The organism is Nocardia sp. NPDC051833, assembly GCF_040681225.1.
Lineage (GTDB): Bacteria > Actinomycetota > Actinomycetes > Mycobacteriales > Mycobacteriaceae > Nocardia.
Map to the genome: position 1 here is coordinate 1 of NZ_JBFAYK010000008.1, position 111,251 is coordinate 111,251.

The following is a 111,251-nucleotide window of genomic DNA, read 5'->3' on the forward strand; positions in this document are numbered from 1 at the left end:
CGATGGCGACCGGCACACCCTTGTCGAAGGTGATGATGACCTCGTCGGGCGCGCCGATCAGGCACCGTTGCTTGCTCCTTCGTCGCCTACGCAACGGCACCTGATCGGCGGGACGGCCGCGACGGCCGACTGCGTCGGCCTGCCCCTCCTCGAGGTCGGGGCGTGCGGGGTCGGGTTGGTCGGAAGGGGCGGGTTGTCCCAGGACACGGTGGGGGCATCCCTGCGACTCGGTGTTCGGTGCGGCACAGTGGTGGCATGACGAACCCGAAGAAGCGGGGACGCGCCGCGGAGCCCCCGCCGGAGCCGCAGGGGCGCAAGGTGCCGGGGGCCGATCTGCTGTCCGCGGCGCAGGCCGCGGTGGGGGCCGCGCAGACGGCGGCGGGACAGGCCATCGACGCCGCGCAGCAGACGGCGGGCTATGCCTTCGACGCGGCGGTGCGGCTGCCACCGGCGTCGGCGCAATTGGCCGCGCAGCTGCCGGATCTGGTGGAGAACCTGTCGATCGCGGTCGACCGGCTCAACAGCACCATCGACCGGCTCGATCGCACCCTGGCGCTGGCCGACCCGGTCTTCGCCACCTACGACCGGCTGCTACCCCGGCTCGAGGCGATGATCTCGCTGGGCGAGGACCTCTTCGGCGCGCTGGCGAAGCTGCCGGGTGTCGGGTTGCTCGGCCGGATCACCGGCCGCGCGGGCGAGGAGCCACCACCGGACACCGGCAAGAGCAAGGGCAAGCGCCGCTAGCGCAGGGCACGGAAGGTCGCGGCGGCCTTGAGCACCATCTCCGCGTACTCGTCCTCGGCGTCGGAGTCGAGGACGATCGCGCCGCCGGCGCCGATCCGCCACTCGTCGTCGTACCGGACCGCCGTGCGGATGACGATGTTCAGATCGGCGGTGCCGCTGAGCCCGAGGAAGCCGATCGTGCCCGAATAGATCCCGCGTGCCTGCGTTTCCAGCTCGTCGAGGATCTCCATCGTCCGCAGCTTCGGCGCGCCGGTCATCGAGCCGCCGGGGAAGCAGGCCCGCAGGCAGTCGATCACCCCGGCCTCCGGCCGCAGCGTCCCGCGCACCGTCGACACCAACTGGTGCAGGGTGGAATAGGTTTCGGTGGCCATCAGCTCCGGCACGTGCACCGAGCCGACCTCGCAGACCCGGCCCAGATCATTGCGCAGCAGGTCGACGATCATCAGGTTCTCGGCCCTGGTCTTCGGATCGTCGGCCAGCGACAGCCGCAGATGCTCGTCCTCGGCGACGGTCCGCCCGCGCGGCGCCGTGCCCTTGATCGGCTTGCTCTCCACCACCCGGTCGCGGTCGATCTTGAGGAATCGCTCCGGCGACGAACAGGCGACATCGAGTCCGTCGAACCGCAGATACGCCGCGTACGGCGCCGGATTGCAGCGGCGCAACCGCCGGTAGAAGGCGAGCCCGTCGTCCGGCGTCGCGGCGACCGCGACGGCGTCGGTCAGACAGATCTCGTAGGACTCGCCCGCGCGCAGCCGCTCCTGGCAGACCGCGATATCGGCCAGATAGCGGTCGCGACCGCGCACCAGATGCGCCTGCACGGCATCCGGATCGGCGGGCACTGGCAGGTCGGCCGGATTGACCCAGGTCGGCAGATCGGCCAGGGCCGCGGCGGTCTCGGCCAGCCAGCGATCCGCCGCGGCGAGATCGTGCTCGGTCAGCGCGAGCAGATGCGTGTGGCCCGCTTCGTGATCGACGACGATCAGCCGGTCGGCGAAGATCCACTGGGCGTCCGGGGTGGGGGAGCGGTGGACCGCGCTCGCGCCGCAGTCGGCCTTCACCTCGTAGCCGAGATAGCCGACATACCCGCCCGCGAAATCGAACGGCAGGTCAGGAGTGTCGCAGTGCCGGTGCCGGAGCTCGCGGTCGAGATAGTCCAGGACGGTGCCGGGAACGGACCGGACACCCGCCGCGTCCGTCACCGTGACGGCACCCTCGCCGACCCGGTAACCGACGATCTCCGCGTGCGGACCGGTCGCGTCGCCGAGGAAGGAGAACCGGTCCAGCCCCGGCTCGACGTGTTCGCTGTCGAGCCAGAACGCGGTCGGCGACGCGGCGTAGCGGCGCAGGAAGATCGCCTCGGTGTCGATGGCCCGCTCGATCACGCTGTGCCGCAGCCGGAATCGCCGCTCCGGTGCCGTGCGGCGCGGCTCCTCGCGCGGTCCGCGCACGATGATCGGCGCGCCGTGGCGCGTGCGCGCCTTGGTGAGGTCGGCGAAGTTGCGCAGCAGCGCCGCGCCGAACTCGCTCGACACCGACTCGGGATGGAACTGCACACCCCACTGCGGCCGCTCGCGATGCCGCACCCCCATGATCACGCCGTCGCTCGTCGACGCGGTCACCTCGAGCACCGGCGGCAGCGGCTCCCGCGCGGCCAGCGAGTGGTACCGGACGACGGTGAAATCCTGCGGCAGCCCGGCGAACAGATCCCGGTCGTCGTGGGCGACCCGATCGAGGTAGCCGTGCCGGGCCTCGGGCGCCCGGCCCACCGTGCCGCCCGAGGCGATCACGATGCCCTGGTGCCCGAGGCAGACCCCGAGCAGCGGCAGGGCCGACTCCGCGATCACCGCCGTCGACACCCCCATGTCGCGCGCGCGATCGGGACGGCCGGGGCCGGGCGAGATCACCACATTGTCGAAATCGTCGAGCGCGAGCCCGTCGGCCTCGTCATTGCGCACGACGACCGGCTCGTTCCCGTTGACCTCGCTGATCAGCTGATAGAGGTTGTAGGTGAACGAGTCGTAGTTGTCGATCAAGAGCGTCCGCATCGTGGCAGAAACCCTACGCCGGGCCCACGGACGACCCGCCTCGGGCACAATGATCGCCATGTCTGTTTCGCAACCGGTCGACGTGGACCCGGCGATCGCGGATTTCGCGGCGATCGGCCGATGGATGGACGAGCGTGGCCTGCCCGCCGGCGAGCTCGGCCCGGTCAGTGCGATCGGCGGTGGCACGCAGAACATCATGTTGCGCTTCACCCGTGGTGATCGCGAGTACGTGCTGCGGCGCGGACCCAAGCATCTGCGCGCCAAGAGCAACGACGTGATCCGCCGCGAATCGCGGCTCCTCGGCGCGCTCGACGGCACCGAGGTGCGCTCGCCCCGGGTGATCGCCGCCTGCGACGACGAGACCGTGATCGGCGCGGTCTTCTATCTGATGGAGCCGATCCACGGCTTCAACCCGCAGACCGAACTGCCCGAGCTGCACGCGAACGACCCCGAGATCCGCAGGCAGATGGGCCTGTCCGCGGTCGAGGCGATCGCCCGGCTCGGCGCGCTCGACTATCAGGCCCTCGGCCTGGACGACTACGGCAAGCCCGAGGGTTTCCTGGAACGTCAGGTTCCGCGCTGGTTGCGCGAACTCGACTCCTACACCGCCAACGAGGGCTACCCCGGTCCGCGGATTCCGGGGGTCGAGCAGGTCGGTGACTGGCTCGAGCGCAACCGGCCCGCTTCCTGGACGCCGGGCATCATGCACGGCGACTGTCACCTGGCCAACATGATGTTCGACTACGACGGCCCGCAGGTGGCCGCGATGGTCGACTGGGAGATGTCGACCATCGGCGATCCGCTGCTCGACCTGGGCTGGCAGCTGGCCACCCGGCCGGTGCCTGGCACCGTCGGCGCCGGCCTGATGGGCACCCTCGGCACGGTCGGCGGCCTGCCGACGCCCGCGGAGATGATCGAGCACTACGGCCGGTTCTCCGACCGCGATCTGAGCGCGGTGACCTGGTACGAGGTGCTCGCCTGCTTCAAGCTCGGCATCGTGCTCGAGGGCACGCACGCCCGCGCCTTCGCGGGCAAGGCGCCCAAGCCGGTCGGCGATTTCCTGCACGCGGTGACCCTGGAGCTGTTCGAGAAGGCCCGTCAGCTGACCGCGTGATGCCCGGATCTCGCCGATGGTTGGCGGAATATCGATGGATCGCAAGATTCAGACATCCTAGGCTGGGAGCATGATCGTTCCCGACACCAAGAACTGGACCTGGGTCCTCGAACGCGCCTGTCCCGATTGTGGATTCGACGCCGAGGCGACCGCCTACGCGGCGGTGCCCGAGCGGACCCTCGACAGCGCCGCGCGGATCGGTGCCGCGCTCGAGCGCGACGACGCGCGGGTCCGTCCGGACGACGCCACCTGGTCGGTGCTCGAATACGGCGCCCATGTGCGCGACGTGTGCCGGATCTTCGACGCCCGGCTGGCCCTGATGCTGGCCGACGACGGCGTCGAGCCGCCGCGCTTCGAGAACTGGGACCAGGACGCGACCGCCGTCGCCGACCGCTACGACCGGCAGGACCCGGCGGTGGTGGCGGCCGAACTCGCGGCCGCCGCCGATCGGGTCGCCGCGGCCTTCGCCGCGGTGCCCGCCGATCGGCTCGGCGCACGGGGCGCGCGCAGCGACGGATCGCTGTTCACGGTCACCTCGCTGTCCCGATACTTCCTCCACGACCTCGTCCATCATGTCCATGACGTGCGCGGATAGATTTTTCTCGGACAATTTCTAGAACGTGTTTCAGAATTGGCCGATTCTTCGTTAGGGTGAGTGCAGTCACAACGAGGCACAAGCTTGGCGAGAGGTCGACCGGACATGAAGACGAAGGGCGCGATCCTGTGGGGCATCGATCAGGAATGGTCGGTGGAGGAGATCGAGGTCGGCGATCCCGTCGCCGGTGAAGTGCAGATCCGGATGGAAACGGCGGGCATGTGCCACTCCGACCATCACATCGTCACCGGCGCGACGCCGATGCCGGGCTACCCCGTGATGGGTGGCCACGAGGGCGCTGGTGTGATCACCAAGCTCGGCCCGAACTGCCCCAGCGACCTGGCCGTGGGCGACCACGTCATCCTGTCGTTCATCCCGGCCTGCGGCCGCTGTCCCGCCTGCGTCGCGGGCAACATGGCGCTGTGCGACCTGGGCGCCGGCCTGCTGATGGGCCAGGCGATCTCGGACGGCACCTACCGCATCCAGGCGCGCGGCGAGAACGTCATCCCGATGTGCCTGCTCGGCACCTTCGCCCCGTACATGACGGTGCACCACACCTCGGTCGTGAAGATCGACCCGACCATCCCGTTCGAGGTCGCGTGCCTCGTCGGCTGTGGCGTGCCGACCGGCTTCGGCTCCTCGACCCATGTCGCCGAGGTGAAGCCGGGCGAGACCGTGGTGATCGCCGGCATCGGCGGCGTCGGCATGAGCGCGCTGCAGGGCGCGGTGCTCTCCGGCGCGTCGAAGGTCATCGCCATCGATCCGAACCCGTGGAAGCGGGAGCAGGCGCAGAAGTTCGGCGCCACCCACACCTACGAGAGCATGGCCGCCGCGATCATGCCGATGATCGACGCCACCGAGGGCCGGATGGCCGAGAAGGTCATCCTCACCATGGGTGAGATGCACGGCGACTACATCGAAGAGGGCCTGATCCTGACCGGCAAGGCGGGCACTCTGGTCGTCACCTCGATGGGCCGCATGGACGCCGGCGACGTGAAGATGAACAGCTTCCTGCTGTCCATGCTGCAGAAGACGGTGAAGGGCTGCATCTTCGGCGGCGGCAACGCCCGTCAGGACGCGCCGCGCCTGCTGTCGCTCTACAAGTCGGGCCAGCTCAACCTGGACGACATGGTCACCCGCAGCTACTCGCTGGAGGAGATCAACCAGGGCTACCAGGACATGCTCGACGGCAAGAACATCCGCGGCATCATCCGCTTCACCGAAGCCGACTGGTAAGTCAGCGAGCGCGTTCCCGCTCGGCGAGCCGGACCGCGACCTGCGCGATCAGGTCGTACGGAATCGGTTCTCCGAGCGGGAATTTCAGGGTGCCACGGCCCGCGACGTAGGGCGCGACGGCACGTTCGAACGCCTCGTCCCCGTCGGGGATCGGGTACACGCTCACATGTTCCTTCCACCCGGCGAAGGACATGAACGCCCGGCCGTCGAGGGTGACGGCCGGGATGGCGTAACTGATCTTCTCGCCCGTCTCCGGCAGCACGCGATGAATCGTCTCGCGGATCCGCTGGAGCGCGGCGCGCTGGGCTTCCGGTTGATCGGCCAGATAGGCGTCCACGGAGATCGGTGTCGCGGCCATGATTCCTCCTGCTGCGCGGCGAGCGGGTGGAGCGGATGCCCCGCGATTCTACGACCGGGCACCCACCTCGCCGGGCCGACCCGCGGCGATTCGCCCCTCGGCCAGCGTCAGCAGATGATCGGCCCTCGCCGCATCGGCCGGATCGTGAGTGGCCTGCACGACGGTGACCCCGGCCGCGCCGACCTCGGTCAGCACCTGGGCGATCGCGGCCTGCGAGTCCGCGTCCAGGCCGGTCGCCGGTTCGTCGAGTAGCAGCAGGTCGGACTCCTGGGCCAGGGCCTGGGCGAGCAGGGCACGCTGGCGTTGTCCACCCGAGAGGGTGTCGAGCCGCCGCGTCGCCAGTGCGGTGAGATCCATCCGCTCCAGGCAGGCGTGCGTGATCGCCCTGTCCGCGCGGGTGAGGCGGCGCCACGGTCCGCGCCGCGCCCACCGTCCCATGGCCACCGTGTCGCGCACGGTCAACGGCAAGGTCGGTGGAATCGCCGTGTGCTGCACCACGATCGCCGGTCGGCGGGTGGTGTTGCGGGTCATCCTGCCCGCCTGGATCGGCACCGTGCCCGCCAAGACGCCGAGCAGGGTCGATTTCCCCGAACCGTTGGGGCCGACGATCGCCGTCACCCGTCCGCGCGGAATCGTCGCCGACACCTCGGTGAGCACCGGCGTCGCGCCGTAGCCCGCCGTCAAGCGCTCGATCGTGATCGCGCTGTCCTCTGTGTGCTGCATCTCACCTCAATTGAAACGATAATCATTTTCAGTATATCGTCTCGCGCTATGGATTGGCTGTTCGCCCCGTTCGAGGTGGCCTTCGTGCAACGCGCGCTGTGGGGTGGGCTGCTCGTGTCGTGCGTGTGCGCCCTCGCCGGGACCTGGGTCGTGGTGCGCGGCATGGCCTTTCTCGGCGACGCGATGTCGCACGGGATGCTGCCCGGCGTCGCGGTCGCGGCGCTGCTCGGTGGGAACCTGCTGCTCGGCGCGGCGATCAGTTGCGCCGCCATGGCTTTCGGGGTGTCGGCGCTCGGCCGGAGCAAGCGGTTCGCGCCCGATACCGCGATCGGGCTGCTGTTCGTCGGCATGCTCGCGGCCGGGGTGATCATCGTGTCGCGTTCGCAGTCGTTCGCCGTCGACCTGACCGGGTTCCTGTTCGGTGACGTGCTCGCGGTGCGGTCGCGTGATCTGGGGTATCTCGGTGTGGCGCTGGTGATCGCGCTCGTGGTGACGGTGCTGGGGCATCGGGCGTTCGTCGCCTCGACCTTCGATCCGCGCAAGGCCCACACGCTCGGGCTGCGGCCGAAGGTCGCCCAGGTGGCGCTGATCGGACTGGTGACGCTGGCCATCGTCGCGTCGTTCCACGTCGTCGGCACGCTGCTGGTGTTCGGCCTGCTCATCGCGCCGCCGGCGGCGGCGATGTACTGGTCGGATCGGATTCCGGTCGTCATGCTGATCGCGGCGCTGCTCGGCGGTGCGTCGACCGCCGTCGGCCTGCTCGTCTCGTGGCACGCGGAAACCGCGGCGGGTGCGACGATCGCCGCTGTCGCGGTCGGTGCGTTCTTCCTGTCGGCGATCCTCGCCGCGCTGCGCGACCGCTTCGGCGCGCGCCGGCTCGGTGCCGCGTCGGTGGCCGCGCTCGCTGCCGTGCCGCTGGTCGGGTGTGGGTCCGGAGAGCCGCCGATGGTCGAGGAGCCGCCGCACGGGTTCGTCGCGGGGGCCGAGGAGATGGCCGAGCCGCAGACGCGGTTGATCGTGACGGACGCGGGGACGGGGGAGGTGCGGGTCGTCGACCTGCTCACCGAGCAGGTGACCACTCTCGATGCTGTGGAAACTGTTTCCCCGCAGGCACATTCGCCGAGTTCGGATGGCGCTGACGTGCGGTTGGCCGGGGACGGTCGCTTCGGCTTCCTCGCTGTCGGCGGTCGTCTGACGATCGTGGACAGTGGCGCGTGGACGGTCGATCACGGCGATCATCGGCACTACTACAGCGCGCCGATTCGGAGGGTCGGGTCGACCGATTTCCCGGGGGTGGAGCCGGGCCCGATCACGGCGCACAGTGATCCCGTTGTCACAGCGGTCGTTTCGGAGGGTGGCGAGACGATGCTGTTCGATCGGGCCGCGCTGGGCGAAGGGGCGGTGGGGGAGCCGCGGCGGATCGATGGTGTGGCGGTGCCGTACGCGGAGCGGTTGATCGTCGTCGATCGTGCGGGGCGGGTGGAGGTGCGTGGGCGCGACGGCGCGGCGGGGGAAGCGCAGCCGGTGACGTGCGCTGAGGCGCGGGGGCAGGCGGTGACCAGGCGTGGGGTCGTCTTCGGTTGCGCCGACGGTGCTCTCGTCGTCGCGCAGCGCGACGGCGCATTCGTCAGCGAGAAGATTCCGTACCCGGCGTCGTCCGCCGAGCGCGCGACCGCCTTCACCCATCGGCCGGGAAGCACCACGCTGACCGCGCTCGCTGGGCGCACCGGCGTGTGGACGCTCGACATCAGGGCGAAGACCTGGACGTCGACCCCGATCGCCGACGCGGTGGCGGTGAACACCGCGGGCGAGGGGTCGTCGCTGCTGGTCCTCACCCGCGACGGCGTCCTGCACGGCCTCGATCCCGTCACCGGAACGGAGACAGCACGCCTCGGCCTCGTCGGCGGACCGGTCGAGACCGCGACGATCCATGTCGATCCGGATCGCGCCTACGTCAACGACATTCGCGCACGTGCCGTCCATGAGATCGCCTACAACGACAACCTTCGTGTGGCGCGCGACTTTCCGCTGGATATCGCGCCGACGCTGATCATGGAGACCGGACTGTGAACGCGACACCCCGCCGACATCCGGGAGCGCCCGGCCGGACTGTGGACCGCAGCCCGAACCGCTGTCTCGGCTCGGGCCGCGACAACGTCCTGGCCTTCGACGGCCTCTCCCACTCGGCGCCACCACCGTCGCGCGACGTCGTTCCTTCCTGGTGGCCGAGGATCCTGGTGCCGGCTCGGCGCCGCCCTCCACACCGGCGGAGGTCGTGGCCCGCCGCGATGATCTCCGCGCTGAGCGTGGCCGTGCTGATGTCGCTGATCAGCGCCTGTTCGGCCGACAGCGATCGCTCCGGGATCGTCGTGACGACCAATATCCTCGGCGATCTGACCAAGGCGGTCGTCGGTGACACCGTGCCGGTCACCGTGCTCATGCAGGCCGGGGCCGATCCGCATTCGTTCGCGATCTCGGCCAGGCAAGCGGCCGAGATCGAACGGTCGGCGCTGGTCGTGCACAACGGGCTCGGCCTCGAGGAGGGCGTCGCGCGGCACGTGCAGGCGGCGGCCGCGGCGGGCGTGCCCACGCTGGCGGTGGCCGAACGGGTCGACCCGATCGAGTACACCTCCGACGAGTCGGCGGGCAAGCCCGATCCGCACTTCTGGACCGACCCGCGGCGGGTCCGCACGGCCGTCGAAGCGATCAGCGCGGAAGTCCTCGCGCGGGTGGACGGCGTCGACGGCGCGGCGGTGCGTGCGAACACCGAGCGCTACCTCGCCGAGATCGATCAGCTCGACCGGTGGATGACCGACCGGTTCGCCGCGATCCCCGCCGAGCGCAGGCAGCTGGTCACCGACCATCACGTCTTCGGTTATCTCGCACAGCGATTCGGCTTCCGGGTGGTCGGCGCGGTGATCCCCAGCGGCACCACCCTGGCCTCGCCCAGCGCCGCCGATCTCGACGGGCTCGCCGCCGCCATCCGGGCCGCGGGCGTGAGCGCGATCTTCGCCGATTCCGCCCAGCCCGACCGGCTCTCGCGCGTCCTCGCCGAGCACACCGGTCTGACGGTGCGGGTGATCGGCCTGCACACCGAATCGCTCACCGCGCCCGGCGGCGGCGCGGCCACCTATCTCGAGATGGCCCGCGCCAACACCGAGGCCATCGCCCGCGGGCTGGCCGGGCCGACAACGTAGTTCACGCAGGAGAAATGGAGCAGCACATGCACAGTCGGTCACGGACCACCACGCTGGTGGCCCTGTCCGGGGTCTTCGCCTCGGTGGTCGCGCTCAGTGGCTGCGGCACGGACGACGCCGCGCACGACCACGAGCACACGCCGGGCGCGGAGCCGATCGCGCTCACCTACAACGGCGGCATCTACGTCCTCGACGGCGCCACGCTGGCCCAGCAGGGCGACGTGCAGCTCGACGGCTACAACCGGCTCAACCCGGCGGGCGACGACGACCACCTCATGGTGTCGACCAAGGACGGCTTCCGCGTCTTCGACGCCTACGACCGGGAATTCACCGGCACCGAATTCCCCGCGCGCAAGCCCGGCCACGTCGTGCGGCACGCGGGCAAGACCGTGCTGTTCGCCGACGGATCGGGTGAGGTCACCGTCTTCGACTCCGCGCAGCTCGCGCACGGCACGCCGAAGACCGAGGTCTACCGGGCGGCCGCACCGCACCACGGTGTCGCGATCGAGCTGAGCAACCGGCAGCTCGTGGTGACCCTGGGCACCGAGGACAAGCGGGTCGGCGCGGTCGCGCTCGATCAGGATCGCAAGGAGCTCGCCAGGAACGAGGACTGCCCCGGCGTGCACGGCGAGGCGACCGCGAAGGACGAGGCGGTGGTGATCGGCTGCCAGACCGGGGCCGTGGTCTATCGCGACGGGAAGTTCACCAAGGTCGCCAGCCCTGATCCGTACGGCCGGATCGGCAATATGTCCGGCAGCGCGGACTCGCCGATCGTGCTCGGCGACTACAAGGTCGACAAGGACGCCGAACTGGAACGGCCGCAGCGGATCTCGCTGGTGAACACCGCCGACGGCTCCCTGCGCCTGGTCGACATCGGCACCAGCTACACCTTCCGCTCACTGGGCCGCGGCCCGCGGGGCGAAGCGCTGGTGCTGGGCACCGACGGCAAGATCCACGTCGTCGATCCGGTCGCGGGCACCGTCACCCGGACCATTCCGGTGCTCGGCAGCTGGCAGGAACCGCTCGACTGGCAGGACGCGCGGCCCGCGCTGTTCGTGCGCGGCGGGATCGCCTACGTCTCCGACCCCGCGGCCAAGCAGGTGCATCGCGTCGACCTGGCGGACGGAAAGGTCACGGCCACCGCCACCTTGGCGGCGGCGCCGAACGAGATCAGCGGCGTCGCCGGACACTGATCGACCGACGGCGCGCATCGGTGGGACCTACCGCCGATGCGCGCCGAGGTCAGCCGGCGCAGCGCAGGACGGCCTCGCGCAGATTGCGGCTGCGGACGTCGTCGAGGATCGCCATGCCGAGGCGGTTCATGCTGTAGCCGAAGCCGAGGCCCGTCGTCGGGTCGGCGAAACCGAACGAGCCGCCGAGGCCGGTGGTGCCGTAGGCGCGTTTGTCCGAGCCGAACCGGAAACTGCCGCGCGACTTGCGGAAGCCCAGGTGGTAGCGGCTCTTGGTGTGCAGCACCAGGTCATCGGCAGGCACGTCGTCGGCGGTGTCGGCCGCGGCCAAGAGATCGAGCACGGTGTCGCTGATCGGCAGCGCGCCGGTGCGCCCGGCCGCCGCGCCGTAGACCCGGGCCAGCGCGCGGGCGTTGCCGACGCCGTTCATGCCCGGCCACTCGATCTCCAGGAATTCCCGGCGGGCGGCGCGGGCGGGCGCGCCGGGGCGCGGATTGGTCAGCGCCGCGTAGGAGAGCCCCCGCTTGGCGTAGACCTCGGCGCCGATCCGCACCGGGATGTCGGCGAGTTCGTAGCGCAGGATGTCGAGGCCCTTCGTCGCCGACAGCTCGGCGACCCGCTCCATCGGCTCGGTCCCGGGCAGCCCGATGAACAGGTCGGCCTCGACCGGGGCGGCGATCTCCTCGGCGAAGAACCGGCCCAGGCTGCGGCCCGCCGGATCGACGCGGCGCAGCAGCTCGCTCTGATAGAGGCCGAGGGTCAGCGCGTGGTAACCGTGCCGCGTGCCCGGCCGCCACGCCGGCTTCTGCTCGGCCAGCAGCGTGCCGAGGGCGTCGCGATCGGCGAGCTCGCGCAGTTTCACGATCCGGTCCAGCCCGGACAGCCCAGCCTGATGGTCGATCAGCTGCCGGACGGTGATCGCGTCCTTGCCGTTGGTGGCGAACTCCGGCCAGTACTTCGCCACCGGCTGCTCGTAGTCGAGCAGGCCGCGCGAGACGGCGGTGGCGATCGTGAACGCCGACATTCCCTTCGAGGAGGAGAACACCGGCACGATGGTGTCGCGCTCCCACGGCACCGCGCGAACGCGGTCGCGATGGCCTGCCCACAGGTCGACCACAGGCTCGCCACCTGCGTAGACGGCCACGGCGGCGCCGATCTCCCCGTGCTCGGTGAAGTTGCGGCGGAAGGCGTCGGCGACGGGGCCGAAACCGGCCGCCACGTCGCCGTGGATCGATGGTGCGGGACTCATGGTGACTCGATCGTAGCGGCGTCTCGTACGCTGCCGATATGCGTTCGTTCGAGCAGATCCAGCACTGGCCGGTCGCCAACGCCGCCGCCGCGGTCGTCACCGCGGGCGGTGTGTCGACCACCGGCGACACCGCGCGGGTGTTCCGGCTGGCCTCGGTCACCAAGCCCCTCGTCGCCTACGCCACGCTCGTCGCGATCGAGGAGGGCGCGGTCGAGCTCGATCAGCCCGCCGGCCCGCCCGGATCGACCGTGCGCCATCTGCTCGCGCACACCTCCGGCGTCGCCTTCGCCACCCCCGAGGTCATCGCCGCGCCCGGTGCCCGGCGCATCTATTCCAGTGCGGGTTTCGAACTGCTCGCCGATTTCCTCACCGCGAATACCGGCATCGCCTTCCCGCACTATCTGCACGAGGCGGTATTCGAACCGCTCGGTATGCGCACCGCGGTCCTCGACGGTTCCGCCGGGCACGCGGCGAAGGCCTCCGTCGACGACCTGATTCGATTCGCCATCGAGTTGCTGACACCTCGATTGATATCTGAGCAAACCCTCGCGGACGCGACCTCGGTGCAATTCCCCGGCCGCGACGGAGTCCTGCCCGGATTCGGCTCCCAGCGCCCCAACGACTGGGGATTGGGATTCGAAATCCGCGACGGGAAATCCCCGCACTGGACCGGATCCGCCAATTCCGGGCGGACCTACGGACACTTCGGGCAGTCCGGCACGTTCCTCTGGGTCGACCCGGAAATAGGAGTGGCGACGATCGCGCTGAGCGACGAGAATTTCGGCGACTGGGCTCGAGCGGCGTGGCCGAAATTCAGCGATTCCGTGATCGCAGAGACACACAACACGCTGTGAAGTAACACCCGTACCACCGAACACTTCAGTACACTCGGGCCACGCCAGTCCGACGGGTCGTTGGGGAAGACGCTCCTTGTCGAGGCTGGAGGTGTTGTGTAGTGCGCGCATCGAGTCAGTTCGCTGATGCGACGGCGGGTGTGGTCTACATCCACTCATCGCCCGCCGCGTTGTGCCCGCACGTCGAATGGGCACTGTCCACCGCGCTCTCCGCCCCCGCGAAATTGCGCTGGACCGCGCAACCGGCCGACGGACAACTGCGCGCCAGCAGCGATTGGATCGGTCCCGTCGGCACGGCATCGCGGATTGCCCAATCATTGCGCGCCTGGCCGGTGCTGCGCTTCGAGGTCACCGAGGACCCCAGCGAGGGCGTCGACGGCGAACGCTACAGCTTCGTCCCCGCCCTGGGCCTGTGGCACGGCTCCACCGGCGCCAACGGCGATGTGATGCTCGGCGAGATGCGATTACGCGCCTTACTCCAGGCCGCCAGGGAACTCGGCGGCCACGGCACCTACGACCTGTCCGCCGAGATCGACCGCGCCCTGGGGACCGCGTGGGACGAGGACCTCGAGGCCTACCGCCAGGGCACCGACTGCGTCGGCGCCGAAGTCACCTGGCTGCGCCGCGACGTCGGCTGACGCTCGATCCGCGCGCGAGCCCCGACGCTGCTACCTTCGTCGGTATGACACGTGGGGGCGGGACATTCGGGTGGTCGATCGTGCTCGTCGGCGCCGTACTGGCGCTGACAGGATGTTCCGGTGACACGGCGGGGACGGCGACACCCGCGTCATCGACCGCGGCACCATCGACCGCTGCGTCGTCGACCAAACCGAGCACATCCGGCGCACCGGTCCCCACGGGGGATCTGACCACCATGACCTGCGCCCAGTTCCTGGCCCTCGACGATCCCACCCAGAAATCGACCCTGCCCGCGCTGGCCGACCAGCTCGGATACAAGACACTCGTGAACCCGAGCAATTACAAGATCGTGCAGGCGATGTGCAAGACCGACGGCACCAAACTGGTCAAGGAGTGGCTCGGCCGCGCTTGACCGGCCGTAGTCCCGTCAGTTCCGAACGGCGGGAAAGGATTCGACGGACGCGGGTGGCGCCGTCCGCCAGCCGGGCAGTCCAGGTCGCCGCGACGACACCGGACAGTGCGGCGAAGGGCCACAGCACGGCGGCGCCCGCGATTCCGGCGGCGCCGCAGCGGCCGAGGAACGCGCGTGGACTCCGGCCCGCGATGGCGGAGTCGGCCAATGCCGCTGCGGGAAGGCCGATTCCGACGGTGACGCCGGCGCCGATCGTCACCGGCACGACCACCATCCAGAGATAGACGCCCCCGGTGGCGAGGACCGTCAACCGGTCGGGGGTGTGGAGCGCGGCCGCGATCGCGGTACTCATCGCGCCGCCGATCGCCGCGAACACCAGCACTGTCACCACCGCTGACGCCACGGTGGTGGCCACGGCCCACCCTAGGGCGCCGTTCGGTCGACCGGTCACCGCGCGGGAACGCGTCGCATGGCTCACCCGGCCACTGTAGGGGCACGGTTCGACCGCGTGGACCGGTCCATGACCCAGAGCATGCCCCGGCCTGATTCGCCGGGGGTGGACACGGGTCGGGGGCCGGTGCTCGCGAGGCGGTAGCCGAGGCGGCGGGCGACCGCAGCGCTCCGGAGGTTGGCCGCGTCGCAATGGATTTCGATGCGGTGGATGCCGGGGAGGGTCAGGGCGATGGTGGTCAGGGCGCCGGCGGCGCGGGTGATCACGCCGCGGCCGACGTGCTCGGTGTGGCACCAGTAGCCGATTTCGAGGGTGGCCGGGCCGACGCGATCGTGCAGGCCGACGACACCGAGCAGCGAGCCCGCGCGATCGAAGACGCCGTAGTTGAATCCGCCGTCCGGTGTCGGCCACGCCGACAGGTTCGCGTGGTTCGCGGCCACGTCGTCGAAGTCCGGCGGCTCGGCCGCCCATTCCATCCAGTGATGCAGCTGCTCGAACGACGCGCTGATCGCGGCGAACTTGGCGTCCAGGTCCTCGGCCTGCCACCGCCGAATCACAAGGTCCCCGACCAGCACTCGGTCGGGCGGCACTATCCCCGGCGGCAGTGCTGGGGGATATTCGGTGTCCACACCCCGATGGTCGTCCACCGATCCGCACGCGCGCAATGCGAATTCGATCCGCCGATCGCGGACGCCCGTGGCGGGCGACCGCCGTGAAGGCCGGGCGGCTCGCCGGCGCGGAGACGTCAGGGGGTGAGGAAGCGGGAGGCGTTCGTGGCGGCCCACTCGGCGAAAGTGGTGGCGGGGCGGCCGGTGATGTCGGAGACGCTGGTGATCGGGAGGGTGCCGGGGTCGGGGGCGTAGTCGGTGAGGACATTGTCGACGTACCAGACGGCGTTGTCGCCCATGGTGGGCGTGAGGGCGGCGATGGTTTCCTCGCGGGAGGACTGCCGGAAGGCCAGGTCGCGCCCGAGGGCGGTGGCGAGGTGGGCGACGAGGGCGGTGCGGCTGAGGATTTCGGGGCCTGCCAGCGGGTAGGCGCGGCCCTGATGGGTGTCGGAGAGCAGGGCGGTGGCGGCGACGGCGGCGATGTCGTCCATGGCGATGGGCGCGGTCGCGGTGTCGGGATACGGCTCGCGGATGGTGGCGGTGTCGCGGATCTGCTGAGACCAGGTGAGCGTGTTCTCCATGAAGTCGGCGGGCCACAGGTGGGTCCAGGCCAGACCACTGTCCTCGACGGCCGTGCTCACCGTGCCCCACCAGCTCTCCGGTTCACCCGACAGATCGACGACATGCTTCACCCCCGCCGCGCGGGCCAGCGCGAGCACCTCGGCCACGTTGTCGGGGGTGGGCGCCAGGTACATCCGCTCCACGCCGTCGAACGCCGCGGGCAGCGTCTCCGGGCGGCGCAGATAGCCCTCGACCACCGCCACGCCGGCGGGCAGCGCGGCCTTGCGCGGATCGGTGGTGAGCGCGCGGACCTCGGTGTGTCCCGCGGCGAGCAGGTGGTCGACGACCTTGCGGCCGATGTTCGCGGTGGCCCCGGTTACCAGGATGGTCATGAATTTCCCTCCGGTACTACTCGATGAGGTCCCCATTCTGCCAACGGAATTCGTCGGCGGCACGTAGCAATTTTCGACGTCTTCCCGCAGGTCGCGGACGGCTACGTCGATCATGGTTACTGGTCAGCTACCCTGGCGGGGCAAGCGACCAGCTCCTCCCGACAGCCGAAGGACACCACGATGCGACGACTCCTCCCGCTCGGCGCGGCGCTCGCCGTCGGCGTCCTCGGCTGTGCGAGTCCGGCCGATGAGCAGCCGACAGCGCAGGACGAGACGGTCCGGATGCTCGTCGCGCCCGAGCAGGTCGACTGTGTCGGCGTCGCGCCCATGCGCTGCCTGCAGATCCGGTACGCGCCCGACGAGCGCTGGCAGCTGTTCTACGAGGGCATCACCGGGTTCACCTACGAACCCGGCTACAGCTACGAGCTGACCGTCCGGGTGCGCCCCGTCGACAACCCGCCCGCGGACCACTCCAGCCGTCGCTACGACCTCGTCAGTGTCGACTCGAAGACCCTGGCCTGAGCCCTACCGCCCGCGCGGATCGAGCCACCCGGCCGCCGGCTCCCGGGCGGTCCGGAACTCCGATCCCGCCGCCGCTCATGCGCGCGGTCACTCCGATCGGCGGTGTGTGCGTGAATCGACCCAGACGTGAGGGTGACGGATGGGTGATCCGGTCGATGCGGTGGCGACCGGTGGCTCCCTAGCGTCGGAATACAGGACGCGAACCCAGGAGCCAGGAGGCCGTCATGACCATCCAATACATCGACACACTCATCATCGGCGCAGGTCAAGCCGGTTTGTCGACCGGCAGTGCGCTGCGAAGGGCGGGACAACCGTTCCTGATCGTCGATCGCGGCGAGCGCATCGGCGACAACTGGCGACGGCACTACGACTCGCTGCGCCTCTACACCCCGGCCAAGTACGACGGCCTGCCCGGCCTGCCGTTCCCGGCGGCCGACCGCTGGAGCTATCCCGGCAAGGACGAGGTGGCCGCCTATCTCGAGCAGTACGCCCTGCACTGGGATCTGCCGGTGCGGATGCGGACCGGAGTCGACCGGCTCACCGCGCGGCCGGGCGGCGGCTACCTCGCCCACCTCGGTGACGACGTCATCCGCTGTGACAATGTCGTCGTCGCGACGGGCACCTTCGGCCGCACGCCGCACGTGCCGGACTTCGCGGCCGAGCTGGATCCGTCGATCACCCAACTGCATTCGAGCCGGTATCGCGGTCCCGCCCAGCTCGGCGACGGGCCGGTGCTGGTGGTCGGTGCCTCGCATTCGGGCACCGATATCGCCTACGAACTCGCCCGCACCCACCCGACGATCCTGTGCGGTCGCGACTGCGGGCAGATTCCGCTGCGCTGGGACTCGCGGGCGATCCGGATCGCGCTGCCGATCCTGGTGTTCGCCTGGCGGCACATCGTCACCCGGCGCACGCCGATCGGCCGGAAACAGCTGCGCGAGGTGCGTTTCCACGGTGGACCCATGCTGCGGGTCAAGCGGGCCGATCTCGCCGAGCGCGGCGTCGAGCGGATCACCCAGCGGGTACGCGGGGTGCGCGACGGCCGGCCCGAACTCGACGACGGCACGCTGCTCGACGTCCGGAACATCGTGTGGGCCACGGGATTCCGGCAGGTGTTCGACTGGATCGACCTGCCGGTCTTCGACGAGAACGGCTGGCCACGAGAGTATCGCGGCGTCGTCGACGACGCGCCCGGGCTGTTCTTCTGCGGATTGAGCTTCCAGTACGCGTTCTCCTCGATGGTCTTCCCCGGCGTCGGCCGTGATGCCGAGTACCTCGCCCGCCGGATCGTGGCCCGCTCGCGTGACATCGCACCGGACGTAGCCGCGGCCTGACCACCGACAATCGCTGTGACCTGCGCGTATCCTCCTAGACAGGGTGATGTGCGATGAGCGTGGTCGACAGCTTGCTGCGGGCTCGGGAGGCATACGAGCGCCGGGAATGGGTGGCCGCCTTCGAGGCGCTGTCCGGGACCGACGCCGACCTGCTCCGGGCCGAGGACTTCGCCCGCCTCGCCACCGCGGCCCACCTCACCGGGCGGACCAACGACAGCGTCCAGGCCATGCAGCGCGCGTACCAGCTGCACCTGGACGCGGGCGCGGTCACCGCGGCGGCGCGCTGCGCGTTCTGGCTGGCGATGACCCTGCTGAACAGCGGGGAAGCCGCGGTCGGCAGCGGCTGGGTGGCCCGGGCGCAGCGGCTGCTGGCGGATGTCCCCGGCGAGGTCGTCGAGCACGGCTACGTGTGGGTGGCCGTGCTGCACCGGCATCTGGCCGCGGGCGAATTCGGTGAGCTGGGGGCCTGCGCGGACCGCGTCACCGACTACGGGCGCCGCTTCGAGGTGCCGGAGCTGATCGCGATGGGCCTGTCGGTCCAGGGCCGGGTGGCCCTCTACGCGGGCCGGGTGCGCGAAGGACTCGCCCTGCTCGACGAGGCGATGGCGGCGGTCGCGGCGGGTGAGGTGTCGACGCTGTTCGCCGGCGAGATCTATTGCTCGCTGGTCGAGGCGTGCCAGGAGATCTCCGATTTCGCGAGAATGGAGCAGTGGACGCTGGCCCTGACCACCTGGTGTGCCGATCAACCGGGTCTGGTGCTGTTCACCGGGCAGTGCGCGGTGCATCGCGGACAGCTGATGCGGGTACACGGCGCCTACGATGCCGCGCTGGAGGAATACGAGTCGGCGCTCGGGCGCTATCTCGCGGCCGGGGCCGTCGCGCCCGCCGGTCTCGCGCTGGCGGAGCGCGGTGATGTGCTGCGCCTGCGGGGCGCGTTCCCCGAAGCCGGTGACGCCTACGCCGAGGCCGTCGGCTACGGCCATGACCCGCAGCCCGGGCTGGCGCTGCTCTGGGCGGCCCGTGGTCGCACCGCCGCCGCCGTGGCCACCGTGCGGCGGCTGGTGGCCGAGACACCCGATCCCGTGCATCGCTCCCGGGTGCTGCCCGCCGCGGTCGACATTCTGCTCACCTCGGGGGAGTTGGCCGAGGCGAGCGCGCTGAGTACCGAATTATCCGCGGTGGCCGAGGGATTCGGCTGCACCGCGTTGCGCGCGGCGGCCGCCCACGCGGCCGGCTGCGTGGCGGCGGTGAACGGTGACCCGGTCGGCGCGGTCGGCGAACTGCGCCGCGCGGTCCGGCTGTGGTCGGCGCTCGACGCGCCGTACGAGACCGCCCGCTGCCGCACCGATCTCGGGCGCGCGCTGCGGGCGCTCGCCGACGAGGACTCGGCCCGGATGGAATTCGCCGCCGCGCAGCGGATCTTCGCGCGGCTCGGTGCCACTCCGGCCGCCGACGAGGTGGCGGGATTGCTCACGCCCGCCCTGCCCGGCGGGCTGACCGCGCGCGAGGTCGAGGTGCTGCGGCTGGTGGCGGCGGGGCGCAGCAATCCGCAGATCGCGGGGGAGCTGGTGGTCAGCGAGAAGACCGTCGCGCGCCATCTGTCGAATATCTTCACCAAGCTCGAGGTCGGCTCGCGGACGGCGGCGGCCGCCTTCGCCTACGAACACAACCTCACCTGAATTCGCGCGGATCCGGTGATGTTTTTCCGGTATCACCGCTGGTGGGGTTTCCTGTGATCGTTAACGATGCGAAAATGTGCGCGGATCGAGATCCGGTCCAGCAGAGGATGTTCCGCCGTTCTCGGCGGGCAGACTGGAGGGGCAAGATGTTTTTCTCGTCTCGAACGAGTTCCAGCGCACGACGATTCGGCACCGTCGCCGTTCTCGCGGCAGGGGCTCTCGGCCTCGCGGCCACCACCGCGCACGCCGGACCAGCAGCAGTTCCGACCGTCCAGGGCGTCGAAGGGGGAGTGGCGTTCACGGCGAGTCCGCTCGCCGACGGCTCCGGACTCACCGCCGCCGTCGCCGACGGCACGTTCCGGCTCGCCGGGGGCGTCGTCACTCTCTCCGACCGGTCCGGGCAGGTGGTGGCGGCCGTGCCGACCCGCATCGTCACCGGCGCGGGCGATGTCGAGCTGGCCGCGGGGATCGCCGCCGACGGGCAGTCGGTCACCTTGCGGCCGGTCGCCGCGCCCGCCTTCGTCACCGACAACCTGGCGACCTTCGTCGACGAAGCGAGCGACACCCTCGCTCGCAAGCAGCACAACGCGGGCATCGGCGCCCTGGTCGGCGCCGGTATCGGCGCGGTCCTCGGGTTCTTCCTCGGTGGTGTCGGCGCGCTGATCACCATTCCGATCGGTGCGGGCATCGGCGCCCTCATCGGCTACTCGACGCCTTAGTGAATGGATGCGGTGGTCGGTGGATCCGGCCACCGCATCGTCGAATGCGACGGAATCTCTTCCTCGACCTGTGGCGCGCCGAACACGAGCCTGTTCGCGCTGCTGACCCGACGCTCTACGCTGGAGCGGGGGGACTCGGTGGCGGTCGCGCCGGTGACGGCGGATCGGGCGCACGGCGTCCTGCGCGATGTCCGGTCGAGCGTTGAGGGGATCCGGTGACAGAACCAGAGGACAAGCCTGCCGAGGTATTCGACTACGACGCCGAGCTGCGGCGGCACAATGCCCAGTTCCGCGCGGCCGCGCGGGTGCGCGTCCACGACAGGGTGCTCGATATCGGGTGTGGCGCCGGGCAGACCACGCGGGAAGCGGCGCGTGCCGCCGCGGAGGGCACCGTGGTGGGCGTCGACGTGTCGGAGCGGATGCTCGCGCACGCCCGTCGGCTCAGCGCCGACGAGGGCCTGGCCAATGTGAGTTTCGAACTGGCGGATGCCCAGACGCATCCGTTCCCGCCGGGATACTTCGACGTGGGCATCAGCAGGTTCGGCTCGATGTTCTTCGCCGACCCGGTGGCCGCGTTCACCAATATCGGGCGCGCGCTTAGGCCTTCGGGGCGGCTGGTGTTGCTGGTGTGGCAGGGCCGCGAGCGCAACGAGTGGACCTCGGTGATCCGCGAGACCCTCACGACCGAGGCGGCGCTCGCCGGGGACGGTCCCGGGGCGTTCGCGCTCGCCGATCCGGCCGTCACCGAAGGCATCCTGGCGGCCGCCGGATTCACCGATATCGCGTTCGCCGAGGTCCACGAGCCCGTCTACTACGGCAGGGACAGCGCCGCCGCCTTCGACAATGTGCTGCGGCTGGTGGAGTTCCGCGACATCATCGCCGGTCTGGGGCACGCGGGCGCCGAGGCGGCGCGGGAGCGGCTGCGGGCCCTGCTCGACGCGCATCACACCGGTGACGGCGTGTACTTCGACTCGCGTGCGTGGATCGTCACCGCTCGCCGACCCCCGCGATCGGGTTTCTGAATCCTTTTTCGCGGCCGGTGCCTCTTATCCATGTCCCGACGACAATGTCGGGAACGGAAACGGAGGTTGCTGTGCTCATCGGAATCGGAATCGTCGTCGGGCTGATGGCGCTGTGCACGTGCATGGTCGTCGTGCGGCGCAAACGAGCCGGGCGTGGCTGAGGCGAGCTGGCCCGATCATCAGCTGATCGTCGCCGCGCAGGGTGGGGACGTCGATTCGATCGCCGCGCTGGTGTCGGGCTCGCACCCCACCATCCAGCGCTTCGCCCGATCCCTGTGCGCCACACCGGAAGACGCGGAGGACGCGGCGCAGGAGGCGCTGATCATCCTGTATCGCAAGATCGGGATGCTGCGGGCCTCCGGGGCGCTCGCGTCGTGGATGTTCCGCATCGTGCGCAACGAATGCCTGCGGCGGGCGCGGCTCGGCCTGCGGGATCGGGCGCCGGTACCGGAGATCGCGGCGGCCGCGTCGGCCGAGGACGAGGTCCTGCAACGCCTCGAAGCGGGCCGGGTCGCGGCCGCGGTCGCCGCCCTGCCCGTCGATCAGCGCCGCGTCCTGATCATGCGCGACATCCAGGGCTACAGCGGCCGCATGGTCGCCGACACTCTCGGCCTCAGCACCGCCGCGATGAAATCACGCCTGCACCGTGCCCGCGCGGCCGTGCGCGACACCCTGCACACCGACCCGGTCCCAGGAGAACACGATGACACCTGACGCCCCCGACTACGCGAGCTCGTCCCTCCCCATCCACCTGCTGCGCGGCGCCCTCGGCTTCCTCGCCCTGACCGGCTCCGTCGCCCTCATCCCGCTCACCGGCCTGCTCAGCCTCCTGCTCCTGCCCGTCGGCCTGTTCGCTCTGCGCGGCTGCCCGACCTGCTGGGCCATCGGCCTGATGCAAACCCTCTCCCGAGGAAAACTCCAGCGCTCCTGCGAAGACGGCGTCTGCACGTTGACCGTCGCCGACCGCGACAAGGTTGCCTCGTAGTTCAGGGCTGACACAGCGTGCCCCACGAATTCACCGTGGGGCACGCTGCGTCATGGCCCGCCGGGCCGCCGCCCAGATCTTCTCGAATTCGTCCGGGCCGATCACTTCGAGCGAGCTGTCGGCCAAGTCCCAGGTGTCGGCGTTACCCTCCGCGAGCACGCCATATCGCCGTTCGTAGTCCTGAACCGCACTGATGCCGCCCTGATCGCGAGCACGTAGCACCTCGTCGAGTGCCGCGGCGGTCACCGGGACGCCATCCCGGCCACGGAGGTCGACCTGGCGGACCGGGTCGCCGTCGTCATCGAGTTCGATCAGCAGCCAGACACCTTCGTCCGCGTAATAGTCACGAATCCACCGCACCGGGCGAGTATTACCCGCATGGACTACCGGTCGGCGAGGTGACTGGTGTCGTTGAGGGTGTGGAGTTGGCGGTTGTGGAAGTAGTCGTCTTCGCGGAGTTCGGTGATGCCGCCGGAGGTGGCGTGGAAGTGGGCGTAGCCCGCGGCGTCGAGGGGCATGCGGATCCAGGCGGCGATGACGAAAGTCAGTGCGCCGCCGTGGGTGACGATGATCTGGTGGCGGCAGTCGCTGCGGAGGATGTCGTCGAGGGCGGGGTAGATGCGGTGGGCGAGCGTGGCCTTGGTTTCGGCCCCGGGGATGCCCTCGTCGTGGGTCATGCGGTCGCCGACGGGTGGGGGTGGGCGGAAGCGGTCGTCGAGCCAGCGCTGGGGGCGCCCGCCCGCGTCGCCGTAGGACTTCTCGCGTAGCCGGTCGTCCAGTGTCGCAACGACTCCCAGTCGCGCGGCGAGGGCATCGGCGGTCTGGACTGTCCGCCGCAGATCCGAGGAGTACAGCTCGACCTCGGCTTCCTCGGGAATCCGCGCGCGGACGGCGGCGGCGATCGCTTCCGCGTCCCGCAACCCGGCGGGGGTGAGCGCGGAGTCGTACCAGCCGCCCACCAGATGGTCGACGTGATGCGTCGCTTCCGGATGCGTGACGACGTAGACAATGCGCACGGTGCACCCTTCTCGTGGGAGCCGATCGGCAGACCAGATGACGCTGTGGGTAGGCGCAGAGGGGAACGAACCCCCGACCGCTGGTGCGTAAACCGCGCAGGCTCTCCGCCCGGGTTCCTTTCTACTCCAACGACTGAGGTCACGGCCACTATCCGGCCGAGTCGCATCGTTCGAACCGAGAACGGCCCCGGAATCTCATGGTTCCGGCGCCGTTCGTCGTCCTCATGCCGGTTCAGTTGAGCGGAACCGGGTGGTCGAGCAGGCGGAGGACGGGGTCGATGCAGGTGGGAGCGTCGGCGAGGGCGTGGCTGGTGAATTCGATGATGGCCAGTTCATGACGGACGACGTAGTCGAAAAACTGTGCCTCGGCCGTGTTTTCGTAGTGGCGGGCAAGACGATGAAAGGCGGGCAGGTAGCGGGTGGTCGTTTCGCGGACCGCGCGCAGTTGTAGCCCGTAGGGCATCAGGTGCAAACCGCTGCCACCGATGCGGCCGAGGGTGTCGGCCATGGCATTGGTCGATGGGATAGCCAGATCGGCGCGTTCGAGGAAGGCGCTGACGCCGGCCTGGGTCCGGATCTCCAACTCGTGCAGGGCTTGCCAGCCGGCGCGGCGGCGGGACGAGGCGTGGTCGGCAGCGGCGGCGAAGAAGGACGAGCCGAGATCTTCCGATTCGACGAGTCGGTGTAGATCGGCGGCGATGCGCGTGGGGATCGTGGTCATGAGTTCACCTGGATTCTGTGTCGGTGGAGAGGAATTCGGTGACGAGCAGATTGAATTCGTCGGGCTTTTCGAGCATCGGCAGGTGTCCGGCACCGGAAAGGACTTCCACCTGCTGCACTGCCGGGTTGTCGGCGGCGAAGCCGCGCAGGTCGGCCGCTGGGGCGATCCGGTCGAGCTCGCCGCCGATCAGCAGTGTCGGACGGGTGAGTGTCAGCGCGGCGGTGAAGTCGTAACCGAAGCCCTGTCGCAACGTCGACAGGGTGCCGGGACCGCCCACACCGGCGAGGAAGTGGCCGAACGTCTCCGGGGAGATGTCGTCCGGACGCGGAACATACGGCGCCAGCGCCAGTTTTCGCGCCCACGGGGTTCGAGCGATCAGTTCCTGGATCGAGGACGGCAGCGGTAGCCCCGCGGTCGCCGCTTCGACCAGGAAATTCACCAGCCCGGGGTCGCGGCGCAGGGTGGTGATCGGCGCGTCGAACAGCGCCAGCACCGAGGTGATCGGGCCACCGGCCAACACGATTCGGTCCACCGTGTGGGGAAGTCTGGCCGCGACCTCGCACGCCACCAGAGTGCCCATCGAATGCCCGACCACATCGATCCGCTCGACCCCGCACCGTTCCCGCAGTGCGTCGATCACCGCCACGGCGTTGCCCATGCTCGACACCTGCGGCTTCTCCGAATCGCCGAATCCCGGCAGGTCGACCGCGAGGACGCGGTGCGTGCGCGCCAGCGCCGGGATCGTCGCGGCCCAGTGCCGCCAGCACCCGCCCAGTCCATGGACGAGGACACACACGCGTTCACCGGCGCCGGCCTGCACATAGGCGACTCGGCGCCCGTCGACGACGACATCGTGCCGTGTCGGCTCCGGTCGGCTCACGGATTCGACGCTGACTGTGGAGTTTCTGCCCACCCTGGCTCCCGCCTCGCACTGTCGGTAGTCCGAAGTTCGTCCCACCGCGCTGAATGTCACTTGCTGCCTGAAAGTGACTTTCAGAGACTAGCGCCGTTCGAGGAAGTTGTGCAAGTCACTGTCAGTCGTCGGCAATGGGCTCGCGTATCGTTTCGGGGTGCCCGATCCCGTCCGTCAACCGCAACCGCCCGGCCTGCTCGAGCGCCGCAAGATGCAGGCGATGCTGGAAATCCAGGACGTCGCCCTGGGATTGTTCGAGTCCGACGGCTACCGCAAGGTGTCGGTGGAGCAGGTCGCCGCAGCGGCCGGGGTCTCGGCGAGCACGATCTACCGCTACTTCGGCACCAAGGAACAACTGGTTGTCTGGGACCACGTCGACACCCAAGCCCTCACCCTGCTGACCGCAGGCACCGACGTCGTCACGACGGCCGAGCTACTGGCCGCGGTCACCGCCGTCGCGCCGATGGTCATTGCGGCCCTTGCGCATTCGAGTGAAGAGCAACGTATCCGGCGCCGAGTCCGGCTGATGACGTCCGAGCCCGAAGTCCGCACCGGTGAGCTGCAACAGATCCACCGCCTGGAGCGCCAGATCCAGCACCTGCTGACCCAGCGGCTCGGGCGCGACGACATCGACCTGACCATCCGCTACGCCGCTGCCCAGGCTGCCTGGGGGTACCTCGCCGCCGTCGACCACTGGGCGGCAACCGAATTCACCGAACCCCTGACCGATGTCCTCCAGCGCACCACCGACCTGATGGTCGAAGCTGTCGGCGCCGTACTGAACACCCCCGGCTGACCAGTACACAGCCAGCCGGTCCGCAGCAGCTGGTCGGCCGGCGACCGATTCGGTGGAACCCGTCGGGGCGACGAGTTCGCCGTCGAGCAGCATGGTGCGGCTGTCGGCGACTTCGGCCAGAGCTGTGATGACTTCGGGGTAGAAGCCGGTGATCTCACGCTGGTTCCGGCTACGCAGGGTGACACTGTCGCCGGTGTAGCGGGCGATCACGCGATCTTCGTGGGTGGGCGCAGAGGGGATCGAACCCCCGACCGCTGGTGTGTAAAACCAGTGCTCTACCGCTGAGCTATACGCCCTGGCACCGCCGGCGGGAACCGGCGGTGACGGTTTATGAATCTAGCGCGGCGAGCGCTTTCTCCCAAGCCGCCTGGTCACGGGCCTCTCCGGGCCCGTTCATCTCGGCGAAAGTGATGTAGCCGGACTTGTCGACGACGAAGGTGCCGCGGTTGGGGTAACCGGACTTCTCGTTGAAGACGTCGTAGGCCTGGGTGACCGCGCCGTGTGGCCAGAAATCGGACAGCAGGGGGAACAGGTAGCCCTGTTCGGCGGCCCAGATCTTGTGGGTGGGCGGGGGACCGACGGAGATCGCGAGGATCTCGGCGTCGTCGTTCTGGAACTTGGGCAGTTCGTCACGCACCTTGCACAGCTCACCCTGGCAGATGCCGGTGAAGGCGAGCGGATAGAACACCAGCAGGACGTTCTTCTTGCCGCGGTAATCCGACAGCGAGACCGGCTGGTTGTTCTGGTCCTTGAGCGTGAAGTCCGGCGCGAGAGTGCCAACCTCTAGCGGCATACAGCGAATCCTCCGTCGTGTCGGGTCTCAGCCGAGCGTTCTCGTCCGGCTGAGACCTTAGCGAACGGCGGATTCAGCGCTGTTTGGACGGTGCCTTCGGCTGGACCAGGCGTGAGCCCGTCCAGCTGCCGAGGCTGATGGTCGAGGTCTGGGTCAGGCCGGCCGTGGGCGCGGCTTCGGCGATCTCGCTCGGATCGACATGGCCCGATTGACCGGTCTTGGGGGTGAGGACCCAGATGAAGCCTTCGTCGGCCAGCGGGCCGATGGCGTCCATCAGCTCGTCGGCCAGATCGCCATCACCTTCTCGCCACCACAACAGGACGGCGTCCACGACCTCGTCGGAGTCCTCGTCGACCATCTCGCCGCCGCTGACCTCCTCGATCTCGGCGCGCAAATCGTCGTCGGTGTCCTCGTCCCAGCCCAATTCCTGAACGACCAAGCCGTGAGAAATGCCAAGCTTCTGAGCGTAGTTCTGCGCGTCCGCCGCGGCGACCACGGTGGTGTCCTCCCTAAACTGCCGACAGTAGATACGTGCAAGCGAACATGGTTATCGGCCGCAGCGCAAGCCGATCGGATGAATTGGGACCGTATGCCGCGTGTCGGCGGGGCGAATTCAGCGGCTCGGGCAGGCGTCGTGGACCGCGGTGCGGGCCTGGTTGATCTTGCGGCTGGCGTCGTTGAGCCGGGTCACCTGGGAGCTGTAGGTCATCTTCCTGGTCTCGGCGGACAGCTCGCGCGCGGCCACGACATAGGCGGTGAACTTCTCGGCGAGATCGGCGGGCAGCGCCCCGGCCGCCGCGGTGACGCCGGTCTCGACCTTGGTCGCGGCGTTGTCGAGGGTGGTAGCCGCGGCCTCGCGCTTGTCGGCGTAGTCGGGGGAGTTGTGGTCGTGCGCGGTGACGAACTCGTTGAAGGCGGTGACGCCGGCGCCGGTGGTGGTGGGGAACTGGGTGCAGTTGTCGCTGATCGCCTTGGTCTGCGCGGCGGCGGCCTTCGACGAGGCGGCGGCCGAGGCGGACGCGGCGGCGGAGGTCTGGTAGGCGGCGACCTCGGCGGGGTCGGTGGTCGCGGTGCCGGGCACCTGCTCGGCGCAGCCGGCCACGACCATGCCCGCGGTCACGGCGACAGCGGCACAGACCAGCCCGAGCCGGCGCACGTCCAGCAGCCTCATCGTTCCCCGATCCCTCTCGCTCGGTTGCTTCCCCTGCAGAACTTAGTCGAATCCGCGGACGCGTGGATCGGCGCTGCTCCGGGACTTCCGTTCGGTCCGGAATCCATAGGGAAGTGATATGAATGAGGCAGCAGGGGCCGCTGGGGGAGCGGCAGGCCGTGGTCCAGCGAAATACCGGGCAGTACCTGCTCGGGAGGGATGCCCCGGGCAGCCTTTTCGGTAAGGATGAAAGGTGCGCCCGAAACTTTCGTGACGGGTGGCCCGCACACCAAGCGGGCAGGCCCGGGGATAGCGACGCCAACAAGCAGTTCAGCCCCCAGTACGAGGAGCAGATTTGACCGACCTGATCCACTCTGTATCAGCGAATTCCGCGAACGACCCCGCCGCGGCGGCACCCGCCGCAGGCGCCGAGTCCGCCACCAGACCTACCGGTGAGCGGGTTCGGGTGATCCGCGAGGGAGTGGCGTCGTATCTTCCGGATATCGACCCCGAGGAGACCAGCGAATGGCTGGAATCCTTCGACGACATGCTCGACCGCGAAGGTCCGGGCCGCGCCCGGTACCTGATGCTGCGACTGCTCGAGCGCGCAGGCGAGCGCCGCGTCTCGATCCCCGCGCTCACCTCCACCGACTACGTCAACACCATCCCCACCGAGAACGAGCCCTGGTTCCCCGGTGACGAGGAGGTCGAGCGCCGCTACCGCGCCTGGATCCGGTGGAACGCCGCGATCATGGTGCACCGCGCGCAGCGCCCCGGCATCGGCGTCGGCGGCCACATCTCGACCTACGCGTCCTCGGCGGCGCTCTACGAGGTGGGCTTCAACCACTTCTTCCGCGGCAAGGACCATCCCGGCGGCGGCGACCACATCTACATCCAGGGCCACGCCTCGCCCGGCATCTACGCGCGCGCCTTCATGGAGGGCCGCCTGAGCACCGACCGGCTCGACGGCTTCCGGCAGGAATACAGCCACGGCGGACCGGGCCACGGCCTGCCGTCCTACCCGCACCCGCGGTTGATGCCGGACTTCTGGGAGTTCCCGACGGTGTCGATGGGCCTGGGCCCGATGAACGCCATCTATCAGGCGCGGTTCAACCACTACCTGCACGACCGCGGCATCAAGGACACCTCCGACCAGCACGTCTGGGCGTTCCTCGGCGACGGCGAGATGGACGAACCGGAGTCGCGCGGCCTGATCCAGGTGGCCGCCAACGAGGCGCTCGACAACCTGACCTTCGTGATCAACTGCAACCTGCAGCGGCTCGACGGTCCGGTGCGCGGCAACGGCAAGATCATCCAGGAGCTGGAGTCGTTCTTCCGCGGCGCGGGCTGGAACGTCATCAAGGTGGTCTGGGGCCGCGAGTGGGACGCGCTGCTCGGCGCCGACCGCGACGGCGCGCTGGTGAACCTGATGAACACCACCCCCGACGGTGACTTCCAGACCTACAAGGCCAACGACGGCGCGTACGTGCGCGACCACTTCTTCGGCCGCGACCCGCGCACCAAGGCGCTGGTCCAGAACATGTCCGACAGCGACATCTGGAACCTCAAGCGCGGTGGCCACGACTACCGCAAGGTCTACGCGGCCTACGCGGCGGCGATGGCGCACAAGGGCCAGCCGACGGTGATCCTGGCCAAGACGATCAAGGGCTACACCCTCGGCAAGCACTTCGAGGGCCGCAACGCCACCCATCAGATGAAGAAGCTGGCGCTGCAGGACCTCAAGGACTTCCGCGATCTGCAGCGCATCCCGATCACGGACGCCGAGCTGGAGAAGGATCCGTACCTGCCGCCGTACTACCACCCCGGCATGGACAACCCGGCCATCCAGTACATGCTGAGCAGGCGCCAGTCCCTCGGTGGGTTCGTGCCGGAGCGGCGCACGGCGCCCAAGCCGCTGACCCTGCCCGGCGACGAGGCCTACCGCTCGGTCCGCAAGGGCTCGGGCAAGCAGAAGGTCGCGACCACCATGGCGCTGGTGCGTCTGGTCAAGGAGCTGCTGCGGGACAAGGAGATCGGCAAGCGGATCGTGCCGATCATCCCGGACGAGGCCCGCACCTTCGGTATGGACTCGTGGTTCCCGACGCTGAAGATCTACAACCGCAACGGCCAGCTCTACACCTCGGTCGACGCGGAGCTGATGCTCGCCTACAAGGAGAGCACCGTCGGCCAGATCATGCACGAGGGCATCAACGAGGCCGGTTCCACCGCGACCTTCACCGCGGCGGGCACCTCCTACGCCACCCACGGCGAGCCGATGATCCCGCTCTACATCTTCTATTCGATGTTCGGCTTCCAGCGCACCGGCGACAGCTTCTGGGCCGCCGCCGATCAGCTGGCGCGCGGTTTCGTCCTCGGTGCCACCGCGGGCCGCACCACGCTCACCGGCGAGGGTCTGCAGCACAACGACGGCCAGTCGCTGCTGCTCGCCTCGACCAACCCGGCCGTGGTGACCTACGACCCGGCGTTCTCCTTCGAGATCGCGCACATCATGCGCGACGGCCTGCGCCGGATGTACGGCGGCGCGACCCCGGAGACCAGCCCGCTACCCGGCACGAATCCGCCGGAGACCGGCGCCTTCGCCGGGGAGAACATCTTCTACTACATCACCCTGTACAACGAGCCCTACCAGCAGCCCGCCGAGCCGGACGACCTCGACGTGGCCGGTCTGCTCAAGGGTCTCTACCTGTACCAGCGCGGTGGTGAGGGCAGCATCCGCGCCCAGATCCTGGTCTCGGGCGTGACCGTCCCCGACGGTCTGCGCGCCCAGGAGATCCTGGCGCAGGAGTGGGGCGTGGCCGCCGACGTGTGGTCGGTGACCTCGTTCGGCGAACTGCGCAGGGAGGCGCTGGACAAGGAGATCCAGGCGCTCAAGCACCCCGACACCGATCCGGGCGTGCCCTACGTCACCCAGGCGCTCGCGCAGACGCAGGGCCCGGTCGTGGCCGCGACGGACTGGATGCGCGCGGTCTCCGATCAGATCCGGCAGTGGGTGCCGGGCGACTACATCACCCTGGGCACCGACGGGTTCGGTTTCTCCGACACCCGCCCGGCCGCGCGCCGGGTGTTCAACGTCGACGCGCAGTCGATCGTCGTCGCGGTGCTCGAGGGCCTGGTCAAGGACGGCACGCTCGACAAGGCGAAGGCGGTGGAAGCGGCGGCGAAATACCGTATCGACGACGTCTCCGCCGCGCCCAAGCCCAGTGCGGACGCGGGCGAGGAACTCGCGTAGCGGACTATTGGACTGTGGAGCGCAAACCGCCGCGGCCCCGTCGGATCACCGAGGGCACCAGCGAACACGAGGTCTATCTGCCGACCGGGGCACTGTCCCCGAATCGGCAGACCCGTGATCCGCTGCCCGACACGCTGCTCAAGCGGGTCAAGCAGTTCTCGGGCCGGCTGTCCACCGAGGCGGTGGGGTCGATGCAGGATCGGCTGCCGTTCTTCGCCGATCTGGACGCCGCGCAGCGTGCGGGCGTCCAGATGCTGGTGCAGACGGCGGTCGTGAACTTCCTGGAGTGGTTGCAGGATCCCGATTCCGACATCCGCTTCAGCCTGGACGCGTTCCAGGTGATTCCGCAGGATCTGGCGCGGCGGCTGACGCTGCGCCAGACCGTGGACATGGTGCGGGTGGCCATGGACTTCTTCGAGCAGTGGCTGCCCGCCCTGGCGCGCAACGACCGGCAGCTGGTCGCGCTCACCGAGGCGGTGCTGCGATACGGGCGTGAGCTCGGCTTCGCGGCCGCCTCGGTGTACGCCAGCGCCGCGGAGTCGCGTGGCGCGTGGGACACCCGCCTGGAGGCGCTGGTGGTCGACGCGGTGGTCCGCGGCGACACCGGTCCCGACATGCTCTCCCGCGCGGCCACGCTGAACTGGGACGCCACCGCGCCCGCCACCGTGCTCGTCGGCACCCCACCGGCGGATCAGGGTGTCTCGACGGTCGGCGCGGTGCACACCATCGCGACCAGGCACGGCAGGGCCGCGCTGGCGGTCGTGCAGGGCGCGCGGCTGGTGATGGTGGTCAGCGGGCATCTCGGCGACGCCGGGATCGCCTCGCCGTTCCTGGCCGATCTGCTGGCCGACGTCTTCTCCGACGGCCCGGTGGTGATCGGCCCGACCATGCGCACCCTGGGCGCCGCGCACGCCAGCGCGATCGAGGCGCTGGCCGGGATGGAGGCCGTGGTGGGCTGGCGTGGCGCGCCAAGGCCCGTTCACGCCTCGGAATTGCTGCCCGAACGCGCCCTGCTGGGCGATAGAGCTGCGATCGAGGCGCTGAACGAGTATCTTGTGCTCCCGTTGGCTGCTGCCGGATCTTCGTTGTCCGACACACTCGACGCCTATCTGGATTGTGGTGGAGCAGTAGAAACGTGCGCGCGTCAGCTGTACGTCCATCCAAATACCGTTCGGTACCGTCTCAAACGAATCGGCGAGATCACCGGACGTGATCCCATGAATCCTCGAGACGCTTATGTGCTCCGAATCGCGGCGACAGTGGGCCGTTTGACACGAACACATAACGAATCATCACCCCCCGTCACAGAAACCCCGCCTACCCCAGTGGGCTACGAGCCCCTGTAACGAGATCGGCGAATCGGTCGATCGGGACACCCCACCTCGGATTTTGTGGGACCCCTACAAAACCCGTTCGAAAGCTTCATTCGCGCCGACATCTCATGCGGCGGGGGTCACAGTGTTTTCTTAGGGAGTGATCGCGTTGTTCACCCCTGGACAGGGGTCCCAGACACCCGGCATGCTCGCGCCCTGGCTCGCCCTCCCCGGTGCGACCGACCGCCTCGAGCTGTGGTCGAAGGCCGCAGGCCTCGACCTGGTCCGTCTCGGTACCACCGCGACGGCCGAGGAGATCGTCGACACGGCGGTGACCCAGCCGCTCGTCGTCGCGTCCGCACTGCTCGCGTTCGCCGAAATCGCCCCCGAGGCGATCCCGGCGGATACCATCGTCGCCGGACACTCGGTCGGCGAATTCGCCGCGGCCGCTGTCGCCGGCGTCATCACCGCCGACGAGGCGGTCACCCTGGCCGCCATCCGCGGCCGGGAGATGGCCAAGGCGTGTGCGCTGGAGCCGACCGGTATGTCCGCTGTGCTCGGTGGTGACGAAGCCACCGTGCTCGCACGGCTCGCCGAGCTCGACCTCGTCCCGGCCAACCGCAACGCGGTCGGCCAGATCGTGGCGGCGGGTCGCTTGGAAGCTCTGGCGGAGCTCGCCGCGAACCCGCCGGAGAAGGCACGGGTCCGCGCATTGCCCGTCGCCGGTGCGTTCCACACCGTTTTCATGGCCCCGGCCCAGGCTGCTGTCGCCGATGCCATCGCGCAGATCTCGCCGAGCGACCCGATCCGGACGCTGCTGTCGAACTTCGACGGCAAGCCGGTCACCTCGGGCGCCGACGCGATCGATAAGCTCGCCGCCCAGGTCACTCGCCCCGTGCGCTGGGACCTGTGCACCGAGACCGTCCGCGAGGCGGGCGTCTCCGCTGTGGCCGAGCTGCCGCCGGCGGGCACCCTCGTCGGTATCGCCAAGCGGGAGCTCAAGGGCACGCCCAACCTGGCCCTGAAGACTCCGGAAGACCTCCCCGCGTTGGTCGAACTGACCATCTCCGGCTAGCTTTCCCCCCGGCGGTCGCGCACGACGAGGTGCCGGCCGTACAAGACCCCTACAAATGAGAACAAGAAGGGAGCCACCAAAGTGGCCGCTCTGACCCAGGAACAGATCGTCGAAGAACTCGGCAAGATCATCGAAGAGGTTACGGGTATCGAACCCTCCGAGGTGACCATCGAGAAGTCCTTCGTCGACGACCTGGACATCGACTCGCTGTCCATGGTCGAGATCGCTGTGCAGACCGAGGACAAGTACGGCGTCAAGATCCCCGACGAGGATCTGGCCAGCCTGAAGACCGTGGGTGACGCTGTCTCCTACATCCAGAAGCTCGAGGCGGAGAACTCCGACGCCGCCGCGGAGCTCAAGGCCAAGTTCGACGCCGAGTAGGGCTGAACCAGTGACCACTCCTTCCACCTTGAACGGGAATTTCCCCAACGTCGTCGTCACCAGCATGGCGGCGACCACGTCGATCGCGGGTGATGTCGATGCGACGTGGAAGGGACTCCTCAACGGTGAGAGCGGAATCGACGTTCTCGAGGATTCCTTCATCGAGGAATACGACCTGCCGGTGCGTATCGGCGGTCACCTGAAAGTCAGCCCCGACACCCTCCTGAGCCGGGTCGAGATCCGCCGTATGGCGTATGTCGAGCGCCTGGCGACCGTCCTCGGTCGCGAGGTGTGGAAGAACGCGGGCAGCCCGGAGGTCGACCCCGACCGCCTGGGCGTCGCGATCGGCACCGGTCTCGGTGGTGGCGACGCGCTGATCGACTCGGTCGACAAGCTGAAGAACGGCGGCTACCGCAAGATCTCGCCGCTGGCTGTTCAGATGGTCATGCCGAACGGTCCGTCGGCCGTCGTCGGTCTCGAGCTGAAGGCCAGGGCGGGAGTGGTCACTCCGGTCTCGGCGTGCTCGTCGGGTTCGGAGGCCATCGCCAACGCGTGGCGGATGATCGTGATGGGTGACGCCGACATCGTCGTCACCGGTGGCGTCGAGGGCTTCATCGACTCGGTGCCGATCGCGGCGTTCTCCATGATGCGGGCGATGAGTACTCGCAACGACGATCCGAAGGGCGCCTCGCGTCCGTTCGACAAGGATCGTGACGGCTTCGTCTTCGGCGAAGCGGGCGCGCTCATGGTCATCGAGACCGAGGAGCACGCCAAGGCTCGCGGTGCCACCATCCACGCTCGACTGCTGGGTGCCGGCATCACGTCCGACGGCTTCCACCTGGTCGCTCCCGATCCCGCGGGCACCGGTGCGGCCAGGGCGATGACCCGCGCGATCCAGACCGCCGGTCTGACCAAGCAGGACATCACCCACATCAACGCCCACGCGACCGCGACCCCCATCGGCGACACCGCCGAGGCCAACGCGATCAACCTGGCCGTGGGTAACCACGCTTCGGTCTACGCGCCGAAGTCGGCACTGGGCCACTCGATCGGCGCCGTCGGTGCCCTCGAGTCCGTGCTCACCGTGCTCGCCATCAGGGACGGCGTCGTTCCGCCGACGCTGAACCTGGACAACCAGGATCCGGAGATCGACCTCGACGTGGTGCACGGGCAGGCCCGGCACCAGGAAATCGAGTACGCGATCAACAACTCCTTCGGTTTCGGTGGGCACAACGTCGCGCTCGCCTTCGGTCGGGCTTAGCCGCACCGATCGACTGCATTCACGATCCCCGGTGGGGTCGCGCCAACTGAATGGTTCGACCCCACCGGCGGTTCGCCATACGCAGCCGCCGTAGCGGCAACTCTTCTTCGAAGGCAGGAGACGAACGCGATGACCATCATTGCTCCCGCGTTTCACGACACGACGACCGATCCGCGCGACCCGCTCGGCCGACTGCAGCGGTTCTTCGATCCCGGCACGGTGCTGCCCCTGCACCCGCGGGACAAGTCCGGTGTGCTGGCCGCGATCGGCGAGGTCGACGGTGTGCGCACCGTGGCCTACTGCTCGGACGCCACCGTCATGGGCGGGGCGATGGGCGTCGAGGGATGCAAGCACATCGTCGACGCGATCGACACCGCCATCGATTCCGGCCTCCCGGTCGTCGGCCTGTGGCACTCCGGTGGCGCCCGCCTGGCCGAGGGCGTCGAGGCTCTGCACGCGGTAGGCCTGGTCTTCGAGGCCATGGTCCGCGCGTCCGGCCTGGTTCCCCAGATTTCCGTGGTCCTCGGCTTCGCCGCCGGTGGCGCCGCGTACGGTCCCGCGCTCACCGACATCGTCATCATGGCGCCCGAGGGCCGCGTCTTCGTCACCGGTCCCGACGTGGTGCGTTCGGTGACCGGCGAGAACGTCGACATGGAGACCCTCGGTGGTCCCACCACACACTTCAAGAAGTCGGGCGTGTGCCACATCGCCGCCGACGACGAGGCCGATGCCATGCATCGCGCTCGCCGGCTGGTCTCGATGTTCGCCGAGCAGGGCGAATTCGACCAGGCCGTCGCCGAGCACGGTGACGTCGACCTGAAGGCGATGCTGCCCGCCTCGGCCAAGCGCGCCTACGACGTGAAGCCGATCATCCACGAGCTGCTCGACAACGTCGACGGCGAATCCTCCTTCGAGGAACTGCAGGGCGGCTACGCCCGCAGCATGGTCGTCGGCCTGGGTCGTCTCGGTGGCCGCACCGTCGGTGTGCTCGCCAACAACCCGCTGCGCCTGGGCGGCTGCCTGAACTCCGAGAGCGCGGAGAAGGCGTCGCGTTTCGTGCGCCTGTGCGACGCGTTCGGCATCCCGCTGATCGTGGTCACCGACGTGCCCGGCTACCTGCCCGGTGTCGGTCAGGAGCTCGAGGGTGTCGTGCGCCGCGGCGCGAAGCTGCTGCACGCCTTCGCCGAGGCCCGGGTCCCGCGCGTCACCCTGGTGACCCGCAAGATCTACGGCGGCGCCTACATCGCGATGAACGCCCGCTCCCTCGGCGCCACCGCCGTCTACGCCTGGCCCGGTTCCGAAGTCGCCGTCATGGGCGCCAAGGCTGCGGTCGGCATCCTGCACAAGAAGGCACTCGCGGCCGCCCCCGAGGACGAGCGCGAAGCCCTCCACGAGCGTCTGACCGCCGAGCACGAGCAGATCGCGGGCGGCGTCGAACGCGCCGTCGCCATCGGCGTCGTCGACGAGGTCATCGACCCCGCCAAGACCCGCAGCATCATCGCCGCGGCCCTGGCCTCGGCCCCGGCCCGCAAGAGCCACCACAAGAACATCCCGCTCTGACCCCAGCGCGAGAGCCATACCCCGGCCGCCGCCGTTTCCCGAAAAGGGAAGCGGCGGCGGCCGTTTCGCGTGCGCATCAGTTGTATTCGTCGACATCGAGCTCCGCTCGCGTCGCCACCAGGAACTCGAGGACGGCGGTCGTGAGGTGCCATCCCAGGGGACGCGGCCACTTGTGGACATCGGCAAACGCTGTGCCGCCGGGCGCGCCGTGAACGCCGTCGGGGTCGTCGTAGTGGCGCACGACCTGCATGCGCGCCTCGACGTCGGGACGGTCGAGCAGCGAGAGCAGTTGGGGGCGGTGCGGTGTCAGCCGGTCGATGAGGTGCTCGATCTGCTCGTCGATGCTCTCGGTGCTGTGCCGGGTGATTTGCCAGCTGTGGGATCGGGGAATGCGATGTTCTGCGGACTTGCTTCTGAATACTCGTGTCTCGTCGGGCTCTATGCCCAGGTGGGCGGTCAGGTCGACCGCGGTCATCGTCTCGCTGTAGAGCGCGAAATAGGAATATTGGCGGATCTTGATCACCGCGAGATCCCACCATGCGGTCGGGCCGTTGCCGAGCGATTATTCGTGGGTGCGGGTTTCGCAGGCAGGAAACTCGGGTGCGGTGTGGCGCACCGATCCGTAGCCTGACCTCGACACGGAGGGGTGGAGGATTGGTGGTTCGGCGGAGTCCGCAGGAGAAGAAGGCGCTCAGTTACGCGAAGGATCGTCGGAACTGGTACGGCGAGAACGACAAGAGTTCGCGGAAGAACATTCCGCGCGCCAAGCGCAGACGGAATCGGGTCGACCGGCGCCGCGAAGGCGTCGTCGCCAGGGCGACCGGGCCGGTGGATCTGGTTGCGGCCGAACAGTGTGAGGCCGAACTGTGGTCGATCCGGCCGGGGAAAGGTTACTGGCGGAAATGGCCGGACGCGCCGCTGAGCGTTGTGGTGGCGGCCAGGCTGCGACGGCGGGCGCGGGTGAACGCGGTGGCGAACGAGGCAGATGGGTGAGCACTGGTGTTCGCGGGTGGGGTCGGTTACGGTGTGGCCGTGAATAATTCTCGTGGAAAGGGCGCCGTGCGCCCCTGCCGGTGAAGCCCGGCGCGTGGCTGGTCCCCGATGACGACCAGACCACGTATCTCGCTCATGCGCTCGCACTCGCCGCCGTGCACGGTCCGGGACCGTGGCCGTGGGAGGGACATCCGTATCCGGATGAAGTGCCCGATGAGCGGCAGATTCTGAGTTCTACTGTTCTCGACGGTATCCAGACGCATCACTTCGCGAACGAGACCGCGCCCGCGGCCGAGATCGTGGCGGCGGTGCGGGTGCTCGTCGAGGAGCCCGATGACGCCGCGATGGTGGCATTGCACCATGCGCTCGCCGAACAGCGCGCGCTCGCCGTAGCCGACGACCTGTGCCGGGAATTGCGTGCCGCCGCACTGCCCGCCGAGCGGGTGCGGTCGGTGGCCCGGCAACTGACCGATCTGGGGACGCGCCGCAATGCGGTGGCGCTCGGCATCGTGATGCTCGGGGTGGTCGGCGACAGCCGCGACCGGGAGGTCCTGCTGACCCTGGGCGCACTGGGTGATCTGACCCTGTATGCGGCAGTGGCGCTGGCCAATTCGCAGCCGGATCGCGATCGCGCGGTGTTCGAGCTGGCCCGCCGGGTCGACGGCTGGGGACGGATCCATGCCGTGGAGCGCCTGGCCCGCACCGATGACACGGAGATCAAGGCGTGGCTGTTGCGGGACGGATTCCGCAACGGGGTGATGAACGAATACCTCGCCCATCTGGCCGCGACCACCGGTGATCTGTCGGGTGCGCTCGCCGAATCCGTCGTCGACGACGCGCTTCTCGACGGCGCTGCCGAGATTCTCGACGCGCTCTCGGGCATCGGTGGCCCGGCCGCGGACATACGGCAATACCCGGACGCGCTGCCGGTACTGGCACGGTTCGTCGAGCTGCTGGCCGCCGCGGAACCCACACTGAGCCGCATCTCGGCCGTCCAGGCGATCCGAAACCTGTTGCGGGAACCGCCTGTCGAAGTGGACTGGCCACCGGCTGAAACGACCCGATTGGCCGAGGTCTGCGCGGCATTGCTGGAACGTCCCGACTGGGCCGAGTACGTGACGGCACGACTCGCCGACCCGCACGGTCCCTTCGGGTTCAACAGGGCACTGCGGTTGTCGAAAGCCGTCGGAATCGATGCGTACGCACAGGCCGTGGCGCACCTCGGCGACGATTCCCGCAACGGGTACGTGTGGGCGTGGGTGGCGCAACGAACGCCGGACGACGACGTGGCCCGCGTCGCCGAACTCGCGCGAGCGCTGCTCCCGCTCGACGAGATCGCGTGCGGTCCAGGGGCCGGGGTGATCCGATGGGGCGAAAAAGGCATCAGCGACAGAATTCTCGAATCCGTGCTGTCGATGCTGGGTCGCGCTACGCCGGGCACCGGGGAATCGTTGGTGCACGCCGCGTTGCGTGGCTACCCAGTGCGGCTGCGGCGCGCCGCAATCGGCATCCTGACCACCTGGTACGGCCAGGACCTGCCGACCGAAATCGTCGGTTGGGTGGAAGCGGCCGCCGAGGTCGAACCCGACGACGATCTCCGTGCGCAGCTCATCGGCTTCCTCCGCGTGTCGGGGGGACGATGCGCGGCGGACGGGCACCCCGCGCACCAGGTGAGCGCACAGGGGGAAGATCGGCGGTCCGATCGCAGTGAGGAAACCTCTGGGGGCGTGCAGGATTCAAGCTGATCCAGCACGTTGTGCACGATGGTCGAGCCTGACGCACAACTGGGCGCCCAGCTCGCGGAAACCCAGTGCCCGGGCGACAGCTCGGGACTGGGGGACTCGCGCGCGCCATTGCGGGAACAGGCCGGCCGCCAAGGCGTGCGCCACCGCGGCCGACGCGGTTGCCCGGGCGAGTCCCCGCCCCCGGTGTGCGGGCGCGGTGAGGATGCTCAGGTGGGCAGTGCGGATCGGCCACGCTTCGTATCCCGCTGCGGCGACGACCTTTTCGTCGGACCGGAGGACGAACGCGGGCGAGGTGAGCGCGTCCAGACCTGCCTCGGACGCGTCCTCGTGGCCCGCTTCGGACTCGAGTGCGCGCAGGTCAGGATTGTCGGCGCGCAGGTGCTCGATCGGTGCGGCGGGGTGTGGCGGCTGGAAGCTGAGCTGATCGACGTAGGCGAGTGCGGCGGGACCGATGGTCTCGGCTATGGGCAGGACTGTGCCGAGCTGAGCCGGATCGGTGAGGTGGTCGATCGACAGTCGCGCGAGCGCGGTGCGAACTTCCTCCGCCGTACGGGAATCAGGCACCGTGACGACGGCTTGCCCGCCCAGGACGACGATGCCGATCCAGCCGGGCGGGCAGGTGGAGGCGTGCGGCGAGACCACCACGCTCACCTCGCCGTCCGCCCCGAAAGCCGCCGGCGCCGCCGCGAGGTCTTCCCACAGCAGACGCGCCTTCGTCAGCAGCGAGTCCGTCGACACCGCTTCATTTTGCGGCATGGACGGAAGATGTCCTCCGAGTGATCATTTCGTCAATCCGAGCAGTGCGGCGGTGAGCCCGTAGTCCGGGCCGAAGTCCTGCATATTCCCGGAGCGGCAGCCATCGGCCTTCATCTGGACCCGCTCACAGAACACGCTGACGATCTCACCGGCAAGCGCGGTGCCGACCAGCGCGTGGATTCGCACGAACCGTCGATCGTGGTCGATCGCGCCGTCGATGTTCTGCATCAACAGCGGCACGATGTCGACGATCTCGACCAGCGCATCCGAGTTGGCGCGCAGCTGAGCGGTGGCCTCGGTGAGACCGAGGAGCGCCTCGGCCAGGTCGTCCTCATGGTCACCGAACATAGTGGAGGTGTTGGCCAGGAACGCGTTCAGCTGATCCAGCGTGGCTTGCAGGCCGGGGGCCTGTTCGGCCAGCAGGCCCGACATCGCGGTCACCCGGTTGCTGAAGTCGCGCACCGACTGGTCGTTGTCGGCCAGCATCGTTGTCAGCTCGTTGAGCTTGATGATGATGTTGGAGATGGCGTCCTTGTTGTCGACACCGATCTTCAACGCCGAAGACAGGGCGTCGAGGGTTTCGCGGATCTTCTGGCCGTTGCCGTTGAGGACCGGGTAGAGGACGCGACCCGAGAGCGGGCCGAGTCCTTCCTGGCCCTCTTCCGGCTCGAGCGAGGCGGAGAACTGGTCGATGGTCTTGATCATCGTGTCCAGCTCGACCGGGGTCCGGGTGCGCGCCTTGGGCAGGTGCTCACCGGATTTCATCGACTCACCACCGGTGAAGGGCGGGGTGATCTCGATGTGGCGGTCGGTCACGATCGAGGGGGAGATGATCGCCGCGATCGCTTCCTTGGGGATCTTCACGCCGCCGTCGATGGTCATGTGGACCTCGACGTAGGTGCCCTTGGGAATGATCTTGTCGACCTTGCCGACCGCCAGGCCCAGGACCATGACGTCGTTGCCCTCGTACATGCCTGCGATGTTCTCGAAATCCGCGGTGATCTCGGTCGGCGCGTCCGGCAGTGGTGAACAACTGCCCAGCGCCAGCACGGTGGCGCCCACCATGATCGAGCGCGCTGCTGTTCGGTGTCGTGGTCGCGTGGTCATCGGACGGTGTCGGTGAAGTCCGCGAGGACGAGCCGGGTCGGTCGCCCGTGGCCGGGGACGAGGGTGTGCGCGGGCTGCCGGGTGAGCGCGCGAGCGCTGTCGAGGGTGCGGGCCAGGTCGTGGTGGAACACCGGCGGCAGCAGCTGCGGCCCGGTCCGGCGCGACAGCGGGTGACCGGTCACCAGCGCGTCACCGGAGAACAGCACCCCTTCGGCGGGAAGGAGATACGCGGTGTGCCCGTCGGTGTGACCGGGTGTCGGCAGGGCGACGACGCCGCCGGGAAGCGTCGACGCCGCTGTCGCGGTCGGCACGCTGGCACCGATGCCGCCGCGGACCGCGCGCAATGTCTGCGCGACCCAGCGCGCCCCGCCGGGCGCGACCAGCGTCCGCACCAGCTGCCCCGGCGTGATCTGTTGCAGATACTCACGTTTGGCGTGCCGGACCTCCTCGGCACCGGTGTAGACCGGGACGTTCAGCAGGTCGACGAGCCGGGGGACAGCGCCGATATGGTCCAGATGCGCGTGGGTCAGCAGGACGGCGGTGATGTCGGCGAGCTCGTGGCCGATCTGGCGAATCGAGTCGAGCACGAGCGGGGTGTCGGCGGGGTACCCGGCGTCGACGAGGGTCACGCCGGTGCCGTCGCTGATCAGCGCCCAGTTGACATTCGTGCCGGCGACGACATACACGGAGTCGGAAACCTGATCGATGGTCACGCCGCACTCACCCCTGGATCCGATGCTCGATGACACCGATCTCGTCGATCTCCAACCGCAGGACGTCGCCGGGCGCGAGCCATCGGCCCAGCTCCATCCCACTGCCACCGGGCAGCGTTCCGGTCGAGATCAGCTCACCGGGGAACAGCTGTTCGCTCCGGGACGCGTGGGCGATCGCCGCCCCGAGACTGTGCCGCATGCCGTGGGTGCCGGTCCGGGCGACGGTGTGCCCGTTGATCCGCACCGACGCGGTGAGCGCGTCGAGCCGGTCGGCCACCGCCGAGCCCGCCACGGCGGTCGCCGACATCGAGGTGGCGAAGTGCTTGGACTTCTGCGGCCCGAATCCCGAACGCATCTCGGCCAGTTGGACATCGCGCGCGGAGAAGTCGTTGATCACGACGACGGCGCCGATCGCGGCGATGGCCTCCGCCGGGGTCGCATCGCGCAGCGGCGCACCCAGCACGACGCCCAGTTCCAGCTCGAAGTCGAGCGCCGTGCTGTAGTCGGGACAGGCGACCGGAATTCCCGACGGGAGCATCGTCGACGCGTTGGACATGTAGTAGAGGGGCTGCTGATTCCAGAGCCGATGTGGCCGGTAGGGCGGGAAGGTGCGTCGGGTCAGGGTCTCGAACAGGCGACCGAGGCGGTAGCCCGCGGGCACGAAGCGCCGTGCCATCCCGCGCGCGGCATCGACGGCGTGCTTCTCGTAGACCATGAAATCGCGGAACGACACCGGGCAGACGGGCAGCACGCGGGCACCGTCGGGCACGCCGAGCAGTTCGTACCGGGCGATCTCGTACTCCTCGGTGAAGGCCGCCGGGACGGCGAACGACGGCGGGTCGTCCGTCGCCGTCCACCCGGCGCCGGTGTCGGCGTGCAGGGTGATGCGGCGGGCGTCGAGGTCGAGTGTTCGGTGGATCCGGGGCAGCGACATCGGATCAGCACCCCACGTTCTGCCGGACGATCAGGTGCTCGCGCAGGAATCGCACCGACAGCGCGCTCCATTCCTCGCTGTGTCCCATGGCGCAGTGGTCGTCGTCGGCGTAGAGGACCAGCTGGGCGCGCGGCGCTCCGATGGCGATGTCGACGGAGTCCTGGGTGCTCAGCAGGGTGTCGTCGGCGCCGTTGATGACCAGGAGCGGAATGTCGATGTGCCGGTACAGGTGGGCGATCGAGAGCGCGCGCAGCTTGCCCGCCATCTCGTGCAGGCTCGCCGATCCCGTCGCCTCGTGCAACGTCGACACCATGATCTCCGGCAGGCCGAGTGCCGCCGCCGAAGTGAAACTGCGGTGCGCGGGCGCGCCGTTGGCGACCGCGACCGAGAGCCGCGGATCGACCGCCGCCATCCGGGTCGCCCAGTAGGCCCCGAAGCTGACGCCGAGCATCCCGATGCGATCGCCGTCCACCCGTGGATGCGCGGCGAGGTGCTCGACGACCGCCGAATACACCCGCTCCACTTCGGGCGCCAAGGGCTGCCGGTAGGAGTAGGTGCCGGGCATCTCCATGACGAACAGGGCCATTCCGGCACGGCGATGGGCCAGCATCGGCAGGAGCAGCTCCGCGAGGGTGCCCTCGATGCCATTGCTGCACACCACGATCGGCACCTCGGCCGCATCCTGATCGAGCGGGAACATCAGGTAGCCGCGGACCATGTCGTCCCCCGGGACCGGAAGGCGCACCGGCTCGATGGACACGCCCATCGCCGGTGCCAGGCAGGTGAGGACGAGTTCGGCCAGGCGGTGCGATCGCTCGTAGGCCGCCAGCCGGTGCGGCGTCCAGCCCGGCCACGCGGCGACGAATTCGTAGACCATCGCCTTGATCAGGCCGTCCAGCGCGATGGCCTGCTGCGCGGCATCGGGGTGTTCGGCGCAGAACGTCGCCACCGCGTCGGGGTCGGCGACCGGGCCGCGGTCGGCGAGCAGGGTGACCGCGGGTGCCAGTCGGGCGCCCAGCTCGTCTCGGAGCTCGGCGTCGGTTGTCGCGAGGAGCGTGTCGGTGTCCGGAACGCCGAGCCGGGCGAGGGCGTCGTCCGCGCGGGCCACGTGCTGCCCGGCGATGGTCTGCCAGTGCGTGGTCCATCGCGCGTCGTCGAAGGATCGGCAGGCGTCGAGCTGGGCGCGGAACTCCGCGTCGGCGATCCCGCCCAGATGGGTGAAGCGGTCGACGAACAACGCGGGCAGGAACGGGGCGGGGCCGACCCGGCGGGTCGCGTATTCGGTGGTGCCGGTCAGTGCGCAGATGCTGACCAGCGCCTTCTTCGCCCATGCTGACAACGATGTCATCGGTGAACCTCTCCAGCTCAGAAAAAGCAGAACTTTCTGCTTCAGTGAGCGTAAGGCGCCCCGGCAATCAAAAGCAAGGAATTCTGCTTTAAGATCGGGGAGTGACGACGACAGAGGAAGACGCTCCGCAGCGGCGGCCCGGGGGCCGGTCGGCGCGCGTGCGCGAGGCGGTGCACCAAGCGGTGCTGGCCGCGATCGTTGAGCACGGTGTCGATCGGGTCGGGATTCCCGACATCAGCCGGCGGGCCGGGGTGCGGGACAGCTCCATCTACCGGCGGTGGGGGAGCCGGGAGAATCTGCTCCTCGACGTGCTGCTCGACTACAGCGGGCAGGTGCTTCCGCTGCCCGACACCGGGACGCTCCGGGGTGATCTGGCCGGGTTCGCCACCGAACTCGCGGCCTATCTCGAGACGCCGTTGGGCGGTGGATTGTCCCGTGCGCTCGCCTATGTCACCGACACCGAGGGGATGGCCGAGGTGCGCGCCGCGTTCTGGGACAGCCGATTCCGCGCGGTGCGGCCACTGTTCGAGCGCGCTGTCGAACGTGGGGAGATCCCGCCGGACACCGATCCGCGATTCGCCCTCGAACTGCTCATCGGTCCACTGCATTTCCGCACCACGCTCAGTCGGCAGCCGGTCGACGCCGACGTCGTCGAGCAGTTGGTCGCGCATGTCGTGCGGGCGCTGGGGGCTGAGGGCCCGATCGCCGACGAGCGCGGTGGAACGGGATGAGCGCCCCCGGCCGGTGCTGACGCCTGCCGCCGTCGAGTGGCGGCGACGCGCATAATGGCAGGGTGCGCTACGAAGAACTCGCCGACGTCCCGTGCTCGATCACGCGGCCGCTGGTGATCTTCGGCGACCGCTGGACACTGCTGGTGCTCAAGTATTGCTTCACCGGTATCCGGCGCTTCAACGCCTTCCAGAGCGCGCTCGGGATCTCCCGCAGCCGGCTCCAGGACCGCCTCGACCGGCTGATCGAGCACGAGATCCTGGTCAAGCAGCCCGCGAAAGACGGCGCCTACGAGGAATACCGCCTCACCGAAAAAGGCCACGCCATCTACCCGATCCTGATGGCCATCCGCGACTGGGGCGACACCTACATGGCCCCCGACGGCCCCCCGGTCGAATACCGCCACAAGGACTGCACCGGCGAGGCCCACGTCCACCTGACCTGCGACGACTGCGCCGCCGAAGTCACCGCCCGCGACATCACCCCCGAACCGGGCCCCGGCATCACCACCACCGCCCGCCCCGCCTGATTTCGTCACCTGGACGAACGAGCACCACGCGCGGAGGTGCGTCGTGCGATACCTCCGCGCGTGGTGCTCGTGATCGAGATCAGCTGGTGTGCCAGGTGATCTGGTCGGGGAGGGGGGCTCGGGCGGTGCGGAAGGTGTTGATGGGGTGGGTGGGGTCGGGGTGGCCGAAGGAGACGCCGAAGACGACCTTGCGGTGGTCGGGGAGGTCGAAGTAGTCGCGGATGAAGGGGGAGTAGGAGGCGAGGGCGGCCTGGGGGGCGGCGCCGAGGCCGAGGGCTTGGGCGCCGAGCAGGAAGCTCTGCAGCCAGAGGCCGCAGTCGACGGCGCCGTAGGTGCCGAGGTCGGCTTCGGAGGTGACGATGGCGACGTGCGGCGCGTCGAAGAGTTCGAAGTTGCGCACCATCTGGCGCATGGTGTTCTCGTGGTCGCCCTTGGCGATGCCGACGCTGTCGTAGAGCTGGAACCCGCACTCGCGCCTGCGTTCCCGGTAGACGCCCGCGTACTGCGCGGGGAACTCGAAATCCGGTGCGGCGCCGCTGGTCTGGATGTGGGTGAGCAGCGCCTTGCGGAAGCTCTCGGTGCCCTCGCCCGCGGTGACGACGACCTGCCACGGCTGGGTGTTGCACCACGACGGGGTCCGCGCGCCCAGGCTCAGCAGCTGGTCGATCGTCGCCCGGTCGACCTCGTCGGGAAGGAACTGCCTGCAGGTCCAGCGGGCGTCGGCCAGACGCTGGAGGGCGGCGAAGTCACTGCTGTCGTGGTCGGTCGGCGCCATGGCGCGGCTCCTCGGTCGATCAGGAGAACTAGTCTCATTTTGAGACCACGGTAGCAGTCGGGCCGGAAACGCGGAACCCGCCCGCACCACGAATTCTGGTGCGGGCGGGCTCCGGTGGTCGATCAGGCGCGACGCCGGGCGACCACCCAGATCGCGACGCCGATGCCGATCAGCGCGACCACGCCGACCCCGATGCCGACGATCGCGAGCCACGGCGTCGACGACTCCGAACCGCCCACGGCCACCGACTTCTCGGTGCCGGGCTGCGACTGCTCGCCGACCACGTCGGGGCTGGCGGTCACGTAGGTCGGTCCCGCTTCGGCCTCGCCCGCGACGACGAGGTCGAGTTCGATCGGCGTCGGCGGCAGGGAGGTGGCGCCGGACGGCATGCCGACCTTGACCGCGAGGTAGTACCACCCGGCCACCGACTGACGCTGGGCCTCCGGGCCGCCGCCTTCCCGGTTGGCGTAGCGGATCGGCACGGTCGCGCCCTCGAGCGTCGTGGCCTGCCGCCCGGTGTAGGCGTTCGTGTCGTCGTCGATCTCGCCGCCCAGCGGTGAGTACAGGGTCGTGGTGACATTGGTGGCGGTGGTGTATCCCGCGCCGCCGGTCTCGGTGAAGCGCACGCGATAGGCCAGCCCCTGGCCCCAGTTCAGGCGCACCTTGTAGAAGACGTACTCGCCGTTCTGGATCGTGTCGGTGTACTTACCGCTCCCGTCCAGGCCGGTGGCGGCGGTGAACGAGCCGCCGCCGCTGACCGGCTTGCTCGCCCCGGCGGGTTCGGCGAACGCCGTCTTCGCGGTGACTGCACTCGGGCCGGGATCGGTGACGCCCGGTTCGATACCGACGATCAGCTCCACCGGCAGCCGCGCGGGCAGGCCGCCGGGGGCCTCGTCCCAGTTGAGTTCGTAGTAGTACCGGCCGCCGCCCTTGCAGGAGTCGGGTCGGCCATCGCTCGACTCCTCGTCGGCCCGGGTCAGGGTGTTGCTGATCGTGAAGGCGACGCCGTCGCCGGTGCGCGATTCGAGCTCACGTTCCCGGATATTGCAATACGTGCCGTCGCGGCCGTAGACGCGCAGTTCCAGCACGGCCAGTCCGTCGGTGGCCGCGCCCGCGGCCGCGCGCGGGAAGGCGACGATGCCGGTGAAGTACGCCGTCGCGCCGGCGGGCACGTCCACGGCGTACCACCGCTTCTCGTGCTGGCCGATGGTGTCGAGGTACTGGCCCGCCTTCGCGACCGGGGCGGTGCCGTAGGTGGCGGTGCCGGTGATCGGGGTGCCGGTGGCCTGGTAGTTGCGCAGCGCCGCCGAACTCACCCGGGGCAGAATGCGTTCCAGCGCCGCGCCGTCGGCGGCGTCGCTGTAGGTGCCGCCGGTGGCCTGGGCCATGCAGGTGAGCTGGGTGCGCGCGGTGTCGTCGACGGCGAAGCCGATCGAGTGCACGACCAGGTCGACACCCTGCTGCTTCAGTTCCCTGGCGACCTCGCACGGGTCCGGCGGCGCGCAGGTGTCGTCACCGTCGGAGACGAGCACGATCGAGCGCGGTCCCGACGACGGCAGCGCCTCGGCGGCCTGGCGCAGCGCGGTGCCCATGGGGGTCCAGCCGCGCGCCTCGATGCCGTCCACGGCGCTGGTCAGCGCGGGCTTGTCGATGGTCGTCGGCGGCTGCAGGATCCGGACGTCGCGGCAGCCCGCCACCTTCTCGGCCTCGGTGTTGCCGGTCCCGGTGCCGTAGGTGGTGAGGCCGACCTTCGCTTCGGCCGGGGCCGACTCGACGAAGGTGCGCACGGCCTTCTTGGCGGAGTCCATCATGGTGGCGCCCTGGTCGGGACGCTGCATCGACCCGGACGCGTCCAGGATGAGCATGGTCGGCGCGTACTGCCCCGGGTCGGCATCGGCCGCCGCGGGAAGGGCGGCGGGGAGCAGGGTGAGCGCGGTGGCGGTCAGTGCCGCGGCCAGCGTCCGGAATCTCGACATCGTCCTCGAACTTCATCACTCGGAATGAAACCGGACAGACGATACAGACTGGTCAGGGCCGGGAGTAACCCCAAAATCGGTGGCACAAACCACCGTTTGCCGGACGAAATGATGTTTCAGCAGGTAACGATCGGTTTTTCGCCCGGATACCGGTCCGCGGCCTCGTGCCTGCGGCACGACGACGGCCTCCCGGGGCAGAATCGAGCGCATGGCTTCGCAGGCCCGCGACGCGCAGGAGCGCAAACGGCACGGCAGGCACTACACCCCGCCGGCGCTGGCGCGGTTCCTGGCGCGGCGGGCGCTGCTCCACGCGCCGCGCGCCGGTGAGCTGCGGGTACTCGATCCGGCCTGCGGCGACGGCGAGCTCCTGCTGGCGGTGCACCGGGAACTGGCCGCGGCCGATGTCACGGTCCGGCTGACCGGTTACGACCTGGACCGCCGCGCGGTCGCCGACACGGCCGCGCGGGCCGCCGCCGAGGGGGTCGAGATCGAGTGCAGGGCAGGGGATTTCCTCGCCGCGTCGGCCCGGATCGCGGACGGTTCCTTCGACCTGGTGATCAGCAATCCGCCGTACGTGCGGACCCAGCAGCTCGGCGGGTCGACCGCGCAGCTGCTGAGCAAGCAGTTCGGGCTGCGCGGGCGGATCGACCTCACCCATCCGTTCGTGGCGATCACCCCCCGGCTGCTCAGCGCCGACGGCGTTCTCGGATTGCTGTGCGCCAACCGGTTCCTCACCACCAGGGCGGGGGCGAATCTGCGCCGCATCCTCACCGGCGAACTACATCCCGCCGAGCTCTACGACCTCGGCGACACCAAGCTCTTCGCCGCCGCGGTACTGCCCGCCGTCACCGTCGCGACGCGGGCACCCAGAGAACACGACTGCCGCTACGTCTCGGTGTACGAGGAGCTCGGCGCCGAAGCCGACTGTGCCACCGACCTGTTCGACGCGCTGGCCGGGGACGCGGACTGCCTGGTCGGGACGGGCGGACGGGTGTTCGCCGTCGAGGTGGGGGTGCTGTCCACCGGGACGGTCGGCGGGCTTTCGACAGCGGGTGCGCCGGACCCCGGCAACACACCGACAGGGTCCGGCGGACGTGCTGCGGGACGACGAGGCGGCGATCCGAAGCGGAGCCGGTCCTCGGCGCGGGGGAAAGGCCACGGGGGAGCGACCCGGCCGGAGTCGGACCGGCTGCCGGTGACCGAAGCGTGGAATCGCCCCGGCGAGCTCGACCGGCCGGAAGCCGTTCCCCCCGGCGACACCGCCTGGCGCATGTCGCGCCCCGCCGTCGACCGCTGGCTCGGCCGGATCGCCGAGCGCACCTGGCGCACCTTCGGCGACACCGCCCGCATCCGCGTCGGCATCAAGACCACCGCGGACCGGGTGTTCATCTCCGATCGCTGGGACCAGATGGATCCCACCCCGGAGCCGGAACTGTTGCGGCAGTTGATCACCCATCACGACCTGCAACCGTGGCGGATCGGGCGGGATCGCGGCACCAGGGTGCTCTACCCCTACGACCTCGGGCAGCCGCGCCGCACGCCCATCGATCTCGCCGAATTCCCGGGCGCGGCCGAGTATCTGCGCTCGCACGAGCAGGTGCTCTCGGGGCGGCGGTATGTGCTCGACGGCGGGCGGAAGTGGTTCGAGATCTGGGTGCCGCAGCGTCCGCACCTGTGGGGTGCGCCGAAACTGGTGTTCCCGGATATCAGTGAGCGGCCGCGGTTCGCGCTGGATCGCTCCGGCGCGGTGGTCAACGGCGACTGCTATTGGATCTCGCTCACCGATCTCGGGAGCGGCGAGCAGGCGACCGAGCTCGCGTATCTGCTGATGGGCGTGGCGAATTCGGCACTGGGACTGCGGTTCTACGACGCGGTGTGCGGCAACCGGCTGTATTCGGGACGACGGCGCTGGATCACCCAGTACGTGGCCCGGCTACCGCTGCCCGATCCGGCCTGCCCCGCCGCGGCCGCTGTCGTCGGGCGGGTGCGCGGTGTGCTCGAGGACGGCATGCCCGTGGCGGCGGCGGGCATCGACGAGGCCGTCGCCGCGGCGTTCGGCGTGCCCGCTCAGTGACCGACGCGGAGGCCGACCATCGGCAGCAGGGTGCGGCGGGCGAAGTCGCGGCCCGCCGCGGGGTCGTCGAGGGGGATGAGGCCGTCAGGGGTCAGCGCGAGCGACAGCGCGAGCCGCGCCATGACCTCGGCGACCAGATCGGGTTCGAAATCGGGGACCGTCGAGGTCGCCTGGAGCTCGCGCAGCTTGTCGGCGAGATACTCGCGGCCGACCGCGAGGATCGGGCCCGCTTCGGTGGTGAGCTTGGGCAGGATGATCTCCGGCTCGGTGCTGAGCAGCCTGCGTAGCAGCTCGTTGCCGGCGAGGGTCGTCACGAACGCGACGAAGATCTCCACGAGCTGTTCGCCCGGCTCGGTGACCGCCCGCACCCGCTCGTCGATCTCGCCCACATAGCGCTGCGCCTCCCGCACGCCGACCGCCTCGACCAGGTCGTTCTTCGATTCGAAGCGCCGGTACAGGGTGGCCGGACTGATCCCGGCCCGCCGGGCGATCTCGCCCATACTCGTGCGTTTGATCCCGAAATCGAGAAACGCCGACAGCGCGCTGTCGAGCAGCTTCTCCCCGTCGGTGACGGGCTTTTCCAGTATCCGCGCGAGGATGGACGAGACAGTGGGCATGACCCCATTATCCCTACGGCGACAGATCCAGGGCGGCCATCTCTTGTTCGATCGCGTTGGCGGCGAAATGGACTCCGCGGGAACGTAGTTCGTGAACCCGGCACTGGAGTGCCTCGATTCCGCCGGGTTGGGCGGCGATGTCGGCCACGCTGAGCCGTCCCCCCGCTCGGTGCACACCGGACTGCACGTATGCCACCGTGATACCTCCTGCCTCGCGTATCCGGTGCCGGCCGCCACACTCATTGGCCGGACGCAATACGCAGGGCAAATGCTATCAGGGATCCCTACTGGTCACTTGCTCAGTGTGACTTCTCACACGATCTCGGCATCCCGATGTGTCGCCAGATTGTGCAGGTATACGGCGGCATTGAGCTTGATCCCGTCCAGCTGTGCCTCGGTGAGCTCGCGGCGCACCTTGCCGGGCACACCGGCGACCAGCGATCCGGGCGGAATCTGCGCGCCCTCGGGGATCAGAGCGTTGGCCGCGATCAGGCTGCCCGCGCCGATCACGGCGCCGTTGAGCACGGTGGCGCCCATGCCGACCAGGACGTCGTCGCCGACGGTGCAGCCGTGCAGGATCGCGTTGTGGCCCACCGAGACTCCGCTGCCCACGGTGAGCGGGAAGCCGGGGTCGGCGTGCAGCACGCAGCCGTCCTGGATGTTGGTGCGCGCGCCGATGGTGAGCTGTTCGAGGTCACCGCGCAGCACGGCCGAATACCAGATGCCGACCTCGGCGCCCAGGCGTACCCGGCCGATGACGGTCGCGTTCGGCGCGATCCAGGCAGTGTCGTCGATTTCCGGCGCGAACCCGGACACCTTGATGATCATGCGGTGATTATTGCGCCGCCCCGCGGAACTGGGCGCGGTGGGCCGCCGGACTGGTGCCGAGCATGCGGTGGAAGTGGTGGCGCAGGCTCACCGCGCTGCCGAAACCGGTGTCGCGCGCGATCCGGTCGACGGTCTCGTCGGTCGATTCCAGCAGCAGCCGGGCGTGGTCGGTGCGCTGCTGCAACAGCCACTGCTGCGGGCTGGTGCCGGTGCGTTCGCGGAACCGGCGGGTGAAGGTGCGCCGCGACATGAGCGCCTCGCGCGACCAGTGGTCGAGGTCGATGCCCGCGTCGAGGTGGGTGCGCGCCCACACCATGGCGTGCTCGATCGGGTCGTCGCTGTCGTCGTCGGGGACCGCGACCGGGATGAACTGCGCCTGCGAGCCGTTGCGGTGCGGCGCGGTGACCAGCGCGCGAGCGAGATCGGTGGCGGCGCGGGCGCCGAGATCGCCGCGCACGATGTGCAGGCAGCAGTCCAGCGCGGCGGCGACGCCCGCGGAGGTGATCACGTCGCCGAGGTCGGTCCACAGCGTGTCCGCGCGCACCCGCACCCGGGGATAGGCGCGGGCCATGGCCTCGGCGGCGGCCCAGTGCGTGGTGAGTTCCCGGCCGTCGGCCAGCCCGGTCGCCGCGATCGCCCACGAACCCAGGCACAGGCCGACCAGCCGGGCGCCGTCGGCGTGCGCGGCATGCACGGCCTCGTCGAGTGCGGGAGAGAGGTCCAGGTCGCGGAGCCAGCCGGGGAAGACCACCATGTCGGCGGTGGCGACGGCGTCCAGGCCGTGGTACACGGTGATGTCGAAACCGGCTGCGGTGGACAGGGTTCCGGGGTGTTCGGCGCAGACCCGGACGTCGTAGGGTGAGTCGTCGAAGACGCCGGTGCCGGAGCGGCCGAAGACCAGGGTCGGCACCGACAGGTGGAAGGGACTGATCCCGTCGAACGCCACGACCGCCACCGAACGCATGGCCCGATCTTAACGATGGTCGGCCTGGAGGCCACTGTCGTGGGGCGCCGCGCTCGACGACAGTTGAGCGCATGACCGAGACGATCACCCGCCCCACCCTGCTCGACGTCCTGCACATCGGTGGTCCGACCCTGCGTTTCCGATACGGGGGCCTGACCTGGCTCACCGACCCGACCTTCGACGAGCCGGGCGACTACCCCGGCCCGATCACCCTGCACAAGCTCAGCGGCCCTGCGGTGCCGGTCGAGGCGATCGGCGCGATCGACGTCGTTCTGCTCTCGCACGACCAGCACGCCGACAATCTCGACACCGCGGGCCGCGCCCTGCTGGCCGAGGTCGAGACCGTGCTCTCGACTCCCGATGCCGCCGAACGGATCGCGGGCGTGCGCGGGCTGGCGCCGTGGGAGGTCGTGACCGTCGGCGCGGTGGAGGTCACCGCGGTGCCCGCGCTGCACGGTCCCGAGGGCTGCGAGCCGCTCAGCGGTGTGGTGACCGGGTTCGTGCTGCGCGCGGCGGGTGAGCCGACGGTCTATGTCTCCGGCGACAACGCGTCGGTGGAACTCGTCGAGCGGATCGTCGAGCGGTTCGGGCGGATCGACGTCGCGGTGCTCAATATCGGCGCGGCCAATATCGGCCGGTTCGGCGACAGCGACGTCACCCTCAATGCCAGGACCGCGGTCGAGGCGGCCACCGTCCTCGGTGACGCGGTCGTCGTCGCGGTGCACGCGGAGGGGTGGGGTCACTTCAGTGAGTCGCTGGACTACCTCGAGCGCACCTTCGCCTACGCCGAGCGCGCCGCGCAGCTCCGGATTCCGGTGCGGGGTGAGGTGTTCGCGGCCTGAGACCGCCTCGACCACAGATTTTCCCAGCACCCGCGCCCGAATCATCGGGCGCGGGTTTCCCACGATGGCAGGAGAAGAGTTGCCGAATATACGGATGGGCCGCCGGTCGCGCACGATGGTGCGGTTACTGCTGGCCCTGGTCGCGCTGGTGCTCGCGTTGTCGGCGTGTTCGTCGAACGGGTCCGGCTCGGATCAGCCGGGGTCGAGCACGGTGTCCAAGACCTCGGCCACCCCGACGACGCCGGCGACGAGTTCGGTGACACCGTCCGCGAATCCGGGTGGCGGTGGCGGTGCGTCCGTGCCGGGCAACGGCGGCCAGGCGGCGCCGGAATCGTCGTGGTATCAGTCGCCCACACCGGCGCCGGAGTCGTCGTGGTACCAGTCGCCGACGCCACCGCCGGGATACAACTGTGTGCCCGGGCCGGATTGCGGCACGGACAGCTGTGGACACAACGAATGCGGACTACCGCCGGGCCACAACTGCATGCCGGGTCCGGAGTGCGGCACCGACAACTGTGGCCCCGGCCAGTGCGGCGAAACACCGCCGACGACCACCGTCGCACCGCCGGCCACGACGCAGCCGGTGACGACAACGCCTGCGGCGGGCTCCGCCCCGCCGTCGGCCACGACCACCACCGGCGCCGCTCCCGCGGCGGCGTCGGTGACACCGTCACCGTGAACCCGACACGCGACGTTGCAACGGGCTGACTCCCGTCGGTGGGCGTCCTAAGCTGGCGCAATGACGGGAACAGGCGGAACGGTCGGTGTGCCGGCGGAGGTCAAACCGCAGGAGTTCCGGGTGGCGCTCACCCCGGCGGGCGCCACCGAACTGACCGCGCACGGGCACCGGGTGCTCGTGCAGGCCGGGGCCGGAACCGGATCGGGCTTCGGTGACGAGGACTATCTCGCCGCCGGCGCGGTGATCGTGCCCGACGCCGACACGGTCTGGGCCACGGCCGGACTGATTCTCAAGGTGAAAGAGCCCATCGCGCAGGAGTATTCGCGGATGCGGCGCGACCAGGTGCTGTTCACCTATCTGCACCTGGCCGCGTCGAAGGAGTGCACCGACGCGATCCTGGACTCCGGGATCACCGCCATCGCCTACGAGACCGTGCGCGCCGCCGACGGTTCACTGCCGCTGCTCGCGCCGATGAGCGAGGTCGCGGGCAAGCTCGGCACGCAGGTCGGCGCGTATCACCTGATGGCGCCGATGGGCGGCGAGGGCGTGCTGCTCGGCGGCGTCCCCGGTGTCCGCCCCGCCGATGTGGTGGTGCTCGGCGGCGGCGTGGCGGGCACCAACGCGGCGAGCGTCGCGGTGGGGATGGGCGCCAGGGTGAGTGTGCTCGACACCAATCTGCGGCGGCTGCGCGAGCTCGACGCCCGCTTCGGCGGCCGGGTCGGCACTCTCGCCTCGCACGCGCTGGAGATCGAGAAGGCCGTGCTCGCCGCGGATCTGGTGATCGGGTCGGTGCTGGTGCCCGGTGCGAAGGCGCCGAAACTGGTGTCCGACGAGCTCGTCGCCGGGATGCGACCGGGCTCGGTGCTCGTCGACATCGCCGTCGACCAGGGTGGTTGCTTCGCCTCCACCCGTCCGACGACGCACGCCGATCCGACCTTCCCCGTGGCGGATTCGCTGTTCTACTGCGTCGCGAACATGCCCGGCGCGGTGCCGCACAGCTCCACGGTCGCGCTCACCAACGCCACCCTGCCCTTCGCCACGGCCATCGCCGACAAGGGCTGGCGCGGTGCCTGCGCCGCCGACCCCGGCCTCGCGGCCGGTCTCACCGCCGTCGACGGCAAGCTGCTCTCCGCCGAAGTGGCTGCGGCCCACGGGTATTCGCTGACCGTGTGAGCCGGTCACCACGCTCCGGGGTACGACTGCCACCGGAGCGTGGTGACCCCGTGCTACTGCCCCGCGCCCAGGTACCAGTCGGGGGCGCCCTCGGTGGGGAGGTCGTGCAGCTTGTCGGGATTGCGGACGATATTGATCGCCACGATGCGGCCCGCGTCGACGACGAACGAGAACACGCCGGTGTTGGCGCCGTCGAAGACGACCAGGCCCGGCGCGCCGTTGACCAGCACCGCGCGGCCCCAGGCCCCCGATGCCGACGGCGCGTGGTACCAGCCGAGCAGGGCCTTGGCGATGAGCTCGGCGCCGTGCAGCGGCTTGCGGATCGCGGGCACCTTGCCGCCGCCGTCGGCGGTGAGTACGACGTTCTCGTCGAGCACGCCGAGCAGTGAGCTCAGATCACCCGAGCGCCAGGCCAGCGCGAACGCCGAGACGACCTTCTCCTGTTCGGCGGGTGACGCGGGGAACCGCGGGGTCCCGGATTCGACGTGCTTGCGGGCGCGGGAGGCGAGCTGGCGCACCGCGGCCGGGGTGCGGCCGACGACCTCGGCGACCTCGGGACCGGTCATACCGAACACGTCCTGCAGCACGAAGGCCGTGCGTTCGGCCGGCGACAGCGATTCCAGCACCACCAGCAGCGCGGTGGTGACCCGCTCGTCCTGGGAGATCCGATCGGCCGGGTCGTCCCAGGTGGTGACCTCCGGCTCGGGGAGCCAGTCGCCGACGTACTGCTCGCGGCGGGCGCGCGCCGACCCGAGCTGATCGAGGGCCAGCCGGCCGGTGACGGTGGTCAGCCAGGCGCGCAGGTTGTCGATCTCGCCCGCCTTGCCCGCCGCGTGGTGCCGCTGCAGGCGCAGCCACGCGTCCTGCACGACATCCTCGGCGTCGGTGAGGCTGCCGAGCGTGCTGTAGGCGAGTCGGCGCAGGTAGGGGCGGTGTTCCTCGAAACGGCGGGCCAGTTCGGCCTGGTCGATCTGCTGCGGTAGGTCGGTCATCGTGGTTCGCCGTTCGGTCGTCTGGCCCGGGGACCGGGCGAGTGTATGGGGTCGTCGCACTGATGACGAACCAGCGGGGCGGGGTGTGACATTCCCGGTGTCGGCTACCCTCGGCCGGGTGCAGAAGGGGACATCGACCGCGGTCGGGCTGGTGCTGGGATTCGCGCTCGATCGGGTGTTCGCCGATCCGCGCCGGTGGCATCCGGTGGCCGGATTCGGCTCGGCGGCAGCGGCTTTGGAGCAGAAGACCTACCTCGACGATCGGCGTGCCGGGGTGGTGCACGAGGTGGTCGCGGTCGGTTCGGTGGTGGGTTTCGGGGTGCTCGCCGCGCGCGGCGGCGTGGTCGCGACCGCGCTGGCCACCTGGACCGCGCTCGGCGGGCGCAGCCTGGCCCGGGCCGGTCACGCGATGGCCGAGCGGCTCGACGCCGGGGACATCGATGGAGCCAGGGAACTGCTGCCGTCGCTGTGCGGACGCGATCCGTCGGTCCTGGACGCCGACGGGCTGGCCAGGGCCGCGCTGGAATCGGTCGCCGAGAACACCGCCGACGCGACCGTCGCGCCGCTGCTGTGGGGTGCGGTCGCGGGGGTGCCGGGGCTGCTCGGGTACCGGGCCGTGAACACCCTCGACGCGATGATCGGCTACCGCAACGAGCGCTACCTGCGATTCGGCTGGGCCGCCGCGCGCACCGACGACCTGGCGAACGTGGTGCCCGCGCGGGCGACCGGGCTGCTGACGGCCGCGCTGGCCCCGCTGGTCGGCGGCAGGCCCGCGGCCGCGTGGCGGGCGTGGCGGCGTGACGCGAGCAAGCACCCGAGCCCGAACGCGGGCGTGGTGGAGGCGTCCATGGCCGGGGCGCTCGGTGTCCGGCTCGGCGGGCGCACCCAGTACCGGCACGGCGCGGAACTGCGGCCGACGCTCGGTGACGGGCCCGCGCCGACCACCGCCGATCTGCGGCGCGCGGTGCGCATGTCGGAGGCGGTGCAGGTGGGGTCGCTGGCGATCGCGGTGGTGGCCGCCGGAGTGTTGGGGCGGGCGCGCCGCCGTTAGCCTGCTATCTCTTCGCGGACCGATGAGTTTCGAGGGCGGAGGAGGTCTACACGGTATGAGGAAACTGATCTATGGGTTCGGCCTGTCCGTGGACGGGTACGTCAACGACCGCGACGGCAAGATCGACTGGACCGAGCCGGACGACGAGCTGCACCAGTTCCACAACGACCGGTTCCGCGATCTCGAGATCATCCTGAACGGCCGTCGGCTGTACGAGCTGATGGCCGAGTACTGGCCGCACGTGCCCGCGGACGCGCCGCCCATCCAGCAGGATTTCGGGCGGCTCTGGACCGATATGCCCAAGGTCGTCTTCTCCCGGACGCTCACCGAGGTCCAGTGGAACAGCACGCTGGTCGCGGAGAACGCGGTCGAGGAGGTGCGCCGGATCAAGGCCGAGGGCGACGGCGTCATGGAGGTCGGTGGCGCGAGCCTGGCGGCCACGCTGATGCCGCACGGGCTCATCGACGAGTACCAGATGTTCATCTCGCCGGTGGTCCTCGGCGGCGGCACCCCGATGTTCCCGGCGCTGGACAACCGGATCGGGCTCCGGCTGGTCGAGACCAGGCATTTCGAGACGGCGGTGCTGCTGCGCTACGCCGCCGAGTGACAGACGATCAGCGGTTGCGGCCGTAGCGGTCGGCCAGGCGGGCTTCGGTGGTCGGCGCGGCCGGAGCGCTCGGCTCGGCGGTGGTGGTCTCGGCCACCGCCGGCGTCTGCGCGCGGTCGCGACGGCGCGCGCGCAGTTCGGCGACGACGAAGTACCCGAGGCCGAGCGGGGCCATGATGCCGAAGGCCAGCCATTGCAGGCCGTACGACAGGTACGGGCCCGCGTCGAGCTGGGGGAGCGGGCTCGGTGTGAAGGCGCCGGGCTGGCCCTCGGCGAGCTGGAGGTAGCCGCCCTTGTCCGTGCCGGTGGGGATGGGAGTCAGCGGCAGGCCGAGGACGGTGGCTTCCTGGGTGGTGTCGACCGTGTAGACCTGGCGATAGCCGTCCTGGGTGCTCGGCGGCTTGTCCGCCACGACACCCTCGGAGGCGCGCACGCGGGCTTCGAGCCACTGCGGCCCGGCCGGGGGTGCGGCGATCACCGGCGGTCGGGTGCCGTCGACGGCGGCGACCAGGCCGCGATCGACCAGCAGGGTGCGGCCGTCGTCGAGGCGGAACGCGTCGAGCACGGCATAGCCGGGGGCGCCGTCGAGGTGGCGCAGCCGGACCAGGACGGTCGAATCCGGGACGTACGTACCACTCGCGGTGACCTTGCGCCATTCGGTGTGCGCGCTCGGGTCGCCGTCGAGGACGCTGTTCACGGTCACCGGATCGGCCTGCACGGAGTCGGCGATCAGCTGGTTGCGGTGCTCGGTGCTGGTGTTCTTGCCCAGCTGCCACGGTGCGAGCACGGTGAAGCACAGATAGGCGAACGCGACGACGATCACCGCGAGGATGAGCCAGCTCGGGCGCAGCAGGAAGGTGAGTTTGCGCATCAGCGGTGCGCGTCGGCGGTGGTACGGGCGTCGAGTTCGGCGCGCACCCAGTCGAGCAGGCCGGGGACGGCGGCCTCGATCTGGTCGCGGACCAGGTCGAAGTCGGACTGGTCGCCGTAGTACGGGTCGGGCACGTCGCGGCCGTCGGCGGCGGGGTCGAAGCTGCGCAGCAGGCGGCGCTGGTCGGTGCCGACGCCGCGCTGGGCCAGTTCCCGGTCGTGCCCGGTGTCCAGGGCGATGATCAGGTCGGCGTCGCGATGCTCGGGACCGAAGGTGGCCGCGGTGTGCTCGGTGGGGTAGCCCGCCCGGCGCAGGGTCGCCTCGGTGCGCGGATCGGCCGGATCGCCGACGTGCCACGATCCGGTGCCCGCGCTGGTCACCCGTACCCGGTTCGCGAGACCGGCACGGTACAGATGCGCTTCGAACATCTTCGCCGCCATCGGCGACCGGCAGATGTTCCCTGTGCAGATGAATGACACGTGCAGCTGACCCACGCCTGCCATTGTCGCCCGAGCCGCCGAATCGCCGCCACGTAGGGTGTTCAGTTGTGTTCCAGGACTCGGTCGACCCCGCGATGCTGCGCCACCACGGCGACGTGGACGCGCGCCCTGGAATGCTCGATTTCGCGGTGAACGTGCGCGGCACCGCCCCGCCGCGCTGGCTGCGCGATCGCCTCGCCGCCCGCCTGGACGACCTGGGCCGCTACCCGAGCGCCGAGGACGAGGCCGCCGCCCGCACCGCCGTCGCCGCCCGGCACGGCCGCCGTCCCGACGAGGTCCTGCTGCTCGCGGGCGCCGCCGAGGGCTTCGCGATGCTGCCCCGCCTGGCCCCGCGCCTGGCCGCGGTGATCCACCCGTCCTTCACCGAGCCCGAACTGGCGCTGCGAGAGGCGGGCGTGCCGGTGACGCGGGTGATCCTGGAACCGCCGTACACGCTCGACCCGGCACTCGTTCCCGAGGAGGCCGATCTGGTCGTCCTCGGCAACCCCACCAATCCGACCTCGGTACTGCACCCGGCGGCCGTCATCGAGGCGTTGCGTCGGCCGGGGCGTCTCGTCGTGGTCGACGAGGCGTTCGCCGACGCGGTCGCGGAGAGCGCCGCCGGCGGTGCGGCAGTAGACGGCGGATCTGGCGACAACGTGCCCGGCGCTGCCCGGAACGTCGCGTCCGGTGCCGCGATGCGCGGCGCGGCGGCCGGTCCCGGTGGTGCGCGGCCCGCGTTGTCGTCCGTGGGCAGGACGCTGTCGTCGACCCCGAGCGCGCCGGATGCGTCGTCCATCCGGACGGCACCGGCCGTCGATGTGGTTCCGGGAGCGCCGGTGCGGTCTACCTCCTGTCCGGGGTCGGGTTCGGCGACGTCGCACACCGTCGGGGAACCGGAGTCGCTGGCCGGGCTGTCTGCCCCGGACGTGCTCGTCCTGCGCAGCCTCACCAAGACCTGGGCGCTGGCCGGGCTGCGGTGCGGCTATGTGCTCGGTGCGCCGGAGGTGCTGGCCCGGCTGACCCAGGGCCGTCCGCATTGGCCGCTGGGCACCCTGCAGCTGGAGGCGATCAGCGCCACCGCCGAACCGGCGGCCGTCGCCGCGTCCCGGCGGCACGCCGACGAGATCGCCGCCGAGCGCGCGGCCATGATCGACCGCCTCGCGGACCTGGGCGTCGAGGTGCACACCCCGGCCGCCGGTCCCTTCCTGCTGCTGCGCGTTCCCGACGGCGAACTGCTGCGCAAGCGCCTGGCCGATCGCGGCATCGCGGTGCGCCGGGCCGACACTTTTCCCGGGCTGGGTCCCGATCACCTGCGGGTCGCCGTGCGCGGGGCGGCCGAGGTCGACCGGTTGATCGAGGGTCTGCGAGCGGCGCTGTGGTGACCGGAGCGAGCGGCACTGTGGTGACTGGAGCGAGCGGCACTGTGGTGACTGGAGCGGGCGGCGCCGCGGTGACCGGGCAGCGGCGCCGTGGCGACCGGGGCGGACGGTGCTCTGACTGGGGACCGGCCTGCGGCAACGGCCGTTGCGCGGCGCGAAACGGGCGTGGAAAGCATTGTGGTGCAAGGTGATCCCGTCGCTTCGAGGGTGACGGGTTAGGCAGCGGAACGAAGGAGGCGGCGGTGACCGACCTGGCCGAACTGATCGGGGTGCTCGACGCGGCGTATCCGCCGCGGCTGGCCGAATCGTGGGATTCGGTCGGGCTCGTGTGCGGTGACCCGGGCCAGGCGGTGACCAAGGTGGTGTTCGCCGTCGACGCCACCGCCGCCGTGGTCGACGAGGCGATCGAGTGGGGCGCGCAGGCGCTGGTCGTGCACCACCCGCTGCTGCTGCGCGGTGTCGACACCGTAGCCGCCGACACCCCCAAGGGCGCGCTGCTGCACCGGCTGATCCGCTCCGGCTGCGCCCTGTTCTCCGCGCACACCAACGCCGACTCCGCCGACCCCGGCGTCTCGGACGCGCTGGCCGCCGCCGTCGGCCTGACCGTCACCGGCCCGCTGGACCCGAAACCGGCGGCCTCCGTGGACAAATGGGTGATCCAGGTCCCGCAGACGCACACCGCCTCGCTCATGTCGGCGCTGTTCACCGCGGGCGCCGGCGCGATCGGCGACTACCGCGAAGCCGCCTGGTACACCTCCGGCACCGGCCAGTTCCGGCCGCTGCCCGGCGCGAACCCGGCGATCGGGGCGATCGGCACGGTCGAGACCGTCACCGAGGACGCCGTCGAGGTGGTCGCGGCGCCGACCTCCCGGCTGGCCGTCCTGGCGGCGCTGCGCGCGGCCCACCCGTACGAGGAACCCGCCTACCACGTCACCGAGCGCGCGCCGCTGCCGTCCTCGCTCGGCATCGGCCGCATCGGCGAACTCCCCGAGCCCGAGACCCTGCGCGATTTCACCGCCCGGGTGGGCGTCGGCCTGCCGCGCACCGTCTGGGGCGTGCGCGCCGCGGGCGACCCGGACCGCGTCATCCGGCGGGTCGCCGTCTGCGGCGGCGCGGGCGACTCCTACCTGACCGCGGCCATCCGCGCGGGCGTCGACGCCTACCTCACCTCCGACCTGCGCCACCACCCGGTCGACGAGCACCTCCGCCGCGGCGGCCCCGCCCTCATCGACGCCGCCCACTGGGCCACCGAATTTCCCTGGTGCGGTCAAGCGGAACAACTCGTCCGCACGGCCCTCCCCGGGATCGAGACCCGCGTCTCCACCCTGCGCACCGACCCGTGGACGGTCACCGGCTGAACGCGGCGACGACCCTCCCCACGTCGACGGGGGGCGGGCGTGTACCGGGACACGCGCGCCCGACAGCGGTCGCCCGGTCCTCGGGTCATGGCGTGCGCGTGCCCCGTGGCGCGGTACGGTTGACGAACCCATCCGTCCACCGTGTTCAGGAGTTCGTGCGCGTTGAATGTCGAACCGTCGGTCCAGTCCAAGCTGCTCCAGCTCGCCGCTGTCGATGCCGAGTTGACGCGGATCGCGCACCGCAGGAACGCGCTGCCCGAACAGCAGGAGGTCGCGCGCCTGTCGACCGAGCGCAACGGCTACAAGGACGCCGCCGTCGCGGTCGAGATCGGCATCGACGATCTGGACCGCGACATCCGCAAACTCGAGGGTGAGGTCGACGCCGTGCGCAAGCGGGAGGACCGCGACCGCGGCATGCTCACCGCGGGCACCGTCGCCGCCAAGCAGCTCTCCGAGATCCAACACGAACTGGGCAGCCTGGAGCGGCGCCGCTCGGTGCTCGAGGACGAACTGCTGACCGTGATGGAACAGCGTGAGGCGATGGCCGCCGATCACGACCACGCCGGCGCCCGGCTGAGCAAGGCCGACCAGGATCTCGCCGACGCCGAACGGCTGCGCGACGAGGCGATGGCCGATCTCGCGGTGGCCCAGCAGCGGTGCGAGTCCGACCGGGACGGACTGGTCGGGCTGTTCCCCGCCGACCTGCTCGCCGTCTACGACAAGCAGCGCGCGGCCCACGGGGTCGGCGCCGCCCTGCTGCAGGCCCGGCGCTGCGGCGCCTGCCGGATCGAGATCGATCGCGGCGAGATGCAGCGCATCGCCAAGGCCGCCCCCGACGCCGTCCTGCGCTGCCCCGAGTGCAGCGCGATCATGGTGCGCACCAAGGAATCCGGGCTGTAACCGGATGAACGAGGTGATCGTCGAGGCCGACGGCGGGTCGCGCGGCAACCCCGGGCCGGCCGGCTACGGCGCGGTGGTGTTCGCCGCCGACCATGTGCGGGTGCTGGCCGAGCGCAAGGAATACGTCGGCGTCACCACCAACAACGTGGCCGAATATCGCGGTCTGATCGCCGGTTTGGCCGCCGCGGCCGAGCTGGGCGCGCGGGTGGTCGCGGTGCGGATGGACTCCAAGCTCGTCGTCGAGCAGATGTCGGGACGCTGGAAGGTCAAGCACCCGTCGATGATTCCGCTCGCCGAGCAGGCACGCGGGCTGGTCGCCGGGTTCGACCGGGTCAGCTTCACCTGGATTCCGCGCGCGGAGAACTCCCACGCCGACCGGCTGGCGAACGAGGCGATGGACGACGGCGCGGTCGTCGGCACCGTCCGCGACGCCGTCGCGGCCGGGCACGCGGCGGGCGACCAGGTCGCGGTGCCCACCACCGAGCCGCGCGAATCCGGTGCCGCCCAGCGCATTCCGGTCACGCCCGGCTGGACCGGCGCGATCGGCAGGCCGACGCGGCTGTTGCTGCTGCGGCACGGGCAGACCGAACTGTCGATCGAACGCCGCTACTCCGGTCGCGGCAATCCGCCGCTGACCGACCTGGGCCGTGAACAGGCCGAACGGGCGGCGAAGATGCTGGCCGCCAAGGGCGATATCGCCGCGGTGGTGACCTCGCCGCTGCAGCGGGCCCGCTCCACCGCCGAGGCGGCCGCCGCCGCGCTCGACGTGCCGCTGCGGGTGCTCGACGGCCTCATCGAGACCGACTTCGGCGACTGGGAGGGCCTCACCTTCGCCGAGGCCGCACAGCGCGATCCGCAGCTGCACGCGGACTGGCTGGGCGACCCGTCGGTGCCCGCGCCCGGTGGCGAGAGCTTCGATCAGGTGCGCGAGCGGATCGAATCGGTCCGGCGCGATCTGGTGGCGTTGTATCCGGGCGAGAACGTTGTCGTGGTCAGCCACGTCACGCCGATCAAGACGCTGCTGCAACTGGCGCTCGGGGTCGGCCCGTCGCTGCTGTATCGCCTGCACCTGGACCTGGCCTCGCTGTGCATCGCGGAGTTCTATCCCGACGGCGGTGCTTCGGTCCGGCTGGTCAACGACATCTCGTATCTTTAGCGCTGGCCGCCTGTCACCCGGGCACGGTACGGTCGGCCCCGGTTCGCGGTCGGCGTAACGACTATGCCCCGGCGCCCGAGAAGCATCTCGGGCGTGCGGAGATACCGCGGCCGTCGAGAAAGGTACTTGATGAGGTTTCTACGGATGGCGGCGTTCGCGGCGGCCATCGCGGGGGCGCTCACCGCGTCCGCTGGTGCGGGCAGCGTGTCGGCCGATCCGAGCGTGGTGCTCGGCGCGGCCTCGGGCATCGTCTTCGACAACAACTCCGGTTGCTCGCTGACCGCCATCGGCCACGACAACGCCGGTCGCCTGGTGGGTCTGACCGCCGGGCACTGCGCGCCGACGGGGGCACGGGTCGGCGCCGAGCAGGCGCTGAACGCGGGCGTCATCGGCACCGTCGCGTTCTCCGACGACGGCGACTACCTGGACTTCGCGGTCCTGCAGCTGGACGCGTCGAAGGTGCTGCCCGTTCGCACCATCGGCCAGACCACCGTCGCGGGCATCGGCTCCGCGCCCGGCCCCGGCACCACCGTGTGCTCGGACGGTCGCACCAGCGGTCGCAGCTGCGGCGTGGTGTGGGGTGAGCTCGAAGGCACCTCGATCAACCAGTACTGCTCCCAGCCCGGTGATTCCGGCGGCCCGGTCGTCGTCGGCGACCGGCTGGTCGGCATGAACCAGGGCAGGCTCACCGGCCTGGGCCCCGTCGACTTCGACGTCCCGTGCACCGGTGGCGCCAACCCGATCCACTCGCCCGCCTACTTCCAGCCCATCCAGGTCATCCTGGACGTGCTGAACCGGGCGGGCGGCGTCGGCGCGGGCTTCCAGCCCATCTGATCCTCGGCTCGACCCGACAGGGGCGCATCACCGATCCGGCGATGCGCCCCTGTCGCCGTCTCCACCCGAACCCGTTGCCCCACCGCCGCGGGCATGCTGCAATCACCGGCATGGGGGAGACGCGCGGCGGCACTGCCGCGATCCGGCGGCTGGAGCCCGCGCGGTGGGCGGTGTTCCGGGAGGTGCGGCTACGCGCACTGCGCGACGCCCCGGGCGCGTTCGGCCAGACCGTCGAGCATGCCCTGGCGCGCACCCCCGAGGACTGGCGCGCGGTGTTGCGGACCCGCGCACAGTTCGTGGCGACGATATCCGGGGTGACGGTGGGGACGGTCGGCGTGACCACGGACTCGCCTGCCGCGCACCTGATCTCGATGTGGGTGGCGCCCAGCGCTCGCGGCCGTGGAATCTCCGATCAGCTGATCAGCACCGCGCTGGCCTGGGCGGCCGGGCACGGCTGCACCGCGATGTGCCTGGAAGTCACCGAAGGTAACGCCGCCGCCGAGAACCTGTACCGGCGGCACGGTTTCGTGCCGACCGGCCGGCGCGGGCCGGTGGAACCGGGCGACCCGCGCACCGAGTTCGAGATGCGCCGCCCGCTCTGACCCGCTCAGCGCGCCGCTGCGGCCATGGCGCGCAGGGCGGCGGCGGTGGTGTCGTCGAGGGGGTAGAAGAACTCGATGGCGAGTTCGGAGAGGGTGACGTCCGCCGGTGCGCCGAAGGTGGCCATGGTGGAGAACATCGTGAGAGGGCCGAGCGGTGAGCTGATCCGGATCGGGACCTGGAACGGGCCGACCGGCTCGGGTTCGCCGGGCGAATCCGCTGGGACCGGATAGCTTCGCACCTCGTCGTAGAGGGCGCGCAGCCGCGCGTCGCCGGTCGCGCCGAGCTGGCGCAGCAGCCGTTCGAGGAACAGTTCGCGCACCTGGTGCAGGTTCTCCAGCCGGCGCGCGAGTCCGTCGGGGTGCAGGACCAGCCGGAAGACATTGGGGCGCGGCGTGCGCAGGTGCTCGGGCACCCCGGTCATCAGCACGGGCATCGCGGCATTGCCCGCCACCACGTCCCACCAGCGATCGACGACCACCGCCGGATAGGGCTCGTGTGCGGCGAGCATCGTGTCGATCGCGGCCCGTGCGGGCGACAGTGCGACGTCGTCGAGTGCCGATTCCCGGAACGCGGGCGCGAAATCGGCGGCCAGCAGCAGCGTATTGCGTTCCCGCAGTGGCACATCGAGGGTTTCGCACAGCCGCAGCACCATCGCCCGGCTCGGCTTGGATCGGCCGGTCTCGAGGTAGGACAAGTGTCGCGAGGAGGTGTCGGCGGCCAGGGCGAGCTCGAGCTGGCTGAGCTTGCGCCGCTGTCGCCATTCCCGCAGCAGCGGCCCGATCCGGGCATCCGTCATCGGCCCAGCGTATCCACCGGCGCGGACGTCCCGCCATGACCTCGGAGGTCATTGCGACGATGACCCGCGCCGCCGCACAGTGGGCTCGTCACCCCGAGGACAGGAGCCGACGATGACCGACACCCGCGCTAGCCCACTCGCCACTGTCTTGCGTGTAGACGGTTGGAGCACAACGCTGTTCGGGGTCGCCCTGACCGTGTCCGCGCCACTGTTGCGCGCGCCGCTCGGCCTGCCGACCCCGCTGTCGCTGCTCTTCGGTGTCGTCATGGTCGCCGGCGGTGCCGCACTGCTGGCCATCGCGCGGCGCGGACCCCACCGCTACGCCCGCCCCGTCGTCGCCGTCAACGCCGCCTCGGCGCTCGGCATGACCGCGCTGGCCTGCTCCGGTCTGCTACCGCTCACCGGCCTCGGCATCGCCTTCCTGCTGGCCGGTGCCGCCCTGGTCGCGACCTACGCCGCACTCGAGCTGCGCGCTGCCGCGCTCGGGGAGCCGGTCACGGTGTGCTGAGGCCGCGTTCGTGCATGAGCAGCAGGCCGTAGGCGGCGACCGCGTGGGATGCGGTGATCTCGCCGCGCAGGATCATCGCCTCGAACCGGGCGCGGGAGAACCAGGCGGTGCGCATGTCCTGTTCCTCGGGCTCGCGCTGGGGCTCACCGGGGGTGAGGCCGGTGGCCAGGAAGCAGTGGCCGCGCTGGTTGCTCGACGCGGGCGCGGTGGCCAGCGTGCCGAGCAGCGTCATCCGGTCGGCGCGCAGGCCGGTTTCCTCCCGCAACTCGTTGTGCGCCAGCTCGACCGGCGACGGCGCCGTGCCGGGCGGCGGGGTGCCGGCGGGGAACTCCCAGCACCGCGCGCCCAGCGGGTACCGGTACTGCTCGACGAGATGGAATCCCTCGCCGTCGAACGGGATCACCATCGCCCAGTCGACCTTGTCGACGACGGCGTAGATCCCGACGGACCCGTCGGAGCGGCGAATGGTGTCCTCCCGCAGCCGCATCCACGGATTGGTGTAGATCGTGCGCGAGCTGAGCTGTTCCATCTCCCCATCGTGCCCCACCGGCACCGCCCAGCCGGGCGGATCAGGCGGCGGCGGTCACGGACGCAGCACCGAGACCAGGAAATCGGTCTGATCGCGCACGACCTGCTCGAAGACGTCGTCGAAGTACACGTCGAAGTGGCCGACCGGGTACTGCTTGACCACCGCGTGCTTGGTGCGCTCGGCCGCCTTGCGGGTCGGGCCGGGCGGGGCGACCGAATCGTTCTCGGCGATCGCGTAGAACACCGGCACCTTCAGCGCCTTCGCGCGGCGGCCCGGCGCGTCGAACAGGGTCGACAGGGCCACCCGCGCACCGACTTTCGGCCGGTAGGTCTCGCTCTCCTCGGCGAGCCTGCCGAAGCCCTCCGGCACATCCGGCGCGCTCATCAGCGCCGCGGCCCGCTTGCGGCCGGCCAGCCGGATCCGCACCGGCTTGCGCCGGATCGGGCCGATCAGCAGGTCGGTGGCGGCGATGGTGGCGACCTTGGTGACGCTGATCGGTCCCTTCGCCATCGCCGAGGCCCACCCGCTGGTGAACGGCACCTGCGCGACGACCGCGGCGAGATAGTCGTCGTCGGGCGCCACGGATAACACGTGCCCGCCGCCGAACGAGGTGCCCCACAACGCGATCCGGGTCGCGTCGAACCCCCGGATGCTGCGCGCGTAGGCGATTGCGGCCTTCCAGTCCTGCCGCTGCCTGGCGATGTTGAGCACCTGGCGGGGATCACCCTCGCTGGCGCCGAAATGCCGGTAGTCGAACGCCAGCACCCCCATCCCCGCCGCGACGAACCGCCGCGCATATCGATCCAACCCCATTTCGCGGGTTGCCCCCAGCCCGTGTCCCATGATCACCAGCGGGCGCGGCCGGGGCGCACCGTCGGGCAGGTAGAGCCAGGCAGCGCACTGCTGGTCACCCGAGGGGAAACTGACGTCGACACGTTCCATGGCTCGTAACCGTACCGAGTACTCTGTACGAGCGGACGAGTCGGCCGGGCGACCGCGGTGACGAGAACGGGCGCGCGAGCGCCGCCGCTCGGTACCGAGGAAAGTCCGGACTCCACAGAGCAGGGCGGTTGCTAACGGCAACCCGGGGCGACCCGCGGGACAGTGCCACAGAAAACAAACCGCCGCACACCAGTGCGGTAAGGGTGAAACGGTGCGGTAAGAGCGCACCAGCGCCCCGGGTGACCGGGGCGGCTCGGTAAACCCCGCCCGGAGCAAGGTCGAAGGTCGCACCTCGCGGTGCGGCTGCGCAGGTGTTCGAGGGCTGCTCGCCCGAGCCTGCGGGTGGACCGCTCGAGGCACCCGGCGACGGTGTGTCCAGATGGATGGTCGTCCCCCGGTGCGAACCGGGGACAGGATCCGGCTTACAGGCCGGCTCGTCCGCCTTCGAACGACGAGGCGGCGGCTCCCGTGGGGGAGCCGCCGCCCGGTCGGGCCGGTAGCCGGCTCAGCACATCAGGGTGGACATCTGGTAGATCGCCCTGGCCTCGTCTTCGGTCGCGGCGTCGGCACCGTTCTTGGTGGCCTTGATGATCCCGGCGATGGTGTCGGCCTCGGACTTCCCGGCCTTGATGTCGCCACAGGACTGGTTCAGCACGGTCGCGACGGCGGCGTCGTCACGCCCCGCGGACAGCTTCGGGAAGGCGTTGCGGTAGCTCACCACGAACATGCCCGCCTTGCTCGGATCGACCTTGTATTCGGGCGTGGTGGCGGCCGAGGAGCCGCCGGCGGCGGCGGAAGAGGAGTCGTCGCCGCAGCCGGCCAGAAGCAGGGCGAAGACGGTGGCGCTGGCCGCGAGAGCGGCGGTAGTTCTACTCACGCGCGGGATGCTAGCGCCCCAGAAAACAAGCCGCCTCCCGTGAGGTTAACGGGAGGCGACAGTTGCTCGATCCGATCGGTGAGCTAGGCGGGGTTGATCACCAGCAGCTGGGCCCAGTAGGACGCCTGGTCCGGGCCGAGGATCGGCAACAGGTAATCGAAAATCAGCGACGACATACGCTCGGAACTCCCATTTATCGACGTGGGTGGCGCACTGCCCGGCGTTTGCCGGGTGTGCCGACGCCACAGTAACAACTGGCGCGACGGTGGCGGGAAAAGTGTGTCGCCTGCGTGAAAATGCGCAGGAAGTCGCCGGAAACGTGAGCGAGGTCATAGAGTGTTCGCCGTCGGCAGGGCTCGCTGCCCGGGTGGTGAGCCCAACACAATTCGATCGCGGAAGCAGGTCACATTTACATGCGGGTAGTTCGTTCCATTGTCGCCGGTGCACTGATCGCCGGAGCCGCTGCGGTTTTCACCTCGCTGGGTGCCGGATCGGCGAGCGCGGTCGCGGTGACCCCGCTGGCGGGCGGGGTTCAGGTCGACCTCAGCCCGGCCGATACCGCCTGGGTGCACCAGACCCGGTTCGGTCTGACCGTCGCCGGTCTGCCGCACCCCTCGGCGGCCTCGTTCGGCCAGGCGCTCGACGCCGCGGCGACCGTCTCCTCGGCGGTCCCCAACGGTCGGGTCACCTTCACCGTGTACGGCCCGTTCGACCAGCTCAACGGCACCATGCTGGCACTGCAGTAGGCAGTCGCTAACCTGCCAGGATGGAACTCCATCAGCGGATCGTCTCGGCGCCGGTCGACTTCGGCGCCATCCGTTCCGAATTCGGGCTGGCCTCGGACTATCCTGCCGAGGCCGTCTCGGAGGCCCGCGACGCGGTCGACGCGTTCGCGGGTACCCGGGTCGACCGGACCGACATCGAGTTCGTCACCATCGACCCGCCCAGCGCCATGGATCTGGACCAGGCGCTGCACATCGAACGCACCCCCACCGGCTTCACCCTGCATTACGCGATCGCCGATCTCGGCGCCGTGATCGTGCCGGGCGGTGCGCTCGCCCGGGAATCGGAATCCCGCGGCCAGACCTTCTACCTGCCCGACGGCAATGTCCCGCTGCACCCGACCGTGCTGTCGGAGGGCACCGCCAGCCTGCTGCCCGGCGTCGACCGGCCCGCGGCCCTGTGGACCATCGACCTCGACGATCGCGCTGTCCCGCGTGCCTTCTCGGTGACACGCGCTCTGGTGCGCTCCCGGGAGCGCTTCGACTACGCGCAGGTCCAGGCCGCCGCCGACGCGGGCACGCTGCACCCCTCGCTGGCCGCGCTGCCCGAGTTCGGCAGGCTGCGGATCGAGGCCGGGCTCGACCAGGGCGCGATCTCGCTGCGGCTGCCCGCCCAGGATGTGGTGCGCGACGGCGACAACTGGCGCCTCGAGCTGGAACCCCGCACCGCCGCCGACGACTGGAACGAGCAGGTCTCGCTGCTCACCGGCATGTGCGCGGCGCGGATCATGCTGGAACACAAGGGAACTCCGATCGGCCTGCTGCGCACCATGCCGCCGCCGCCCGACAGCGCCATCGCCTCGATGCGGCGCACCGCGGCCGCCCTCGGCGTCACCTGGCCCGCCGATATGCCCGTCGGCCGGCTGCTGGCCAGGCTCGACGCGAACACCCCCGCCGCGCTGGTTCTGATGTCGGAGGCGACGAGCCTGCTGCGCGGCGCCGGCTACACGATGCTCGGCGACCTCGACCAGCCCACCGACGACCAGCTCACGCACAGCGCGATCGGCGCCCCCTACGCCCACGTCACCGCCCCGCTGCGCCGCCTGGCCGACCGCTTCACCACCGAGATCTGCCTGGCCCACTGCGCGGGCACCGAGGTCCCCGACTGGGTGGTCGACGGACTCGGCCCCGCCGCGGACACCCTGCGCCGCACCGACTCGGTGGCGAGCAAGGTCGACCGCGCCTGCGTCGACCTGACCGAGGCGACCGTCTTGGCGCCCCGGATCGGCACCGAGTTCGCGGCCCTGGTCCTGCGCGAGGCCAACGGCACCCGCGACGCCGAAATCTTCGTCACCGAGCCCCCGATCCTGGGCCGCTGCGAGGGCAAGCCCCCGGAAGGGAAACACGTCTCCGTCCGCCTGGTGACCGCCGACGTGGCGACCCGCACCATCGGATTCGACTACGCCGCACACTGATCCGACGCGGGCGGGCATACTCGGGTCTCGCGGCAGTAGACCTACCTCGACCTGCACCGGCCGGGCGTGGTCCGGACTCTGATCGACCTCGCGCTGACCGGCGGAGCGGATTTCGACCGCACCACGGAACTCGACGGCTGGCAGCTGTTCGACCAGGCGCTCCGGCACAGCGGACAGGTGTCGGGGACGAACCGGCGGACGCGGGTAACGGCCGAGAACTAGTCGGCGGCGGAGACGAACGCGGCGGCGGCAGGGTAGCGGGCGATGGCTCGTCCCGCGGCGACCTCCTCGGTGTCGGCGAGGAGTTCGTAGAGGGTGGCGGTGGAGCCGGGGGCGGTGGCGGCGGCCGCGAGGATGGCCTCGCGGGATTCCACCGCGTCGCGATGGTCGCCGAGGACGGTTTGCAGGCGTTTGGCGCGGGTGCCGAGGTCGGTGGCGTCGGTGCCGAGGACCTCTCCCGCCGCCTCGCAGGAATAGCGTAAGCGCTTGGCGCCCTTGCGGATATCGTGCAGGAGCTCGACGCGGTCGGCGGGGGCGGCGGTGGGTTCGGCGAAGACGAGTTTGCGCAGGCGCTTGCGGTCGCGGCGCAGGACCTCGTCGAAGGCCGCGGTCGCGGGGGTGCGGGACACGTCGCGATCCAGCGGGGGATCGGTGCGCCAGGCGGTCAGGGTCTTCGTCAGGCGCCGGTAGCGCTTGCCGTCGAGCGCGGTCAGCACCTCGGCGTGGGCGCTGGTGTAGGCGTCGCGGGAGGCGCCGACCAGCGCCTGGGTCACCTCGTCGGGGACCTGCTCGTGCGCGGCGAGCAGGTCGGTGAAGCGCTCGGCGCGGACCTCGGCGTCGCGGGCCACACCGAGCAGATCGGCCAGCCACTTGAGCTCGGCCTCGGTGGCCGCCGCCGCGTCCGCGTCGAAGAGCCTGCGGTAGGACCGCAGCACGCTGCGCAGGCGGCGGGTGGCCACCCGCATCTGGTGCACCGAGTCGTAGGCGTCGGCGCGCACGTCGGGTTCGGCGGCCAGCAGCCGGTCGATGTCGTCGCGCAGTGCCGCGACGACGGCTTTTCCGGCCTTGGGCGCCATGATTCAGCCTCGCTTCCCGAACAGGTCGGTCGCCTCGACCAGGTGGTGGGTGATGCCGGGCTCGTGGGCGGTGTGCCCGGCGTCCTCGACGATGTGCAGGGTCGAGCCCGGCCAGGCGGTGTGCAGATCCCAGGCGCTCACCGCGGGGCACACGATGTCGTGGCGGCCCTGCACGATCACTCCGGGGATGTCGGCGATCCGGTCCATGTCACGCAGCAACTGTCCCTCGTCGAGGAATCCGCCGTGCCGGAAATAGTGGTTTTCGATCCGCGCGAACGCCAGCGCGAAGCGCGCCTCGCCGGTCTCGGCGATCCGATCCGGTTGCGGCAGCAGCGAACTCGTCGCACCTTCCCACGTCGACCAGGCCACGGCGGCGTCGAGCGCCACCTGCGGATCGGGGGAGTGCAGCAGCCGGTGGTACACCTCGACCAGGTCCTCGCCGCGCTCGGCGACGGGCACCGGGGCCAGGAACTTCGCCCACTCGGCCGGGTAGACGTTGCCCGCCGCGCCGTTGTAGTACCAGTCGATCTCCTTGCGCCGCAGCAGGAAGATCCCGCGCAGCACCAGTTCGGTGACCCGCTCCGGATGGGCTTGGGCGTAGGCCAGGCCCAGCGTGGAACCCCACGAACCGCCGAACACCTGCCACCGGTCGACGCCGAGGTGCGCGCGCAGCAGCTCCATGTCGGCGATCAGGTGCGCGGTGGTGTTGACGTCGAGGTTCGCGCCGTCGGCGATGTGCGGCACCGATCGTCCGCACCCGCGCTGATCGAACAGCACGATGCGGTACACGGCGGGATCGAAGAAGCGCCGTTGCAGCGGTCCGGTGCCGCCGCCGGGCCCGCCGTGCACGAACACCACCGGCTTGCCGTCGGGATTGCCGCTGACCTCCCAGTACACCGACTGGCCGTCGCCGACGTCGAGCAGTCCGTGCTCGAACGGCTCGATCTCCGGGTACAGGGCGCGCATCAGAACGCCAGTCCCGCCGCGAGATTGGGCAGATCCAGGGCGGTCATCGCCTCGGTGCGCACGTCCGCGCAGGCCCCGGTGGTGACGCGGTCGACGATCGCCTTGTCGGCCAGCACCTGGGCGTTGATCCCGCCGTTGCGCAGCGCCCACTCGTGCACCATCGCGTTGAGCGCGAAGCGCCCGAGGGTCGGCCCCTGCACCCGGAAGTTGGACAGCTCGGGCCGGATCATGTCGCACAGCTGCGCGGCCGCGGCGTCGGTGATCGTCGGGCTGCCCGCCGGGGCGGTGGTGGTCGGCTTGGCCGCGCTGGTGGTCGAGGTCGTGGTGCCGGAGCTACCGGTCGGTGTGGTTTCCACACTGCCGCAAGCGCTCAGGCTCGCGACGGCGAGCGCGCCCGCGAGCAGCAGCACGGGACGGGTCTTCCAACGGCGGTGCGGCATCGATACCTCTACTCGTGTCGACTATGTCGGTATCGAGTCTGCCACCCGGCGCGACCCCGCACATCCGGCCGAACCCTGAGAACGGCCCGCCGCTCGTGGCGACGGGCCGGGTCGGCGGTGGCTCAGAAGCTGTGCTCGGGGCCGGGGAAGGTGCCCCGGCGGACCTCGTCGGCGTAGGCGGCTGCGGCGGAGCGCAGTTCGTCGCCGACATTGCCGAAGCGCTTGACGAACTTCGCGGTCTTGCCGCTGGTGTAGCCGGCCATGTCCTGCCAGACCAGCACCTGGGCGTCGCAGTCGGCGCCCGCGCCGATGCCGACGGTCGGGATGGTCAGCTTGTGGGTGACCTGGCCGGCCAGCTCGGCCGGGACCATCTCCATGACGACGGAGAACGCGCCCGCCTCCTGCACCGCGATGGCGTCGGCGATGAGCTGCTCGGCGCCGTCGCCGCGACCCTGCACCCGGAACCCGCCGAGGGTGTTCACGCTCTGCGGGGTGAAGCCGATGTGGGCCATCACCGGGATGCCGGCGGCGGTGATCAGCGCGATCTGCTCGGCGACGCGTTCGCCGCCCTCGAGCTTGACCGCGTGCGCGCCGCCCTCCTTCATGAACCGGGTGGCGGTGGCCAGCGCCTGCTGCGGCGAGGACTCGTAGGTGCCGAACGGCAGGTCGGCGACGACCAGCGCGTGCGGCGCGCCCCGGACGACGCCGCGCACCAGCGGGATCAGCTCGTCGACGGTGATCGGCACGGTGGTGTCGTAGCCGTACACCACGTTGGCGGCGGAATCGCCGACCAGCAGGACCGGAATGCCCGCTTCCTCGAAGAGGCGCGCGGAGGAGTAGTCGTAGGCCGTCAGCATCGACCAGCGCTCGCCCTCGGCCTTCATCTGCTGCAGATGCTGGACGCGGGTCTTGCGGCGGGGCTTGGCAACGGCTTCGGGAGCGGCACCGTAGGCAGGGGTCTGCTCATCGGATACGGACATCATCGTCCCTTTCGTCTGGTTCCTCGAGGCCCGTACCGGGTCCCCGGGTTTTTCTGACGGATCCAGTGTGCCACCTCGGGCCGAGCCGATTTAAGGGCCGGTGCCGGTGTGATCGGTCACAGCGGTGGTTCGGCTACCGTGAGGGCGAGCCCCTTCGCGCGGATCGGGCGCATCGTGTTGTGCGCCGTGCGGCGCGGAAAGGTGGGCCCACTGTGCAGCGTGGCAGGCTCGTCGTGCTCTGGGGCGCTCTCGCGGCGCTGATCGTGTCCGGCTGCACCAGCGCCGAGACCAGCACCCCGCGCGCGCAGTTGCCGCCACCGCCGCCCGGGCTGGAGAAGTTCTACGACCAGCAGGTGGACTGGGGTTCGTGCGAGGGCTTCGGCAGCCCCGAGGACCGACTGCCGCCCAAGACCGAATGCGCCCGCGTCACCGTGCCCGTCGACTACGCGCGCCCGGACGGCCCGACCGCCCAGATCGCGCTGTCGCGGATCCCGGCCTCCGGCGACAAGATCGGCTCGCTGCTGATGAACCCCGGCGGCCCCGGCGTCTCCGGGCTGTCGATGGTCACCGTCGGCAACCGCACCGAGCTGGCCGAGAAGTTCGACCGGGTCGGTTTCGATCCGCGCGGCGTCGGCTCCTCGCTGCCCGCGATCGTGTGCCTGACCCCGCAGCAGGCCGACGCCGAGCGCGCCGAGCCGCCCACCGACAACACCCCGGCCGGCATCGCCGACGCCGAGGCCGACAACCGCGAGTACGCCGACCGCTGTGCCCAGCGCACCGGCACCGACCTGCTCGCCCACGTCGGCACCCGCGAGGTGATCCAGGACATGGACGTCCTGCGCGCGGTGCTCGGCGACGCGCAGCTGAGCTACCTCGGCTACTCCTACGGCACCCGGCTCGGGTCGGCCTACGCCGAGAAGTACCCGCAGAACGTGCGCGCTCTCGTCCTCGACGGCGCGGTGGACTCCTCCCAGGACCCCGTCCAGGAGTCGCTGCGCCAAGCCGCGGGCTTCCAGGGCGTGTTCAACGCCTACGCCGCCGACTGCGCGAAGAACGCCGACTGCCCGCTCGGCACCGATCCGGCCCAGTCCGTGGCCCGGTTCCGCGCGCTGGTCGCCCCGCTGGAGAGCAAGCCCGCCGCCACCGCCGACCCGCGCGGGCTCAGCTACGGCGACGCCATCACCGGCGTCCAGCAGGCGCTCTACACCGACGACCTGTGGAACGTGCTCACCCAGGGCCTGACCGAACTGCGCGACGGCCAGGGCGACACCCTGCTGCAACTGGCCGACATGTACGACGGCCGCCGCGAGGACGGCACCTACGCCAACACCCAGGACGCGTTCAACGCCATCCGCTGCGTCGACGATCCGCGCGTCACCGATCCGGCGATCACCGGCCGCCAGGACAGCGAGTACCGCAAGGCGGCGCCCTTCCTCGACGACGGCAAGGGCACCGGCGCCGCCCCGCTGGAACTGTGCGCCTCCTGGCCGGTGCCCAACACCAGCACCCCGCACCGGGTGTCCGCGCCCGGCGTGCCGAAGACCGTCGTGGTCTCGACCACCGACGACCCGGCGACGCCATATCAGGCCGGGGTCGACCTGGCCGCGCAGCTGGGCGCCGACCTGATCACCTTCCGTGGCAACCGGCACACCGCCGCCCTCGTGGCGGGCGACCGCTGCCTCGACGACGCAGTCATCGACTACCTGGTCGACCTCGCCGCGCCCGGCGCCGGTCTCACCTGCTGAACCGGATCGGCGCGCACCGCGCCCCGTCACGGCCTGTGAGATGTGCGGACGAGGTGACGAGATAGCAAACGCGAGCGCGTATGTAACACGGATTTAACGCCGGGTGCTTACGCTCGCCGGTATGGATCGCCAGAAGGAATTCGTGCTGCGGACGCTCGAAGAGCGGGACATCCGCTTCGTGCGTCTCTGGTTCACCGACGTGCTGGGTTACCTGAAGTCCGTCGCCATCGCACCCGCCGAGCTCGAGGGCGCCTTCGAGGAGGGCATCGGGTTCGACGGCTCGGCCATCGAGGGCTTCGCGCGCGTGTCCGAGGCGGACATGGTCGCGCGGCCCGATCCGTCGACCTTCCAGGTGCTGCCCTGGGCCACCTCCAAGGGCCACCAGCACTCCGCCCGCATGTTCTGCGACATCACCATGCCCGACGGCTCGCCGTCCTGGGCCGACCCGCGCCACGTGCTGCGGCGTCAGCTCAACAAGGCCGCCGACGTGGGCTTCAGCTGCTATGTGCACCCCGAGATCGAGTTCTTCCTGCTGGAGAACGGCCTGAAGAACGGCGCGCCGGTGCCCGCCGACAACGGCGGCTTCTTCGACCAGGCCGTGCACGACTCGGCCCCGAACTTCCGCCGCCACGCCATCGACGCGCTCGAGTCGATGGGCATCTCGGTCGAGTTCAGCCACCACGAGGGCGCCCCCGGCCAGCAGGAGATCGACCTGCGCTACGCCGACGCGCTCTCGATGGCCGACAACGTGATGACCTTCCGCTACCTCATCAAGGAGGTCGCGATCGACGAGGGCGTGCGCGCGACGTTCATGCCCAAGCCGTTCGCCCAGTACCCGGGCTCGGCCATGCACACCCACATGAGCCTGTTCGAGGGCGAGTCCAACGCCTTCGCCGACCCCGACGATCCGGAGAACCTGTCCGCGACGGCGCGCTCGTTCATCGCGGGCATCCTCGAGCACGCCCCCGAGATCAGCGCGATCACCAACCAGTGGGTGAACTCCTACAAGCGCCTGATCCACGGCGGCGAGGCGCCGACGGCGGCGTCGTGGGGCCGGTCCAACCGCTCCGCGCTGGTCCGCGTGCCGATGTACACGCCGAACAAGTCGTCCTCGCGCCGTGTCGAGATCCGCAGCCCAGATTCGGCCTGCAACCCGTACCTGACCTTCGCGGTGCTGCTCGCGGCCGGTCTGCGCGGCATCGAGAAGGGCTACACGCTCCCGCCGGAGGCCGAGGACGACGTGTGGTCGCTGACCGACGCCGAGCGTCGCGCCATGGGCTTCCGCTCGCTACCGGGCACCCTCGACGAGGCCCTGCAGGTGATGGAGCGCTCCGAGCTCGTCGCCGAGACCCTCGGCGAGCACGTCTTCGACTTCTTCCTGCGCAACAAGCGCCGGGAATGGGCCGCCTACCGCAGCCAGGTGACCCCGTGGGAGCTCGAGGAATACCTCAGCCTGTGACACCGCGCCCGGCATACCGGGCGTGACACGGTCGATGCGCGGACCATGTACTTTGAGGGCATGGTCCGGCCACCGACTGCCCGCTCCGCTGTCCCCGGCGTCGGCCGGCTCGGCTTGCTCGAGCCCACCGCAGCGGCTTCCCTGCACCAGCTCGGCTGGGACAACGTCGACGGGGTGCCCGTGCTCTGGGCGCTGTCGCGCGCGCCGGACGCCGATCTGGCGTTGTCCACGCTGATCCGGTTGCACGAGTCGCTCGGAACCGATTGGGCCGAACTGGATTCGGCGCTGCGCACCGATAGCACGTTGCGCGGCAGGTTGTTCGGGCTGCTCGGTTCGTCCACCGCCTTCGGCGATCATCTGGTGGCCGCGCCCGCCGCGTGGAAACTGCTGCGCGCGACCCGGCTTCCCGAGCGCGAGGAACTGCTCGCCGACCTGCTCGACGCGGTCGAGGCGAAACCCGAGGACGGACCCAACGCGGGGCCGATGCTGTTCCGGGCCGAGATCGCCGGTCCGGAGGCGATCGCGTTGCTGCGCAGCCGGTATCGCGATCAGCTGATGCTGCTGGCCGCGTTCGACCTGGCCTCCACCGTCGAGAACGAGCCGGTGCCGCCGTACCTGGTGGTCGGCAGGCACCTGTCGGATCTGGCCGACGCCGCGCTCACCGCCGCGCTGTCGGTGGCCGTGGCGCGGGTGTGCAAGAACGGCCCGGTGCCGGTGCGGCTGGCGGTCATCGCGATGGGCAAATGCGGTGCGCGCGAACTGAACTACGTCAGCGATGTCGACGTGGTGTTCGTCGCCGAACCGGCCGACGCCACCGCGACCAGGCTGGCCGCGGAGATGATGAGCGTCGCCAGTTCGGCGTTCTTCGAGGTCGACGCGGCGCTGCGGCCCGAGGGCAAGGCGGGCGCGCTGGTGCGCACGCTCGACTCCCACCTCGCCTACTACAAGCGCTGGGCCCGCACCTGGGAGTTCCAGGCGCTGCTGAAGAACCGGCCGATGACCGGTGACCTCGAACTCGGACAGCAGTACCGCGACGCGCTCATGCCGATGGTGTGGGCCGCCTCCGAGCGCCCCGACTTCGTCGCCGACGTGCAGGCCATGCGCCGCCGGGTGGAGGACCTTGTCCCCGCCGACCTGCGCGAGCGTGAGCTCAAGCTGGGCGCGGGCAGCCTGCGCGACGTCGAATTCGCCGTGCAGCTGCTGCAATTGGTGCACGGCCGGGTCGACGACGCGCTGCACGTCACCAATACCGTCGAGGCGCTCACCGCGCTGGCCGCAGGCGGGTACGTCGGCCGGGACGACGCGGCCAACCTCACCGCCTCCTACGAGTTCCTGCGCCTGCTCGAGCACCGGCTGCAATTGCAGCGGCTCAAGCGCACCCACACCCTGCCCGCCGCCGACGACGAGGAGGGCATGCGCTGGCTCGCCCGCGCGGCCCACATCCGGCCCGACGGCCGTCAGGACGCGGTCGGGGTGCTCGAGACCGACATCCGGCGCAACTCCCTGCGGGTGCGCAGGCTGCACGCCAAGCTGTTCTACCGGCCGCTGCTGGAGTCGGTCGCCCGGCTCGACTCCGACGCGCTGCGGCTGAGCCCCGACGCCGCCGTGCGCCAGCTCGCCGCGCTCGGCTACGGCGCGCCCGCCAACGCGCTCGGCCACCTCAAGGCGCTCACCGGCGGTGTCTCGCGCAAGGGCCGCATCCAGGCGCTGCTGCTGCCGACGCTGCTCGAATGGCTCGGTGACACACCGAATCCCGACGCGGGCCTGCTCGCGTATCGCCGGGTCTCGGAAGGTCTCGACGACCAGATCTGGTTCCTGCGCGAACTGCGCGACGAGGGCGCCATCGCCCAGCGGCTGATGATCGTGCTCGGCTCCTCGGAGTACCTGCCCGATCTGCTGATCAACGCCCCCGAGACCATTCGCATGTACGCCGATGGACCGGCGGGCTCGCAGCTGCTCGGCCCGCAGCCCGAGGACGTCGCGCGCGGCATCCAGACCGCCGCGGCCCGCTACGAGGACCCCTCGCGCGCGGTCGCCGCGGCCCGTTCGCTGCGCAGGCACGAGCTCGCCCGGGTGGCCTCGGCCGATCTGCTGGGCTTCCTCGATGTACCGCAGGTGTGCGCGGCGCTGTCCTCGGTGTGGGTCGCGGTGCTCGAGGCCGCGCTCGACGCGGTCATCCGGGCTTCCGAGGCGGAGCGGGGCGCGCCTGCGCCCGCCGACTTCGCGGTGATCGGCATGGGCAGGCTCGGCGGGATGGAACTGGGCTACGGTTCCGATGCCGACGTGCTGTTCGTCTGCGATCCGCGCCCCGGCGAGGACGAGACCACCGCGGTGAAGTGGGCGATCGGCGTCGCGGAGAAGGTTCAGCGCCTGCTCGGTGCCCCGAGCACCGATCCGCCGCTGCAGGTCGACGCGGGCCTGCGCCCGGAGGGCCGCAACGGCGCGCTGGTGCGCACCCTGGCCGCCTATCAGGCCTACTACGACCAGTGGGCCCAGCCGTGGGAGGTGCAGGCACTGCTGCGCGCGCACCAGGTGGCGGGCGATCAGCAGCTGGGCGTGCGGTTCCTGCACGTCATCGACCCGATCCGCTACCCGGCGGGCGGCGTGTCCGCCGAGTCCGTGCGGGAGATCCGCCGGATCAAGGCCCGCGTCGACGCCGAGCGCCTGCCGCGCGGAGCCAACCCGGCCACCCACACCAAGCTGGGGCGCGGCGGGCTGGCCGACATCGAGTGGACCGTGCAGCTGCTGCAACTGCGGCACGCGCACGAGGTGCCCGCGCTGCACAACACCTCGACGCTGGAGTCGCTCGACGTCATCGAGGCCGAGGGCATCCTGGAACCCGACGACGTCGCGCTGCTGCGGGAATCGTGGATCACCGCGACCGCGGCCCGCAACGCGCTCGTCCTGGTCAAGGGCAAACCGACCGATCAGCTGCCCGGCCCGGGCCGCCTACTATCGGCGGTCGCGCGGGTGGCGGGCTGGCCCACCGACGACGGCAGCGAGTTCCTCGACAACTACATGCGCATCACCCGCCGCGCCAAGGCGGTCGTGGAGCGGGTGTTCGGGGGGTAGTGGAGACGAGAAAGGCCCCGCACCATGGGTGCGGGGCCTTTCTCGTTCACGCCGGAATCAGATGGCGCGGACGTCCTGAGCTTGGGGGCCCTTCTGGCCCTGGCCGACCTCGAACTCGACCCGCTGGCCCTCTTCGAGGGACTTGAAGCCGGAGCCGCTGATGGCCGAGTAATGCACGAAGACGTCGGGGCCGCCTCCGTCTTGGGCGATGAAGCCGAAGCCCTTCTCGCCGTTGAACCACTTAACAGTGCCTTGAGTCATGTGTTTTACAAGTCTTTTCAGTCGGTGAGCCATGGCGATCTCTGTGATCAGCCCAGTCTCAGCAGCCAAGTATGCCATACTCGCCGACAAACTGCGCGTACGGGCCTGCCGCACCGCGATCTGGGCGGAGTCTGCGTGCCACGCCCGGCGTGTCGGCGCCGAAGATCATCCCCGGGTGCGCCGAGGTCACACCGGCGCGCGCGATGTGCCAATCTGGGCGATATGGGTGAGACCAACGATGCGCACTCCGGACACGTCGATCTGGCACTGCGGGTGCTCGACGCGCACGTGGCCTTCACCAAGGAGCAGCTGCGCACGCCCACCGGGTTCCTCGAGCTGGTCACCGAGGAGGTCGACGGCCTGCTCGCCGAATGCGCCGTGCTGACCCTGGCCGAGGCCGTCACCCGCGAGCAGATCAAGGGCGTCGCGCACAAGTACGCGGTGCAGATCCCGGTCGAGGGCGCCATCCCCGAACTCGTCGGCGAGATCGCCGCCCGGCTGTACAACCACCGCGCCCAGGACGAGATCCCGGTCGGCGCGGTGGTCGACAACCGCCGCTTCGACGAACTGGTCTCGGCCGTGGCCGATATGGAGGTCGCGCACCGGCTGGTGCGGCTGGTGCTCAACAGCCCGGTCACCGTCGACGCCTGTGTCGAGGCGGTGCAGCGCGCGGTCGTCACCGCCGTCGACGAGGGCAAGCACGCCGACGGCGGCGGCCTGGCGCGGTCGCTGCGCGGCGCGCTGGCCCGGCTGGCCGAGCCGGCGCTGCCGGTGATCGAGAACGGCGTCGGCCGGATCACCCGCACCGGCGCGCGATTCGTCCTGCGCGGCAACCGCGACGACGCCGACGACGTGCTGCTCGACGCCGCCCGCGAGACCTGGCGCAAGCACACCGGCGATTCGATCGGCTCGTTCCGGGAACTGGTCTCGGCCAACGACGTGGAGGACGCGGTCGTGCTCACCTTCGAGTTCTGGCGCACCTTCCGCGACACCGACTATTTCCACGCGCTGCTCGACGAGGGCATCGATCACGTCTTCGACAAATACGGCGACACCCCGCTGGCCGAATTGCTCACCGAGCTGGGCATCGGGCGCGCGGACATGATCGAGGAGGCGCTGCGGTTCGGCCCCTCGGTGCTCGCCGAACTGGACGAGCGCGGCTATCTCGACACCGTGGTCCGGCGCAGGCTGGCGCCGTTCTACGCCTCCGAGGCGTTCCGCGCGGCGGTGGCCGGAACGTAGCACCCGCGAGCCCGCGGACCGCGAGTTCTGTTCGGCCGCTGGCGCGTCGGTGTTTGTCGGTACGATCCGTGCAACGATGGAGCGCTTGCGCTACCGGATCGCGATGAAAGGCTGCCGTGACACGTCTGTCCTCCCTGCTCGACCAGATCGACTCCGGAGCGGTGCTGCTGCCCGAATTCCAGCGCGGTTACGTCTGGAACCGGGATCAGGTGCGCGGACTGATGCGGTCGCTGTACCTCGGTTATCCGGTCGGCGGGCTCCTGGTGTGGGAGACCGGATCCGAGGACATCGCCGTGCGCGGCCAGGGCGGCGGCTCGGGGCTGCGCCAGCTGCTGCTCGACGGCCAGCAGCGCATCACCACCCTCTACGGCATCCTGCGCGGCACCGCGCCGTCGTTCTTCGAGGGCGACGCCGTCGCGTTCACCGGGCTCCACTTCGATGTCGACCGTGAGGTTTTCGAGTTCCAGGTGCCCGGTCGCGAGACCGCCCCGACCTGGATCGATGTCACCGAGCTGTTCGCCCTGGGACCGGTGCACTACCTGCCCCGGTTCACCGAGGTGCCGCCGGAGACGCTGGCGGTCTACCTCGACCGGCTCAACAAACTGCGCGAGATCACCCATCGCGAGTTCAACGTCGAGACCATCACCGGCTCGGACCGCACCGTCGACGAGGTCGTCGACATCTTCAACCGCGTCAACTCCGGTGGCACCAAACTGTCCAAGGGCGACCTGGCGCTGGCGACGCTGTGCGCGCAGTGGCCGCAGGCCCGCGGCAACCTGCGCGATCACCTGATCCGCTGGGACAAGGACGGCTACACCTTCACCCTGGACTGGTTGCTGCGCAATGTGATCGCCGTCGGCAACGGGCGCGCCCACTTCGACGCGCTGGGTGATCTCTCGCCCGCGGAGTTCGAGCAGGCGCTCAGCGACACCTCGACCCAGGTCGACACCTTCCTCGACACCGTGGCCGGCCGCCTCGGCCTCGATCACGACCGAGTCCTGATGGGGCGCTACGCGATTCCGGTGGTCACCCGGCTGCTGTTCCTCAACGGCGGCCGCTTCGACGACGACCTGCACCGCGACCGGGTGCTGTACTGGTATATCCACTCGGCGCTGTGGGGCCGGTTCAGCGGGTCCACCGAGACCTTCCTGCAGCAGGACTACGAGACGCTCGAACGCGGCGGCATCAACGGCCTCATCGGCTCGCTGGAGCGGCTGCGCGGCGGCTCCCTCGACCTGTGCGCCGACGACTTCGGCGGCGCGACCCGCGGCTCGCGGTTCTATCCGCTGCTCTACCTGCTGACCCGGGTCGACGGTTCCCGCGACCTGGGCACCGGCGACGAACTCGGCATCGAGCAGTTCGGCGAGCGCACCCCGGTGCAGGTGCACTACCTGTTCCCGAAGACCACGCTGCGCGACGCGGGCTACGAGCGCAACGAGATCAACGCCATCGCCAACTTCTGCTTCCTCAGCCCCGGCTCGGAAGCCGAACTGGGCGAACGCGAACCAGCCGACTACCTCGCCGAGGTCGAGCGGCGGCACCCGGGTGTGCTCGCCTCGCAGTGGATTCCGACCGACCCGGCGCTGTGGCGGGTCGAGAACTACCGCGAATTCCTGCGCGCGCGCCGCAAACTGCTGTCCGCGGCGGCCGACGCGTTCCTCGAGCAGCTGCGCACCGGCACGCTGCACCGGCCGACGCTGCTGTCCGTCGGTGTCGCCGGGGTGAGCCTCGGTGACCCGGCCGTCGACCTGGTCAACGCGCTGGTGGACGACCTCGTCGCCGACGGCTTCGGCTTCCCGCTGCTCGACAGCGAGGTCTCCGACCCGGTGACCGGCCGCGAACTCGCTGTCGCCGAGGCGTTCTGGCCCGAGGGCCTGCAACCCGGCGTCGGCATGCCGGTGGTGCTGGTGCTCGCGCCGGCCAGCGCCGACCTCACCCGGCTGGCCCAGCTCGGCTACGCCGTGTTCACCTCCGTCGACGCGCTGCGCGGCTATGTCGACAACCTGCGCGTCGAGGTGTCCGGCGACACCGGCCTCTACGGCCCCGCCGCCGACGTGGCGACGCTGGCCGATCGCCTGCCCGCGACCTGGGTCGGCAACTCCGAGCAGGTCTGGTTCCGCTTCGCCTGGAACCAGCTCGAGCGCGACCGCGCCGACGGCCCCGACGCGGCCCTCGAACCCGAACAGGTCGCGCTGCGCTACATCGCCCTGTGGGCGCTGACCCGCACCTTCTACATCCACGCCTTCGACCAGGGCAATCCGGGGGAGTGGCGGTACTACCTGGGCGACGCGATCGGCCCGAATCCACTGGTCCCGCGCGACTGGCTGGCCCGCCGCGCCGTCGCCTCCGGTGCCCTGGCCCCCGGCGCCACCCCCGGCGACGAGGACATCGCCATCGCCATGGTGCACGGCGTGCTCGAGGTGGTCGAGGACGTCGCCACCGCCCTGTCCCACCTGCTCGGCGGCCCCGGCCTGTTCGCCTCGCTGTGGGCGTCGGCGGGCGCCGCCGAACACTACGGCTACCCCCTGTCCACCGACCAGATCAACGACCTCATCAACCAGGTCGTCAACGACCCGGCGTCCCGGAAGATCCAGGCCTACAACTGGATCGAGGCGGGCCTGCCGCTCTGACCGACGCGGCGCGGCTCAGCTGTGCCGCGCACCGTGCGCGGCGGCGACGAACCGGTCGCACGCCTGCTGCGACTTGTCGCCCGAGGCGTCCTCGACACCGCTGTTGACGTCGACCCCGAACGGCTTCACCGCGCTGATCGCCGCGCCGACATTGGCCGAGGTGAGCCCACCGGCGAGCACGACCGGGCAGTCGAGCGCGGCCAGCTCCGTGACGATGCGCGCGCTGACCGTCCAGTCGTGGGTGCGGCCGGTGCCGCCCAGCCGATCGGCGGTGCGGGAATCCAGCAGCACCGCGTCACAGTCGGCGGCAGCGGCTTTCGCGTCCAGGATCGCGTCCGCGCCGGCGACATGGACGGCGCGCAGGATCATCCGGCCCCGGGCGGCGGCCTTGACCTGCCGCAGTGTCTCCGCCGAGACCAGACCGTGCACCTGGATCGTGTCCACGCCGAGCTGATCGGCCAGCTCGATGATCTCGTCCGCCGCCTCGAGATGAGTCACCAGCACCCGGTTGACGAACGGCGGGACCAGCGCGGCCAGTCGTCGCGCCGTCGCGGTGTCGAGCGCGTCCTCGCTGACATGGGTGATGCCGCTGATGAAGCCGACCGCGTCCGCGCCCGCCGCGAGCGCGATCCGCAAGTCGGCTTCCGAGCGGATTCCGCAGATCTTGGCGCGCACGGTCATGGGCGAAGACCAGCCGGACGGGCGCGCCTCAGTGGGACGCTCCGGTGGCGCGCTGGAAGGTCGCGACGAAGTCGCGCAGGGCGGTGCGGTCCTCGGTGTCGGCGGGGCGGTAGCCACGGGCCGCTTCGACGGTGATCGGGGTGCCCGCGCGGATGGGGAGCTCGGTCCAGCAGACCGGCAGGACCGGGAGCTGGACGGTGCGATCGGCCACGGTGAGGGTCAGCGCCGAGGTGTAGCGGCCCGCGACGGTCATCAGCGCGTCGACGGCGTCCTCGGTGAGCGGGCCCGCGGCGGGGAATTCCTCGATGTACACCGGCTACCTCCTTCTGCGGCGCCAGTGTAGGCCGCCACCGGCACCTCAGAGAACCTTTAGCGCCGCCATAAGGGCGCGACAAGGACGCCAGCCTAGGCTCGGGCCCCATGATGCGGAAATGGTTGGACCGGGCGTTGCTGGTCCTGGGGTGGGGCGCGCTGATCGCGGCGGTGGCCGGGATCGTGTTGCATCTGGGCAGCTGGCGGCAGCAGTCGCTGGTGCTGCTGGCGTCGGGGGCGATGTGGCTGATGCTGGGCGCGGTGCTCGGGCTGGTCCTCGTTCTCCTCGCGCGCGGCTGGCGCAGCGCGATCGCCGGCGGCGTGGTGCTGGCCGGTGCGGCCTGGCTGATCGTGCCGGGCTACATTCCGGCGGCCGGTGCGGCCGACGGACCGCAGCTGCGGGTGCTGCAATCGAATCTGCTCTTCGGACAGGCGGATCCGGCCGCCGTGGTCGCGGCGGTGCGCGACAACGACGTCGACGTGCTCACCGCCGACGAACTGACCACCGACTCGATCACCCGGCTGCGCGCGGCCGGACTGGAAGAGCGGCTGCCCTACTTCTACCTGGAACCCGCGCAATCCGGCGGTGGCGGCACCGGCATCTACAGCCGATACCCGTTGCGCGAGAACACCAAGTACGACGGCTTCATCATGAGCAATATCTCCGCGACGATGGATCATCCACAGCGCGGCCCGATCTCGGTGTTCGCCTTCCACCCGATCCCGCCCAACATCGACTTCGCCGCGTGGACGGCCGAGCTGCGCCGGGTGGACGAGATCCTGGCCACGGCCCCCACGCCCGCGATCGTCGGCGCGGATTTCAATGCGACGCAGAACCATTCGGCCTACCGCGCGCTGCTGGACGGTCCGTTCGCGGCCGCCGCGGACCAGACCGGCGACGGTGTCCTGCTGACCTATCCCGCGGATCGTCGCTGGGGCCCGGTGATCGGCATCGATCACATCCTCGTCGCAGGTGGCGTGGCCGAAGAGGTCCGCACGCTGACCATTCCGGGGTCGGATCATCGCGCGCTGCTCGCCACGGTCCGGATGCGGGATTGACCGCGTCGATTACCATGTGAGCGCTCGACATCGGACCGCTCGGCGTCCGTGTCATTCCCCGGGGAGGAAACAGCGGATGATCAAACATCGGTTCGCCATGGCTGTGGCGGCACTGGTGAGCGTCGGCCTGCTCGCCACCGGTTGCTCGGCGACGACCGTCGCCAGTGACCAGGCGGTGCCGGCGATGGACAACCCGTGGGAGGTGGCGGGCGCGACGTCGAACACCGGGCCAAGCGGCACCCGTCCGGGGGTGCCCGACACCGACAAGAAGGCGGAGAACGGCGACAACGGCAAGATCGACAAGCTCGCGCTCAACGCCATCGCCGATATCGAAGAGTATTGGCAGACCGAGTATTCCAAGACGTTCCGGGGCAACTTCAAGCCCGCCTCGAAGTACATCTCGTGGTCGGCCAAGGCGCCGGAGTCGGAATCGGTGCAGTTCTGCAAGAGCAGCACCTACAAGCTGGTCAACGCCGCGTACTGCCCGCTCGACCACACCATCGGCTGGGACCGCTCGGTCCTGCTGCCGCTGCTGGTCGACAAGTACAAGGAGATGTCGGTGGTGATGGTGCTGGCCCACGAGTACGGCCACGCCATCCAGTCCCAGGCCGACCTGCTGCGTGGCTTCCTCACCGACGCGCTGGTGAAGGAGCAGCAGGCCGACTGCCTGGCCGGGGTCTTCCTGCGCCACGTCGCCGAGGGCAGGTCCAAGCACTTCACCCTCAACACCACCGACGGCCTCAACGGTGTGCTCGGCGCGACCGTCGCCGTGCGCGACCGCGACCCCAATGATCCCGACGCCGTGCACGGTTCGGCCTTCGAGCGGGTCACCGCGGTGCAGATGGGCTACACCGAGGGCGCCGGGTCCTGCAAGGGGATCAACAAGGACGAGATCGAGAAGCGCCGCGCAGGCCTGCCGGTCACCTTCGAGGACGGCGAGCGCGATCAGCAGCTGCCGGTGAACAAGGAGAACCTGATCTCGCTGGCCACCCAGCTGGGCAAGTCGATGCCCGTGAAGAACGCGCCGAAGTTCGACTACGCGGGCGTCACCCGCAACTGCGCCTCGACCACCACCACCGACCCGGTGTCGTACTGCCCGGGCAGCAACACCATCGGCACCGACCTGCCCGCTATGGCCAAGCGCGCGGGGGAGGGGACCACCGGCAAGGAGGAACCGCTCTCGGCGATGGTCACCGGCGACTACAACGCCGCGGTGGTTTTCGTGTCCCGCTATGCCCTGGCGGTGCAGCAGGACCGCAAGCTGTCACTCACCGGCGCCGAGTCGGCGGGTCTGCGCACCGCGTGCCTGTCCGGGGCGCTGACCACGAAACTCAGTGAGCCGGGCAGTGATCCGCGGCTGTCGGCCGGTGACCTCGACGAGGCGGTGTCGGGCCTGCTCGCCGACGGCCTCGCGGCCGCCGACGTCAACGGCAAGGTGGTGCCGAGCGGCTATCAGCGCCTCGAGGCGTTCCGCACCGGCGTCCTCGACGGCGAACAGGCCTGCCTGACCCAGTTCAAGTAGTCAGCGGGCCGCAGGCAGTGATCGCAGGGAGCTGAGGGTGTTCGCCACCGCGCGGGCGGCCTCGGCTCCCTTCGTCACGAAATGGTTGGTGTAGTAGTCGACGTGCTCGCTGTGCTCGTGGAAGTGGTGCGGCGTGAGCACCACCGAGAACACCGGGACGTCGTTGTCGAGCTGCACGCGCATCAGGCCGTCGATCACCGCGGTGGCGACGAAGTCGTGGCGGTAGATGCCGCCGTCGACGACCAGCGCGGCGGCGACGATCGCCTCGTAGCGGCCGGTGCGGGCCAGGCGCTGCGCGTGCAGCGGGATCTCGAAGGCGCCGGGGACGTCGAACACCTCGACGGCGGCCGGGTCGAAACCCAGACCGGCGTATTCGGCGACGAAGCCCTCGTGGGCCTTGGTGACGATGGAGCTGTGCCAGCTGGCGCGGATGAAGGCGACGGCGCCGGTAGACGTGGTTCCCATGCGCGGAGTCTACTAGGTTCTAAGTTACTCGTCGGTAATATGCTGCGAGAGCCAGTCGACGACGTCCGCGATCACCTGGTCGCGCTCGGGTTCGTTGAACACCTCGTGGAACAGCCCCGGGTAGCGCAGCACCGTCACGTCGGACGATCCGGCGTCGCGTTCGAGCACGTCGGCGCTCGACGGCGCGGCGATGGTGTCGGCGGTGCCGTGCACCACCAGCAGCGGCGGGGTGAGCGCGTCGAGACGCTGCTTGACCAGCGCGGTGTGCTGCAGGATCTCCACCGCGGTGCGGGCGGGCAGCTTGCCGCGGAACACCAGCGGGTCGTCGTCGTAGGCGCGCACCACCGCGGGATCGCGGCTGATCGTCGACGAATCCAAGGTCAGCACACCGAGATTCGGCGCGATCCGGGTGAGCAGGGGCGCGGCCAGGCGCTGCACCGGATTGCCCAGCGGGATGTCCAGCGGCGGCGCCGACACCACGACCCCGGCCACGTCGACCGGGCCGCGGGTCGCCAGGTGCAGCACCACCAGGCTGCCCATCGAATGACCGAGCAGGAAGCGGGGGACGCCGGGATGGGCCTTGCCCGCCAGGTCGAGCAGTACGGCCACATTGTCGGCGGCGGCGTGCATCGAGCCGATATTGGCCGCCGCGCCCTCCGACAGGCCGTGCCCGATGTGATCGAGCGCGTACACCGCGAAGCCCTGCGCGGCCAGCGCGTCGCCCACGTACTCGTAGCGTCCCGAATGCTCGGCGACACCGTGCACCAGCACCACCACCGCACGCGGGGCGGAGGTGGGTTGCCAAGCGCGCCAGGCGATCCGGCCGCCGTTACCGGCGAATTCGCCCGTGTCCGTCGTCATCGCTGCGCTGCTCCTTCGTCGCCGGGCGCCACCGCGAGCCGCTCGATCAGGCGCCGATTGAACTCGATCAGTCGAGCGTAGTTGAGCCGGGAGATCCGCTCGTCGGTTCCGTGGATCCGTTCCAGGTCCGCCGCGGTCAGCACAATCGGCGCGAAGTTGCAGCGGGTGGCGGCGAGCCCGTCGTAGTGCCGGGAATCGGTGGCGCCGGGCACCAATCCGGTGGTGGTCACGACGCCGGGGACGATCTCGGCGGCGAGCTCGGCGATCAGCGCGTAGGACGGGCCGGGCCCGGTGACGCGCGAGGGCTCCGACGCGGGCCCGACCAGCTCGATCGCCACCCCGATGTCGCGGATCACCCGGCGGCAGTGCGCGAGCACCGTCGACACCGAATCACCGGGCAGGATACGGAAATTCACCAGCGCCTCGGCGCTCTGCGGCAGCACATTGGCCTTCACCCCGCCACGGATCACCGTCGGCGCCGTCGTCGTACGGACCAGCGCCTCGGTGGTGGGGCCCGCCGCCAGGATCCGGGTGACCAGCGGCCCCGCCAGCGTGGCCAGCCCGCGGGTATCGGCGAGTTCGAGCAGCTTGCGGCGCGGTTCCGGCAGCGCCACCCGCATCCGGGCGAGCATGTCGGTGATCACCGGCGTCAACCGCAGCGGCATCGGATGGTCCTGCACCCGGGCGACGGCGCGGGCCAGGCGACCGACCGCGGTCTGCTTGCCCGGCATGGACGAGTGCCCGCCGGTCTCGCTGACCGACAGCCGCACCGTCGCGTACCCCTTCTCGCCCAGCATGATGCTCGCGACCGGCCGCTCGACCCCCTCGGCCACGCCCTCGGTGATCACCCCGCCCTCGTCGAGCAGCAGTTCGGCCCGCACGTTCGCGTCCCGCAGGTGCTCGGCCATCCGGACCGCGCCGCCGTCGCCGAAGACCTCTTCGTCGTGCCCGAAGGCGAGGTAGACGGTGTGCCGGGGACGCACACCGGCCGTCAGCGACTGCTCGACGGCCTCGAGCACGGCCAGCACCCGGCTCTTGTCGTCGATCGCGCCCCGGCCCCAGATGAACTCCGCGTCGACGACGCCGGCGAACGGGGGATGGGTCCAGCGCTGCGCGTCGTCGACCGGGACCACGTCCTGGTGGGCCAGCAGGATCGCCGCGACCGGTCCCGGCTCGGCGCCGTCCCAGCGGTAGAGCCTGCTGCGGCCGAAGGTGGTCACGGTCAGCTCGGCGTGCACGCGCGGGAACGATGTCTCGAGGTGCTCGGCGAGCCGGGCGAACTCCGCGTCGGCGGTCTGGGTGGGGTCCTCGGTCGACACCGTCGCGCAGCGCAGCGCCGCGGCCAGCCGCTCGGCGACCGCGTCGTCGACCCCGGCGGTGACGGGGGATCCGGTCGGTTTCTCGATCATCGGGCGCACCCTCGCCATTGTTGCCCGTGCCCGGCGGGTTCGCCGTGAAAGGCGCCCGAATCGCCGTGTTCGAGGTCGGTGCGTATGCGGTCCGACGGCCCGGCGGAGGGCCATCTAAGCTGACACTATGGCAGGAGGCAAGGGCGGCAAGCCGTCGAAGGAAGCCAAGGCCGCGGCTAAAGCGGCCCGTAAGCAGGCATCACGCGAACGGCGTCAGCAGTTGTGGCAGGCGTTCAACATGCAGCGCAAGGAAGACAAGGCGCTGCTGCCGCTGATGATCGGCGCACTCGTCGGCACCGCGGTGGTCTTCTTCGTCGTCGGTCTGATCTTCGACATGCAGTGGTTCCTGCTGCCGCTGGGTCTGCTGCTCGGTGTGCTGTTCGCGTTCATCATCTTCGGACGTCGCGTGCAGAAGAACGTCTACCGCAAGGCCGAGGGCCAGGCGGGCGCGGCGGCGTGGGTGCTGGAGAACCTGCAGGGCAAGTGGCGGGTCGCCAACGGCGTCGCGGCCACCACCCAGCTCGACGCGGTGCACCGCGTCATCGGCCTGCCGGGTGTGGTCTTCGTCGCCGAGGGCTCCCCGCAGCGGGTGAAGTCGCTCATCGCGCAGGAGAAGAAGCGCACCGCCCGCCTCATCGGTGACACCCCCATCTACGAAGTGATCGTCGGCAACGACGAGGGCCAGACCCCGCTCAAGGATCTGCAGAAGTTCCTCACCAAGCTGCCGCGCAATATCGACGTCAAGCGGATCGACCAGATCGAGGGCAGGCTGACCGCGCTGAGCTCGCGCAGCGGCCCGGCGATGCCGAAGGGCCCGATGCCCCCCGGCGCCAAGATGAAGGGCATGCAGCGCGCGATCCGTCGCCGCTGAGCCCGCGTACCACCACGAGCCCGGCACCTGATCGCAGGTGCCGGGCTCGTGTCATGTCAGGAGTTCGGCGCCCGTCCGGTGAGCAGCCACAGGATCCGGTCGTAGGCCAGCAGGTGGTACCCGACCAGCACCGCCGTCGAGATCAGCGCGAGCCGGGGCAGTCCAGCGCCCCACAGCGCCGCGGCGCCACCGAAGAGCACGGCGACCTCGATCAGCAGCCGGACCGGGCCCGAGACGGGCACCGGCGCGCCGCCACTGCGGCTCGGATCGTCGGCGACGGCGAACGTGCCCCACAGCAGCGCGGCCGCGATCGGCAGCACGACGACGAGCAGATATCGCCAGGGCGAGTCGAAGGCCCGCCAGCCGAACACCCCGAACGAGGTGATGGCGACGAGCTCGAGCAGGAAACGCACGGCCAGCAGGGCCGGATTCAGTGACACGGCCACAGCGTAAAGGCCGCCCCCGGCCCGCCGCGACGGGTCAGCGCGCGTTGACCAGGGCCGTGCCCGTGGCGCGATCGTGCATGCCGCGCCCGTCGGCGTCGGTGAACAGCGCCGGGATGACGAACACCAGCAGCACCTGCCGCGCCAGCGCCCGCACGAACCCGACCGCCACCGGGGCGTCGATCCGCAGCACCCGCAGTTTCAGGAAGTACTGGCCGGGGGTGAACCCGAACAGCGTCACCGCGGCGACGCCGATCACGAACCACACCAGCAGTGGCATCGATGAGGAGGCGAAGCTGCGGGTGATCACGGCGGCGATCCCGACCGCGATGAACCAATCGACGAACAGCGCGACGACCCGGCGCCAGGTCGGCGCGAGCGAGCCCGCGCCCGCACGTGGCAGCCCGTACAGCTCGCCGGGGTAGCCGGATGTTTCCGGGTCGCCCGGTTCCGCCGGATTGCCGGAAAGCCATGTGCCGGTGATACGCGCCATGGGTCCCAGGATAGTGGCCGGCTATCGCCCGCTCACGACCGCATTAGTGGAGGTCACGTCACCGCGCGGTGGAGCGGATGGCAGGATTACGATGCAGGTCGCGCCCGGATGGCAGACATCACCAGATATCCGGCACGCGTAACACTGGCGAAACACAGCCTTGACTGTAGGGAAACACCGCGTCCATAGCGTCAGCTGGCGACGAACCCATGCATCGCGACTGGCTGGGAACCGATCCGTAAGGAGAACAAGTGACGTTCAGCACGGCCGAAGAGGTCATCCAGTACATCAAGGAAGAGGACATCGAATACGTCGATATCCGCTTCTCCGACCTTCCCGGCGTCCAGCAGCACTTCTCGATCCCGGCCAAGGCGTTCACCGCCGACCTGGCCGAAGAGGGTCTGGCGTTCGACGGCTCCTCGGTGCGTGGCTTCCAGTCGATCGACGAGTCGGACATGCTCCTGCTCCCCGACTTCAGCACCGCGCGGATCGACCCCTTCCGTGCCGCGAAGACCCTGAACCTGAACTTCTTCGTGCACGACCCGTTCACCCGTGAGGCCTACTCCCGCGACCCGCGCAACATCGCGCGCAAGGCGGAGGAGTACCTGCGTTCGACCGGCATCGCCGACACCGCCTACTTCGGTGCCGAGGCCGAGTTCTACATCTTCGACGGCATCCGCTACGGCTCGGGCATGAACGGCTCGTTCTACGAGATCGAGTCGGTCTCGGGCTCGTGGAACACCGGCAACGAGTTCAACCCGGACGGCAGCCGCAACCTGGGCTACAAGGTCCGCAACAAGGGTGGCTACTTCCCCGTCGCCCCGTACGACCACTACGTCGACCTGCGCGACAAGATCTCGACCAACCTGCAGAACGCGGGCTTCGAGCTCGAGCGCGGCCACCACGAGGTCGGCACCGCCGGTCAGGCCGAGATCAACTACAAGTTCGGCACGCTGCTCTCCGCCGCGGACGACCTGCAGCTGTTCAAGTACATCGTGAAGAACACCGCGTGGCAGGAAGGCAAGTCTGTCACCTTCATGCCGAAGCCCCTCTTCGGTGACAACGGCTCGGGCATGCACGTGCACCAGTCGCTGTGGAAGGACGGCAAGCCGCTGTTCCACGACGAGGCCGGCTACGGCGGCCTGTCGGATCTGGCGCGTCACTACATCGGCGGCATCCTGCACCACGCCCCGTCGCTGCTGGCGTTCACCAACCCGACCGTCAACTCCTACCACCGTCTGGTGCCGGGCTACGAGGCCCCCATCAACCTGGTGTACTCGCAGCGCAACCGCTCGGCTGCCGTGCGTATCCCGGTGACGGGCAACAACCCGAAGGCCAAGCGCATCGAGTTCCGCGCGCCGGACTCCTCGGGCAACCCGTACCTGGCCTTCGCCGCCATGATGATGGCCGGCCTGGACGGCATCAAGAACAAGATCGAGCCGCTGGCTCCGGTCGACAAGGACCTCTACGAGCTGCCGCCCGAGGAGGCCAAGAACATCCCGCAGGCCCCCACCAGCCTGGCCACGGTCATCGACCGCCTCGAGCAGGATCACGACTACCTCACCGAGGGCAACGTCTTCACCGAGGACCTGATCGAGACCTGGATCCAGATCAAGCGCGACAGCGAAATCGCGCCGGTCAACCTGCGCCCGCACCCGTACGAGTTCGAGCTGTACTACGACGTGTAAGTCGTACCAGCCGATTCGTCGGTAGCAGTGCCTGAATCGCCCGTCCACGGATTCCGTGGGCGGGCGATTCGCGTTCGCTAGGTGCCGAGTGACGGCAGCGTCTCGGACAGGGCCGCGCGGGCGGCGGCGACGTGATCGGCGAGCTCGCCGCCCTGGCTGAGCCACACCCGATAGGCGGAGAAGAAACAGGCCATGCCGATCTTCGCCCAGAGCGACGGGCGGACATCGGTGCCGACCGCCACGCCGAGCTGGCGGGCCAGGTGGTGTTCGACGAGGTGCTCGACAGCGGCCTGTTTGGCGAGATCGCGGGCCTGTAGGGCCGGCGAGCTCGCGATCAGCGCGTCGCGGGTACGGGCCTTGACAAGATTTTCGCTGCCGAATCGGCCGACCAGGGGAGCGATGACCACGGCCAGCGTGGTCTCGGGGTGTTCGCCCGCGGGGCGTTCGGCGAGCAGCCGGGTCAGGTCGGCGCGCAGTTCCTCGTCCTCGGGGAAGACCAGCTCTTCCTTGCTGGTGAAGTAGCGATGCAGGGTCCTGGTACCGACTTCGGCGGCGGCCGCGATCTCGGCGACGGTGACGTCGTCGAATCCCCGTTCGGCGAAGAGCGTGAACGCCGTGTCGACGATGGATTGCCTGGTCCGTTCCCGTTTGAGATCCCGCAGCGACATCGGAACAGTGTCGCACGCCGATGTCATATGGCAGACTGTGCCATATGACATCAGGTGACAGAATGATTGTGGTGACCGGTGGCACCAGCGGCCTCGGCTACGAATGCGCCCGCACGCTCGTGCTGGACCCGCGCAATCACGTCGTGATCACCGGTCGCGACGGCGCCCGCACGCACGCATCGGCAGCGGCCATCAACGCGCACGGTCGCCCGCTCGACTTGTCTTCGCGCGCATCGGTTCTCGCGTTCGCCGGTGAACTCGTCGCGGCCGACCTACCGCCCCTGCGCGGCCTCGTCTGCAACGCCGGCCTGCAATTCACCAGCCGCGTGCTCACCGCCGACGGCATGGAAGCGACCTTCGCCATCAACCACCTCGGCCATGTCGGCCTCATCCGCGAACTGGTCGACCACTTGGTCGCCCCGGCGCGAATCGTCCTGGTGTCGTCGGGAACGCACAATCCCGATCAGTTCACCGGCATGCCACACCCGCTCCATGCGACCGCCCGCGAACTCGCCTATCCGCCCGAGTCCGCCGAATCGCCCCAGCGTGATGCCCGGCGTCGGTATTCGACATCGAAGCTGGCGAACCTGCAGACGGCCTACCACCTGGCCCGCGAACTCGCGCCGCGTGGCATCACCGTGAACGCCTACGACCCCGGCCTCATGCCCGGCACCGGATTGGCCAGAGACGCAGGTACTTTCCAGCGCGCGGCCTGGCGAACCATCGCCCGAACGCTGCTCGTGCTCCCCGGTGTGCGAACCCCGCGCAGGTCCGGCGCCGATCTCGCATGGTTGGTCGCGGCACCCGAGCGCGCGGGCGACACCGGCGAATATCTGGTGGGTCGCAGGCCGGTTCGGTCGTCGAAGGTGTCCTACGACGAGGAGCTACAGGCGGCCCTGTATCGCGACAGCATCGAGCTGCTCGACGAATTGGACGCCAGGACGGCCTGACTCACGCACGCTCAGTGCGTTGAGCTGTTCGGCACCGCCTGTCGGGACCTAAGGTGCGGCGAGCTTCGAGTGGATGGCGGCGACGAAGGCGGTGGCGTCGGGGTGGGGGCCGGGGCCCAGGTTGAAGTGGCTGTGGTCGGCCCAGGAGCCGAGCATGGTGGCGTCGGAGCGGTCCGGGGGTTGGAGAGCGGCGCGTTCGAGGGTGAAGATCCGCACGTTCTCGGACTCGTCGGGGAGAACGACGGCGACGAAATGCGCTTCCGCGGGGGCGGCTGGTGTCGGGAGCTGGACCAGCAGGAGCCGGAATCCGTCGCCGTCGAGGCGGCGGCCGCTGATGTCGTCGCAGGGCAGCCGGTCGTCGGGGGCGAGCTGCTCACCGACGGTGTCCCACAGGTACTTCAGCTGTTCGGTGTAGCCGAACGGCGGTTCGTCGGTGACCATGCGAGCGCCGAGCCGCTGCGCTAGATCGGGCAGGACCCGATGGGCGAATTGATAGTGATGGGTTCTCGGTTCAGCCACAGTGGGTCCCTCCCGTGACGAGCGAGAATTCCCCGCCCGTGCCCGAGAAACTACCCCTTCGCTCCGACGCCTGACCCGCGGGTCCGTGCAGTGCCCGATCTGCGAGGTTTCAGGCTCGGACGAACAGGCGCAGTGACTCCTCGACCACGGCATCGCGGGTCCGCCCGTCCGGGTCGGCCTCGGGGCGGAGCCAGATCGAGGCGTGGTTGAGGATGCCGTGCAGGCAGTGCAGCGCGACCGACGGGTCGGGGCAATCGAATTCGCCGGACGCGATGCCCGCGTCGACGACCTCGCGAAAGAGCCGGTCGTGCCGCCGGCGCATGGTCTTGATCGACTCGGTGTGCTCGGCGGGCCACGGCGCCGGGAACGAGAAGAGTTTCCCCACTTCGGGATACAGCGCCGTGAGGACCCGCAGCTGCTCGGCGACGAGCGCGCGCAGTCGATCGGCCGCGGATCGATCCGCCGCCGCGTCGAGCGCGGCGCCGAGGTGGGTCAGGACATCGGAGGTCAGTTTCTCCAGCGCGGCGGAGACCAGCGCGTCCTTGCTCGGAAAATAGTGGTAGAGGGTCGCTTTCGCGATATCGGAGCGCTCGGCGACGTCCTCGAATCGCATCCCCTGATAGCCGCTGCTCGACAGGATCTGCAACGCGGCATCGATCATCTCCGCCTTGCGGCGATCGCGGCGTCTGGCCGCGCGCCCGGCGGGCGCGACGCTCTCGTCCGCCATCGAAGTCATCGGCCGATCATATCGGGCGGCGTCGGCGGGTCCGTGATGCTGTGAAGTCGACCACAAGGATGGTGAATCGACTGGAAAGATGAAAATTCGACCCGTAGGTTGAGTTTTGTGACGGAGACGATCGCCCCCAGCTACTTCCAGCGCGTCGGCACGCACAGCTTCGTGCCCACCGCCAACGCGGGCGGCGCCTGGGCCCGCGACGAACAGCACTTCAGCCCCGTAGGCGGACTGATCGTGCACGAGATCCTGCGCACGCGAGCGCGCGAACAACGCCCCGCGCTGGCGCTGAGCCGGATCAGCTTCGACATCCTCGGCCGCATCGGCTTCGAGGAGTTCGACATCGAGGTCAGGACCGTCCGGCCCGGCCGCACCATCGAACTGGTCGAGGCCACGGTCGTCATCGCCGGTCGCGATGTCGTGAGCGCCCGCGCCTGGCTGCTGAGCGATCAGGACACCGACAGCGTCGCCGGTGGCGAACCCGATCGGCTGCCCGCCCCCGACACCCTGTCCTCGTGGGCGCTGAGCTCGGTCTGGCCCGGCGGCTACATCGCCACCATCGACACCCGCCCCGTCGGGCTCCCGCAGCCGGGGCGCACCGCCGCGTGGATCCATTCAGCGGTGGAACTGGTGTCCGGCGAATCGAGCGAGCCCCTGGCGTCGTTCATCGCGCTGGTCGACACCGCCAACGGCATCGCGGTCCGCCAGGAGCCGACCAAGTGGATGTTCCCCAACGTCGACCTGACGATCCACCTGTATCGGCAGCCCGAGGGCGAGTGGACCGGCCTCGACACCAGCGTCACCTTCGGCCACACCGGTCAGGGCCTGACCAGCACCGTGCTGCACGACGTCCGCGGACCGGTCGGCGTGGCCCAGCAGATCCTCACCGTTCGCCCGCAACCCCAGCCCTAGGTCACGGCCCCCGGATCTCGGGGCTGGACTCCCACGACGCGACCGGCCATAGTCCATCCGTGCAATGGGGTGCGATGGTGGCGCGGGTCGCCGCCGGTGTGGCGTTGGTGCTGGGAATGGCGGCGCCGGTGTCGGCCGAGCCGGTGAATGTGGCGTTCCAGTGGACGCAGGAGTACCTGACCGCCCCCGACGGCACCCGCCTGCACGCCGACATCCTGCGGCCGCAAGGCCTGGCCGACGACGTGCGCACCCCGGTGCTGCTGACGGTCAGCCCGTACCGCGCGCACCTCGCTTACCTGACGCAACCGCGCCCCGAGGGCGGCCCGTCGACCGATAATCTGCCGGTCGAGTGGGCGCTGAAGGCCGGCTACACCTACGTGATCGTGGATCTGCGCGGCTACGGCGGCTCCAACGGCTGCCCGGATTTCGGTGGCCCGGGGGAGCAGTCCGACGTCGCCGCCGCCGTCGAGTGGGCGGCGAGCAAGCCGTGGTCGACTGGCCGCGTCGGCGTCGTCGGCACCTCGTACGAGGGCTGGACCGGCATGCTCGCGCTGGCCGCGAAACCGAAGGGCTTGGCCGCCGTCGCCGCGTTCGAACCGGTCGTCGACCCCTACTCCTACCTGTACATGCAGGGCATCTCGTGGAAGTTCGGCGGAAAACCACTGACCGAGGACGGACTTCGCCCCGCCGACCTCGCCGGCCCCGAACACCTCGCCATCGCCCACACCCCCGGCCGCTGGGACGACTCACCCGAATACCAGGCCAACGCCGTCGCGCTGACCAAGGAATGCACGGACAACTACCTCGCCCTCACCACCGACCACGACGCCGCCAACCCGGGCTGGCGAGACCGCGACCTCGTCGACGACCTGCGCGGCAACACCACCCCGCTGTTCCTCGGCCAGAGCTTCCTCGACTCCAACACCCGTGCCGACCGCGTCCTGGACGCTTGGCAGGCGATGGGCCCCGGCGAGCATCGGGCCTGGTTCGGCCAGTGGGGTCACTCCGACTGCCGCAGCCGCTGCGGCACACCGCATTTCACCGACGAACTGGCCGCGTTCCTGGATCGGCACGTCGCCGGTGCCGCCGTCGACGTGCCGGGCCCGCCGGTCACCGTCGGCCAGTTCGACGGCGGCTGGCGCGGCGAGACCGTCTGGCCGCCGGTCGATTCCGAGCGCGTGACCGTCGACTTGCGCACCGGCACCTTCACCGATCGCGGCCTGCTCCCCGGCCCCGACCGCGAGATCTGGTCGATCTCGGCACCCGTCACCGACGCCCTGCACCTGGCGGGCCGGGCCACAGCGACCGTAAACCTGTCCGGACCGCCGGAAGCCACCGTCGCCCTGGAGCTCTACGACATCGCCCCCGACGGCCGCGCCACCGTGCTCACCCGCGGCATCGCCCCGGTCCGCCCGGAAGCCGCGATCCGCCTGCTCTGGCAGGACGCCCGCCTGGCCGCCGGCCATCGCCTCGGCATCCGGATCACCGATGTGGTCGACGACGTCTGGTCACACACCCCGGCCAACGCGGCGGTCACGGTGACCTCGGCCCGCCTGGAACTCCCGCTGCTCACCACCGCCCGCGAAACGAATCTGCCCGGCGGCGTACCGATCTGGCATGCCCGCTGGCGCACCGAGGAAACGATCCAGCTCGATCAGGGACTGCTGACCGATCCCGCTCGCGCCGTCGATTTGCGCAATCCTGTTCGCTGAGCCGCCGAGGGCCTGAGCCGCTTGGTCGTTGGGCTGTGGGCTCTAGAAACGCCTTGCGTCGGGATGGCGAGCCGCCGGACGGGTGAGCCGTAAGACCGGCCCCTCAGCGACGCAACAATGTGGCCGCATTCCGGCACAACCGGTCGACGATCGCGGCCGCGGGCTCGATGTGGGTGATCAGCCCGACGCCCTGTCCGGCGTCCACCGGGGCGATGGTCGCGTCGTCGGCGGCGATGGCCGTGCGCAGCAGGTCCGCGTCGGGGCGCGCCTCGTCGGGTTCCGGGCTCGACCACGGATCGGTGAAGTCGTTGCGGAGGACGCGCGCGGGATAGATCGGCGGCCACGGCAGATCGAGGGTCTCGTCGAATGCCGTCGTCACCACCGTGTGTGTCGAATCGGCCGCGAGCATCGCCCGGCGCGCGTTCTCGGGCAGCAGGGATTCCTCGGCCGCGGCGAGTGACGTCCCCAGCCAGGCTCCGGCCGCGCCCGCCGCCAGCACCGCGGCGAGCGTGCGCCCGGAACCGATCCCGCCCGCCGCCAGTACCGGCACGGTCGCGGTATCAAGGACCGCGTCGAGCAGCGGCAGCAGCGCGAGCCGGTCGGCCCCGTGACCGCCGCCTTCGCACCCGCGCGCGACCAGCACATCGATCCCGGCCTCCTGCGCGCGATGTGCCCCCGGCACGTCGTAGACCTGCGTGATCGCGAGAATTCCCGCGTCCTGCACCACCGGCACCCACGAGAAATCGGAGCCGAAGCTGATCGACAGGGCTCGCGGCCGGGCGGCGATCGCGGCGTCGAGGAGTCCGCTCTCGCGCTGTCGCACCCAGTCGACCAGCCCGATCCCGAACACCGTGTCCCCGGCGAGCGCGAGCTCGCGCTCCAGCGCGGCCACGGATCCGGCGCTGCCCATCCCGATCATGCCCAGCCCGCCCGCCGCGGTCACCGCCGCCGCGAGGCGCCCGCCTGCCGCCCCGCCCATCGGCGCGTTCACCACCGGCACGCGCAGGCCGAGCGAACGCGACCACGGTGTCGCCAGGATGTCGAGCTCCGGTGCGGTGGTCATGGGCGCAACACCTCTCGTCGTGGCTGGGCCCACCCATCATGCCAAGCTCACCCACGGTCTCGGGCGATCTGCTCGCGAACGGCGGGGCAGCACACCTCCCGGCGCGTATGTTCGACAGCAGTGCCGCGACGACCGACGGGGATTCGGATGACGATCAGGGAACGGCTCGAGCAGGCGGTCACCACGCCGCCGACCATCTTCGGCGACCCGGTGCCCGCCGCCGACGGCGCGACCGTGATCACCGTCGCCCGCGGTGGCGGATTCGGCAGGCCCGCGCGGCCGGTCGGCGTGTTCGTCATCCATGACGGCCGCGCGCGCTGGACACCCGCCGTCGACACCAACCGGATCGCTCAGCTCGGCGAATGGATCGGCCTGCTCACGGGCGTGATCGCGGCGCTGGCGCTGCTGCGCCGGCCACCGTGGCCCGACCTGCGTCGCCGCTGAGCCCGTACAGCGCCAGCGATTCGAAACGCTGCCACGCGGTCGCGGGCGGCACCGGATCGGCTGGGTCGATGACGGCGCCGAGGAAGCCGATCAGTCCCCAGGACAGGAATGCGACGGTGTCGCCGGGCAGCTCCGTGGCGAGTTCGCCGATCAGCTCGGCCACACACTGCCGATACGCGTGCAGCACCGTCGTGGTCGCCTTCGGCCCGATCAGCGGCTTGTAGACCTCCGGATATTGCGCGGCGAGCGCGAACATCACCCGCAGCGGCGCGAGCGGGGAGCCGGGCACGGTGGTGCGGGTGATCTCGCGGCGCAGGTACTCGGTGCAGCTGACCAGTAGCAGGTCGTCCTTGTCGCGATAGTGCGCGTAGAAGGTGGAGCGCCCGACATCGGCGCGCTCGATGACATCGCTGACCGTCACCCGGTCGTAGCCGCGCTCGATCATCAGCTCGATCAGCGCGCGGTGCAGATTGTCCCTGGTCCGGCGGACCCGTCGATCGGTGTGCTCGGCCATCGTTCCTCCACGGGACGGTTTCCCCGGATGTGTCCGGAAACGGACAGATCCGGCGGTTCTGGTCCTGGTCGCCGCCGTGGCCGCGCCCGACCATGGACCCATGTCAAGAAACCAGCTTCTCACCCCCATGTTCGTCGAGGACAGCGACACCGGCATCGTCATCGCGGGCCTGCGTCGCTACAACCTGTTCACCACGGTGTTCTTCCTCGGCAGGCAGCGTCGGCTGCTCGCCGAATTCGTCGCGGCCGCCGGGATCGCACCGGGACAGCGCACGCTCGATATCGGCTGCGGGCCAGGCAAACTCGTGCGCGCCTCGGGCGTCGCGACCGGACCGTCCGGCACGGCGGTCGGGGTCGACCCGTCCGCGATCGCCGTCGACGACAATCGCCGACGCGACCGCGCGGCGCACCACCGCTACGAACAGGCACCCGCCCAGGAACTCCCCTTCGACGACGGCGAATTCGACGTCGTCACCTGCACTTTCGTCATGCACCACATCCCGGCCCAGCACCGCACGGCCGCCATCGCCGAAATGTGGCGGGTCCTGCGCCCCGGCGGCCGGTTGCTGCTGGCCGACGCGTCGCTCACCCCGCGAGCGCGCCGGGTGCTGTCCCCGTTCTTCGGCGGCGGCAACCCCTTCGCCGACGCCGATATCCGCCACTACACCGACCAGTTGCGCGCGACCGGCTTCACCGAGCTCGACTTCACCCAGAGCAAGTACCAGACCGGCATCCTCACCGCCCGGAAGCCGCGCTGATTGTCGGTGGCCTCGGCTAGGGTCGATCTCGTCACGATCCGAGTCGAGCACGGGGGTGCGGTATGGAGTTCGATCAGCGGGAATCCGAGGCGCGGGCGTTCGCCCTCGAGTCCCACGGCGACCAACGCTACGGCGACCATCCCTATGTGAAGCACCTGGCGGCGGTCCGGGCCGTGCTCGACGACTTCGGCTACGACGGCGCGGTCGGCACCGCCGCCTGGCTGCACGACGTCATCGAGGACACCCCGGTCACCGCCGAGGACGTCGAATCTCGTTTCGGCCGTGAGGTTCTCGACCTGGTCTGGGCCGTCACCGGCGTCGGCCCGAACCGCAAGGCCCGCAACCTCGACGCCTACACCAAGATCGCCGCCCACCCACCCGCCGTCATCCTCAAGCTCGCCGACCGCACCGCCAACGCCGAGGCCAGCCCACCCGACAGCAGCTGGATGGGCATGTACCGCACCGAACACCCCACCTTCAAAGCCCACCTGGGCGCCCTGCTCGCGGGCGACCCGACAGTGGCCCGCATGTGGGAGCGCCTCGAACGCCGACTCGACCTGTCGGTCACCGCTCCCTCCGATCAGTGGGCGGAGATCGATCGACTGGTCGCGGCGGGGGAGCACGCCCAGGCCCTCGCGGCGGTCCAGGCGGCGTTCGACTGTAACCCCGGCGAAGCGGAACTCATTCTCGCCGAACGCTCTTGAATGTCGGTCCAGGCCGTCGACCACGATGTGGTGGTGTGCGGCTGCACTGGTCGTCTTGACGCGGGCCGCGAACGTAGCCGACTACCGAGCGCGATCGAGCGAAGTGACCGGGTGTCCGCCTGGATCGTCGAGAAGCCGGTCATCCGGTAGTTCCCTCGAGCCCGGAGGCGAGGGCTCTGAGTACATCGTCCAGCGCTCGTCGAACCCGGCGGTTCCGGGCGATGCAGGCCTGCGCGCGGGCCGGACAACCAGGATGCATCGCTGCAGGGTTCGGCCTCGCGTCCCGGCTCCAGACCGCGAGACCGTCGCAATCGCGGGTGGGAGGCGGCTGATCCCCGCCGTCAACAACACGGCCGTGCGATTTCGGTGAGTTCGCCGGTGCCAGCCAATTCCGTCACCGAAGCGTGAGCGACGGAGGCCGCTGGTGACTGGACCGGCGGGCAACCGCGGCGCGCTCGGCCCGGGCGAGGCCCAGCGGGGTGGCCCAACGAGATCATCGACGCCGGAACGGACTACGGGTTCCCGCTCGGCCGGCCGCACGCCACGCCTGCTCATCAGATCGGGCAAGGCGTGTCGCGAATCCGGTACCGGATTCCCCTCCCCGTCGTCACTTCACCTACCTGCTGTCGGTCGGCGGTGTGGCCGTTACCGCAGCCGAGCGCCGCTCGGTTCTTTGTTGGCGCGTCCGCCATTGTGGTGGCGGTGTGGGCTAGGTCGCGGTGGTGCCTTGTAGGGGCGGTTTCGGGTGGTTCAGCTGCCAACCTCCGCAGCGCAGCTCGCGTTTACCGGATCGGCGAGCTATATCCAGTGCTGCGGCCGGTCATCGTCTCATGGGGGCCGATCCAGGCCGCTGATCAGCCAGCCGCCGTGGTGCGCAGCCGTGCCGCGACCGCTGCGGCGAGTTCGTCGTCCAGTCGCTCGTGTCCGGCCGTGCCGCCACCCGGCCCGCCGTCATCGGCGACCACGCGGCGAGCGGAGAGGTGGATCGCGTCGACTCCGATGTGGGCTAGCGCTGGGATATCGGCCGCGGTGACACCACCACCGGCCATGATCTGGAGCCGGCCCGCCGCCTGTTCAACCATGGCGGCCAGCTCGTTGAGGCCGTCCGAGCAGCGAGCCGCGCCGCCGGAAGTGAGGACTCTGGTCATGCCCCCGTCGATCAATGTCTCGATCGCCGCCGCTCGGTCAGCGATCTGATCGATGGCCCGATGAAAGGTGAGTTCGATGTCGCCTACCGGAACCCCGTCGAGTACCCGCTCCAGCACGCCGACATCGACCCGATGGTCCGGGGTGAGTGCGCCGACGACGAGTCCGGCCACCCCGGCCGACACCGCCGCTTTCGCATCGGCATTCATCACCGCGATCTCGTCCTCGGCGTATACGAAACCGCCCGCGCGACAACGGATCAGCGCGTGCACCGGAATGCCGGTCGACACTACCGCCTCGATCATCCCGATACTCGGAGTCAGCCCACCCGTACTGCCCAGCGCCGCGCACAGTTCCACCCGATCCGCGCCGACCCGGCGGGCGCCGATCGCGCCCGCCACATCCTGCACCGCGAACTCGAGCGCGGTCATCTCAGAACGACTGCCAGGCGGGCTTGTTCGCCAGCGCGTACCGGTAGTAGTCGGCCAGTTTCAGCTTGCTCGCGGCGGCTTCGTCGATCACCACGGTGACGTGCCGGTGCCACTGCATGACCGAGGCCGGGCAGAACGCGGAGAGCGGGCCTTCCGCCGCGGCGGCGATGGCGTCGGCCTTGCCCGCGCCGAGCGCGATCATCACCAGGTGCCCGGCCTCGCCGATGGTGCCGAGCCCCTGGGTGAGCACGTGATGCGGCACGTCCTCGGGCCCGTCGAAGAAGCGGGCGTTGTCTTTTCGTGTCTGCTCGGTGAGTGTCTTCACCCGGGTGCGCGAGGTGAGCGCCGAGCCGGGCTCGTTGAAGCCGATGTGCCCGTCGGTGCCGATGCCGAGCAACTGCACGTCGACCCCGCCGGCCGCGGCGATGGCGGCGTCGTAGCGCCTCCCCTCGCCCGCGATGTCACCCGCTTCACCGTTCGGGCTCAGCACCCGCGCCGGATCGAGATTCACGTGGTCGACGAACTCGGAGCGGATCACCGAGAAGTACGACTGCGGGTGCTCTTTCGGCAGTCCCACGTACTCGTCGAGCAGGAACGCGCTCGCCGTCGAGAAGTCGATCGCGCCGTCGCGATACCGCCGCGCCAGCTCCTGGTAGCTGCCCAGCGGCGACGACCCGGTGGCCAGACCGAGGATCGCGTTGCCACGCTCCACATAGCCGCCGACGATATCGGCGACCGTGGTGGCCACCTCGTGCTCGTCCGCCCGGATCACGATTTCCATCAGATTCCTTCCGTTCCGGCGAGGAACACCCGCCGCGGCTGCAATGACTGGTCGGTGACGAGAAGGTCGGCTCGCAGGCCGACGGCGAGAACGCCGCGGTCGTCGAGACCGAGAACCCGTGCGGGCGTACGGGTGGCGGCGGTGACGGCGTTGACCAACGGGACCCCCGCGTTTCGCACGGTCCACCGCACCACCTCGAGCAACCGAGAGGTCCCACCCGCGATCGCCCCCTGCCTTCCGTCCTCGGTGGCGAGCCGGGCGACCCCATCGCGCACGCGCACATCGAGCGCGCCCAGTTGATAGTCACCGTCACCGAGACCGGCTGCCGCCATCGCATCGGACACCAGCGCGATCTGCTCGAGTCCCACCGTGTCGAACACCATCGCCACGGTCTCGGCCGCCAGATGCACACCATCGGCGATCAATTCGAGCACCATGTCGCCCCGACCGGCGGCGGCCAGACAGGCGCCGACCGGCCCGGGGGAGCGGTGGTGCAGGGCGGGCATGCCGTTGAACAGGTGCGTCGCGGTGATCGGCCCACCGGCCGCGTCCGCGATCCGCGCCGCCGTGGTGGCGGCATCGGCATCGGTGTGCCCGAGACTCGGCAGCACACCGTGGTGGCGCATGGCCGCGAGCAGTTCGGCGAAGTGCGCGGTCTCCGGCGCCAGGGTCATGGACCGGACCGTGCCCCGCGACGCCGCGTAGATCCGCTCGAACAACTCGGGATCACCGGGGATGATCGCCGCGGGATCCTGCGCACCACACCGGCATGCGTTGATGAACGGCCCTTCCAAATGGACCCCGAGCAGCACACCGTCATCCACCAGATCGGCGAGCAGCTCCGCCTGCCGAATCAACACCTCCGGCTGCGCGGACACGAGACTCCCGAGCAACCCGGTCGTGCCCTGACCACGATGATTCGCCGCGGCGACCCGCGCACCCGCCCCATCGGCATTGGGAAATCCGAACCCACCACCACCGTGGCAGTGCACGTCGATCAGCCCCGGCAGCACCAACTCGTCACTCGCCGACGGAAGCTGCGCAGCCGCAGGATAACCCGCTGCCGCACCCACCCAGGAGATGCGCCCATCCGTGAATTCGACCACCCCATCGGCGATCTCACCGGTGGGCGTTCCCACGAGCCGCCCCCGCACGACACCCCGTGCGGTCACTACGACACCCCTTGCCTGAGGCCGGTTGCTCGCGCCGTGTATTGCCCGGGGTCGGTTGCTCGCCGTGCGGCGGCAGCAATGTCACCCATGAACCAACTCAGCACGCACCCACCGTGCGACGGCCCGACCACTCGCCGGACCGCCCACACCCTCCTCCGATTCATGCCCGCCCGACGATCGCCGCGACCGCCTCACGCGCCACCTGCGGATTCCGCGCCGCACAAGCCGCATCGGCAGCGTCCCGGCACGTCTCGATATCCACCGCCGACAACGCCGCCCGCACCCCGGGCAACGCGGGAACCGACATCGACAGACTCGTCACCCCGAGCCCGACCAGCACCGGCGCCAGCGTCGGATCCGACGCCGCCTCACCACACACCCCGACCGGCTTCCCGGCCGCCGTCCCCGCGGCACCGACCATCGCGATCAGATCGAGCACCGCGGGCTGCCACGGATCGAGCAGATGCGCGAGCCCACCCGCCATCCGATCGACCGCGCACGTGTACTGACTGAGGTCATTGGTCCCGATGCTGACGAAATCGAGATGCGCCAGCAGATCGGCCGCCCGCAACGCCGCCGCCGGGATCTCGATCATCGCCCCGACCGTGCGCAGCCCCGATTCCCGTGCGAGCGCGGCGAATCCGGCGGCCTCGTCAGCGGTGGCGACCATCGGCGCCATCACCCACAGATCCGCCCCGGTGGCCTCGCCCGCCCTGGCCAGCGCGGTGAGCTGGGTGGCCAGGGTATCCGGGAACACCGTCCCGATCCGCAGCCCGCGCACACCCAGCGCCGGGTTCTCCTCGGTCCCGAGATCGAGGAACGGCAGCGGTTTGTCCGAACCGGCGTCGAGCGTGCGGACCACGACCTTGCGCCCGGCGAACTGTTCGAGAACCGTGGTGTACGAAGCGATCTGCTCATCCAGGCTCGGCGCGGTCGCCTTGCCGAGATACATGAACTCGGTGCGGAACAGCCCGACACCTTCGCTGTCGACCGGCCCCGCCTTCTCGGCATCGTCGACGGTGCCGATGTTCACCAGGACCTGCACCGACGTCCCGTCGGCGGTGTGCCCCGGTCCACTGGCCGCCGCCAGCCGCGCCGCGTCGGCCGCGGCCTGCTCGATCGCGGCCTGCTGCCGCAGCGGACTCGGATCGATCACGACATCGCCGGTGCTGCCGTCCAACAGGACCGGCGCGTCCTCGACCAGCCGATCGGTGTCGGGACAGTTCACCACCGCGGGCAGCCCCAGCGACTTCGCGAGAATCGCGGTGTGACTGGTCGGCCCGCCCTCGGTGGTCAGCAGCCCGACCACATCACTGTCACCGAGCATCGCGGTATCGGCGGGCGCGAGATCACGGGCGACCAGGACGAACGGATACCCGGGCTCGGGAATGCCCGGCATCGGTTCCCCGAGCAGCACCGCGACGGTGCGCCCGCCGATATCGCGCAGGTCGGTCGCGCGCTCGGCCATGTACCCGCCGAGCGCCTCGAGCTTGGCGCAGAACCCCTCGAACGCCAGGTGCACCGCGTGCGCGGTCGGCATCCCGTCGGCCAGCTGCTTCTCGGTGGCGGCGACGATGCCCGGGTCGCGGGCCATCGTCGCCGACATCGACAGGATCTCCGCCGCGACGCCGCTCACCCGACCGGCCCTGGCCTGCATCTCGTCGGCCACCCCGCCGAGCGCCGCCTTGACCCGGACCATCTCGTCCTCGACCGAGCCGCCGACCGGATCCTGCGCCGAGGTGGCCAGCTGCGAACCGAACCGCAACCACGGCGCGACGACCACCCCGGGACTCACGCCGAGGCCGCGGATCACCTGTTCGCCCATCAGGCGGCGTCCAGATCCGAGGCCACCAGCGCGGCCAGGCTGTCCAGCACGGCGTCGTCGTCGGCGTGCAGGGTCACCTCGGTGCCGTGGCCCGCGCCCAGGGTCATCACCGCGAGGACGCTGGCCGCGTCGACCGGTTCGCCATCTCCGATCGAGATCCGGACCGGAACTCCGGTGGCCTGCACGGCCTGGGTGAATTTCGCTGCGGGCCGGGCATGCAGCCCCACCTGGGATCCGACGACGACTGTGCGGGTGGTCATGTCCTCACTCACCTTCCAATTTCTTGTCCAGCTTCGATTCGACTTCGGCGACCAGGGGCGCGTCGGTCCGAGTATCGCCGGTCGCCTCGAGCGCCGCCTCGGCTTCGACCGCGGCGACATCGGGCACACCGGCCTCGACATCGGTCTCCTCCTCGCGACCGGGCGTGCGCAGGTTCCACTTCTTGATCACGAAACTGAAGAGCACGTAGTAGATCACCGCGTAGCCCAAGCCGATCGGGATCAGCAGCCACGCGTCGGTGGCCTTGCCGAAGTTCAGCAGATAGTCGATCGCGCCCGCCGAGAACGTGAATCCGTCGTGGATGCCCAGCGCGTTCACCAGCGCCATCGAGGTGCCGGTCAGGATCGCGTGCACCACGTACAGCGGCCACGCCACGAACATGAACGAGAACTCCAGCGGCTCGGTGATGCCGGTGACGAACGCGGTCAGACCGGTCGAGAGCATGATGCCGCCGACCAGCTTCTTCTGCGAGGGCCGCGCGTTGTGCCAGATCGCCAGCGCCGCGGCGGGCAGCGCGAACATCATGATCGGGAAGAAGCCGGTCATGAAGGTGCCCGCGGTCGGGTCGCCGGCGAAGAACCGGTTGAGGTCACCGCGCACGAGCTGGCCGGAGGCGTCGGTGTAGTCGCCGACGAGGAACCACACGGTCGAGTTCAGGATGTGGTGCAGGCCGGTCGGGATGAGCAGACGGTTGGCCGCGCCGTAGATACCGCCGCCGACCACGGTGTTGTCGGCGACCGTCTCACCCACCCAGGTGAGCGCGGAATTGAAGGCCGGATAGATGAACGCCATGCCGACACCGACCACCAGGCCGGTGATCGCGGTCAGGATCGGCACCAGCCGCCGACCGTTGAAGAAGCCGAGGAAGTCCGGCAGTTTCGTGCGGTAGTACCGCTGCCACAGGATCGCCGACAGCAGGCCCATCACGATGCCGCCGAGCACGCCGTAGTTGATCAGCGCCTGCGCGCCCTTCGGATCGGTCTTGCCTTCCAGCACGATCGGTGACATCGCCTTGAACACGCCGTCGATCACCATGTAGCCGACCACCGCCGCCAGCGCCGTCGACCCGTCGGCCTTCTTCGCCCAGCCGATCGCGATACCGACGGCGAAGATCAGCGGCAACCACGTGAAGACCGCTTGACCGGCCGCCGAGATGACCGCCGCCGTGCTCTCCAGCGCGGAGAACCGGCCGAGCAGATCGTCCTGCCCGAGGCGCAACAGGATGCCCGCCGCGGGGAGCACCG

At 70.0% G+C, this 111,251-nt stretch carries 116 protein-coding genes, 1 tRNA gene, 1 other RNA gene and 1 pseudogene (1 of these 119 running past the window's edge); 61 read left to right on the top strand and 58 right to left on the bottom strand.

Going from position 1 to position 111,251, the window contains the following annotated elements; genetic code table 11:
• Positions 1–255 precede the first annotated feature (255 nt).
• The gene (locus tag AB0L91_RS33275; RefSeq protein ID WP_357347764.1) at positions 256–744 is read left to right on the top strand and encodes a hypothetical protein; all 489 of its coding nucleotides are present in this window, start codon (positions 256–258) and stop codon (positions 742–744) included.
• On the opposite strand, the gene pabB is transcribed toward AB0L91_RS33275, so the two are convergent.
• A complete protein-coding gene (pabB, locus tag AB0L91_RS33280; RefSeq protein ID WP_365016696.1) occupies positions 741–2,789 on the bottom strand; it encodes an aminodeoxychorismate synthase component I in 2,049 nt (682 codons plus the stop codon). The genes AB0L91_RS33275 and pabB overlap by 4 nt on opposite strands.
• Before the next feature lie 124 nt (positions 2,790–2,913).
• Between pabB and AB0L91_RS33285 the strand changes: the two genes are divergently transcribed.
• From AB0L91_RS33285 to AB0L91_RS33295, 3 genes are all read left to right on the top strand, one after another.
• On the top strand, positions 2,914–3,903 hold the full coding sequence (locus AB0L91_RS33285) for a phosphotransferase family protein (protein WP_365016852.1): 990 nt from the start codon (positions 2,914–2,916) through the stop codon (positions 3,901–3,903).
• 70 nt (positions 3,904–3,973) lie between these two features.
• Positions 3,974–4,498, top strand: coding sequence for a DinB family protein (locus tag AB0L91_RS33290; protein WP_365016697.1), 525 nt, complete (start codon positions 3,974–3,976; stop codon positions 4,496–4,498).
• Positions 4,499–4,603: 105 nt separating this feature from the next.
• The gene (locus AB0L91_RS33295) at positions 4,604–5,734 is read left to right on the top strand and encodes an NDMA-dependent alcohol dehydrogenase (protein WP_357347759.1); all 1,131 of its coding nucleotides are present in this window, start codon (positions 4,604–4,606) and stop codon (positions 5,732–5,734) included.
• Position 5,735: 1 nt separating this feature from the next.
• Here the strand turns inward: AB0L91_RS33295 and AB0L91_RS33300 are convergent, their stop codons facing one another.
• On the bottom strand, positions 5,736–6,092 hold the full coding sequence (locus AB0L91_RS33300; RefSeq protein WP_357347757.1) for a DUF1801 domain-containing protein: 357 nt from the start codon (positions 6,090–6,092) through the stop codon (positions 5,736–5,738).
• A gap of 48 nt (positions 6,093–6,140) precedes the next feature.
• Positions 6,141–6,815: a zinc ABC transporter ATP-binding protein AztA gene (gene aztA, locus AB0L91_RS33305; protein ID WP_365016700.1), complete on the bottom strand. Its 675-nt coding sequence runs from the start codon at positions 6,813–6,815 to the stop codon at positions 6,141–6,143.
• Between aztA and aztB the strand changes: the two genes are divergently transcribed.
• The 3 genes from aztB (at position 6,807) to aztD (ending at position 11,205) form a co-directional block, all read left to right on the top strand.
• Positions 6,807–8,885, top strand: coding sequence for a zinc ABC transporter permease AztB (aztB, locus tag AB0L91_RS33310; RefSeq protein ID WP_365016702.1), 2,079 nt, complete (start codon positions 6,807–6,809; stop codon positions 8,883–8,885). The genes aztA and aztB overlap by 9 nt on opposite strands.
• A gap of 218 nt (positions 8,886–9,103) precedes the next feature.
• A complete protein-coding gene (gene aztC / locus AB0L91_RS33315; protein WP_365016703.1) occupies positions 9,104–10,012 on the top strand; it encodes a zinc ABC transporter substrate-binding protein AztC in 909 nt (302 codons plus the stop codon).
• 26 nt (positions 10,013–10,038) lie between these two features.
• Positions 10,039–11,205, top strand: a complete 1,167-nt coding sequence (gene aztD / locus AB0L91_RS33320; RefSeq protein ID WP_365016705.1) for a zinc metallochaperone AztD — start codon at positions 10,039–10,041, stop codon at positions 11,203–11,205.
• Positions 11,206–11,254: 49 nt separating this feature from the next.
• On the opposite strand, the gene AB0L91_RS33325 is transcribed toward aztD, so the two are convergent.
• Positions 11,255–12,451: a serine hydrolase domain-containing protein gene (locus AB0L91_RS33325; RefSeq protein ID WP_365016706.1), complete on the bottom strand. Its 1,197-nt coding sequence runs from the start codon at positions 12,449–12,451 to the stop codon at positions 11,255–11,257.
• Positions 12,452–12,489: 38 nt separating this feature from the next.
• Between AB0L91_RS33325 and AB0L91_RS33330 the strand changes: the two genes are divergently transcribed.
• The 3 genes from AB0L91_RS33330 (at position 12,490) to AB0L91_RS33340 (ending at position 14,356) form a co-directional block, all read left to right on the top strand.
• Positions 12,490–13,305, top strand: a complete 816-nt coding sequence (locus tag AB0L91_RS33330) for a serine hydrolase domain-containing protein (protein ID WP_357347745.1) — start codon at positions 12,490–12,492, stop codon at positions 13,303–13,305.
• A gap of 101 nt (positions 13,306–13,406) precedes the next feature.
• Complete coding sequence (locus AB0L91_RS33335; RefSeq protein ID WP_355279011.1) at positions 13,407–13,943, top strand: DUF3145 domain-containing protein; 537 nt, start codon at positions 13,407–13,409, stop codon at positions 13,941–13,943.
• A 236-nt stretch (positions 13,944–14,179) separates the two neighbouring features.
• On the top strand, positions 14,180–14,356 hold the full coding sequence (locus tag AB0L91_RS33340; RefSeq protein WP_357347744.1) for a hypothetical protein: 177 nt from the start codon (positions 14,180–14,182) through the stop codon (positions 14,354–14,356).
• On the opposite strand, the gene AB0L91_RS33345 is transcribed toward AB0L91_RS33340, so the two are convergent.
• From AB0L91_RS33345 to AB0L91_RS33355, 3 genes are all read right to left on the bottom strand, one after another.
• Positions 14,331–14,771 carry a hypothetical protein gene (locus tag AB0L91_RS33345; RefSeq protein ID WP_365016710.1) on the bottom strand — a complete coding sequence of 147 codons (441 nt, stop codon included), beginning with the start codon at positions 14,769–14,771 and terminating at the stop codon, positions 14,331–14,333. The genes AB0L91_RS33340 and AB0L91_RS33345 overlap by 26 nt on opposite strands.
• Positions 14,772–14,830: 59 nt before the next feature.
• A complete protein-coding gene (locus AB0L91_RS33350; RefSeq protein WP_365016712.1) occupies positions 14,831–15,436 on the bottom strand; it encodes a GNAT family N-acetyltransferase in 606 nt (201 codons plus the stop codon).
• A gap of 116 nt (positions 15,437–15,552) precedes the next feature.
• Complete coding sequence (locus AB0L91_RS33355) at positions 15,553–16,368, bottom strand: NAD(P)H-binding protein (RefSeq protein ID WP_365016713.1); 816 nt, start codon at positions 16,366–16,368, stop codon at positions 15,553–15,555.
• 180 nt (positions 16,369–16,548) lie between these two features.
• Here AB0L91_RS33355 and AB0L91_RS33360 point away from each other — a divergent pair, with 180 nt between their 5' ends.
• The 8 genes from AB0L91_RS33360 (at position 16,549) to AB0L91_RS33395 (ending at position 22,629) form a co-directional block, all read left to right on the top strand.
• On the top strand, positions 16,549–16,890 hold the full coding sequence (locus AB0L91_RS33360) for a DUF4377 domain-containing protein (protein ID WP_365016715.1): 342 nt from the start codon (positions 16,549–16,551) through the stop codon (positions 16,888–16,890).
• A gap of 224 nt (positions 16,891–17,114) precedes the next feature.
• Entirely contained in the window at positions 17,115–18,224 is a 1,110-nt protein-coding gene (locus AB0L91_RS33365; protein ID WP_365016717.1) for an NAD(P)/FAD-dependent oxidoreductase, read from the top strand.
• Positions 18,225–18,277: 53 nt separating this feature from the next.
• Positions 18,278–19,903, top strand: a complete 1,626-nt coding sequence (locus AB0L91_RS33370) for a LuxR C-terminal-related transcriptional regulator (RefSeq protein WP_365016719.1) — start codon at positions 18,278–18,280, stop codon at positions 19,901–19,903.
• Between the two features lie 146 nt (positions 19,904–20,049).
• Positions 20,050–20,622, top strand: coding sequence for a hypothetical protein (locus AB0L91_RS33375; RefSeq protein ID WP_365016720.1), 573 nt, complete (start codon positions 20,050–20,052; stop codon positions 20,620–20,622).
• A 3-nt stretch (positions 20,623–20,625) separates the two neighbouring features.
• Positions 20,626–20,841, top strand: a complete 216-nt coding sequence (locus AB0L91_RS33380; RefSeq protein WP_365016722.1) for a hypothetical protein — start codon at positions 20,626–20,628, stop codon at positions 20,839–20,841.
• Positions 20,838–21,644, top strand: coding sequence for a methyltransferase domain-containing protein (locus tag AB0L91_RS33385; protein ID WP_365016723.1), 807 nt, complete (start codon positions 20,838–20,840; stop codon positions 21,642–21,644). The genes AB0L91_RS33380 and AB0L91_RS33385 overlap by 4 nt, the downstream gene beginning before the upstream one ends.
• Positions 21,645–21,797: 153 nt before the next feature.
• Positions 21,798–22,358, top strand: coding sequence for an RNA polymerase sigma factor (locus AB0L91_RS33390; protein ID WP_365016724.1), 561 nt, complete (start codon positions 21,798–21,800; stop codon positions 22,356–22,358).
• Positions 22,348–22,629, top strand: coding sequence for a hypothetical protein (locus AB0L91_RS33395; RefSeq protein WP_365016726.1), 282 nt, complete (start codon positions 22,348–22,350; stop codon positions 22,627–22,629). Before AB0L91_RS33390 ends, AB0L91_RS33395 begins: the two co-directional genes overlap by 11 nt.
• A 30-nt stretch (positions 22,630–22,659) precedes the next feature.
• Here the strand turns inward: AB0L91_RS33395 and AB0L91_RS33400 are convergent, their stop codons facing one another.
• The 4 genes from AB0L91_RS33400 to AB0L91_RS33415 all read right to left on the bottom strand — a co-directional run bounded on the left by AB0L91_RS33400 (position 22,660) and on the right by AB0L91_RS33415 (position 25,246).
• On the bottom strand, positions 22,660–22,989 hold the full coding sequence (locus AB0L91_RS33400) for a hypothetical protein (protein WP_365016727.1): 330 nt from the start codon (positions 22,987–22,989) through the stop codon (positions 22,660–22,662).
• Between the two features lie 23 nt (positions 22,990–23,012).
• Positions 23,013–23,645, bottom strand: a complete 633-nt coding sequence (locus tag AB0L91_RS33405; RefSeq protein WP_365016729.1) for a histidine phosphatase family protein — start codon at positions 23,643–23,645, stop codon at positions 23,013–23,015.
• A 232-nt stretch (positions 23,646–23,877) separates the two neighbouring features.
• Positions 23,878–24,366, bottom strand: a complete 489-nt coding sequence (locus AB0L91_RS33410; RefSeq protein WP_365016730.1) for a hypothetical protein — start codon at positions 24,364–24,366, stop codon at positions 23,878–23,880.
• Positions 24,367–24,370: 4 nt separating this feature from the next.
• The gene (locus AB0L91_RS33415) at positions 24,371–25,246 is read right to left on the bottom strand and encodes an alpha/beta hydrolase (protein WP_365016732.1); all 876 of its coding nucleotides are present in this window, start codon (positions 25,244–25,246) and stop codon (positions 24,371–24,373) included.
• A 190-nt stretch (positions 25,247–25,436) separates the two neighbouring features.
• On the opposite strand from AB0L91_RS33415, the gene AB0L91_RS33420 reads away from it, so the two are divergent.
• Positions 25,437–26,075: a TetR family transcriptional regulator gene (locus tag AB0L91_RS33420; RefSeq protein WP_357347716.1), complete on the top strand. Its 639-nt coding sequence runs from the start codon at positions 25,437–25,439 to the stop codon at positions 26,073–26,075.
• A gap of 72 nt (positions 26,076–26,147) precedes the next feature.
• On the opposite strand, the pseudogene AB0L91_RS33425 reads toward AB0L91_RS33420, so the two are convergent.
• The 5 genes and pseudogenes from AB0L91_RS33425 to AB0L91_RS33445 form a co-directional block, all read right to left on the bottom strand.
• Positions 26,148–26,285 (bottom strand): annotated as a pseudogene (locus AB0L91_RS33425) (ATP-dependent DNA ligase); the annotation flags it as partial.
• Between the two features lie 14 nt (positions 26,286–26,299).
• Positions 26,300–26,371: transfer RNA gene (locus tag AB0L91_RS33430), tRNA-Val, on the bottom strand.
• Positions 26,372–26,403: 32 nt separating this feature from the next.
• Entirely contained in the window at positions 26,404–26,868 is a 465-nt protein-coding gene (locus AB0L91_RS33435) for a peroxiredoxin (RefSeq protein ID WP_218718893.1), read from the bottom strand.
• A 73-nt stretch (positions 26,869–26,941) separates the two neighbouring features.
• The gene (locus AB0L91_RS33440) at positions 26,942–27,364 is read right to left on the bottom strand and encodes a DUF3052 domain-containing protein (protein ID WP_189033190.1); all 423 of its coding nucleotides are present in this window, start codon (positions 27,362–27,364) and stop codon (positions 26,942–26,944) included.
• Between the two features lie 117 nt (positions 27,365–27,481).
• A complete protein-coding gene (locus AB0L91_RS33445) occupies positions 27,482–28,039 on the bottom strand; it encodes a hypothetical protein (RefSeq protein WP_365016735.1) in 558 nt (185 codons plus the stop codon).
• A 334-nt stretch (positions 28,040–28,373) separates the two neighbouring features.
• On the opposite strand from AB0L91_RS33445, the gene aceE reads away from it, so the two are divergent.
• The 6 genes from aceE to AB0L91_RS33475 all read left to right on the top strand — a co-directional run bounded on the left by aceE (position 28,374) and on the right by AB0L91_RS33475 (position 36,858).
• The gene (gene aceE / locus AB0L91_RS33450; protein ID WP_355279056.1) at positions 28,374–31,268 is read left to right on the top strand and encodes a pyruvate dehydrogenase (acetyl-transferring), homodimeric type; all 2,895 of its coding nucleotides are present in this window, start codon (positions 28,374–28,376) and stop codon (positions 31,266–31,268) included.
• 44 nt (positions 31,269–31,312) lie between these two features.
• A complete protein-coding gene (locus AB0L91_RS33455; RefSeq protein WP_357348472.1) occupies positions 31,313–32,614 on the top strand; it encodes a helix-turn-helix domain-containing protein in 1,302 nt (433 codons plus the stop codon).
• A gap of 127 nt (positions 32,615–32,741) precedes the next feature.
• Positions 32,742–33,656, top strand: coding sequence for an ACP S-malonyltransferase (locus tag AB0L91_RS33460; protein WP_355279059.1), 915 nt, complete (start codon positions 32,742–32,744; stop codon positions 33,654–33,656).
• 81 nt (positions 33,657–33,737) lie between these two features.
• Positions 33,738–34,037, top strand: coding sequence for a meromycolate extension acyl carrier protein AcpM (gene acpM / locus AB0L91_RS33465; protein WP_019046010.1), 300 nt, complete (start codon positions 33,738–33,740; stop codon positions 34,035–34,037).
• A 10-nt stretch (positions 34,038–34,047) separates the two neighbouring features.
• Positions 34,048–35,298: a KasA/KasB family beta-ketoacyl-ACP synthase gene (locus AB0L91_RS33470; protein WP_218718888.1), complete on the top strand. Its 1,251-nt coding sequence runs from the start codon at positions 34,048–34,050 to the stop codon at positions 35,296–35,298.
• A 129-nt stretch (positions 35,299–35,427) separates the two neighbouring features.
• Positions 35,428–36,858 carry a carboxyl transferase domain-containing protein gene (locus AB0L91_RS33475; RefSeq protein WP_218718887.1) on the top strand — a complete coding sequence of 477 codons (1,431 nt, stop codon included), beginning with the start codon at positions 35,428–35,430 and terminating at the stop codon, positions 36,856–36,858.
• Positions 36,859–36,934: 76 nt separating this feature from the next.
• Here the strand turns inward: AB0L91_RS33475 and AB0L91_RS33480 are convergent, their stop codons facing one another.
• Positions 36,935–37,381 (bottom strand): DUF4279 domain-containing protein, encoded by a 447-nt coding sequence (locus AB0L91_RS33480; RefSeq protein WP_365016738.1) that lies wholly within the window; start codon positions 37,379–37,381, stop codon positions 36,935–36,937.
• Between the two features lie 134 nt (positions 37,382–37,515).
• On the opposite strand from AB0L91_RS33480, the gene AB0L91_RS33485 reads away from it, so the two are divergent.
• The gene (locus AB0L91_RS33485) at positions 37,516–37,851 is read left to right on the top strand and encodes a hypothetical protein (RefSeq protein WP_365016740.1); all 336 of its coding nucleotides are present in this window, start codon (positions 37,516–37,518) and stop codon (positions 37,849–37,851) included.
• Positions 37,852–38,057: 206 nt separating this feature from the next.
• On the top strand, positions 38,058–39,596 hold the full coding sequence (locus tag AB0L91_RS33490) for a hypothetical protein (protein WP_365016743.1): 1,539 nt from the start codon (positions 38,058–38,060) through the stop codon (positions 39,594–39,596).
• Here AB0L91_RS33490 and AB0L91_RS33495 read toward each other — a convergent pair.
• The 5 genes from AB0L91_RS33495 to AB0L91_RS33515 are packed head-to-tail and all read right to left on the bottom strand — an operon-like array spanning position 39,588 to position 44,454.
• A complete protein-coding gene (locus AB0L91_RS33495; RefSeq protein ID WP_365016745.1) occupies positions 39,588–40,334 on the bottom strand; it encodes a GNAT family N-acetyltransferase in 747 nt (248 codons plus the stop codon). The two genes, AB0L91_RS33490 and AB0L91_RS33495, sit on opposite strands and share 9 nt — an antisense overlap.
• A gap of 42 nt (positions 40,335–40,376) precedes the next feature.
• Positions 40,377–41,417, bottom strand: coding sequence for an MlaD family protein (locus tag AB0L91_RS33500; protein ID WP_365016746.1), 1,041 nt, complete (start codon positions 41,415–41,417; stop codon positions 40,377–40,379).
• 38 nt (positions 41,418–41,455) lie between these two features.
• Positions 41,456–42,172 (bottom strand): MBL fold metallo-hydrolase, encoded by a 717-nt coding sequence (locus AB0L91_RS33505; RefSeq protein ID WP_365016747.1) that lies wholly within the window; start codon positions 42,170–42,172, stop codon positions 41,456–41,458.
• A 7-nt stretch (positions 42,173–42,179) separates the two neighbouring features.
• Positions 42,180–43,106: a fumarylacetoacetate hydrolase family protein gene (locus tag AB0L91_RS33510; RefSeq protein ID WP_365016749.1), complete on the bottom strand. Its 927-nt coding sequence runs from the start codon at positions 43,104–43,106 to the stop codon at positions 42,180–42,182.
• A gap of 4 nt (positions 43,107–43,110) precedes the next feature.
• A complete protein-coding gene (locus AB0L91_RS33515; protein WP_365016750.1) occupies positions 43,111–44,454 on the bottom strand; it encodes an alpha/beta hydrolase in 1,344 nt (447 codons plus the stop codon).
• A 101-nt stretch (positions 44,455–44,555) separates the two neighbouring features.
• Here AB0L91_RS33515 and AB0L91_RS33520 point away from each other — a divergent pair, with 101 nt between their 5' ends.
• Positions 44,556–45,185 carry a TetR/AcrR family transcriptional regulator gene (locus tag AB0L91_RS33520; protein WP_365016752.1) on the top strand — a complete coding sequence of 210 codons (630 nt, stop codon included), beginning with the start codon at positions 44,556–44,558 and terminating at the stop codon, positions 45,183–45,185.
• Positions 45,186–45,247: 62 nt separating this feature from the next.
• On the top strand, positions 45,248–45,712 hold the full coding sequence (locus AB0L91_RS33525; RefSeq protein WP_365016754.1) for a helix-turn-helix domain-containing protein: 465 nt from the start codon (positions 45,248–45,250) through the stop codon (positions 45,710–45,712).
• Between the two features lie 79 nt (positions 45,713–45,791).
• On the opposite strand, the gene AB0L91_RS33530 is transcribed toward AB0L91_RS33525, so the two are convergent.
• Positions 45,792–46,487, bottom strand: coding sequence for a nitroreductase (locus AB0L91_RS33530; protein WP_365016756.1), 696 nt, complete (start codon positions 46,485–46,487; stop codon positions 45,792–45,794).
• A gap of 122 nt (positions 46,488–46,609) precedes the next feature.
• Entirely contained in the window at positions 46,610–48,463 is a 1,854-nt protein-coding gene (locus AB0L91_RS33535) for a VWA domain-containing protein (protein WP_365016757.1), read from the bottom strand.
• 208 nt (positions 48,464–48,671) lie between these two features.
• On the opposite strand from AB0L91_RS33535, the gene AB0L91_RS33540 reads away from it, so the two are divergent.
• Positions 48,672–50,537: an N-6 DNA methylase gene (locus AB0L91_RS33540; RefSeq protein WP_365016759.1), complete on the top strand. Its 1,866-nt coding sequence runs from the start codon at positions 48,672–48,674 to the stop codon at positions 50,535–50,537.
• Here the strand turns inward: AB0L91_RS33540 and AB0L91_RS33545 are convergent.
• The 4 genes from AB0L91_RS33545 to AB0L91_RS33560 all read right to left on the bottom strand — a co-directional run bounded on the left by AB0L91_RS33545 (position 50,531) and on the right by AB0L91_RS33560 (position 52,946).
• Positions 50,531–51,154 (bottom strand): TetR/AcrR family transcriptional regulator, encoded by a 624-nt coding sequence (locus AB0L91_RS33545; protein WP_357347691.1) that lies wholly within the window; start codon positions 51,152–51,154, stop codon positions 50,531–50,533. The two genes, AB0L91_RS33540 and AB0L91_RS33545, sit on opposite strands and share 7 nt — an antisense overlap.
• Before the next feature lie 13 nt (positions 51,155–51,167).
• The gene (locus AB0L91_RS33550; RefSeq protein ID WP_355279097.1) at positions 51,168–51,350 is read right to left on the bottom strand and encodes a hypothetical protein; all 183 of its coding nucleotides are present in this window, start codon (positions 51,348–51,350) and stop codon (positions 51,168–51,170) included.
• A 116-nt stretch (positions 51,351–51,466) separates the two neighbouring features.
• Positions 51,467–51,982, bottom strand: coding sequence for a gamma carbonic anhydrase family protein (locus tag AB0L91_RS33555; protein ID WP_355279100.1), 516 nt, complete (start codon positions 51,980–51,982; stop codon positions 51,467–51,469).
• 7 nt (positions 51,983–51,989) lie between these two features.
• Positions 51,990–52,946, bottom strand: coding sequence for a helix-turn-helix domain-containing protein (locus tag AB0L91_RS33560; RefSeq protein WP_365016761.1), 957 nt, complete (start codon positions 52,944–52,946; stop codon positions 51,990–51,992).
• A 71-nt stretch (positions 52,947–53,017) separates the two neighbouring features.
• On the opposite strand from AB0L91_RS33560, the gene AB0L91_RS33565 reads away from it, so the two are divergent.
• The 3 genes from AB0L91_RS33565 to ald all read left to right on the top strand — a co-directional run bounded on the left by AB0L91_RS33565 (position 53,018) and on the right by ald (position 55,640).
• A complete protein-coding gene (locus AB0L91_RS33565; protein ID WP_365016763.1) occupies positions 53,018–53,788 on the top strand; it encodes an MBL fold metallo-hydrolase in 771 nt (256 codons plus the stop codon).
• A 79-nt stretch (positions 53,789–53,867) separates the two neighbouring features.
• The gene (locus AB0L91_RS33570) at positions 53,868–54,467 is read left to right on the top strand and encodes a hypothetical protein (RefSeq protein WP_365016765.1); all 600 of its coding nucleotides are present in this window, start codon (positions 53,868–53,870) and stop codon (positions 54,465–54,467) included.
• A gap of 60 nt (positions 54,468–54,527) precedes the next feature.
• Positions 54,528–55,640 (top strand): alanine dehydrogenase, encoded by a 1,113-nt coding sequence (gene ald / locus AB0L91_RS33575; RefSeq protein WP_365016766.1) that lies wholly within the window; start codon positions 54,528–54,530, stop codon positions 55,638–55,640.
• A 53-nt stretch (positions 55,641–55,693) separates the two neighbouring features.
• Here the strand turns inward: ald and sigJ are convergent, their stop codons facing one another.
• Positions 55,694–56,632: an RNA polymerase sigma factor SigJ gene (gene sigJ / locus AB0L91_RS33580; protein ID WP_357347681.1), complete on the bottom strand. Its 939-nt coding sequence runs from the start codon at positions 56,630–56,632 to the stop codon at positions 55,694–55,696.
• Between the two features lie 118 nt (positions 56,633–56,750).
• Between sigJ and AB0L91_RS33585 the strand changes: the two genes are divergently transcribed.
• Together AB0L91_RS33585 and AB0L91_RS33590 are read left to right on the top strand one after the other, a co-directional pair.
• The gene (locus AB0L91_RS33585; protein WP_365016769.1) at positions 56,751–57,683 is read left to right on the top strand and encodes a cobalamin biosynthesis protein; all 933 of its coding nucleotides are present in this window, start codon (positions 56,751–56,753) and stop codon (positions 57,681–57,683) included.
• Between the two features lie 55 nt (positions 57,684–57,738).
• Positions 57,739–58,290, top strand: a complete 552-nt coding sequence (locus AB0L91_RS33590; protein ID WP_365016771.1) for a dihydrofolate reductase family protein — start codon at positions 57,739–57,741, stop codon at positions 58,288–58,290.
• Positions 58,291–58,297: 7 nt separating this feature from the next.
• Here AB0L91_RS33590 and AB0L91_RS33595 read toward each other — a convergent pair whose 3' ends face one another.
• Together AB0L91_RS33595 and AB0L91_RS33600 are read right to left on the bottom strand one after the other, a co-directional pair.
• Positions 58,298–59,161, bottom strand: coding sequence for an SURF1 family protein (locus tag AB0L91_RS33595; RefSeq protein WP_365016773.1), 864 nt, complete (start codon positions 59,159–59,161; stop codon positions 58,298–58,300).
• Positions 59,161–59,664 (bottom strand): low molecular weight protein-tyrosine-phosphatase, encoded by a 504-nt coding sequence (locus tag AB0L91_RS33600; RefSeq protein WP_355279119.1) that lies wholly within the window; start codon positions 59,662–59,664, stop codon positions 59,161–59,163. Before AB0L91_RS33600 ends, AB0L91_RS33595 begins: the two co-directional genes overlap by 1 nt.
• A gap of 71 nt (positions 59,665–59,735) precedes the next feature.
• Here AB0L91_RS33600 and AB0L91_RS33605 point away from each other — a divergent pair, with 71 nt between their 5' ends.
• From AB0L91_RS33605 to AB0L91_RS33630, 6 genes are all read left to right on the top strand, one after another.
• Positions 59,736–61,025, top strand: a complete 1,290-nt coding sequence (locus AB0L91_RS33605; RefSeq protein WP_365016854.1) for a pyridoxal phosphate-dependent aminotransferase — start codon at positions 59,736–59,738, stop codon at positions 61,023–61,025.
• A gap of 239 nt (positions 61,026–61,264) precedes the next feature.
• On the top strand, positions 61,265–62,380 hold the full coding sequence (locus AB0L91_RS33610) for a Nif3-like dinuclear metal center hexameric protein (RefSeq protein ID WP_365016775.1): 1,116 nt from the start codon (positions 61,265–61,267) through the stop codon (positions 62,378–62,380).
• A gap of 162 nt (positions 62,381–62,542) precedes the next feature.
• Positions 62,543–63,280: a C4-type zinc ribbon domain-containing protein gene (locus tag AB0L91_RS33615; protein ID WP_365016776.1), complete on the top strand. Its 738-nt coding sequence runs from the start codon at positions 62,543–62,545 to the stop codon at positions 63,278–63,280.
• A gap of 4 nt (positions 63,281–63,284) precedes the next feature.
• Positions 63,285–64,436 carry a bifunctional RNase H/acid phosphatase gene (locus AB0L91_RS33620; RefSeq protein ID WP_365016778.1) on the top strand — a complete coding sequence of 384 codons (1,152 nt, stop codon included), beginning with the start codon at positions 63,285–63,287 and terminating at the stop codon, positions 64,434–64,436.
• 129 nt (positions 64,437–64,565) lie between these two features.
• Positions 64,566–65,270 (top strand): S1 family peptidase, encoded by a 705-nt coding sequence (locus tag AB0L91_RS33625; RefSeq protein WP_355279129.1) that lies wholly within the window; start codon positions 64,566–64,568, stop codon positions 65,268–65,270.
• 110 nt (positions 65,271–65,380) lie between these two features.
• Entirely contained in the window at positions 65,381–65,872 is a 492-nt protein-coding gene (locus AB0L91_RS33630) for a GNAT family N-acetyltransferase (RefSeq protein WP_365016780.1), read from the top strand.
• Between the two features lie 5 nt (positions 65,873–65,877).
• On the opposite strand, the gene AB0L91_RS33635 is transcribed toward AB0L91_RS33630, so the two are convergent.
• Positions 65,878–66,669, bottom strand: coding sequence for a helix-turn-helix transcriptional regulator (locus AB0L91_RS33635; RefSeq protein ID WP_365016782.1), 792 nt, complete (start codon positions 66,667–66,669; stop codon positions 65,878–65,880).
• Between the two features lie 112 nt (positions 66,670–66,781).
• On the opposite strand from AB0L91_RS33635, the gene AB0L91_RS33640 reads away from it, so the two are divergent.
• On the top strand, positions 66,782–67,177 hold the full coding sequence (locus tag AB0L91_RS33640) for a hypothetical protein (RefSeq protein ID WP_365016784.1): 396 nt from the start codon (positions 66,782–66,784) through the stop codon (positions 67,175–67,177).
• Here AB0L91_RS33640 and AB0L91_RS33645 read toward each other — a convergent pair.
• Together AB0L91_RS33645 and AB0L91_RS33650 are read right to left on the bottom strand one after the other, a co-directional pair.
• A complete protein-coding gene (locus tag AB0L91_RS33645; protein WP_365016786.1) occupies positions 67,164–67,706 on the bottom strand; it encodes an NUDIX hydrolase in 543 nt (180 codons plus the stop codon). The two genes, AB0L91_RS33640 and AB0L91_RS33645, sit on opposite strands and share 14 nt — an antisense overlap.
• A 54-nt stretch (positions 67,707–67,760) precedes the next feature.
• Complete coding sequence (locus AB0L91_RS33650; RefSeq protein ID WP_365016788.1) at positions 67,761–68,648, bottom strand: alpha/beta fold hydrolase; 888 nt, start codon at positions 68,646–68,648, stop codon at positions 67,761–67,763.
• A gap of 36 nt (positions 68,649–68,684) precedes the next feature.
• On the opposite strand from AB0L91_RS33650, the gene rnpB reads away from it, so the two are divergent.
• Positions 68,685–69,089, top strand: an RNA gene (gene rnpB / locus AB0L91_RS33655) — RNase P RNA component class A.
• A gap of 64 nt (positions 69,090–69,153) precedes the next feature.
• Here the strand turns inward: rnpB and AB0L91_RS33660 are convergent.
• Positions 69,154–69,525 carry a hypothetical protein gene (locus tag AB0L91_RS33660; RefSeq protein ID WP_357347657.1) on the bottom strand — a complete coding sequence of 124 codons (372 nt, stop codon included), beginning with the start codon at positions 69,523–69,525 and terminating at the stop codon, positions 69,154–69,156.
• Between the two features lie 413 nt (positions 69,526–69,938).
• Between AB0L91_RS33660 and AB0L91_RS33665 the strand changes: the two genes are divergently transcribed.
• From AB0L91_RS33665 to AB0L91_RS33675, 3 genes are all read left to right on the top strand, one after another.
• Positions 69,939–70,271: a hypothetical protein gene (locus AB0L91_RS33665; protein WP_019046039.1), complete on the top strand. Its 333-nt coding sequence runs from the start codon at positions 69,939–69,941 to the stop codon at positions 70,269–70,271.
• Between the two features lie 20 nt (positions 70,272–70,291).
• A complete protein-coding gene (locus AB0L91_RS33670; RefSeq protein ID WP_365016791.1) occupies positions 70,292–71,722 on the top strand; it encodes an RNB domain-containing ribonuclease in 1,431 nt (476 codons plus the stop codon).
• A gap of 66 nt (positions 71,723–71,788) precedes the next feature.
• Positions 71,789–71,944 (top strand): hypothetical protein, encoded by a 156-nt coding sequence (locus tag AB0L91_RS33675; protein ID WP_365016793.1) that lies wholly within the window; start codon positions 71,789–71,791, stop codon positions 71,942–71,944.
• On the opposite strand, the gene AB0L91_RS33680 is transcribed toward AB0L91_RS33675, so the two are convergent.
• The 4 genes from AB0L91_RS33680 to panB form a co-directional block, all read right to left on the bottom strand.
• Positions 71,941–72,798 carry a CHAD domain-containing protein gene (locus tag AB0L91_RS33680; protein WP_365016795.1) on the bottom strand — a complete coding sequence of 286 codons (858 nt, stop codon included), beginning with the start codon at positions 72,796–72,798 and terminating at the stop codon, positions 71,941–71,943. The genes AB0L91_RS33675 and AB0L91_RS33680 overlap by 4 nt on opposite strands.
• Positions 72,799–72,801: 3 nt before the next feature.
• The gene (gene pip / locus AB0L91_RS33685) at positions 72,802–73,764 is read right to left on the bottom strand and encodes a prolyl aminopeptidase (protein ID WP_365016797.1); all 963 of its coding nucleotides are present in this window, start codon (positions 73,762–73,764) and stop codon (positions 72,802–72,804) included.
• Complete coding sequence (locus tag AB0L91_RS33690; RefSeq protein WP_355279160.1) at positions 73,764–74,204, bottom strand: hypothetical protein; 441 nt, start codon at positions 74,202–74,204, stop codon at positions 73,764–73,766. Before AB0L91_RS33690 ends, pip begins: the two co-directional genes overlap by 1 nt.
• A 122-nt stretch (positions 74,205–74,326) precedes the next feature.
• Positions 74,327–75,184, bottom strand: coding sequence for a 3-methyl-2-oxobutanoate hydroxymethyltransferase (gene panB, locus AB0L91_RS33695; RefSeq protein WP_357347647.1), 858 nt, complete (start codon positions 75,182–75,184; stop codon positions 74,327–74,329).
• 263 nt (positions 75,185–75,447) lie between these two features.
• On the opposite strand from panB, the gene AB0L91_RS33700 reads away from it, so the two are divergent.
• The 3 genes from AB0L91_RS33700 (at position 75,448) to AB0L91_RS33710 (ending at position 81,460) form a co-directional block, all read left to right on the top strand.
• Positions 75,448–76,929, top strand: a complete 1,482-nt coding sequence (locus AB0L91_RS33700; RefSeq protein WP_365016856.1) for an alpha/beta hydrolase — start codon at positions 75,448–75,450, stop codon at positions 76,927–76,929.
• Positions 76,930–77,050: 121 nt separating this feature from the next.
• On the top strand, positions 77,051–78,388 hold the full coding sequence (glnA, locus tag AB0L91_RS33705; protein WP_218721857.1) for a type I glutamate--ammonia ligase: 1,338 nt from the start codon (positions 77,051–77,053) through the stop codon (positions 78,386–78,388).
• 60 nt (positions 78,389–78,448) lie between these two features.
• Complete coding sequence (locus AB0L91_RS33710) at positions 78,449–81,460, top strand: bifunctional [glutamine synthetase] adenylyltransferase/[glutamine synthetase]-adenylyl-L-tyrosine phosphorylase (RefSeq protein ID WP_365016800.1); 3,012 nt, start codon at positions 78,449–78,451, stop codon at positions 81,458–81,460.
• Positions 81,461–81,517: 57 nt separating this feature from the next.
• Here the strand turns inward: AB0L91_RS33710 and AB0L91_RS33715 are convergent, their stop codons facing one another.
• A complete protein-coding gene (locus AB0L91_RS33715) occupies positions 81,518–81,721 on the bottom strand; it encodes a cold-shock protein (protein ID WP_218721900.1) in 204 nt (67 codons plus the stop codon).
• Between the two features lie 222 nt (positions 81,722–81,943).
• Between AB0L91_RS33715 and AB0L91_RS33720 the strand changes: the two genes are divergently transcribed.
• Positions 81,944–82,963, top strand: a complete 1,020-nt coding sequence (locus AB0L91_RS33720; RefSeq protein WP_355279168.1) for a hypothetical protein — start codon at positions 81,944–81,946, stop codon at positions 82,961–82,963.
• Positions 82,964–83,079: 116 nt separating this feature from the next.
• Entirely contained in the window at positions 83,080–85,593 is a 2,514-nt protein-coding gene (locus AB0L91_RS33725; protein ID WP_355279171.1) for a DUF262 domain-containing protein, read from the top strand.
• Positions 85,594–85,608: 15 nt separating this feature from the next.
• Here AB0L91_RS33725 and AB0L91_RS33730 read toward each other — a convergent pair whose 3' ends face one another.
• Together AB0L91_RS33730 and AB0L91_RS33735 are read right to left on the bottom strand one after the other, a co-directional pair.
• Entirely contained in the window at positions 85,609–86,274 is a 666-nt protein-coding gene (locus AB0L91_RS33730; RefSeq protein ID WP_365016802.1) for a phosphoribosylanthranilate isomerase, read from the bottom strand.
• 28 nt (positions 86,275–86,302) lie between these two features.
• Complete coding sequence (locus AB0L91_RS33735; RefSeq protein ID WP_365016803.1) at positions 86,303–86,587, bottom strand: hypothetical protein; 285 nt, start codon at positions 86,585–86,587, stop codon at positions 86,303–86,305.
• Positions 86,588–86,694: 107 nt separating this feature from the next.
• Here AB0L91_RS33735 and AB0L91_RS33740 point away from each other — a divergent pair, with 107 nt between their 5' ends.
• On the top strand, positions 86,695–87,645 hold the full coding sequence (locus AB0L91_RS33740) for an endonuclease/exonuclease/phosphatase family protein (RefSeq protein ID WP_357347635.1): 951 nt from the start codon (positions 86,695–86,697) through the stop codon (positions 87,643–87,645).
• A 76-nt stretch (positions 87,646–87,721) separates the two neighbouring features.
• Entirely contained in the window at positions 87,722–89,167 is a 1,446-nt protein-coding gene (locus tag AB0L91_RS33745; RefSeq protein WP_365016806.1) for a metallopeptidase, read from the top strand.
• Here the strand turns inward: AB0L91_RS33745 and AB0L91_RS33750 are convergent, their stop codons facing one another.
• The 3 genes from AB0L91_RS33750 to AB0L91_RS33760 are packed head-to-tail and all read right to left on the bottom strand — an operon-like array spanning position 89,168 to position 91,902.
• On the bottom strand, positions 89,168–89,632 hold the full coding sequence (locus AB0L91_RS33750) for a 6,7-dimethyl-8-ribityllumazine synthase (protein WP_355279183.1): 465 nt from the start codon (positions 89,630–89,632) through the stop codon (positions 89,168–89,170). It abuts the gene before it with no gap.
• 24 nt (positions 89,633–89,656) lie between these two features.
• Entirely contained in the window at positions 89,657–90,493 is an 837-nt protein-coding gene (locus AB0L91_RS33755) for a lysophospholipase (protein ID WP_365016808.1), read from the bottom strand.
• Complete coding sequence (locus AB0L91_RS33760) at positions 90,490–91,902, bottom strand: M20/M25/M40 family metallo-hydrolase (RefSeq protein ID WP_365016810.1); 1,413 nt, start codon at positions 91,900–91,902, stop codon at positions 90,490–90,492. The genes AB0L91_RS33755 and AB0L91_RS33760 overlap by 4 nt, the downstream gene beginning before the upstream one ends.
• 127 nt (positions 91,903–92,029) lie before the next feature.
• Here AB0L91_RS33760 and AB0L91_RS33765 point away from each other — a divergent pair, with 127 nt between their 5' ends.
• Entirely contained in the window at positions 92,030–92,773 is a 744-nt protein-coding gene (locus tag AB0L91_RS33765) for a DUF4191 domain-containing protein (protein ID WP_357347627.1), read from the top strand.
• A 56-nt stretch (positions 92,774–92,829) separates the two neighbouring features.
• Here the strand turns inward: AB0L91_RS33765 and AB0L91_RS33770 are convergent, their stop codons facing one another.
• Positions 92,830–93,213, bottom strand: coding sequence for a YrdB family protein (locus AB0L91_RS33770; protein ID WP_365016812.1), 384 nt, complete (start codon positions 93,211–93,213; stop codon positions 92,830–92,832).
• A gap of 40 nt (positions 93,214–93,253) precedes the next feature.
• On the bottom strand, positions 93,254–93,709 hold the full coding sequence (locus AB0L91_RS33775) for an RDD family protein (protein WP_355279196.1): 456 nt from the start codon (positions 93,707–93,709) through the stop codon (positions 93,254–93,256).
• Positions 93,710–93,960: 251 nt separating this feature from the next.
• On the opposite strand from AB0L91_RS33775, the gene glnA (AB0L91_RS33780) reads away from it, so the two are divergent.
• The gene (gene glnA / locus AB0L91_RS33780) at positions 93,961–95,397 is read left to right on the top strand and encodes a type I glutamate--ammonia ligase (RefSeq protein ID WP_357347621.1); all 1,437 of its coding nucleotides are present in this window, start codon (positions 93,961–93,963) and stop codon (positions 95,395–95,397) included.
• A 77-nt stretch (positions 95,398–95,474) separates the two neighbouring features.
• Here the strand turns inward: glnA (AB0L91_RS33780) and AB0L91_RS33785 are convergent, their stop codons facing one another.
• The gene (locus tag AB0L91_RS33785; RefSeq protein ID WP_365016814.1) at positions 95,475–96,065 is read right to left on the bottom strand and encodes a TetR family transcriptional regulator; all 591 of its coding nucleotides are present in this window, start codon (positions 96,063–96,065) and stop codon (positions 95,475–95,477) included.
• 62 nt (positions 96,066–96,127) lie between these two features.
• On the opposite strand from AB0L91_RS33785, the gene AB0L91_RS33790 reads away from it, so the two are divergent.
• Positions 96,128–97,015 carry an SDR family NAD(P)-dependent oxidoreductase gene (locus AB0L91_RS33790; RefSeq protein WP_365016816.1) on the top strand — a complete coding sequence of 296 codons (888 nt, stop codon included), beginning with the start codon at positions 96,128–96,130 and terminating at the stop codon, positions 97,013–97,015.
• A gap of 48 nt (positions 97,016–97,063) precedes the next feature.
• On the opposite strand, the gene AB0L91_RS33795 is transcribed toward AB0L91_RS33790, so the two are convergent.
• Complete coding sequence (locus tag AB0L91_RS33795; RefSeq protein ID WP_357347615.1) at positions 97,064–97,534, bottom strand: hypothetical protein; 471 nt, start codon at positions 97,532–97,534, stop codon at positions 97,064–97,066.
• A 109-nt stretch (positions 97,535–97,643) separates the two neighbouring features.
• Complete coding sequence (locus tag AB0L91_RS33800) at positions 97,644–98,270, bottom strand: TetR/AcrR family transcriptional regulator (RefSeq protein ID WP_365016818.1); 627 nt, start codon at positions 98,268–98,270, stop codon at positions 97,644–97,646.
• A 108-nt stretch (positions 98,271–98,378) separates the two neighbouring features.
• On the opposite strand from AB0L91_RS33800, the gene AB0L91_RS33805 reads away from it, so the two are divergent.
• Entirely contained in the window at positions 98,379–99,179 is an 801-nt protein-coding gene (locus AB0L91_RS33805) for a thioesterase family protein (RefSeq protein ID WP_365016819.1), read from the top strand.
• Positions 99,180–99,238: 59 nt separating this feature from the next.
• Positions 99,239–100,891 (top strand): CocE/NonD family hydrolase, encoded by a 1,653-nt coding sequence (locus AB0L91_RS33810; RefSeq protein ID WP_365016821.1) that lies wholly within the window; start codon positions 99,239–99,241, stop codon positions 100,889–100,891.
• Between the two features lie 103 nt (positions 100,892–100,994).
• On the opposite strand, the gene AB0L91_RS33815 is transcribed toward AB0L91_RS33810, so the two are convergent.
• Entirely contained in the window at positions 100,995–101,930 is a 936-nt protein-coding gene (locus AB0L91_RS33815; RefSeq protein ID WP_365016858.1) for a nitronate monooxygenase, read from the bottom strand.
• 171 nt (positions 101,931–102,101) lie between these two features.
• On the opposite strand from AB0L91_RS33815, the gene AB0L91_RS33820 reads away from it, so the two are divergent.
• Complete coding sequence (locus AB0L91_RS33820; RefSeq protein WP_365016823.1) at positions 102,102–102,398, top strand: hypothetical protein; 297 nt, start codon at positions 102,102–102,104, stop codon at positions 102,396–102,398.
• On the opposite strand, the gene AB0L91_RS33825 is transcribed toward AB0L91_RS33820, so the two are convergent.
• Positions 102,331–102,912 (bottom strand): helix-turn-helix domain-containing protein, encoded by a 582-nt coding sequence (locus tag AB0L91_RS33825; RefSeq protein ID WP_365016825.1) that lies wholly within the window; start codon positions 102,910–102,912, stop codon positions 102,331–102,333. The two genes, AB0L91_RS33820 and AB0L91_RS33825, sit on opposite strands and share 68 nt — an antisense overlap.
• Before the next feature lie 100 nt (positions 102,913–103,012).
• Between AB0L91_RS33825 and AB0L91_RS33830 the strand changes: the two genes are divergently transcribed.
• Together AB0L91_RS33830 and AB0L91_RS33835 are read left to right on the top strand one after the other, a co-directional pair.
• Positions 103,013–103,669, top strand: a complete 657-nt coding sequence (locus tag AB0L91_RS33830) for a methyltransferase domain-containing protein (protein ID WP_365016827.1) — start codon at positions 103,013–103,015, stop codon at positions 103,667–103,669.
• 62 nt (positions 103,670–103,731) lie between these two features.
• Positions 103,732–104,373: an HD domain-containing protein gene (locus AB0L91_RS33835; protein WP_365016829.1), complete on the top strand. Its 642-nt coding sequence runs from the start codon at positions 103,732–103,734 to the stop codon at positions 104,371–104,373.
• An 854-nt stretch (positions 104,374–105,227) separates the two neighbouring features.
• On the opposite strand, the gene AB0L91_RS33840 is transcribed toward AB0L91_RS33835, so the two are convergent.
• The 6 genes from AB0L91_RS33840 to AB0L91_RS33865 all read right to left on the bottom strand — a co-directional run.
• A complete protein-coding gene (locus AB0L91_RS33840) occupies positions 105,228–105,950 on the bottom strand; it encodes a copper homeostasis protein CutC (RefSeq protein WP_365016831.1) in 723 nt (240 codons plus the stop codon).
• Between the two features lies 1 nt (position 105,951).
• Complete coding sequence (gene nagB, locus AB0L91_RS33845) at positions 105,952–106,731, bottom strand: glucosamine-6-phosphate deaminase (RefSeq protein ID WP_365016832.1); 780 nt, start codon at positions 106,729–106,731, stop codon at positions 105,952–105,954.
• A complete protein-coding gene (locus tag AB0L91_RS33850) occupies positions 106,731–107,903 on the bottom strand; it encodes an amidohydrolase family protein (RefSeq protein WP_365016833.1) in 1,173 nt (390 codons plus the stop codon). Before AB0L91_RS33850 ends, nagB begins: the two co-directional genes overlap by 1 nt.
• A gap of 160 nt (positions 107,904–108,063) precedes the next feature.
• Positions 108,064–109,728 carry a phosphoenolpyruvate--protein phosphotransferase gene (gene ptsP / locus AB0L91_RS33855; RefSeq protein WP_365016835.1) on the bottom strand — a complete coding sequence of 555 codons (1,665 nt, stop codon included), beginning with the start codon at positions 109,726–109,728 and terminating at the stop codon, positions 108,064–108,066.
• Positions 109,728–109,988 carry an HPr family phosphocarrier protein gene (locus AB0L91_RS33860; RefSeq protein ID WP_355279231.1) on the bottom strand — a complete coding sequence of 87 codons (261 nt, stop codon included), beginning with the start codon at positions 109,986–109,988 and terminating at the stop codon, positions 109,728–109,730. Before AB0L91_RS33860 ends, ptsP begins: the two co-directional genes overlap by 1 nt.
• A gap of 4 nt (positions 109,989–109,992) precedes the next feature.
• Positions 109,993–111,251: the 3' portion of a PTS transporter subunit EIIC gene (locus AB0L91_RS33865; RefSeq protein ID WP_365016837.1), read on the bottom strand. Its footprint extends 88 nt past the window's final position; the window shows 1,259 of its 1,347 coding nt (coding positions 89–1,347); the start codon falls outside the window, past its right edge; its stop codon occupies positions 109,993–109,995.

Bases quoted from the DNA above. Each gene is read 5' to 3' on its own strand.
- AB0L91_RS33275 (WP_357347764.1), top strand. From the start codon at position 256: ATGACGAACCCGAAGAAGCGGGGACGCGCCGCGGAGCCCCCGCCGGAG.
- pabB (WP_365016696.1), bottom strand. From the start codon at position 2,789: ATGCGGACGCTCTTGATCGACAACTACGACTCGTTCACCTACAACCTC.
- AB0L91_RS33285 (WP_365016852.1), top strand. From the start codon at position 2,914: ATGGACGAGCGTGGCCTGCCCGCCGGCGAGCTCGGCCCGGTCAGTGCG.
- AB0L91_RS33290 (WP_365016697.1), top strand. From the start codon at position 3,974: ATGATCGTTCCCGACACCAAGAACTGGACCTGGGTCCTCGAACGCGCC.
- AB0L91_RS33295 (WP_357347759.1), top strand. From the start codon at position 4,604: ATGAAGACGAAGGGCGCGATCCTGTGGGGCATCGATCAGGAATGGTCG.
- AB0L91_RS33300 (WP_357347757.1), bottom strand. From the start codon at position 6,092: ATGGCCGCGACACCGATCTCCGTGGACGCCTATCTGGCCGATCAACCG.
- aztA (WP_365016700.1), bottom strand. From the start codon at position 6,815: ATGCAGCACACAGAGGACAGCGCGATCACGATCGAGCGCTTGACGGCG.
- aztC (WP_365016703.1), top strand. From the start codon at position 9,104: ATGATCTCCGCGCTGAGCGTGGCCGTGCTGATGTCGCTGATCAGCGCC.
- aztD (WP_365016705.1), top strand. From the start codon at position 10,039: ATGCACAGTCGGTCACGGACCACCACGCTGGTGGCCCTGTCCGGGGTC.
- AB0L91_RS33325 (WP_365016706.1), bottom strand. From the start codon at position 12,451: ATGAGTCCCGCACCATCGATCCACGGCGACGTGGCGGCCGGTTTCGGC.
- AB0L91_RS33330 (WP_357347745.1), top strand. From the start codon at position 12,490: ATGCGTTCGTTCGAGCAGATCCAGCACTGGCCGGTCGCCAACGCCGCC.
- AB0L91_RS33340 (WP_357347744.1), top strand. From the start codon at position 14,180: ATGACCTGCGCCCAGTTCCTGGCCCTCGACGATCCCACCCAGAAATCG.
- AB0L91_RS33355 (WP_365016713.1), bottom strand. From the start codon at position 16,368: ATGACCATCCTGGTAACCGGGGCCACCGCGAACATCGGCCGCAAGGTC.
- AB0L91_RS33360 (WP_365016715.1), top strand. From the start codon at position 16,549: ATGCGACGACTCCTCCCGCTCGGCGCGGCGCTCGCCGTCGGCGTCCTC.
- AB0L91_RS33365 (WP_365016717.1), top strand. From the start codon at position 17,115: ATGACCATCCAATACATCGACACACTCATCATCGGCGCAGGTCAAGCC.
- AB0L91_RS33370 (WP_365016719.1), top strand. From the start codon at position 18,278: ATGAGCGTGGTCGACAGCTTGCTGCGGGCTCGGGAGGCATACGAGCGC.
- AB0L91_RS33375 (WP_365016720.1), top strand. From the start codon at position 20,050: ATGTTTTTCTCGTCTCGAACGAGTTCCAGCGCACGACGATTCGGCACC.
- AB0L91_RS33380 (WP_365016722.1), top strand. From the start codon at position 20,626: ATGGATGCGGTGGTCGGTGGATCCGGCCACCGCATCGTCGAATGCGAC.
- AB0L91_RS33395 (WP_365016726.1), top strand. From the start codon at position 22,348: ATGACACCTGACGCCCCCGACTACGCGAGCTCGTCCCTCCCCATCCAC.
- AB0L91_RS33410 (WP_365016730.1), bottom strand. From the start codon at position 24,366: ATGACCACGATCCCCACGCGCATCGCCGCCGATCTACACCGACTCGTC.
- AB0L91_RS33435 (WP_218718893.1), bottom strand. From the start codon at position 26,868: ATGCCGCTAGAGGTTGGCACTCTCGCGCCGGACTTCACGCTCAAGGAC.
- AB0L91_RS33445 (WP_365016735.1), bottom strand. From the start codon at position 28,039: ATGAGGCTGCTGGACGTGCGCCGGCTCGGGCTGGTCTGTGCCGCTGTC.
- AB0L91_RS33475 (WP_218718887.1), top strand. From the start codon at position 35,428: ATGACCATCATTGCTCCCGCGTTTCACGACACGACGACCGATCCGCGC.
- AB0L91_RS33500 (WP_365016746.1), bottom strand. From the start codon at position 41,417: ATGGTGGGCGCCACCGTGCTGGCGCTGGGCAGTTGTTCACCACTGCCG.
- AB0L91_RS33510 (WP_365016749.1), bottom strand. From the start codon at position 43,106: ATGTCGCTGCCCCGGATCCACCGAACACTCGACCTCGACGCCCGCCGC.
- AB0L91_RS33515 (WP_365016750.1), bottom strand. From the start codon at position 44,454: ATGACATCGTTGTCAGCATGGGCGAAGAAGGCGCTGGTCAGCATCTGC.
- AB0L91_RS33530 (WP_365016756.1), bottom strand. From the start codon at position 46,487: ATGGCGCCGACCGACCACGACAGCAGTGACTTCGCCGCCCTCCAGCGT.
- AB0L91_RS33535 (WP_365016757.1), bottom strand. From the start codon at position 48,463: ATGTCGAGATTCCGGACGCTGGCCGCGGCACTGACCGCCACCGCGCTC.
- AB0L91_RS33540 (WP_365016759.1), top strand. From the start codon at position 48,672: ATGGCTTCGCAGGCCCGCGACGCGCAGGAGCGCAAACGGCACGGCAGG.
- AB0L91_RS33545 (WP_357347691.1), bottom strand. From the start codon at position 51,154: ATGCCCACTGTCTCGTCCATCCTCGCGCGGATACTGGAAAAGCCCGTC.
- AB0L91_RS33555 (WP_355279100.1), bottom strand. From the start codon at position 51,982: ATGATCATCAAGGTGTCCGGGTTCGCGCCGGAAATCGACGACACTGCC.
- AB0L91_RS33560 (WP_365016761.1), bottom strand. From the start codon at position 52,946: ATGCGTTCGGTGGCGGTCGTGGCGTTCGACGGGATCAGTCCCTTCCAC.
- AB0L91_RS33565 (WP_365016763.1), top strand. From the start codon at position 53,018: ATGACCGAGACGATCACCCGCCCCACCCTGCTCGACGTCCTGCACATC.
- ald (WP_365016766.1), top strand. From the start codon at position 54,528: ATGACGGGAACAGGCGGAACGGTCGGTGTGCCGGCGGAGGTCAAACCG.
- sigJ (WP_357347681.1), bottom strand. From the start codon at position 56,632: ATGACCGACCTACCGCAGCAGATCGACCAGGCCGAACTGGCCCGCCGT.
- AB0L91_RS33590 (WP_365016771.1), top strand. From the start codon at position 57,739: ATGAGGAAACTGATCTATGGGTTCGGCCTGTCCGTGGACGGGTACGTC.
- AB0L91_RS33595 (WP_365016773.1), bottom strand. From the start codon at position 59,161: ATGCGCAAACTCACCTTCCTGCTGCGCCCGAGCTGGCTCATCCTCGCG.
- AB0L91_RS33600 (WP_355279119.1), bottom strand. From the start codon at position 59,664: ATGGCAGGCGTGGGTCAGCTGCACGTGTCATTCATCTGCACAGGGAAC.
- AB0L91_RS33605 (WP_365016854.1), top strand. From the start codon at position 59,736: ATGCTGCGCCACCACGGCGACGTGGACGCGCGCCCTGGAATGCTCGAT.
- AB0L91_RS33620 (WP_365016778.1), top strand. From the start codon at position 63,285: ATGAACGAGGTGATCGTCGAGGCCGACGGCGGGTCGCGCGGCAACCCC.
- AB0L91_RS33625 (WP_355279129.1), top strand. From the start codon at position 64,566: ATGAGGTTTCTACGGATGGCGGCGTTCGCGGCGGCCATCGCGGGGGCG.
- AB0L91_RS33630 (WP_365016780.1), top strand. From the start codon at position 65,381: ATGGGGGAGACGCGCGGCGGCACTGCCGCGATCCGGCGGCTGGAGCCC.
- AB0L91_RS33635 (WP_365016782.1), bottom strand. From the start codon at position 66,669: ATGACGGATGCCCGGATCGGGCCGCTGCTGCGGGAATGGCGACAGCGG.
- AB0L91_RS33640 (WP_365016784.1), top strand. From the start codon at position 66,782: ATGACCGACACCCGCGCTAGCCCACTCGCCACTGTCTTGCGTGTAGAC.
- AB0L91_RS33645 (WP_365016786.1), bottom strand. From the start codon at position 67,706: ATGGAACAGCTCAGCTCGCGCACGATCTACACCAATCCGTGGATGCGG.
- AB0L91_RS33650 (WP_365016788.1), bottom strand. From the start codon at position 68,648: ATGGAACGTGTCGACGTCAGTTTCCCCTCGGGTGACCAGCAGTGCGCT.
- AB0L91_RS33665 (WP_019046039.1), top strand. From the start codon at position 69,939: ATGCGGGTAGTTCGTTCCATTGTCGCCGGTGCACTGATCGCCGGAGCC.
- AB0L91_RS33670 (WP_365016791.1), top strand. From the start codon at position 70,292: ATGGAACTCCATCAGCGGATCGTCTCGGCGCCGGTCGACTTCGGCGCC.
- AB0L91_RS33680 (WP_365016795.1), bottom strand. From the start codon at position 72,798: ATGGCGCCCAAGGCCGGAAAAGCCGTCGTCGCGGCACTGCGCGACGAC.
- pip (WP_365016797.1), bottom strand. From the start codon at position 73,764: ATGCGCGCCCTGTACCCGGAGATCGAGCCGTTCGAGCACGGACTGCTC.
- AB0L91_RS33690 (WP_355279160.1), bottom strand. From the start codon at position 74,204: ATGCCGCACCGCCGTTGGAAGACCCGTCCCGTGCTGCTGCTCGCGGGC.
- panB (WP_357347647.1), bottom strand. From the start codon at position 75,184: ATGTCCGTATCCGATGAGCAGACCCCTGCCTACGGTGCCGCTCCCGAA.
- glnA (WP_218721857.1), top strand. From the start codon at position 77,051: ATGGATCGCCAGAAGGAATTCGTGCTGCGGACGCTCGAAGAGCGGGAC.
- AB0L91_RS33710 (WP_365016800.1), top strand. From the start codon at position 78,449: ATGGTCCGGCCACCGACTGCCCGCTCCGCTGTCCCCGGCGTCGGCCGG.
- AB0L91_RS33715 (WP_218721900.1), bottom strand. From the start codon at position 81,721: ATGACTCAAGGCACTGTTAAGTGGTTCAACGGCGAGAAGGGCTTCGGC.
- AB0L91_RS33720 (WP_355279168.1), top strand. From the start codon at position 81,944: ATGGGTGAGACCAACGATGCGCACTCCGGACACGTCGATCTGGCACTG.
- AB0L91_RS33730 (WP_365016802.1), bottom strand. From the start codon at position 86,274: ATGACCGTGCGCGCCAAGATCTGCGGAATCCGCTCGGAAGCCGACTTG.
- AB0L91_RS33740 (WP_357347635.1), top strand. From the start codon at position 86,695: ATGATGCGGAAATGGTTGGACCGGGCGTTGCTGGTCCTGGGGTGGGGC.
- AB0L91_RS33745 (WP_365016806.1), top strand. From the start codon at position 87,722: ATGATCAAACATCGGTTCGCCATGGCTGTGGCGGCACTGGTGAGCGTC.
- AB0L91_RS33750 (WP_355279183.1), bottom strand. From the start codon at position 89,632: ATGGGAACCACGTCTACCGGCGCCGTCGCCTTCATCCGCGCCAGCTGG.
- AB0L91_RS33755 (WP_365016808.1), bottom strand. From the start codon at position 90,493: ATGACGACGGACACGGGCGAATTCGCCGGTAACGGCGGCCGGATCGCC.
- AB0L91_RS33760 (WP_365016810.1), bottom strand. From the start codon at position 91,902: ATGATCGAGAAACCGACCGGATCCCCCGTCACCGCCGGGGTCGACGAC.
- AB0L91_RS33765 (WP_357347627.1), top strand. From the start codon at position 92,030: ATGGCAGGAGGCAAGGGCGGCAAGCCGTCGAAGGAAGCCAAGGCCGCG.
- AB0L91_RS33775 (WP_355279196.1), bottom strand. From the start codon at position 93,709: ATGGCGCGTATCACCGGCACATGGCTTTCCGGCAATCCGGCGGAACCG.
- AB0L91_RS33785 (WP_365016814.1), bottom strand. From the start codon at position 96,065: ATGTCGCTGCGGGATCTCAAACGGGAACGGACCAGGCAATCCATCGTC.
- AB0L91_RS33790 (WP_365016816.1), top strand. From the start codon at position 96,128: ATGATTGTGGTGACCGGTGGCACCAGCGGCCTCGGCTACGAATGCGCC.
- AB0L91_RS33800 (WP_365016818.1), bottom strand. From the start codon at position 98,270: ATGACTTCGATGGCGGACGAGAGCGTCGCGCCCGCCGGGCGCGCGGCC.
- AB0L91_RS33820 (WP_365016823.1), top strand. From the start codon at position 102,102: ATGACGATCAGGGAACGGCTCGAGCAGGCGGTCACCACGCCGCCGACC.
- AB0L91_RS33825 (WP_365016825.1), bottom strand. From the start codon at position 102,912: ATGGCCGAGCACACCGATCGACGGGTCCGCCGGACCAGGGACAATCTG.
- AB0L91_RS33830 (WP_365016827.1), top strand. From the start codon at position 103,013: ATGTCAAGAAACCAGCTTCTCACCCCCATGTTCGTCGAGGACAGCGAC.
- AB0L91_RS33835 (WP_365016829.1), top strand. From the start codon at position 103,732: ATGGAGTTCGATCAGCGGGAATCCGAGGCGCGGGCGTTCGCCCTCGAG.
- AB0L91_RS33840 (WP_365016831.1), bottom strand. From the start codon at position 105,950: ATGACCGCGCTCGAGTTCGCGGTGCAGGATGTGGCGGGCGCGATCGGC.
- nagB (WP_365016832.1), bottom strand. From the start codon at position 106,731: ATGGAAATCGTGATCCGGGCGGACGAGCACGAGGTGGCCACCACGGTC.
- ptsP (WP_365016835.1), bottom strand. From the start codon at position 109,728: ATGGGCGAACAGGTGATCCGCGGCCTCGGCGTGAGTCCCGGGGTGGTC.
- AB0L91_RS33860 (WP_355279231.1), bottom strand. From the start codon at position 109,988: ATGACCACCCGCACAGTCGTCGTCGGATCCCAGGTGGGGCTGCATGCC.